The organism is Rufibacter psychrotolerans, assembly GCF_016924645.1.
Taxonomy (GTDB): Bacteria; Bacteroidota; Bacteroidia; order Cytophagales; family Hymenobacteraceae; genus Nibribacter; species Nibribacter psychrotolerans.
This window is the reverse complement of the sequence record NZ_JAFFJV010000004.1, coordinates 57,672-173,014: the sequence shown is the minus strand read 5'-3', so window position 1 is coordinate 173,014 and position 115,343 is coordinate 57,672. Positions and strand designations below refer to the sequence as shown.

Annotated in this window: 102 protein-coding genes and 2 tRNA genes (2 of these 104 cut by a window edge); 61 read left to right on the top strand and 43 right to left on the bottom strand. The window is 55.1% G+C overall.

Features of this window, described 5'->3' with window-relative positions; all coding sequences use genetic code 11:
- The 5 genes from JT718_RS05225 to JT718_RS05205 all read right to left on the bottom strand — a co-directional run.
- A protein-coding gene (locus JT718_RS05225) for a xanthine dehydrogenase family protein molybdopterin-binding subunit (RefSeq protein ID WP_205500816.1) crosses the window boundary here: on the bottom strand, window positions 1–306 show its start. Its footprint begins 1,914 nt before the window's first position; only the first 306 of its 2,220 coding nucleotides appear in the window; it begins with the start codon at window positions 304–306; its stop codon lies beyond the left edge, outside the window.
- Window positions 303–1,295 (bottom strand): FAD binding domain-containing protein, encoded by a 993-nt coding sequence (locus tag JT718_RS05220; protein ID WP_205500815.1) that lies wholly within the window; start codon window positions 1,293–1,295, stop codon window positions 303–305. Before JT718_RS05220 ends, JT718_RS05225 begins: the two co-directional genes overlap by 4 nt.
- Window positions 1,292–1,819: a (2Fe-2S)-binding protein gene (locus tag JT718_RS05215; RefSeq protein ID WP_205500814.1), complete on the bottom strand. Its 528-nt coding sequence runs from the start codon at window positions 1,817–1,819 to the stop codon at window positions 1,292–1,294. Before JT718_RS05215 ends, JT718_RS05220 begins: the two co-directional genes overlap by 4 nt.
- 273 nt (window positions 1,820–2,092) lie before the next feature.
- The gene (locus JT718_RS05210) at window positions 2,093–2,695 is read right to left on the bottom strand and encodes a nucleotidyltransferase family protein (RefSeq protein WP_205500813.1); all 603 of its coding nucleotides are present in this window, start codon (window positions 2,693–2,695) and stop codon (window positions 2,093–2,095) included.
- A gap of 3 nt (window positions 2,696–2,698) precedes the next feature.
- Window positions 2,699–3,853 (bottom strand): XdhC family protein, encoded by a 1,155-nt coding sequence (locus JT718_RS05205; RefSeq protein ID WP_205500812.1) that lies wholly within the window; start codon window positions 3,851–3,853, stop codon window positions 2,699–2,701.
- 520 nt (window positions 3,854–4,373) lie between these two features.
- On the opposite strand from JT718_RS05205, the gene JT718_RS05200 reads away from it, so the two are divergent.
- From JT718_RS05200 to JT718_RS05180, 5 genes are all read left to right on the top strand, one after another.
- Window positions 4,374–5,669 (top strand): sensor histidine kinase, encoded by a 1,296-nt coding sequence (locus JT718_RS05200; RefSeq protein WP_240336937.1) that lies wholly within the window; start codon window positions 4,374–4,376, stop codon window positions 5,667–5,669.
- A 39-nt stretch (window positions 5,670–5,708) separates the two neighbouring features.
- Entirely contained in the window at window positions 5,709–6,086 is a 378-nt protein-coding gene (locus tag JT718_RS05195) for a response regulator (protein WP_205500810.1), read from the top strand.
- Complete coding sequence (locus tag JT718_RS05190; protein ID WP_205500809.1) at window positions 6,086–7,129, top strand: adenylate/guanylate cyclase domain-containing protein; 1,044 nt, start codon at window positions 6,086–6,088, stop codon at window positions 7,127–7,129. The genes JT718_RS05195 and JT718_RS05190 overlap by 1 nt, the downstream gene beginning before the upstream one ends.
- A 164-nt stretch (window positions 7,130–7,293) precedes the next feature.
- Window positions 7,294–10,026, top strand: a complete 2,733-nt coding sequence (locus JT718_RS05185; protein WP_205500808.1) for a hypothetical protein — start codon at window positions 7,294–7,296, stop codon at window positions 10,024–10,026.
- Window positions 10,013–10,456 (top strand): Crp/Fnr family transcriptional regulator, encoded by a 444-nt coding sequence (locus tag JT718_RS05180; RefSeq protein WP_205500807.1) that lies wholly within the window; start codon window positions 10,013–10,015, stop codon window positions 10,454–10,456. The genes JT718_RS05185 and JT718_RS05180 overlap by 14 nt, the downstream gene beginning before the upstream one ends.
- Here JT718_RS05180 and JT718_RS05175 read toward each other — a convergent pair.
- The 5 genes from JT718_RS05175 to JT718_RS05155 form a co-directional block, all read right to left on the bottom strand.
- A complete protein-coding gene (locus tag JT718_RS05175) occupies window positions 10,443–11,042 on the bottom strand; it encodes an HD domain-containing protein (RefSeq protein WP_205500806.1) in 600 nt (199 codons plus the stop codon). The genes JT718_RS05180 and JT718_RS05175 overlap by 14 nt on opposite strands.
- 158 nt (window positions 11,043–11,200) lie before the next feature.
- Complete coding sequence (locus tag JT718_RS05170; protein ID WP_205500805.1) at window positions 11,201–11,662, bottom strand: hypothetical protein; 462 nt, start codon at window positions 11,660–11,662, stop codon at window positions 11,201–11,203.
- A 165-nt stretch (window positions 11,663–11,827) separates the two neighbouring features.
- Window positions 11,828–12,277: a hypothetical protein gene (locus tag JT718_RS05165; protein WP_205500804.1), complete on the bottom strand. Its 450-nt coding sequence runs from the start codon at window positions 12,275–12,277 to the stop codon at window positions 11,828–11,830.
- 323 nt (window positions 12,278–12,600) lie between these two features.
- Window positions 12,601–12,792 (bottom strand): cold-shock protein, encoded by a 192-nt coding sequence (locus JT718_RS05160; protein ID WP_205500803.1) that lies wholly within the window; start codon window positions 12,790–12,792, stop codon window positions 12,601–12,603.
- Between the two features lie 194 nt (window positions 12,793–12,986).
- Window positions 12,987–15,713: a S8 family peptidase gene (locus JT718_RS05155; RefSeq protein ID WP_205500802.1), complete on the bottom strand. Its 2,727-nt coding sequence runs from the start codon at window positions 15,711–15,713 to the stop codon at window positions 12,987–12,989.
- 987 nt (window positions 15,714–16,700) lie between these two features.
- Between JT718_RS05155 and JT718_RS05150 the strand changes: the two genes are divergently transcribed.
- The 19 genes from JT718_RS05150 to JT718_RS05060 all read left to right on the top strand — a co-directional run bounded on the left by JT718_RS05150 (window position 16,701) and on the right by JT718_RS05060 (window position 36,308).
- Window positions 16,701–17,216, top strand: coding sequence for a hypothetical protein (locus tag JT718_RS05150; protein WP_205500801.1), 516 nt, complete (start codon window positions 16,701–16,703; stop codon window positions 17,214–17,216).
- A gap of 261 nt (window positions 17,217–17,477) precedes the next feature.
- Window positions 17,478–18,062: a TetR/AcrR family transcriptional regulator gene (locus JT718_RS05145; RefSeq protein ID WP_205500800.1), complete on the top strand. Its 585-nt coding sequence runs from the start codon at window positions 17,478–17,480 to the stop codon at window positions 18,060–18,062.
- Window positions 18,063–18,101: 39 nt separating this feature from the next.
- On the top strand, window positions 18,102–19,178 hold the full coding sequence (gene paaE, locus JT718_RS05140) for a 1,2-phenylacetyl-CoA epoxidase subunit PaaE (protein ID WP_205500799.1): 1,077 nt from the start codon (window positions 18,102–18,104) through the stop codon (window positions 19,176–19,178).
- Window positions 19,179–19,306: 128 nt separating this feature from the next.
- Window positions 19,307–20,266, top strand: a complete 960-nt coding sequence (gene paaA, locus JT718_RS05135) for a 1,2-phenylacetyl-CoA epoxidase subunit PaaA (protein WP_205500798.1) — start codon at window positions 19,307–19,309, stop codon at window positions 20,264–20,266.
- A gap of 52 nt (window positions 20,267–20,318) precedes the next feature.
- Entirely contained in the window at window positions 20,319–20,609 is a 291-nt protein-coding gene (gene paaB, locus JT718_RS05130) for a 1,2-phenylacetyl-CoA epoxidase subunit PaaB (protein WP_205500797.1), read from the top strand.
- Between the two features lie 5 nt (window positions 20,610–20,614).
- Window positions 20,615–21,418: a 1,2-phenylacetyl-CoA epoxidase subunit PaaC gene (gene paaC / locus JT718_RS05125; protein ID WP_205500796.1), complete on the top strand. Its 804-nt coding sequence runs from the start codon at window positions 20,615–20,617 to the stop codon at window positions 21,416–21,418.
- A gap of 222 nt (window positions 21,419–21,640) precedes the next feature.
- Entirely contained in the window at window positions 21,641–22,135 is a 495-nt protein-coding gene (gene paaD, locus JT718_RS05120) for a 1,2-phenylacetyl-CoA epoxidase subunit PaaD (protein ID WP_317195482.1), read from the top strand.
- 4 nt (window positions 22,136–22,139) lie between these two features.
- Window positions 22,140–22,925, top strand: a complete 786-nt coding sequence (locus tag JT718_RS05115) for an enoyl-CoA hydratase-related protein (RefSeq protein WP_205500795.1) — start codon at window positions 22,140–22,142, stop codon at window positions 22,923–22,925.
- Window positions 22,922–24,079 carry a 3-hydroxyacyl-CoA dehydrogenase NAD-binding domain-containing protein gene (locus JT718_RS05110; RefSeq protein WP_205500794.1) on the top strand — a complete coding sequence of 386 codons (1,158 nt, stop codon included), beginning with the start codon at window positions 22,922–22,924 and terminating at the stop codon, window positions 24,077–24,079. The genes JT718_RS05115 and JT718_RS05110 overlap by 4 nt, the downstream gene beginning before the upstream one ends.
- 317 nt (window positions 24,080–24,396) lie before the next feature.
- A complete protein-coding gene (gene pcaF, locus JT718_RS05105; RefSeq protein WP_205500793.1) occupies window positions 24,397–25,602 on the top strand; it encodes a 3-oxoadipyl-CoA thiolase in 1,206 nt (401 codons plus the stop codon).
- On the top strand, window positions 25,599–26,195 hold the full coding sequence (locus JT718_RS05100) for an acyltransferase (protein WP_205500792.1): 597 nt from the start codon (window positions 25,599–25,601) through the stop codon (window positions 26,193–26,195). Before pcaF ends, JT718_RS05100 begins: the two co-directional genes overlap by 4 nt.
- 211 nt (window positions 26,196–26,406) lie before the next feature.
- Complete coding sequence (paaZ, locus tag JT718_RS05095) at window positions 26,407–28,461, top strand: phenylacetic acid degradation bifunctional protein PaaZ (RefSeq protein WP_205500791.1); 2,055 nt, start codon at window positions 26,407–26,409, stop codon at window positions 28,459–28,461.
- A gap of 261 nt (window positions 28,462–28,722) precedes the next feature.
- Entirely contained in the window at window positions 28,723–29,490 is a 768-nt protein-coding gene (locus tag JT718_RS05090) for an enoyl-CoA hydratase/isomerase family protein (protein ID WP_240336936.1), read from the top strand.
- Window positions 29,491–29,561: 71 nt separating this feature from the next.
- A complete protein-coding gene (locus JT718_RS05085) occupies window positions 29,562–30,065 on the top strand; it encodes a GNAT family N-acetyltransferase (RefSeq protein ID WP_205500789.1) in 504 nt (167 codons plus the stop codon).
- 139 nt (window positions 30,066–30,204) lie between these two features.
- The gene (gene proB / locus JT718_RS05080) at window positions 30,205–31,296 is read left to right on the top strand and encodes a glutamate 5-kinase (RefSeq protein ID WP_205500788.1); all 1,092 of its coding nucleotides are present in this window, start codon (window positions 30,205–30,207) and stop codon (window positions 31,294–31,296) included.
- A gap of 93 nt (window positions 31,297–31,389) precedes the next feature.
- Complete coding sequence (locus JT718_RS05075; protein WP_205500787.1) at window positions 31,390–32,637, top strand: glutamate-5-semialdehyde dehydrogenase; 1,248 nt, start codon at window positions 31,390–31,392, stop codon at window positions 32,635–32,637.
- A 94-nt stretch (window positions 32,638–32,731) separates the two neighbouring features.
- The gene (locus tag JT718_RS05070; RefSeq protein ID WP_240336935.1) at window positions 32,732–33,352 is read left to right on the top strand and encodes a peptidoglycan recognition protein family protein; all 621 of its coding nucleotides are present in this window, start codon (window positions 32,732–32,734) and stop codon (window positions 33,350–33,352) included.
- Between the two features lie 129 nt (window positions 33,353–33,481).
- Complete coding sequence (gene pncA / locus JT718_RS05065; protein WP_205500786.1) at window positions 33,482–34,093, top strand: bifunctional nicotinamidase/pyrazinamidase; 612 nt, start codon at window positions 33,482–33,484, stop codon at window positions 34,091–34,093.
- Window positions 34,094–34,307: 214 nt separating this feature from the next.
- Window positions 34,308–36,308 carry a tetratricopeptide repeat-containing sensor histidine kinase gene (locus tag JT718_RS05060; RefSeq protein WP_205500785.1) on the top strand — a complete coding sequence of 667 codons (2,001 nt, stop codon included), beginning with the start codon at window positions 34,308–34,310 and terminating at the stop codon, window positions 36,306–36,308.
- Between the two features lie 114 nt (window positions 36,309–36,422).
- Here the strand turns inward: JT718_RS05060 and JT718_RS05055 are convergent, their stop codons facing one another.
- On the bottom strand, window positions 36,423–37,895 hold the full coding sequence (locus JT718_RS05055) for a nicotinate phosphoribosyltransferase (protein WP_205500784.1): 1,473 nt from the start codon (window positions 37,893–37,895) through the stop codon (window positions 36,423–36,425).
- A gap of 349 nt (window positions 37,896–38,244) precedes the next feature.
- Here JT718_RS05055 and JT718_RS05050 point away from each other — a divergent pair, with 349 nt between their 5' ends.
- The 5 genes from JT718_RS05050 to JT718_RS05030 all read left to right on the top strand — a co-directional run bounded on the left by JT718_RS05050 (window position 38,245) and on the right by JT718_RS05030 (window position 42,807).
- The gene (locus JT718_RS05050; RefSeq protein ID WP_205500783.1) at window positions 38,245–38,580 is read left to right on the top strand and encodes a hypothetical protein; all 336 of its coding nucleotides are present in this window, start codon (window positions 38,245–38,247) and stop codon (window positions 38,578–38,580) included.
- Window positions 38,581–38,738: 158 nt separating this feature from the next.
- Window positions 38,739–39,101 (top strand): cupin domain-containing protein, encoded by a 363-nt coding sequence (locus JT718_RS05045; protein ID WP_205500782.1) that lies wholly within the window; start codon window positions 38,739–38,741, stop codon window positions 39,099–39,101.
- Between the two features lie 123 nt (window positions 39,102–39,224).
- Window positions 39,225–40,130: a LysR family transcriptional regulator gene (locus JT718_RS05040; protein WP_205500781.1), complete on the top strand. Its 906-nt coding sequence runs from the start codon at window positions 39,225–39,227 to the stop codon at window positions 40,128–40,130.
- Between the two features lie 70 nt (window positions 40,131–40,200).
- Window positions 40,201–41,403, top strand: coding sequence for a threonine synthase (locus JT718_RS05035; protein WP_205500780.1), 1,203 nt, complete (start codon window positions 40,201–40,203; stop codon window positions 41,401–41,403).
- Window positions 41,404–41,592: 189 nt separating this feature from the next.
- Complete coding sequence (locus tag JT718_RS05030) at window positions 41,593–42,807, top strand: dipeptidase (RefSeq protein WP_240336934.1); 1,215 nt, start codon at window positions 41,593–41,595, stop codon at window positions 42,805–42,807.
- Between the two features lie 130 nt (window positions 42,808–42,937).
- Here JT718_RS05030 and JT718_RS05025 read toward each other — a convergent pair whose 3' ends face one another.
- The 3 genes from JT718_RS05025 to JT718_RS05015 form a co-directional block, all read right to left on the bottom strand.
- A complete protein-coding gene (locus tag JT718_RS05025) occupies window positions 42,938–43,750 on the bottom strand; it encodes an aminotransferase class IV (protein ID WP_205500779.1) in 813 nt (270 codons plus the stop codon).
- Between the two features lie 53 nt (window positions 43,751–43,803).
- Entirely contained in the window at window positions 43,804–44,919 is a 1,116-nt protein-coding gene (dprA, locus tag JT718_RS05020; RefSeq protein ID WP_205500778.1) for a DNA-processing protein DprA, read from the bottom strand.
- Between the two features lie 149 nt (window positions 44,920–45,068).
- Window positions 45,069–45,407: a MerR family transcriptional regulator gene (locus tag JT718_RS05015; protein ID WP_205500777.1), complete on the bottom strand. Its 339-nt coding sequence runs from the start codon at window positions 45,405–45,407 to the stop codon at window positions 45,069–45,071.
- A gap of 264 nt (window positions 45,408–45,671) precedes the next feature.
- Here JT718_RS05015 and alaS point away from each other — a divergent pair, with 264 nt between their 5' ends.
- The 3 genes from alaS to JT718_RS05000 all read left to right on the top strand — a co-directional run bounded on the left by alaS (window position 45,672) and on the right by JT718_RS05000 (window position 51,397).
- Window positions 45,672–48,308, top strand: a complete 2,637-nt coding sequence (gene alaS, locus JT718_RS05010) for an alanine--tRNA ligase (RefSeq protein ID WP_205500776.1) — start codon at window positions 45,672–45,674, stop codon at window positions 48,306–48,308.
- A 488-nt stretch (window positions 48,309–48,796) separates the two neighbouring features.
- A complete protein-coding gene (gene gatB, locus JT718_RS05005) occupies window positions 48,797–50,254 on the top strand; it encodes an Asp-tRNA(Asn)/Glu-tRNA(Gln) amidotransferase subunit GatB (RefSeq protein ID WP_205500775.1) in 1,458 nt (485 codons plus the stop codon).
- An 18-nt stretch (window positions 50,255–50,272) separates the two neighbouring features.
- The gene (locus tag JT718_RS05000; RefSeq protein WP_205500774.1) at window positions 50,273–51,397 is read left to right on the top strand and encodes a TlpA disulfide reductase family protein; all 1,125 of its coding nucleotides are present in this window, start codon (window positions 50,273–50,275) and stop codon (window positions 51,395–51,397) included.
- A 59-nt stretch (window positions 51,398–51,456) separates the two neighbouring features.
- On the opposite strand, the gene JT718_RS04995 is transcribed toward JT718_RS05000, so the two are convergent.
- The 3 genes from JT718_RS04995 to JT718_RS04985 all read right to left on the bottom strand — a co-directional run bounded on the left by JT718_RS04995 (window position 51,457) and on the right by JT718_RS04985 (window position 53,422).
- A complete protein-coding gene (locus JT718_RS04995) occupies window positions 51,457–52,095 on the bottom strand; it encodes a hypothetical protein (protein ID WP_205500773.1) in 639 nt (212 codons plus the stop codon).
- Window positions 52,096–52,136: 41 nt separating this feature from the next.
- Window positions 52,137–52,655: an acyl-CoA thioesterase gene (locus tag JT718_RS04990; protein WP_205500772.1), complete on the bottom strand. Its 519-nt coding sequence runs from the start codon at window positions 52,653–52,655 to the stop codon at window positions 52,137–52,139.
- Window positions 52,656–52,771: 116 nt separating this feature from the next.
- Window positions 52,772–53,422: a protein-L-isoaspartate(D-aspartate) O-methyltransferase gene (locus tag JT718_RS04985; protein ID WP_205500771.1), complete on the bottom strand. Its 651-nt coding sequence runs from the start codon at window positions 53,420–53,422 to the stop codon at window positions 52,772–52,774.
- Between the two features lie 178 nt (window positions 53,423–53,600).
- Between JT718_RS04985 and JT718_RS04980 the strand changes: the two genes are divergently transcribed.
- Complete coding sequence (locus JT718_RS04980; protein ID WP_205500770.1) at window positions 53,601–55,007, top strand: sugar transferase; 1,407 nt, start codon at window positions 53,601–53,603, stop codon at window positions 55,005–55,007.
- 114 nt (window positions 55,008–55,121) lie between these two features.
- Window positions 55,122–55,709, top strand: coding sequence for a riboflavin synthase (locus tag JT718_RS04975; RefSeq protein WP_205500769.1), 588 nt, complete (start codon window positions 55,122–55,124; stop codon window positions 55,707–55,709).
- Window positions 55,710–55,782: 73 nt separating this feature from the next.
- On the opposite strand, the gene JT718_RS04970 is transcribed toward JT718_RS04975, so the two are convergent.
- Window positions 55,783–56,352 carry a phosphatase PAP2 family protein gene (locus JT718_RS04970; protein ID WP_205500768.1) on the bottom strand — a complete coding sequence of 190 codons (570 nt, stop codon included), beginning with the start codon at window positions 56,350–56,352 and terminating at the stop codon, window positions 55,783–55,785.
- 1 nt (window position 56,353) lies between these two features.
- The gene (hemF, locus tag JT718_RS04965; protein ID WP_205500767.1) at window positions 56,354–57,250 is read right to left on the bottom strand and encodes an oxygen-dependent coproporphyrinogen oxidase; all 897 of its coding nucleotides are present in this window, start codon (window positions 57,248–57,250) and stop codon (window positions 56,354–56,356) included.
- Between the two features lie 128 nt (window positions 57,251–57,378).
- Between hemF and JT718_RS04960 the strand changes: the two genes are divergently transcribed.
- Window positions 57,379–59,460, top strand: coding sequence for an alpha-ketoacid dehydrogenase subunit alpha/beta (locus JT718_RS04960; protein WP_205500766.1), 2,082 nt, complete (start codon window positions 57,379–57,381; stop codon window positions 59,458–59,460).
- Window positions 59,461–59,618: 158 nt separating this feature from the next.
- Here JT718_RS04960 and tamL read toward each other — a convergent pair whose 3' ends face one another.
- Window positions 59,619–62,105, bottom strand: coding sequence for a translocation and assembly module lipoprotein TamL (tamL, locus tag JT718_RS04955; protein ID WP_205500765.1), 2,487 nt, complete (start codon window positions 62,103–62,105; stop codon window positions 59,619–59,621).
- Between the two features lie 13 nt (window positions 62,106–62,118).
- Between tamL and JT718_RS04950 the strand changes: the two genes are divergently transcribed.
- The gene (locus JT718_RS04950) at window positions 62,119–62,865 is read left to right on the top strand and encodes an RNA methyltransferase (protein WP_205500764.1); all 747 of its coding nucleotides are present in this window, start codon (window positions 62,119–62,121) and stop codon (window positions 62,863–62,865) included.
- A gap of 136 nt (window positions 62,866–63,001) precedes the next feature.
- On the opposite strand, the gene JT718_RS04945 is transcribed toward JT718_RS04950, so the two are convergent.
- Genes JT718_RS04945 through JT718_RS04935 form a run of 3 tightly spaced genes read right to left on the bottom strand, consistent with a single transcriptional unit; the run spans window position 63,002 to window position 65,589 of the window.
- Complete coding sequence (locus tag JT718_RS04945) at window positions 63,002–64,147, bottom strand: porin family protein (protein WP_205500763.1); 1,146 nt, start codon at window positions 64,145–64,147, stop codon at window positions 63,002–63,004.
- Window positions 64,148–64,159: 12 nt separating this feature from the next.
- Window positions 64,160–65,038, bottom strand: a complete 879-nt coding sequence (locus JT718_RS04940; protein WP_205500762.1) for a hypothetical protein — start codon at window positions 65,036–65,038, stop codon at window positions 64,160–64,162.
- Between the two features lie 11 nt (window positions 65,039–65,049).
- Window positions 65,050–65,589, bottom strand: coding sequence for an RNA polymerase sigma factor (locus JT718_RS04935; protein ID WP_205500761.1), 540 nt, complete (start codon window positions 65,587–65,589; stop codon window positions 65,050–65,052).
- Between the two features lie 231 nt (window positions 65,590–65,820).
- On the opposite strand from JT718_RS04935, the gene JT718_RS04930 reads away from it, so the two are divergent.
- Complete coding sequence (locus tag JT718_RS04930) at window positions 65,821–66,219, top strand: rhodanese-like domain-containing protein (RefSeq protein ID WP_205500760.1); 399 nt, start codon at window positions 65,821–65,823, stop codon at window positions 66,217–66,219.
- 125 nt (window positions 66,220–66,344) lie between these two features.
- Here the strand turns inward: JT718_RS04930 and JT718_RS04925 are convergent, their stop codons facing one another.
- From JT718_RS04925 to JT718_RS04900, 6 genes are all read right to left on the bottom strand, one after another.
- The gene (locus tag JT718_RS04925; RefSeq protein WP_205500759.1) at window positions 66,345–67,265 is read right to left on the bottom strand and encodes a bestrophin family protein; all 921 of its coding nucleotides are present in this window, start codon (window positions 67,263–67,265) and stop codon (window positions 66,345–66,347) included.
- Between the two features lie 47 nt (window positions 67,266–67,312).
- Complete coding sequence (locus JT718_RS04920) at window positions 67,313–67,774, bottom strand: hypothetical protein (RefSeq protein WP_205500758.1); 462 nt, start codon at window positions 67,772–67,774, stop codon at window positions 67,313–67,315.
- A 240-nt stretch (window positions 67,775–68,014) separates the two neighbouring features.
- Window positions 68,015–69,388 carry a sensor histidine kinase gene (locus JT718_RS04915; protein WP_205500757.1) on the bottom strand — a complete coding sequence of 458 codons (1,374 nt, stop codon included), beginning with the start codon at window positions 69,386–69,388 and terminating at the stop codon, window positions 68,015–68,017.
- Entirely contained in the window at window positions 69,385–70,071 is a 687-nt protein-coding gene (locus JT718_RS04910; RefSeq protein ID WP_205500943.1) for a response regulator transcription factor, read from the bottom strand. Before JT718_RS04910 ends, JT718_RS04915 begins: the two co-directional genes overlap by 4 nt.
- A 247-nt stretch (window positions 70,072–70,318) precedes the next feature.
- On the bottom strand, window positions 70,319–70,678 hold the full coding sequence (locus JT718_RS04905) for a CoA-binding protein (RefSeq protein WP_205500756.1): 360 nt from the start codon (window positions 70,676–70,678) through the stop codon (window positions 70,319–70,321).
- Window positions 70,679–70,761: 83 nt separating this feature from the next.
- On the bottom strand, window positions 70,762–72,342 hold the full coding sequence (locus tag JT718_RS04900) for an NAD(P)/FAD-dependent oxidoreductase (protein WP_205500755.1): 1,581 nt from the start codon (window positions 72,340–72,342) through the stop codon (window positions 70,762–70,764).
- Between the two features lie 637 nt (window positions 72,343–72,979).
- On the opposite strand from JT718_RS04900, the gene JT718_RS04895 reads away from it, so the two are divergent.
- The 3 genes from JT718_RS04895 (at window position 72,980) to JT718_RS04885 (ending at window position 78,497) form a co-directional block, all read left to right on the top strand.
- Window positions 72,980–76,123 carry a SusC/RagA family TonB-linked outer membrane protein gene (locus tag JT718_RS04895; RefSeq protein WP_205500754.1) on the top strand — a complete coding sequence of 1,048 codons (3,144 nt, stop codon included), beginning with the start codon at window positions 72,980–72,982 and terminating at the stop codon, window positions 76,121–76,123.
- Between the two features lie 22 nt (window positions 76,124–76,145).
- A complete protein-coding gene (locus tag JT718_RS04890; RefSeq protein ID WP_205500753.1) occupies window positions 76,146–77,621 on the top strand; it encodes a RagB/SusD family nutrient uptake outer membrane protein in 1,476 nt (491 codons plus the stop codon).
- A gap of 474 nt (window positions 77,622–78,095) precedes the next feature.
- Entirely contained in the window at window positions 78,096–78,497 is a 402-nt protein-coding gene (locus JT718_RS04885; protein ID WP_205500752.1) for a T9SS type A sorting domain-containing protein, read from the top strand.
- A gap of 170 nt (window positions 78,498–78,667) precedes the next feature.
- Here JT718_RS04885 and JT718_RS04880 read toward each other — a convergent pair whose 3' ends face one another.
- Window positions 78,668–79,636 carry a tryptophan 2,3-dioxygenase family protein gene (locus JT718_RS04880; RefSeq protein ID WP_205500751.1) on the bottom strand — a complete coding sequence of 323 codons (969 nt, stop codon included), beginning with the start codon at window positions 79,634–79,636 and terminating at the stop codon, window positions 78,668–78,670.
- A 225-nt stretch (window positions 79,637–79,861) separates the two neighbouring features.
- Between JT718_RS04880 and sdaAB the strand changes: the two genes are divergently transcribed.
- From sdaAB to JT718_RS04860, 4 genes are all read left to right on the top strand, one after another.
- Entirely contained in the window at window positions 79,862–80,542 is a 681-nt protein-coding gene (gene sdaAB, locus JT718_RS04875) for an L-serine ammonia-lyase, iron-sulfur-dependent subunit beta (protein ID WP_205500750.1), read from the top strand.
- A gap of 116 nt (window positions 80,543–80,658) precedes the next feature.
- Window positions 80,659–81,999: a TolC family protein gene (locus tag JT718_RS04870; protein WP_205500749.1), complete on the top strand. Its 1,341-nt coding sequence runs from the start codon at window positions 80,659–80,661 to the stop codon at window positions 81,997–81,999.
- Between the two features lie 6 nt (window positions 82,000–82,005).
- Entirely contained in the window at window positions 82,006–83,388 is a 1,383-nt protein-coding gene (locus JT718_RS04865) for an efflux RND transporter periplasmic adaptor subunit (RefSeq protein WP_205500748.1), read from the top strand.
- Between the two features lie 3 nt (window positions 83,389–83,391).
- Window positions 83,392–84,390 (top strand): NAD(P)H-dependent glycerol-3-phosphate dehydrogenase, encoded by a 999-nt coding sequence (locus JT718_RS04860; RefSeq protein ID WP_205500747.1) that lies wholly within the window; start codon window positions 83,392–83,394, stop codon window positions 84,388–84,390.
- Window positions 84,391–84,732: 342 nt separating this feature from the next.
- On the opposite strand, the gene JT718_RS04855 is transcribed toward JT718_RS04860, so the two are convergent.
- From JT718_RS04855 to pdxH, 3 genes are read right to left on the bottom strand one after another with little or no spacing between them, the layout of a single operon-like run.
- Window positions 84,733–85,305 (bottom strand): Maf family nucleotide pyrophosphatase, encoded by a 573-nt coding sequence (locus JT718_RS04855; protein ID WP_205500746.1) that lies wholly within the window; start codon window positions 85,303–85,305, stop codon window positions 84,733–84,735.
- Window positions 85,292–86,569 carry a DUF1015 domain-containing protein gene (locus JT718_RS04850; protein WP_205500745.1) on the bottom strand — a complete coding sequence of 426 codons (1,278 nt, stop codon included), beginning with the start codon at window positions 86,567–86,569 and terminating at the stop codon, window positions 85,292–85,294. Before JT718_RS04850 ends, JT718_RS04855 begins: the two co-directional genes overlap by 14 nt.
- Before the next feature lie 43 nt (window positions 86,570–86,612).
- Window positions 86,613–87,266 carry a pyridoxamine 5'-phosphate oxidase gene (gene pdxH, locus JT718_RS04845; protein WP_205500744.1) on the bottom strand — a complete coding sequence of 218 codons (654 nt, stop codon included), beginning with the start codon at window positions 87,264–87,266 and terminating at the stop codon, window positions 86,613–86,615.
- 200 nt (window positions 87,267–87,466) lie between these two features.
- Between pdxH and JT718_RS04840 the strand changes: the two genes are divergently transcribed.
- The 4 genes from JT718_RS04840 (at window position 87,467) to JT718_RS04825 (ending at window position 90,625) form a co-directional block, all read left to right on the top strand.
- Window positions 87,467–88,033 (top strand): YqgE/AlgH family protein, encoded by a 567-nt coding sequence (locus JT718_RS04840; protein WP_240336932.1) that lies wholly within the window; start codon window positions 87,467–87,469, stop codon window positions 88,031–88,033.
- Window positions 88,034–88,058: 25 nt separating this feature from the next.
- Entirely contained in the window at window positions 88,059–90,272 is a 2,214-nt protein-coding gene (locus tag JT718_RS04835) for a DUF349 domain-containing protein (RefSeq protein WP_205500743.1), read from the top strand.
- Between the two features lie 129 nt (window positions 90,273–90,401).
- Window positions 90,402–90,474, top strand: a tRNA-Thr gene (locus tag JT718_RS04830).
- A gap of 78 nt (window positions 90,475–90,552) precedes the next feature.
- Window positions 90,553–90,625 (top strand) — tRNA-Thr (locus JT718_RS04825).
- 109 nt (window positions 90,626–90,734) lie between these two features.
- Here the strand turns inward: JT718_RS04825 and JT718_RS04820 are convergent.
- The 3 genes from JT718_RS04820 to JT718_RS04810 are packed head-to-tail and all read right to left on the bottom strand — an operon-like array spanning window position 90,735 to window position 93,430.
- Window positions 90,735–91,292, bottom strand: a complete 558-nt coding sequence (locus tag JT718_RS04820; RefSeq protein ID WP_205500742.1) for a hypothetical protein — start codon at window positions 91,290–91,292, stop codon at window positions 90,735–90,737.
- Window positions 91,285–92,787: a PQQ-dependent sugar dehydrogenase gene (locus tag JT718_RS04815; protein WP_205500741.1), complete on the bottom strand. Its 1,503-nt coding sequence runs from the start codon at window positions 92,785–92,787 to the stop codon at window positions 91,285–91,287. The genes JT718_RS04820 and JT718_RS04815 overlap by 8 nt, the downstream gene beginning before the upstream one ends.
- Window positions 92,788–92,797: 10 nt before the next feature.
- Window positions 92,798–93,430: a TVP38/TMEM64 family protein gene (locus JT718_RS04810; RefSeq protein WP_205500740.1), complete on the bottom strand. Its 633-nt coding sequence runs from the start codon at window positions 93,428–93,430 to the stop codon at window positions 92,798–92,800.
- A gap of 457 nt (window positions 93,431–93,887) precedes the next feature.
- On the opposite strand from JT718_RS04810, the gene JT718_RS04805 reads away from it, so the two are divergent.
- Window positions 93,888–95,192 (top strand): erythromycin esterase family protein, encoded by a 1,305-nt coding sequence (locus JT718_RS04805; protein WP_205500739.1) that lies wholly within the window; start codon window positions 93,888–93,890, stop codon window positions 95,190–95,192.
- 146 nt (window positions 95,193–95,338) lie between these two features.
- On the opposite strand, the gene JT718_RS04800 is transcribed toward JT718_RS04805, so the two are convergent.
- Window positions 95,339–95,971, bottom strand: a complete 633-nt coding sequence (locus JT718_RS04800; RefSeq protein WP_205500738.1) for a protein-L-isoaspartate(D-aspartate) O-methyltransferase — start codon at window positions 95,969–95,971, stop codon at window positions 95,339–95,341.
- A gap of 189 nt (window positions 95,972–96,160) precedes the next feature.
- Window positions 96,161–97,189 (bottom strand): SDR family oxidoreductase, encoded by a 1,029-nt coding sequence (locus tag JT718_RS04795; protein ID WP_205500737.1) that lies wholly within the window; start codon window positions 97,187–97,189, stop codon window positions 96,161–96,163.
- Window positions 97,190–97,633: 444 nt separating this feature from the next.
- Between JT718_RS04795 and zwf the strand changes: the two genes are divergently transcribed.
- Window positions 97,634–99,172, top strand: a complete 1,539-nt coding sequence (gene zwf / locus JT718_RS04790; RefSeq protein ID WP_205500736.1) for a glucose-6-phosphate dehydrogenase — start codon at window positions 97,634–97,636, stop codon at window positions 99,170–99,172.
- A complete protein-coding gene (gene pgl, locus JT718_RS04785; RefSeq protein WP_205500735.1) occupies window positions 99,169–99,891 on the top strand; it encodes a 6-phosphogluconolactonase in 723 nt (240 codons plus the stop codon). The genes zwf and pgl overlap by 4 nt, the downstream gene beginning before the upstream one ends.
- A gap of 59 nt (window positions 99,892–99,950) precedes the next feature.
- Here pgl and JT718_RS04780 read toward each other — a convergent pair whose 3' ends face one another.
- Both JT718_RS04780 and JT718_RS04775 read right to left on the bottom strand, forming a co-directional pair.
- Entirely contained in the window at window positions 99,951–100,307 is a 357-nt protein-coding gene (locus JT718_RS04780; RefSeq protein ID WP_205500734.1) for a cupin domain-containing protein, read from the bottom strand.
- A 175-nt stretch (window positions 100,308–100,482) separates the two neighbouring features.
- A complete protein-coding gene (locus JT718_RS04775) occupies window positions 100,483–101,574 on the bottom strand; it encodes a BamA/TamA family outer membrane protein (protein WP_205500733.1) in 1,092 nt (363 codons plus the stop codon).
- Window positions 101,575–102,022: 448 nt separating this feature from the next.
- Here JT718_RS04775 and JT718_RS04770 point away from each other — a divergent pair, with 448 nt between their 5' ends.
- From JT718_RS04770 to JT718_RS04735, 8 genes are all read left to right on the top strand, one after another.
- The gene (locus JT718_RS04770) at window positions 102,023–102,736 is read left to right on the top strand and encodes an HD domain-containing protein (protein ID WP_205500732.1); all 714 of its coding nucleotides are present in this window, start codon (window positions 102,023–102,025) and stop codon (window positions 102,734–102,736) included.
- Window positions 102,733–104,394: a M14 family metallopeptidase gene (locus tag JT718_RS04765; protein ID WP_205500731.1), complete on the top strand. Its 1,662-nt coding sequence runs from the start codon at window positions 102,733–102,735 to the stop codon at window positions 104,392–104,394. The genes JT718_RS04770 and JT718_RS04765 overlap by 4 nt, the downstream gene beginning before the upstream one ends.
- Before the next feature lie 9 nt (window positions 104,395–104,403).
- Complete coding sequence (locus JT718_RS04760) at window positions 104,404–106,155, top strand: M14 family metallopeptidase (RefSeq protein ID WP_205500730.1); 1,752 nt, start codon at window positions 104,404–104,406, stop codon at window positions 106,153–106,155.
- Between the two features lie 236 nt (window positions 106,156–106,391).
- Window positions 106,392–106,649: a hypothetical protein gene (locus JT718_RS04755; RefSeq protein ID WP_205500729.1), complete on the top strand. Its 258-nt coding sequence runs from the start codon at window positions 106,392–106,394 to the stop codon at window positions 106,647–106,649.
- A 70-nt stretch (window positions 106,650–106,719) separates the two neighbouring features.
- Window positions 106,720–109,260: a DNA gyrase subunit A gene (gene gyrA, locus JT718_RS04750; protein WP_205500728.1), complete on the top strand. Its 2,541-nt coding sequence runs from the start codon at window positions 106,720–106,722 to the stop codon at window positions 109,258–109,260.
- A gap of 61 nt (window positions 109,261–109,321) precedes the next feature.
- Window positions 109,322–110,479: a tetratricopeptide repeat protein gene (locus tag JT718_RS04745; RefSeq protein ID WP_205500727.1), complete on the top strand. Its 1,158-nt coding sequence runs from the start codon at window positions 109,322–109,324 to the stop codon at window positions 110,477–110,479.
- Between the two features lie 149 nt (window positions 110,480–110,628).
- Window positions 110,629–111,021, top strand: a complete 393-nt coding sequence (locus JT718_RS04740) for a methylglyoxal synthase (protein WP_205500726.1) — start codon at window positions 110,629–110,631, stop codon at window positions 111,019–111,021.
- Window positions 111,022–111,114: 93 nt separating this feature from the next.
- A complete protein-coding gene (locus tag JT718_RS04735) occupies window positions 111,115–111,684 on the top strand; it encodes a DUF4136 domain-containing protein (RefSeq protein ID WP_205500725.1) in 570 nt (189 codons plus the stop codon).
- Window positions 111,685–111,778: 94 nt separating this feature from the next.
- Here the strand turns inward: JT718_RS04735 and JT718_RS04730 are convergent, their stop codons facing one another.
- Both JT718_RS04730 and JT718_RS04725 read right to left on the bottom strand, forming a co-directional pair.
- Window positions 111,779–112,159: a hypothetical protein gene (locus tag JT718_RS04730; protein ID WP_205500724.1), complete on the bottom strand. Its 381-nt coding sequence runs from the start codon at window positions 112,157–112,159 to the stop codon at window positions 111,779–111,781.
- Window positions 112,160–112,261: 102 nt separating this feature from the next.
- Window positions 112,262–112,957, bottom strand: a complete 696-nt coding sequence (locus tag JT718_RS04725; RefSeq protein ID WP_205500723.1) for a LuxR C-terminal-related transcriptional regulator — start codon at window positions 112,955–112,957, stop codon at window positions 112,262–112,264.
- A 532-nt stretch (window positions 112,958–113,489) separates the two neighbouring features.
- On the opposite strand from JT718_RS04725, the gene JT718_RS04720 reads away from it, so the two are divergent.
- A complete protein-coding gene (locus JT718_RS04720; RefSeq protein ID WP_205500722.1) occupies window positions 113,490–113,801 on the top strand; it encodes a hypothetical protein in 312 nt (103 codons plus the stop codon).
- Window positions 113,802–114,304: 503 nt separating this feature from the next.
- Here the strand turns inward: JT718_RS04720 and JT718_RS04715 are convergent.
- Window positions 114,305–115,006: a TIGR02117 family protein gene (locus JT718_RS04715; protein ID WP_205500721.1), complete on the bottom strand. Its 702-nt coding sequence runs from the start codon at window positions 115,004–115,006 to the stop codon at window positions 114,305–114,307.
- A gap of 277 nt (window positions 115,007–115,283) precedes the next feature.
- Between JT718_RS04715 and JT718_RS04710 the strand changes: the two genes are divergently transcribed.
- Window positions 115,284–115,343, top strand: partial view of a nucleoid-associated protein gene (locus JT718_RS04710; protein ID WP_205500720.1) — the 5' portion only. 981 nt of this gene lie beyond the right edge of the window; the window shows 60 of its 1,041 coding nt (coding positions 1–60); the start codon lies at window positions 115,284–115,286; the stop codon falls past the right edge of the window.

Below are 115,343 nucleotides of genomic sequence, written 5' to 3'. Positions count from 1 at the left end.
CAGAATCTTGTCACTGTTGAGCGGCCGGAACGGGGAGCCCGGCGGCGAGTCCTCGTCCTGGTAGTGCTTGTCCAGCCAGGTGTAGCCGGGGCGGTTTTCATGGGTAAATACCTCCAGCACCCCCTCCAAAGCCAGCGCCTCAGAGGTGTCTATGCTTTTAATTCTGCCTTTGGCAATGGCGCTGTTCACCACCACCCCGTGCGCTAGATTAGGTACGTCAAACTCGGCGGCGTACTTGGCGGTGCCCGTTACTTTGGCGTGGCCGTCTACCCGGTTGGCGGGTTTGCCTGTATAGTTCTCTTTCATGATGTCGGTTCCATTTTGGTAGCTTGTTCCAGGGCCCGCACAATGGCGCGCTTGGCTAATTCTACTTTAAAGGTGTTGTCGCCGTAGCCTTTGGCTCCCAGCAAGTAGGCCTCGGCTACCCGCCGGAAGTTTTCTGTTGTCACTTCCTTTCCCTGCAGAAAGGCTTCGGCTTCGGGCACTCGCCACGGTTTGTGCGCCACCCCGCCCAAGGCAATGCGGGCTTTTTTGATGGTAGAACCCTCCAGGTCCAGCGCCGCCGCTACCGAAACCAAAGCAAACGCGTAAGACGCGCGGTCTCTCAATTTCAGATAGGTGTAGTGCTGGGCAAAACCCTGGGCGGGAAGGTCAATGGCGGTGATGATCTCGTCGGGCTGCAGGTTGGAGTCCAGGTGCGGGGTGTCACCGGGCAGGCGATGGAACTCCGCAAAAGGAATGGTTCTTTCGCCCTGTGGCCCTTTCACCCGTACGGTAGCTTCCAGCGCCGCCAAGGCAACGCACATATCCGATGGGTGGGTGGCAATGCAATGCTCACTGGTACCCAGGATGGCTAAATCACGGTTATAGCCTTTGATGGCCGAGCAGCCCGAGCCAGGCTCCCGCTTGTTGCACGGGGTCTGGGTATCATAAAAGTAGTAGCAGCGGGTGCGTTGCAGCAGGTTGCCGCCATTGGTAGCCATGTTGCGCAACTGGGCGGTGGCCCCCGCCAGAATAGCGTGCGACAGCAGCGGGTACCGGGATTCTACCAGTTCATGGTAGGCGGTATCGGCATTGGTGACCAGGGCGCCCAAGCGTAGGCCACCCTCTTCGGTTTCTTCAATGGTATTGAGGGCTATTTTGGTGATGTCTACCAGGTGGCTCGGGCTCATGACATCAATCTTCATCAAGTCCAGCAGGTTGGTGCCGCCGGCTATGAATTTGGCCCCTTCGGCGGAAACTTCCTGTACGGCGGTGTCCACGTCCTGTACCTGGGTAAAGGTGAATGGTCTCATAGTCCGGTTCTCCTTTCCAGAGCTTCCTGCGCCACTTGAACAATGTTGGCGTAAGCCCCGCATCTGCAGATATTTCCGCTCATCAGGTCTTTGATGTCCTCCAGGGTTTTGGCCTTGCCTTCGTTCACCAACCCAATAACCGAGCAGATCTGACCCGGAGTGCAGTAGCCACACTGGAACGCATCATGTTCAATGAAGGCTTGCTGTACCGGGTGCAACTCTCCGTCTTTGGCAAGCCCCTCCACGGTAGTGATTTCCTTGCCTTCCTGCATTACTGCCAAGGTTAGGCAGGAATTAATCCGTTTGCCGTCCAGCAGGATGGTGCAGGCGCCGCATTGCCCATGGTCGCAGCCTTTTTTGGTACCGGTAAGGTGAAGGTATTCGCGCAAGGCATCCAGCACGGAGGTCCAGGGAGCCAGTTGTAGTTGGTGTTTGGTGCCGTTCACCGTAAGGGTGACCGTACGGGTTTGGGGGAGGGTAGGCCGGGTGACTTCCGCGGTGCCCACCGCATTTTCTTTGTTCATGGAGCTTCTGGTTGAACAGGTAAAACTTCCTTTTGTAGCCAACCGCTTGGCTGATGGATAGATAAACCCCACGAACGAATTAACGCTGCTCCAACTTCACCAGCAGGAAGATGCCTGCTTCCAATCCTGATGGTACGGGTGACATTGAATTTAAGTTAGAGCGCGGTAAGTATTTATACGATAAGCCAAAAAGGAAGAACCCGTTTCGAGCCTGTTTTCAGCAAAACAGGTACTAAACGGGTTCACTTAAATCAAACAAGAAGGAACCAGGTTTTACTCGTTTTCCTCTATCTGCTGCAAGGCAGCATAATCAGAAGGGGTGTCTATGTCAATTGCTCCTTTAGGAAAGGGGATTTCAGCGACTTTTTCGGAGTACCGGGCGAGTAGTTTCTTGGCTCCTTCCTGGCCTTTAAGCTGCTGAAGCTCGGGAAAGAGTTCTTTTGTAAAGAGCACCGGTGCTCCCAGGGTATCCTGGTAAGAACAAGCCACCATTGACTTGCCGGTTTCTGCCTGCGTCTGTATCATCTTATTCAGGAGGGATGCCTCCACAAACGGCTGGTCAGAAAGCAGGAAGATGACTGCTTCCAGTTCAGGCTCTTTTCTGAGGGCCTCGGTTAAGCCCACCCGGATTGAGGAAGCCATGCCTTCGGCCCAACCTGGATTGTGTATGAAGGGAACCTCTGAGGGTTCCAAGGTAGGCTGTATCTGTTCTGCATTAGCTCCTAATACCACAACCACCAGGCACTGTTCAGCATCAACGGCTGCTTCAATGGTCCGCTGCAACAAAGTCTGGCCCTGAAAGGTAAGCTGCTGCTTTGCTTGACCTAACCTGGAGGAAGCCCCTGCGGCTAAGATGATTATACCGGTTTTCGCCATAAGCTAGGAGAGGAGAGCTGCCGGTTTGTCCTGAACAGAACCGGAATGAATGCTTTGCTGTCTTTCCCGCAAATATCCTCCCATACGGTTACTGAACACGGCTTTGATCTCGGCCAACACTGATAAGGCAATTTCTTCTGAGGTTTCCGCCCCAAGGTCCAGTCCGGTAGGGCCGTAGAGGATCTTCCTTTGCTCTTCTGTAAGCGGAGTGCCTGTTTCCTGTAGTTCGTCTAATAATCGTTCCAGCTTCTTTTTAGGCCCCAGCACCCCAATGTATGGGGGGTGAAGCGTGAGCAGGTTCCGGAGCATGGCCAGGTCATAGTTGTAGTTATGCGTCATGAGCAGAAAGGCGGTTCTATGGTCAATCTGCACCTGCTCCAGCACCTGATCTGGTTTGGAAATAAGCACCTTTTGCGCGGAGGGAAAGCGCTCAGGGGTGGCGTAATTAGCCCGACCGTCTACCACGGAGGTATGCCAGCCCAAGATTTGCGCCATGTGCACCAGGGGCATCACATCGTTTCCCGCCCCGCACACTACCAGCGAGATAGAGGGAGGAAGATACTCAATGAAACCTGTCAATTCATGCTCAGCGGGGAAGGTCTGGAACGAGGAAGCGCCCTGCTCCAGCGCTTCCTGAGCATGTTGCAGCATCTTTGAGTTTAACTCAACCGAAGGGGCGCTGCCCATTTGTACACCATCCTCGGTTAAAAACAGGCAGGTGCCGGGCTGGTGCCCCCGGCGATTCTCCAGCGAGAAAAGGGTTACTAGCACGCCGCTTCTTCTCTGGGAAACCAGGTGCTGCAGGAAAAACATCGGGTTGTTGGGGTCCTGCGGGTCTATGGGTTCAATCAAGATATGAATGATGCCGTTACAGCCCAAACCCACGCCCAGTTTGGAGTCATCGTCATCCATGGTGTCATACTTCACCAAACTGGGGGTGCCTTGCACCATGGCCAGGCGGGCTTTGCGCAGGGCATCGCCTTCCAGGCAGCCTCCGCTGATGGCTCCGGTCAGATGTCCTTCCTCAGACACCAGCATGCGGGCGCCGGGTCGGCGGTAAGAGGAGCCTTCTACGTGCACCACCGTGGCCAGGGCCGTTTTCAGGCCGTTTTTCTGATGTTGGTGGTAAGCGGTAACAATTTCCTGTAGTTCTTTCATAAGCAAAAGCATTGGCCTCCTGCCGCCAGACTAAAGATGGGGCAAGTGAAAGGGGTAACGCGGTCGGAGCGGACTGCCAGGGAATCAGATTCCGGTAGTTGACCAGTCGTGTGTTCTGACTCATCCCATCGGTCGGGCTCACCCGGGACTCCCGCGCCCAACTCTCCACCAAAAATAGGAATGCTTCCCCACACTACGAACAATTTGGGCGCGGGAGTAGCCTTCCTGCCTATTTCTTGTTAAATTTTGCAGTGGATCTGGGCGTGCGGCGCCTCAAGTACTCATTATTTTTTAAGTTCAGGCACCTTTGATGAAAGAAAAGCCGCTTTGCAACGACTAAATAGACGAAAGTACTATATAGGGTTTTTCTAATAACATTACCTTTGCCCTGTGTAATCATTGTACCCAACCATACGCATCACCCAGGTACCAACCAGCCCTAGCCATGCATGTTTTCTCTTTTGTAGCTGCTTTCCTGCTTTTAAGGCGATTACGGAAATTCGCCCTGAATACGCCCTCCATGACCAACCAATGGGAGCCCCTCCTCAACGTGGTCAGTTGGGCCACCATTGGTATTTTCCTGCTGGTCACCAACCTGCTGGGCGAGGTGCTCACCGACCTGGTGGCCGGCTTTTACCTGGGCGGCATCTTGCTGGTGGCCTTCCGCGAACCCCAGTTCAGCCCCACCCGCCCATTGCTGCAGGCCTTCTACCCGTTTGCGTTTGTGGTGCTCACCCTGGGAATAGTGCAGCTGGTGGCCAAGGACTACTACCAGGAGTGGGACGACTACTACAACATGGCTCTGGTGGCGTCTTTCATCTACATCTTCGCGGCCTGGGCCAACTACAACAAAGGCCAGAAGGAAATTGAGAAAGAGCGCGAGAAGCGCCTGTTTGAGGAAGAGCAGAAGAAACTCATCTCCATCAAGAAATCTGAGCTGGAAGTTCTGGTGGCTTCACGCACCGCGGAGCTGACCATGCAGAAAGAAGAGCTACAGCAGACCGTGAAAGAGCTGCAGTCTACCCAGGCGCAGCTGATTCAGCAGGAAAAGCTGGCCTCCTTGGGCGAGCTCACCGCCGGCATTGCCCATGAGATCCAGAACCCGCTCAATTTTGTCAATAACTTCTCTGAGGTAAGCATTGAGCTGCTGGACGAACTCAAGGAAGGCCCCCTGAAGCACTTGCCCGCCGAGGAGCAGGAGTACGCCGCCGAGATCATCAGTGACCTGACCCAAAACCTGGAGAAGATCACCCATCACGGCAAGCGCGCCGACTCCATCGTGAAGGGCATGCTCCAGCACTCGCGCGCCAGCACCGGCCAGAAAGAACCCATTGACCTGAACGCCCTGGCCGAGGAGTACCTGCGCCTGTCTTACCATGGGCTGCGGGCCAAGGACAAATCGTTCAACGCCTCGCTCAAGACAGATTTTGACACCTCTATTGCGCAGGTGGCCGTGGTGCCGCAAGACATGGGCCGCGTGTTCCTCAACATGTTCAACAATGCCTTCTACTCAGTGGCGCAGAAGAAGAAAAACCTCAACGGCACCTTTGAGCCCACCGTGCAGGTGAGCACCCGCAAGTTGGCCGATGCCGTGGAGATCACAGTGCGCGACAATGGCCTGGGGGTGCCGCAGCAGGTGCTGGACAAGATCTACCAGCCCTTTTTCACCACCAAGCCCACCGGCGAGGGAACCGGCCTGGGGCTGTCGCTCAGCTATGACATCATCACCAAAGGGCACGGTGGCGACCTCAAGGTAAACTCAGAGGAAGGCCAGTATGCCGAATTTATTATCAATATTCCTTTAGTTAACAGCTAGAAACCCATAATTTACTCACCAAATTCAATCCAGCGGTCCATGCATATTTTAGTGGTAGACGACGAGGCCGATGTGCAGCCTTTGTTTTTGCAGCGTTTCAGGCGGGAAATCAGGAGCGGGGAGCTCAATTTTGCCTTTGCCCTCTCGGGCGAGGAGGCCCTCTCGTATCTGGCCCAGCACCCGTCCCGGGTGGTCCTGATCCTGTCTGACATTAACATGCCGGGCATGAGCGGAATAGAGTTGCTGCAGACCATCCGGCAAGACCACAACACGCCCCCGCCGGTGGTCATGATGGTCACCGCCTATGACGACGAGGAAAACTACCGGCAGGCCATGCAGCAAGGCGCCAACGATTTCCTCACCAAACCGCTGGATTTCTCAGTACTGAAAGATAAACTCAAAACCGTGGCAGAGTAATGGCGAAGATTTTAGTAGTAGATGATGAAGCGGATTTAGAGTTGCTCATCAAGCAGAAGTTCCGGCGCAAGATCAGGGAGAACCGCTACGAGTTTGTGTTCGCCCAGAACGGGGCCGAGGCCCTGGAGAAAGTGCACGAACACCCGGACCTGGACGTGATCCTCTCGGACATCAACATGCCCGTGATGGACGGGCTCACCCTGCTCAGCAAGTTGCCAGACGCCAACCCCATCCTCAAAGCGGTCATCGTGTCGGCCTACGGCGACATGGAGAACATCCGGCTGGCCATGAACCGGGGGGCATTTGACTTTGTGTGCAAGCCCGTGAACTTTGAGGACCTGGAGGTGACCATGGACAAAACCGTGCAGCACGTGACCCAGCTGCGCGAGACCGTGCGGGCCATCAAGGAAAACAACATCCTGAAGATGTACGTGGACGAGAACGTGCTCAATTTCATGACCCACCAGGAGTTTGAGAACAGCCTGCTGCAGAACGAGTCTATTGAGGGCACGGTCATGTTCATTGACATCTGCGGGTTCACGTCCATCACGGAGCACGTGTCGGCCAACGCGGTGGTGCACCTCATCAACCAGTTCTTTGACCTCATGGTGAAGGAGATCATTGACCAGGGCGGTCACATTGACAAGTTCATGGGCGATGCCGTGATGGCGGTTTTTAGGGGCGAGTACCACATGGACCGCGCCATTGACGCCGCCCTAGCCGTGCGCGAGAAGATCAAGCACATTGACAAGATCTCCTTTGAGGAAACCGAGTTCAGGCCGCAGGTGTCCATCGGCATCAACTCCGGCGAAATGATTTCAGGCAACATCGGGTCGGCCTCGCTGCGGCGCCTGGACTATACCGTCATCGGCGACGCGGTGAACCTGGCGCAGCGCCTGCAATCGGCGGCGCAGCCCAACCAGATCATCATTTCTGAGGCGCTTTACCAGAAAGTGAACGAATCTTTCAAGTGCCAGAAAATAGGGGAGGTGGCCCTGAAGAACAAGACCAACCCGGTTACCATTTACGAGGTGCTGGAGTAGCGTTTCGGGGCTGTTTTCTGGAAAGTGGCCCCAAAACAGCGCCCCGCTCCGGAGTCTTTGTTGGCTCATTTTGAAAGAAGGGAAAGTGCTCCAAAGGTTGTGGCTGGAGATAGGAGGGATGCACGGGGCAGAGGCATAGATAACGAATAGATTAGTAGCTTTTTATGAATAGCAAACTCCATTTGCTGTTGAACATAAAACCTGCCGAAGCCCGGGTGGTGAAGCAGTTGTTTTTAGTACAGTTTTTCCTGGGCATTGCCACCGCTTTTCTGTTTACCTGTACCCTGGCCATGTTCCTGCACACCTTCGCGGCCAAGGACATTCCCCTGGTATACCTGGTCTCGGCGGGACTGCTGCTGGGAGCCAACGCCTTTTACGCCCGCCTGGAGGCCAGGCTGTCGGCCAAGAAACTCCTCACCACCATTATCTTCTTCTCTGCTTTTTCCATCCTGGTTACCTGGGGCGGCGTGTCGTTCCTGGCGGCCCAATGGGTGCCCTTCGTGCTGTCGGCCTGGAACCTGGTGGTGTACATGCTGGTAGGCTACGCCTTCTGGGGCATGGCCGCCATGATCTTTAACGTGCGCGAAAGCAAGCGGCTCTTCTCGGTGGTGGGCTCCGGAGACATTCCGGCCAAGCTCATGGGCTACACGGCCGTTTCGGTCCTGGCGCCTCTGCTGGGGGTGGAGAACCTGCTGTGGTTTTCCGTTGGTGCCTTTGTGCTGGCGTACTACTTCCTGCGCAGGTTCCACCATGCCGTCATTGAAGGCCACGCACCTGAGGGACATGGGCACGGGCACGAACATGAGGCGGCGCACGGGGCTCCGGCTTCGTTTATTGCCCGGTATTTCCAAAACCGGTTGATTTTCTTCATCACGCTGTTCTCGCTGCTGGCCTTTACCGTGTACGCGCTCATTGACTACACCCTCCTGGCCGAGGTAAAATCAAGGTTCACCAGCAGCCCAGACCTGGCTACCTTCATTGGGGTATTCTTCGCGGTGGGCAGGGTGTTGGCCCTGGGCATTAAACTCCTGTTCAGCAGCCGGGTCATCAGCCGGTTAGGCCTGGCCAACTCCCTGCTGATTGCACCGGTGGTGCTCCTGGTGATCAGCGCCCTGTTGCTGTTGCCCGGTGAAAGCGAGCGCATGATTCTCTACACCTTTGGGGTGATGGTACTGCTCTCTGAGGTGCTCAAATCGGCGGTGCAGGAGCCGGCGTTCTTTGTGCTGTTCCAACCCCTGGACCCGCACTCCCGGTTAAAAGGGCACCTGATCTCCAAGGGCTACACCATGCCGGTGGCTCTTTTTATCACGGGTGCGTTTCTGGGAATATACAAGTACTTCAACGGCGGTATTTCCATTGTTACGGTATGCCAGGTCCTGGTAGTGCTGCTCGCCGGCTGGATCACCACCGTGTTTCTGATCAAGAAAGAATACCTGAACACGCTCATCCAGGCCCTCAAGAAAGGCTACTTTACCGGCTCTGAGCTGTTCCTCACCGATGAACCCGTGCGCAACGTGCTGCTGGGCAAACTGGAGAGCGCAAACCCCAAGGAAGTGATCCTGGCCCTGGAACTGCTGGAGCGCTCGGGGTACCGGAACCTGGAAAAACGCCTGTTGCCCCTGCTGCACAGCTCTTCTGAGGTAATCAGGAGGTACGTGCTGAGCCGGGTGACCGAACTGAAACTCGCCAGCGCTTTCCCCTTGATTGAAAAGGCTCTGGCGGATGCTCCTGCGGGCGCATCGGGCGCTGAGCTGGTGCAGGCGTATTACCTGCTTGCCCCCACGCTCCAAACGGTGCCCCCAAATGCCTCGCTGGACCTCCGCAAAGCCGCCCTGCTGGGCTTGTCGCGCAGAACTGAGCCGGAAGCGCAGCAGCAGGTGCTGATTCAGGTAGAGGCTATGACCCGGCAGAACAAATTAGCTGCCCTGGACATGATGGCCAAAGCGCCGCACCCCGCCTATGAACCCCTGCTCCAGTCCCTTCTGCAAGACCCTGCCCCCGCCGTGTACAAACAGGCCATTGAAACCGTAGGCAAAGCAAAGGCGAGCCCACTGCTTTCCTCCATGCTGGCAGTCGTGCAAACCCACCAGGCAACCTATTCGCTGCAGCAAGCCATTCTGGCCTGGGGCGATGACTTCTTCCAGCCCAGCCACCTGCCCGCCAACCTGCCGGCCGACTTGGCACCGCTGCTTATAAAAGTTGCCGGTAAGGTGAAGGGGGAGCACTCTTCCCAGTTTCTGGAAAGACAACTGGCCCTGAGCAACCAGGATGCCGTGCTGGAAGCCCTCTGGAGCAAGAAAGACCCGCTGGATGCCGAGGCGCAGCCCTTGGTAGTGGAATGGCTGCGCCGCAAGATGGAACAGAGTGGGCAGAAGGCCCTTTACTGCCAAAACCTGCTGCAAGCGGCCGAGCTGCCCCTGTTGAGCGAAGCCCTGGCCTCTGAGCTGAAGCATGACCTGCAGAAAATGATGAAGGCCCTGGCCCTGATGTACGACCGGCCGGGCATAACCCGCGTGATGGACCTGCTGGCCCTGGGCGCCCCCGACAAAGTAGCCAACGCCATTGAAATGCTGGAGCAGCTGATTCCCAAGCGGTACTTCCTGCCGCTGGAGGGGCTGCTGGATTTTCAGCTGGACCAGGAAAAGAGCCTGCTGCCCCTGGTGGAGAAAAGGCGCTGGGAGCCCAGCCAGATTATTCGGGACATTGTCACGCAAAACCCCGCGGGCTGCTCCACCTGGACCCGGTCGGTGGCCTGCTATTGCATGCTGCAAATGCCCGCCAGCGGCCTGCACCAGGTACTTTCCACGGTACCAGCAGCGCAGGAAAGTGCCCTGTTTGAAGAAACCAGACAGTTTGTTTTAGCCCAGCTTACCCCATCTGCACATGTTATTAATTGAAAAAGTCCTTACCCTGCACGCCTCCCGCATCTTCCATGACACTCCTGAAGCCGACCTGGTGGAACTGGCCGGCGCCCTGGAAGAACAGTACCTGGAGGCCGGCAGCCAGATCTTCGCCAAAGGCGACCACGGCGACAGCATGTACTTCGTGTACAAGGGAAAAGTAAGGATCCATGACGAGGACCACACGTTTGCCGTGCTGGAGGAAAACGAGATTCTGGGCGAGCTGTCAATCCTGGACGGAGAGCCCCGCTCGGCCAGCGCCACCGCCCTGGAAGAAACCATTCTCCTCAAGCTGGAGCAGGAGCCCTTTTACCAGATCATGATCTCCAATGCCGAGGTGCTGAAAGGCATCCTGAAAACCCTTTGCCGCCGCCTGCGCCAGATGGACCAAAAACTGGTAGAGACCAACACGCCTAGCGCTGAGTAATCCCCTCCGCCCTGAGGTTGGTTAGGTGCTGCTGCTTTTGCGTTTCGCGGTTGTTTTTTGAGAAACGGGTAAAATACCGGTGGCTTTCCAGGAAACGGAGCTGCACCCGGTGCCAGTCTGCCTCCTCCTGCACTATGCCGTAGTGCAGAAACTCCTGGTAGAGGGTAGCGCCAATCTCGTAAAAATCGGGGCGGCCCAGGTAATCCAGGTCGGCATCGCAGAGGATTTCCTGTAGTTTAGTTTGGGGCGCCTGGGGCACTTTGGTGGCCATGATGAGGCAGCACACCGTTTCAATTTCCTGGGGCGTAAACCCAAAGCCGGGCAGCTCCTGCCGGGCCAGAGCACAGCTGCTTTCCTCGTGCTGCTGGTAAGTGAGTAAAAATCCGGTGTCGTGGTACAGGGCTGCCGTTTTCAGCAAAAGGAGTTCCTGCTCCGCGGTGATGCCTTCGGCCTGAGCAATGCAGGTGGCCTGCTGCAGCACGTCCAGGGTGTGGTGCACGCCGTGGTAGGTGAGGTGGGGGGCTAAACCGGCGCGGAGTTTCTCTACTACATGCTGTTGCAGCTGCTCAAAGCTTATGGAGGGCATACCAAGGGTCAATTCAGAGCCTTAAAGCTACTAAAATGATTGCAGGAGGCCATAAGGCGCAAGCCCTTGCGCGGCGGTTTGGAGCTTCTTTTTAGAAAAGCCCCTGAAAACGGGTTGGCTCTGCTAACGCAGGGAATCAAATGCGAAGGCGCCGGCCGTTACTCCTCGTCTTCCTGGTCCTGCGGCTGGATGCCCGGCGGATTGAACAGGCCCCACCGGTCCACGATGAAGTTCCACTGGTCAAAGCTCTGGACCCACTCAATGAACAGGTGGCGGTATTCCTCCACGGCTTCCCGGAGCAGGGTAAGGTAATAGCCGTCCTTAAACCCGAACATCTCCAGGCTGGTACAGTGCGAGAGCAGGTCCCGGGCGGCTTTCCGGATGAGGGCGGCGTTCTCCATGCGCAGGTCGTAGAGATCGGCGGCTTCGGCGCTGGCCACTTTCACGGTAAGGTAGGTGGCATCCAGCAGCATGTCCTGCTTGAGGGCGAACAGAATCTCTTCTTCCTCCTCAATCAGGTCGCCAATGGTTTCGGTCAGCGCCATGATCTCGCGGCCTTTCTGGTACAGCAGGAGCTGCTCTGGAACGGTGAAATCTTCGTTGTCGTGGGGAGGAAGCATGGGCAGGGCTTTTTATAAATATACAGAAATAAACCGGAAGATTACCATCTAAGCGGGCTTTTGTTCTATGCGCACCTGCCGTGCCGGACGAGTCTTGCCAGTGATTCTTATTTTTAAAGCCGATTTCTGAAAAACAGGCCCGAAACCCTGCGCCTGCCCCGGGCATCAGCCCAGTTCCTGTACTTTCTGGGTGATCTCCTCAATCACGAGCCCCACCCACTGGGCGGCTACTTCGTCCAGCTCGCTGGTGGACCAGGGTTCCAGGTAAGGCTTTTCCAGCCACTGGGTGTTCTTGTCGGGGCCCACGGTGTAGGAAGTGTACTCCAGGTTGAAGACCAGGTCCTTGCTCAGGTCAAACGTGTGCCGACCGCCCGCCTGAAAGCCGTTGAGCCGCAGCCGCAGGCCCATGAGCGGCACGTTACCGTTCTCCAGGCTGAGTTCCTGGTCGGAGGCCATTTGCCGGTCCCGGGACCAGGTGTCCACGATCTTCTCCAACCCGAAATCATCAAACAGGGGCGTCACATCGGTCAGGTCGGCGTAGATGCGCTCAGCCAACTGGGGCAGTACTTTATTGTAGAGGTGCAGGAGGGCTTCTTTGTCTTTGGTGTGTGGCACGGTCTTAAACTAAAAAGTAATAAAGGCGCTTTGCCCGCTGCCCACCCGATCAATTACGCGGGCAGGTGCGCCGGACAAGCCCCTGCAAAGGTACTGCACCTCCCCCTGTTTTGCCTTCTTTTCTGCGAAAACACTTCTAAAACGCTACTGGCAAAAGTTTGGCCGACAGTAGCCAGCGGCGGATCCATGCTTTGGAGCGTTGCTCCCCGAAAGCGCCGTTTTTGCCCAGTTTATGGGAAAGTGGGCCAGAAACCAGCCTCTAAGGCACAAAAAAAAGCCTTGCCGAGGGGCAAGGCTTTAATCCAATGTCTTTATAGAAAAGACTAAGCGAGTTTAACGTTTACTGCGTTCAGCCCTTTTTTACCTTCTTTCAGCTCAAAAGTAACTTCGTCGTTTTCTCTGATCTCGTCAACCAGGCCAGTTACGTGTACAAAGTACTCTTGGTTTGAATTGCTGTCTTTAATGAAACCGAATCCTTTTTCGGTGTTAAAGAATTTTACTTTACCGTTGTTCATGATGTTTTTAATTATAAAAGGTACTACTAAGAAAGTAAAAAAAACGTTCAATGTCACCTTAAAATAGTAAAAAAATTTTCCTGATTCAGTACTTACTACAAGCAACATCGGTGTCTTTCCGTATTTATACGTGCTTAGAAAGTAAAAAATCGACCTTCTTTGCTAAGAAGGTCGATTTTACAAGCTTGGGTGATTTACCTGGTCAGGACCATTTTGTGGCTGATCTCCTTGCCTTTGGTGGTCACCTTGTACAAGTAGGTGCCGGTGGGCAGGTTTCCGGCGTTAAAAGGAACGGTGTACGTGCCCGCGGCTTTCTCCCCGGCCACCAGAGTTCGTACTTTGCCGCCCCGCAGGTTGTACACCTCTACCGTCACAAAGCCGTCCTCTTCCAGGAAGTAGGAGATGGTGGTGCTGCCCGTAAATGGGTTAGGGTAGGCGTGGTGCTGGGCTTTCTGCTGGACAGGCAGGCCCAGGGCGGCGGCGGTGGTGGTTACCGGTTCGGTGGCGGCATTCCAGCTGGTATGGGTGCGGGTAATGATCACCGCAAACTCGGCGCGGGTTACGTCTTGCAGGGGCTTAAAAGTGGCCTGTAGCTTAGGGAACAGGTCAAACGGACCCTGGGTAACCGAGTAGAAGGCGTTGATCAGGTTCAGGTCCAGCGCCAGGCTCACGTACCCCTCCAAGCCGGCCGGAATGGAAGCCGCATCGCCAATGGGGTAGGACTTGCCCTCTACCGTCACGGTGACCGGTTTCCCGTTGCGCTGTAGCGCATACTCCTGATACCCGAGGGCCTGCACCAGCGAGTAGGCCAGCTGCGCCCGGTTCACGTTCCCGTTGGGGTTGAACTTACCGGTAGAGGCGGGCAGCATCACGCCGTTGTACGCGTGCATCCGGTCACGAAGGGCGGCCCCTTTGGCCATCACCGACTCGGCCAGCAGCAACTGAGCGCCGCTCACGTCGCCCACCGAAGCAGAGCCCGTGGTAGGCACAAACTGACGGATTCCCTGGCCCATCATCAGGTAATCGGCTAAGTGGATCCGTTTCAGGGCGTCATTGGGCTTGTAGCCGGTGGCCAGGGCATCTACCAACCGTGTTCCCACGGCTATTTTAATGGCAGCCTCTGCCGCATGCCCGGCAATGTCCGCCAGGCCCGAGGTGCCGGTGGTCTGGGTACGGAGGAGGGTCCCGCTGATGGTCTCGGGCAAGGCCAGGCCATTGAGTCCTTCGGCCTTTAAGGTCCAGGTTCCGGGCTCGGGAGAGGCGACAGCCATGCCCCGGTCAAAATACAGCGCGAAGGCCACCGGAATGCCCGAGCGGTACTCTTGCCCGCTGGGTGAGAGCAGGATGAGGTTCACCGGATTGCCGGTAAGGCCCAGGAGACCGGTGGCGTTGAATTTAGCTTCCAGGCTGTTGGTGCCGGGCGCCACCTGGAAGGTCATCTGGTTGCCGGCCGTAATGATGGGGTTGAAGTTGAGGGAGAAGGGCTCTGACTGGGTTGTGGTGTTCACCGTGGCGTTGAACTTTCTGGTGTAGTTCAGGTAGGCCCCAAACGAGGTGCTGCGGCAAATATGGTCCACGGCGGCATAGGCGTTCACGTAACCGGCTCCCACTTCCCAGGAGGCGTGACCCGGCATATTGGTGGCCGTTTTCTGCAGGATCTCCTTCACCAGCCCGGGAGTAAGGCTTGGATTGGCCTCCAGCATAAGGGCCACCACCCCCGCCACGTGCGGAGTGGCCATGGAAGTACCGCTCATGTGGGTATAGAAGGGGAGGTGGGCCGGCTCCAGCAGCTCCGCGTCCATTTGAATGGAGAGGGAAGCCACCGGCGCAACGGCCCGGGTAGATACCACGTCTACTCCGGGGGCCACAAGGGTGGGCCGGTTCTCATAGCTCCAGGTTTCGCCCTCCAGGGTAAAGGTGCCCCCTTCGCCTTTCACGCCGCGCGAGGAGAAATCGGCTAGTTTCCCGTATTTGTCGCCGGCTCCCACCGAGATCACCCAGGGGGCAATGGCATAAGGGTTGTGGGTGTCTGAGCTGGGCCCGTCGTTTCCGGCCGCAAATACCGAAACTATGCCCAAATCATACGCTTTCTTGGAGGCGACGTTCACCGGGTCGGCCGGGTCAAAGTCGCCGCTGGTGCCCCAGGAGTTGCTGATGACCCTGATGCCGTACTGGTACTGGTGGGTGAGGGCGTAATCATACCCGCCCAGGGCATCCAGGATGAACAGCGCGCCGCCTGAGCCATAGCCTATAAGGGTGGCGCCCGGCGCCGCACCGGCATAAAGCCCGTTGGACCTGGCTCCGTTTCCGCCCACTGTTCCGGCGCAGTGCGTACCGTGTCCGGAGTTAGTATCCGTGTTAGGCACGTTCTCAAGGTACGTGACCGGCAGCAGCGAGGAGAGGGCCGCCAGGTTGGTGGAGCCTAGCACGTTCTGTACCAGGTGGGTGCCCAGTTTGATATCCTCATGGGTGCCGTCAACCCCGCTGTCGTTGATCATGACGCCCACGCCCTTGCCAGAGACCGGAACGCCTTTGTTCCGGGCGATGAGGGTGGGGTCTTTCCGGAGCCGGTTTACCCCCGTAATGTGCGTGCCATTGCTGTTGAAGTACCGTAACCGCTTGTTCAGGTAAATGGAGCGCACGTAAGGGCTCTTGGCCAGGGCCTGCACCTGCGCCGGCGTAGCCAGCACGCCCGTGATGGGCAGGTTCCGGAAAGACAGGCCCCTGGTGACGCCCAGCGATTGTAACAGCTGCAGGTGCAAAGGACTGGGTGCCCCCTCCCCGTTGAAAGTGACCACCACCTGCAAAGGGGCAGTAGCGGTCTGTAAGGCCTGTACCAATTGGTTGTCAATGACCGCCTGGCCTGCCACGCGGCTTCCCAGAAGGAAAGCAACCACGAAGACACTTAAGATTCTCTTCATAAGGTTTTTGGGTAGAAGTTTTACATAGGTTTGTTAGGTGTTAAATGGGGGACGGGTAAATAGGAAAGCGTACTCCGGAAGAGGCAGAACCCCATTGCCGGATTCTGATTCTTTCATGGCTCCCTCTCAGCAGTTGTGCAGCAGGAGAGGAGCCGTTAAGCAATGAAAAGGTTGAGGAAAGAGGCTGGTACTGCAATTTTATCCTCTGTAGCGCGGAACTCCCTGAAAGGTTGTGGAAACTTTATGTTAAGCAATAACTATAACTTTTTACAGAGAGAGTTGTACTTAGGTATAGCTTATCAGAATCTTATTTCAGATGCTCTTTGAGAGCAGCAGCATGGGGCAATTTTGGAGGTAATGCATCAAAAAGAGTGCAAAAACAAATCAACAACTAACGTGTGTTAGTAACTTCATTGCCTTCCTTCACCCACCCTAAAAGTTTTAATTGCACCAGGTAGTTGCGGCAGATTTCACCCTTTAAACAAGGCTGATGGAGCAAATCAGTTAAGGATCTTCCACACGCAGCAATCATATCAACTGAAGAAGCCCCTCAATATTAAACATTCAGTCTCTGCCTAGACTTCGAATAGAGGGTAACCTATGCTTACAGAAAACCGACCTGCCTGGAAGACATCTGCTATTTACAATGGCTTTCACTCCTCATTTCGTCTCATCTAATGATAATACCATTCAAGCTCTTTACGAGGCTCATAGCTGCTCTTACTATAGCGTTTACTACAGAGCATTGTATAAATATTAGATTATTTAGATATATCGTCGTTGATTGGATTCTCGGAAGTTCTTCAATTTGATGCTTCTTTTTCATCAAACATGCAATTTTGTTGATGCTGCCGCGCAGTAGGTCTATGAGAAAGGAGGAAACTTTGAATAGGGGCAAACTAATTTCCTGGTCTGGTTACTACGGAGTTGTTGCAGATTCTACTTAGGTCTTTTACCTTCGTGGCAGAAAATCCACCTGAACCCTTTATGAGAAAAGTTTTACTGTCAGCCTTATTCCTGGCTCCGTTGTTAGCGGCGGCCCAAAATGTTAAAAAACACAGTTCCCCCCAGCCAACCAAAGACGTGAACATCCTGGATGTGACGGCTAACAAGACCACCATCATTGCCTATGAAACCCCGAAAGAATTACAGGCTAAGATCCAGCGGGAGGCCCGGGCCAAGAAATGGAACGAAGCCACCAGAAAAGAGGAACTGGCCAAAGTGCCCGGTGGGGGAGTGCTGCTGGTAGACATCTCCCGGTACACCGTAGCCTCCGTTGATGCCAAGCTGTTCACCATTCTGGTGCTGGATGCCAATGGCCAGGAGAAAATGAGAACCAAGATCAACGACGGCGTAGTGGCCCCAACCATTGTAGCGGGTGTCTCCGCTTTCAAGACCTCGGGGAAACTGGTGCTAGACCAACCCCTGAAGACCGGCGAGGTTGTGTGCGTGCTGGACGAGAAAGAAAACAAGCGCTACGAGTTCCTGGTCAAGAACGACTAATCGGCACGTGGTGCCCAGTCTTGAAGATCCCTTCGGTTCGCTGAGCCGGGGGGATCTTTGTTTTACGGCTGTTTTGTCCGTTTTAGCCCTAAAGCAGCGTGCACTGCTGTTTCAAAATAGGATGTAAAAACAGGTAACGTTAAAAATTCAAACGAACATTTGATTTATTAGCCGCGTTTCCGTATACTTGTTTAAGCAAGCCTTAAAAGGGTGCTGGCTGTGTAATACAATCCAAACCTGTTTTGGGGCTGTTTTTCGGGAATGATCAAGAAAAAGAAAGACATACGCCGGGAGTTTATCATTGGGGAAGCCGCCAAACTATTCAAGCAAAAGGGCTACGGCGGAACCTCCATGCGGGACTTGGCCGAGCAGGTGGGCCTTGATGCCGCCAGCATGTACCATTACATAAAGTCCAAAGACGAGATTCTGCAGGGCATCTGTTTTGACATCGCCAACACCTATGTGTCTCAACTCACTGAGATCGAGAATGCAACTCAGAGTTATTCCCAGAAGCTAAAGGCTTTGGTGCGGCTGCATATTCATCTGATGACCACCAAAGGACCTGAAGTATCGGTGGCGAACAATGAATGGAAGTCTTTGTCTCCGGAGGCCTTAACGGAGTTTAAAAGTTTGAGGAGCCAGTATGAGAAAAGATTGGCGGCATTGATTGAAGCTGGCGCAGAGGCTGGGGAGTTCCAGCAGGTGAACACTTCCGTAGCCTTGTTTACGCTGCTTTCAGCCATCAGGTGGGTGGAGCTTTGGTGGAAACCGGACAGGGGCATCACCACCGAAGAACTTGAAAACTCCATCTTAACCATCTTATTCCAGGGGCTGGAGAAAAAATAGGCAGTCCCTAATCCAGCGTTTAGTCCTTGTTTTCAGTAAATGAGCAGATTTCATAAAGTAAGAATAAAGAACATCCACCGGGAAACGCACGACAGCGTGACCGTTACCTTAGACGTGCCCGAGGAGTTAAAAGACACCTTCCGCTACACGCAAGGCCAATACCTCACGTTCCGGCGGCACCACAACGGCGAAGAGCTCCGGCGTTCCTACTCCATCTGTTCCAGTCCGCTGGAAAACGAGTGGAAAGTGGCCATTAAGAAAGTGCCAGAGGGGCGTTTCTCTTCCTTTGCCAATGAGGCACTGCAGCCCGGCGAGGAACTGGAGGTGATGCCCCCCATGGGCAAGTTCTTTACTCCCTTGCACCCAGAACAGCAGAAGCAATACCTGATGGTGGCGGCCGGCAGCGGCATCACGCCCATTCTCTCCATCATCAAAACCGTGCTGCTCGCCGAGCCGAAGAGCCAGGTGCTGTTGCTCTATGGCAACCGCGGCCGCAACACCATCATGTTCAAGGAAGAGATAGAAGGGCTGAAGAACAAGTTCCTGGATCGGTTCAGTCTGTACCACATCCTCAGCCGGGAGCACGGCGACACCGAGCTGCTGTTCGGCCGCATTGACAAACCCAAAACCCAGCTGTTCCTGCAGAAGATCATCAGACCCGAGGAAATTGACGAGTGCTTTATCTGCGGACCCGAGGAAATGATCTTCGGGGCGAAGGAAGCTCTGGAGGAAGCCGGGGTGCCTCAGGAGCGCATCCATTTTGAGCTGTTCACTACCGGTGAGAGCGAGAAAGCCGCCGCGCAGCGCAAAGAGCGCCCGGCCGGGGAGGAAGACAAACTGAGCAAGGTGCAGATCAAGCTGGACGGCCACTACCTCAACCTGGAGATGTCGTATTACGGGAACACCATCCTGGATGCCGCCGCCGAAACCGGGGCCGATGTGCCGTATTCCTGTAAAGGTGGCGTCTGCAGCACCTGTCGTGCAAAAGTGCTGGAAGGCCAGGTGGAGATGGACGTGAACTATTCCCTGGAACCCGAGGAAATCGCCGCTGGCTACGTCCTCACCTGTCAGGCCCGGCCCTTAACCGAAAGGGTAGTGGTAGATTTTGACCAATAAAGAAGAGTTATAGCTGCTGCCTCTTCCAAGGCGAGTGGCACGTATATACTAAGGGGAAAACGGTTTTGGGCCTGATTTCTGAAAAACAGCCCCAAAACCGAAGAAAGAAGGAGAAAGAACCATTGCGTATGGAAACCATCGTTGAAAAATCACTGGAAGAGCAGTTTGAGGCGAAGATCGCGAACGAGATCCGCATTGAACCCAAAGACTGGATGCCGGAGCAGTACCGCAAAACCCTGATCCGCCAGATCTCGCAGCATGCCCACTCCGAGATTGTAGGCATGCTGCCCGAGGGCAACTGGATCACCCGCGCCCCTTCGCTCAAGCGCAAAGCCATCCTGCTCTCCAAGGTGCAGGACGAGGCCGGCCACGGGCTGTACCTCTACAGCGCCGCCGAGACGCTGGGAGCCTCCCGCGACCAGATGATTGCGGATCTGCACTCGGGCAAGGCCAAGTACTCCAGCATCTTCAACTATCCCACCTTGTCCTGGGCCGACATTGGGGCGATTGGCTGGTTGGTGGACGGCGCCGCCATCATGAACCAGGTGCCGCTGTGCCGTACCTCGTACGGGCCGTATGCCCGGGCCATGGTGCGCGTGTGCAAAGAAGAAAGCTTCCACCAACGCCAGGGTTTCGAGATCATGATGACTCTGTGCAACGGCGCGCCCGCCCAGAAGAAAATGGCGCAGGAAGCCTTCAACCGCTGGTGGTGGCCTACGCTTATGATGTTCGGGCCAAAGGACGATGAATCGCCGAACACGGAGCAGTCCATGCGCTGGAAAATCAAGCGGTTCACCAATGATGAGTTGCGTCAGCGCTTCGTGGACATGATGGTGCCGCAGGCCGAGTTCCTGGGCCTCACCGTGCCAGACCCCGACCTGAAGTGGAACGAAGCCAAAAACGGCTACGACTTCGGAGAGGTTAACTGGGAGGAGTTCTGGAACGTGGTGAAAGGCAACGGTCCCTGCAACAAAGACCGTATCCAAACCCGCGTGAAAGCCCACGAGGAAGGTGCCTGGGTCCGCGAAGCCGCCTTAGCCCACGCCCAGAAACGTTCCCAACGCGAAGCCGCCAATCAGGCGAAATAAGCTTAGTGAGTTATTACAATCACTCATTCACTCAATCACACATTCACTCAATATGAGTCAGCAGAAAGAATGGCCCCTCTGGGAAGTCTTCATCCGGAGCAAACAGGGCCTCGACCATAAACACGTAGGCAGCCTCCACGCCGCCGATGCCGAAATGGCCATCCAGAACGCCCGTGACGTGTACACCCGCCGCATGGAAGGGGTGAGCATCTGGGTAGTGGAGTCAAAGCACATCCATGCCTCCAACCCAGACGAGGCCGAGGCGTTCTTTGACCCCGCCAACGACAAAGTGTACCGTCACCCCACGTTTTATGAGGTGCCCGCGGAAATCAAAAACATGTAAGCTGCATGGAATTAGCACATACCACCAATACCGCGGCACAGAACTATTCACCCGAACTTCGGGAGCTGCTTTTCCAGTACACGCTGCAGTTAGCCGATACCAGCCTGATTTTAGGGCATCGCTTGTCTGAGTGGTGCGGCCACGGCCCCATTCTGGAGCAGGACCTGGCCATGGCCAACATCTCGCTGGATCTTCTGGGTGAGACTCGCAGCCTGTACCAATACGCCGCCGAACTGGAAGGACAAGGCCGCACCGAGGATGATTTGGCCTACCTGCGGGAGGCCGTGGAGTACCGGAACCCGCTGCTGGTGGAGCAACCCAACGGCGACTTCGCGGATACCATCCTGCGCCAGTTCCTGTTTGATGGTTTTCACTACCTTTTACTAAAAAAGCTTCAAAACTGCTCTGATCAGCGACTGGCGGCCATCGCTACTAAGTCGTTCAAGGAAGCCAGTTACCACCTCAAATGGAGCTCAGAATGGGTCATCCGCCTGGGCGACGGCACTGAAGAAAGCAAGCGCCGTATTGAGAAAGCCTTGGACCGTCTCTGGAGATACTCCGGGGAGCTGTTCCAAATGACACCCGTAGAGCAGGAACTGCATAAAGCCGGCTTTTTGCCAGATTACGCCCAACTTAAGCAGCAATGGGATGAGCACGTGGCCAAGGTCTTTGCCGAAGCTACCCTGGAAGTGCCGCAGAACGTGTTCATGCAACTAGGCGGCAAAACCGGTATGCACACTGAACATCTGGGGTACCTATTAGCCGAACTGCAGTACCTGCAACGCGCCTACCCTGGCCTGGAATGGTAAACTTTTCCCTCACTCGTCTCTGGCGAGTGTGAGTTATCTTGCGGCCTCTGGCCGCGTTGCGGATCATCCTAATACCAAAGCGGCGAGACGCCGCCCCATAACCCACACTCGCCGGAGACGAGCGAGGAAAATCAAACAATTTAGGCCTATTTTTCTGAAAACTGCCTTAAATCTGAACTAGAAAAGTCTTGTGTCTTGATACCTGATTCGTGCTACCAAATAGTGACAACCCAAGAAGAAAACATCTGGCAACTATTGGAAGAGGTCTGCGACCCTGAGATTCCGGTGCTCAGCATCCTGGACTTGGGCGTGCTGCGGCAGGTACAGGTGCGGGAAGACGGGCAGGTGCAGGTAACCATCACGCCCACGTACTCTGGTTGCCCCGCCATGAACACCATTTCGGCCGATATAAAGCTGAAACTGCTTGCTGAAGGGTACCCCAAGGTGCAGGTTGACCTGCAACTGAGCCCCGCTTGGACCACCGATTGGCTCACCGAGGAAGGGAAACAGAAGCTGGAAGCCTACGGCATTGCCCCCCCGGTAGAACCCAACGGCGACATCCATGCCCTATTCGGGCGAGATACCACGGTGCGGTGCCCGCTTTGTCAATCAGAAAATACCAGACTGGTGAGTCAGTTCAGCTCCACGGCTTGTAAAGCCATGTACCAATGCCAGGAATGCCTGGAGCCGTTCGATTACTTTAAGTGCCTCAAATAAGACTATGAACAACACAGATACCATCCAGTACCGCCTGGAGAACGGAGTAGCCACCATCACGCTTAACCGGCCAAGCGTTTACAACAGCTTCAACCGGGAAATGGCCCTGGCCCTGCAGGATTGTTTGCGGGAGTGCCAGCAAAACGATGAGGTGCGGGCGGTGCTTTTGACCGGAGCCGGCAAAGCTTTCTGCGCCGGGCAAGACCTGGCCGAAGCCAGCGTCCCCGAGAGCCTGGAAATCTCCCAGATTGTGGTGCAGCACTACAACCCCATTGTGCTGTTGATCCGCGAGCTTCAGAAGCCGGTAGTAGCGGCCGTAAACGGAGTGGCCGCCGGGGCCGGAGCCAACCTCGCCTTGGCCTGTGACATTGTGGTGGCGAAGGAATCTGCCTCGTTTATCCAGGCCTTCAGCAAAATAGGTTTAATCCCCGACAGCGCCGGTACCTTCTTTCTGCCCCGGCTTATCGGATTGCAGCGTGCTACTGCCCTCATGATGACCGGCGAAAAGGTTAGTGCGTCTGAAGCAGCAGCCATGGGCATGATCTACAAAGCCTTTACAGATGAATCCTTTGAGGCTGAAGTAAACCAACTGGTGCAGAAACTGGCCCAGATGCCTACCAAAGGTTTTGCCTATACCAAAGCGCTGCTGAACCAGACGTTCCAGAACAGCCTGGAGGAGCAACTGGAGCAGGAAGCCGTGTACCAGCAGAAAGCCGGCCAAACCGCTGACTTCAAAGAGGGCGTGGAGGCTTTCATTCAGAAACGCACCCCAAATTTCACCGGCCAATGAGAATCGGAATCATCGGGAGCGGTGCCATGGGAGCAGGTATTGCCCAGGTTATTGCCACGGCGGGGCACCAAGTGCATTTGCTGGACAAGAACAGCAAGGCCTTGGCGCGCGCGAAACAGGGCATCCAATCAGGTTTAGAGAAACTTGCTTCCAAAGGTAGGCTAACAGAAGAGCAGGCTCAGCGCATTTTCGGGATCATCAATTTCACGGAGGTGTACCAGGATTTCGGCGACTGCGATTTGGTGCTGGAAGCCGTGGTAGAAGACCTGGAGGTAAAGCAGAACTTGTTCCGGGAGGTAGAAATGATTGTAAAACAGGAGTGTACCCTGGCAACCAATACATCGTCCCTGTCTATTGCCGCCATTGCCTCAGCTTGTGAAAAGCCAGAGCGGTTCATCGGAATTCATTTCTTTAACCCTGCCCCGCTCATGCCGTTGGTGGAGGTTATTCCGGCGGTACAGAGCCGTACTGGATTGGCCGAGGAAATCAAACAACTGGTGCAATCCTGGGGCAAAGTGCCCGTGTTGGTGAAAGACACGCCCGGGTTTATTGTGAACCGGGTAGCCCGGCCTTTTTACGGAGAGGCCATCCGGTTGCTGGAAGAGGGAGTGGCAGATGTGGCTACTATTGACTGGGCCATGACTGAACTAGGCGGCTTCAAAATGGGACCTTTCACCCTTATGGATTTTATTGGGCACGACGTGAATTACCGGGTGACCGAATCGGTGTTTACTGCCTTCTTTTTTGATCCGAGGTACAAACCGTCCTTCACGCAGAAGCGCCTGTTTGAAGCCGGGTTCTTCGGCCGCAAGTCCGGAAGAGGGTTCTATGATTACCGTGAAGGTGCCCTGGCACCTGAACCGTTCAGAGACGAAAAGCTAGGCCAATACATCCTCAACCGCATTCTGGTCATGCTCATCAATGAAGCCATAGATGCATTGGCACTGAACGTGGCTTCCAAAGAAGACCTGGAGCTAGCCATGACCAAAGGCGTGAACTACCCCAAAGGACTCTTGACCTGGGCCGATGAATTTGGCTTAGAGAAGGTACTTTCTACCTTAGACGGCCTCTACCACGAATACCACGAAGACCGTTACCGTGCCAGCCCCTTGCTCCGGAAAATGGTGCGGGAGGGAAAGCATTTCTTTAGGTAATAGATAGGCTGAAAGCGATTTAAGGCTACTTTCCTGAAATTAGGGTTGAATCAAATGCATCCCTCGCTCGCCTCTGGCGAGTGTGCGTAATGAGGTGGCCTCTGACCGCTTTGCTAAATAAAAGGGAAGAAATCAAAGCGGCGGGACGCCGCACCATTACGCACACTCGCCGGAGGCGAGCGAGGGTTTATATAGGAAGTACCCGTAGTTAATAAGGTCTAGAAGTTACTTCTGGTCCCTTGAACAGAGCATAAAATAACTTAAAGCCGTACTTTAATTCATCCACTTTAAAGTGAGTTTAAACAGATATAGTATAAATGAACCAAGCCTATATAGTTGACGGTATCCGCACCCCTATCGGGAATTTGGGAGGGGCACTAGCTCCTGTTAGGCCAGATGACATGGCAGCGCAGGTAATCAGGGAATTGATGCGCCGAAATCCTTCCGCAGATCCTGCTGCAGTGGCAGATGTCCTGTTGGGTTGCGCGAACCAGGCTGGGGAGGACAACCGCAATGTAGCCCGTATGTCGCTGTTGTTAGCCGGATTGCCCTTTGAAGTACCCGGGGAGACGGTGAACCGCCTTTGCGCCTCGGGCTTAACGGCAGCAGTTGCGGCTGCTAGAGCCATTCAATGCGGTGACGGAGATCTGTTTATAGCCGGCGGGGTTGAAAGCATGACCAGAGCGCCCTGGGTGATTTCCAAGGCCAGTACTCCCTTCGGGCGAGATGCGCAGATGTTTGATTCCAGCTTCGGGTGGCGGTTTGTGAACCCCAAACTGCACGAACTGTTCGGCACCGATGGCATGGGCGAGACCGCTGAGAACCTGGCCCGCCGGGAGGGAATTACCCGCGAAGACCAGGACGCTTTTGCCGTTTGGTCGCAACAGAAAGCATACCAGGCACAGCAATCCGGTCGGTTAGCCGAAGAAATCATTCCGGTTACTATTCCCCAGAAGAAGGGAGATCCTAACGTAATCTCCGAGGACGAATTCCTGAAACCCGCCACTTCCCTGGAAGGACTTGCCAAACTAAAACCAGCTTTCCATAAAGAGGGCACAGTGACGGCAGGCAATGCCTCGGGATTGAACGACGGGGCCGCGGCGCTGTTGCTTTCCTCTGAGGAAGGCCTGAAGAAGTACAACCTGACTCCCAAGGCTCGCTATGTCTCAATGGGAGTGTCTGGTGTAGAACCTAAGTACATGGGCTTCGGTCCGGTACCCGCCACTCAACAGGCCCTCAAAAGAGCCGGACTTACCTTGAACGACATCGACCTGATCGAAATCAACGAAGCCTTTGCCTCGCAGGTGCTCGCCTGCACCCGCGGGTTGGGCCTAGAGGACCAGGACTCTCGCATCAACCCGAACGGTGGCGCCATTGCCTTGGGCCACCCACTGGGCATGAGTGGAGCCAGAATCCTGAACTCGGCGGCAATTGAGCTGCATAAACAGAACAAACGCTATGCCTTAATCACCATGTGCGTAGGTGTGGGACAGGGCTACGCCGCCATTATTGAACGGGTATGATCTACGAGTTCAACGGCTATATTCCGGTGGTGCATGAGACCGCCTTTGTGCACCCGCAAGCCGCGGTGACAGGCAACGTCATCATCGGGAAGAACGTGTATATCGGGCCTGGAGCCGCCATCCGGGGAGATTGGGGCGAGATCATCATTGAAGACAACTGCAACGTGCAGGAGAACTGCACCCTGCACATGTTCCCCGGCACCAAGGTGCACCTGAAGGAAATGGCGCACATCGGGCACGGTGCCATCATCCACGGCGCAATCATCGGCCGCAACGTGCTGGTGGGCATGAACGCCGTGATCATGGACCGGGTAGAAGTAGGCGATGAAAGCGTTGTAGGGGCTCTCTGTTTTATCCGGGCCGATGAGAAGATTCCGCCTCGCAGTGTGGTGGTGGGCAATCCGCACAAGATCGTGAAAGAGGTAACTGACGAAATGTTGGCCTGGAAAACTGAAGGCACTCAGGTCTATATGCAACTGCCCGCTGACCTGCACGCCACCCTGAAGCCTTGTGAACCGCTCCGCATTGTTCCTGAGAATAGAAAGAAGCAGGCGGTTAGCTACAAGACCTGGAACGAGACGAAAGCACAGTAACACTAAGCTGGTGTTTCAGGCCTGTTTTCCTGAAAAATGGGCTAAAAAGGAATGACATGGTTCGGAAACTTAAATAACCTTGATCATCTGCTACTACCGTTTGCCACAAGATTCTTTCAGGATGACAATAGGGTAAGAAAGCTGGAAAAGGTTTATCGCACTTAGCTACTAAACACTAACAACTAACAATCAGCAACTAACAACTACACATATGACCGCTAAACTGCAGAACTTCGCCATGGGGCAGTGGACGCCCGGCTCCGGCCCGGAAACTGAGATACTGGACGCGGTAACCGGGGAACTGATTTGCCTGGCGCACCCCGGCGGGATGGATTTTGAGGGCATGATGCAGTACGCCCGCAGCAAGGGGAACAAAGCCCTGCGGAAAATGACGTTCCAGGAGCGGGGTCGCATGCTCAAAGCCCTGGCGCTGTACCTCACCGAGCGCAAAGAAGATTTCTATAAACTCAGCTATCGCACCGGAGCGACCCGCGCCGACAGTTGGGTGGACATTGAAGGCGGCATCGGGAATTTGTTTGCTTATGCCTCTTTGCGCCGGCAGTTCCCCGATAAGCCGTACTATGTGGAGGATGAACCGGTGGGCTTGTCGAAGGGCGGTACGTTCATTGGGCATCACCTGCTGGTACCCAAAGAAGGCGTAGCGGTGCACATTAACGCCTACAATTTCCCGGTATGGGGCATGCTGGAAAAGATTGCCGTGAATTTGCTGGCCGGTATGCCCGCCATTGTGAAGCCCGCCACCATCACGGCGTTTCTCACTGAAGCGGTGGTGCGGGAGATCATCAACTCTGGCTTGCTACCTGAGGGGGCTCTGCAATTGGTCACCGGTACCGGTGAGGGCATTCTGGACCATGTGACGTACCAGGACGTGGTAACGTTCACTGGTTCGGCCAAAACCGGACGCATGCTCAAGGCGCATCCCAGACTCATTGAAGAAGCCGTGCCGTTTACCATGGAAGCCGATTCCCTGAACAGCGCGGTATTGGGCGAAGATGCGGTGCCCGGCACCCCAGAGTTTGATCTGTTTATCAAGGAAATCCGGAAGGAAATCACCTCCAAGGCCGGGCAGAAATGTACCGCTATTCGTCGGGCGCTGGTACCGGAAAAGTTGGTGGAAGACGTTCAGATTGCTTTAGGCCGGGAGTTGGCTAAAACCACCATCGGAAATCCTCTGGCCGAAGGCGTGCGCATGGGTTCTCTGGTAGGACGTGAGCAACTCCAAAAACTGAAAGATCAGGTGGCGCAATTGGCGCGGCAAACGCCCATCATCTACGGCGATCTGGACAAAGTGGAACTGGTAGGAGCCGATGCACAGAAAGGCGCGTTTATCTCACCCATCGTGATGCTGAACCAGGACCCGTTCCGCTATACCGATACCCACGAGGTGGAAGCCTTCGGGCCTGTCGCCACGATTATTCCTTATAAAACGCTGGACGAAGCTATTGAGCTGACCAAGCTGGGCAAAGGCTCCTTGGTGTCGTCCATTGCCACCGCGGATGCCGGCATAGCCCAAGAATTTGCTTTGGGGGCGGCCACGCACCACGGTCGTATTTTGGTCCTGAACAACGACTGCGCCCGGGAAAGCACCGGCCACGGATCACCTATGCCTATGCTCATCCACGGTGGTCCTGGCAGGGCTGGCGGCGGCGAAGAAATGGGCGGCGTACGCGGCGTAAAACACTTCATGCAGCGGGTAGCAATTCAGGGTTCCCCAACCATGATCACGGCCATCACCGGCGTGTACCAGCAGGGCGCTCAGCAGATTGAGAAAGATGTGCATCCTTTCCGGAAGCACTTTGAGGAACTGGAGATCTCCGAAACCTGGGTCACCCATAAGCACACCGTGACCGAAGCTGATATTGCCAACTTCGCTAACATCTCCGGGGACCATTTCTACGCCCACGTAGACGCTACCTCGCTGGAAGGAACGCTTTTCACCGGTCGGGTGGCGCACGGCTATTACATCCTTTCCAAAGCCGCCGGTATGTTCGTGGACCCTAAGAAAGGGCCCGTGCTGCTGAATTATGGTTTGGAAAGTTGCCGTTTCACCAAGCCCGTGTATCCCGGTATGACCATCGGGGTAAAGCTGACGGTGAAAGAGAAGATTGGGCAGGAGAAACGCAGCGAAGAAGACATAGCCAAAGGCATCGTGAAATGGCTGGTAGACGTCTATGATGAAACCGGCGAGACTGTGGCCATTGCCACTATTATGACCATGGTGAAGAAGCTGAATCAGGATGGATAATTGCTGAATTGCTTATTGTTATTTGCTTTCAGGTAAAGCCACTATGGCGCGGAAGTTACTTCCGAGACTTTCAAGGTTAGGCACGGAAGTAACTTCCGCGCCATAGGAGGGCCAAAACAAGCCATAGGGGCCAAAATAGCCTAGTAAAAAGTACAAGTCTGTTTAAGGCCTATTTTCCTGAAAACAGCTTTAAAACAGAATACCAGAAGCTACCCATAAACGCTGCTTCTGTAAATGAATCCCGCTAATCCAAGTAAAACTATGACTGAGACAGGTAAAGTAGAGTTTACCGTGAACGAGGCCGGAGTAGGCACTATTTCTTTTTTCCATCCCTCGCATAACTCCTTGCCGGGTGCGCTTTTACAGCAACTTGCTTCTACCATCACGCAAGCTGGAACCCATGACCAGGTAAAAGTAATTGTGCTCAGGAGTGAGGGCGAGCGTACGTTTTGCGCGGGAGCCAGCTTTGACGAGCTTATCGCCATTCAGGACAAAGAACAGGGGCTGGAGTTTTTCTCCGGCTTCGCGAAGGTGATCAATGCCTGCCGCACGTGCCCTAAGATAATTATAAGCCGGGTGCAGGGCAAAGCCATTGGCGGGGGCGTGGGCGTGGCCGCGGCAACGGATTACTGTTTCGCCACGCAGTTTGCCTCGGTGAAGCTGAGCGAGATTGCCGTGGGCATCGGTCCGTTTGTGGTGGGTCCGGCGGTGGAGCGTAAAATAGGGCTATCGGCTTTCTCCCAATTGGCTTTGGATGCCACTGAATTCAGGTCGGCGGAATGGGCGAAGGAGAAAGGACTTTATGCCGAGGTGTTTGAAACCGTGGAGGAAATGGATGCCGCCGTAGAAGCGTTTTCCTTAAAGCTGGCTTCTTACAACCCAGATGCCCTGAAAGCTCTCAAAGAAGTGTTCTGGCAAGGTACCGAACATTGGGACCAATTGCTGGTAGAACGGGCTGGCATCAGCGGTACGTTGGTGTTGTCTGACTTTACGCGTACTTTCATCCAGAGCTTCAAGAAAAAGGTTTAATATAGATAGTCTTCAATTATTTACACCTTCACTTAAATTAAGATCAACTCTCATTTACCTCAATTCATTCAATGGCACCCTCCGGCGTTTCTCTTGATGATATCAGCATCCGTACCTACTTGCAGTCGGGAGACATAGGTTATGTGATCTACCTGCATGGCCTGTTGTATCGGCAGGAATTTGGGTATAGCCTTTCCTTTGAAGCGTACGTGGCGCAGGGCCTGCATGAATTTCATCAGCAGTACACAGATGACCGCAACCGGGTTTGGGTGGCAGAACACAATGGTAAAATGATTGGGTTTCTGTTGCTGATGGACCGGGGCGAGTGGGCGCAGCTGCGGTATTTCATTCCTACTCCCGGCTTCCGCGGCATGGGGTTAGGCAGAAAGCTCATGGTTCATGCCATGGAGTTCCTGACGGAGGCGGGCTACCAAAAGGCTTACCTCTGGACCACCCATGAACAGACCACGGCCATTAAGATGTACCAGCGTTTCGGGTTTGTGTTAAGCGAGGAAAGGGAATCATCTGACTTTGGGAAAACCCTGCGTCAGCAGCGGTATGATCTGCTGCTTTGAGCGGAAGTCTTACCCAATCGTATCTTGACTATCGGCTGGTGTTTTGCTGTTTTTAAGCCAAAAAGACGAAATCTTTTCAAAACTGTAGGGGAAATGAGCAGAATCCTTTAAAATTACTCTTTCAGATGCAGGAAAGAGTATGGCGTTCCTTTACAACAGAATCATAGTTAAGATTGGCTCCAATGTGCTCACGCAGGAAAACGGCCTGCCCGATGAAGCCCGCATGCAGCATTTGGTAGACCAGATTTCTACCCTTAAAAAGCAGAGCAAGGAGGTTATTGTGGTGTCTTCCGGGGCAGTGGCTTCGGGCCGAAGCCTCATTCGCATACCTGACAAAACCGATGCCGTGAGTGCCCGCCAGTTACTGGCTTCAGTGGGCCAGGTGAAACTGATTAACAGCTATTCTGCTTTGTTCAGTCAGCACCAATTGGTGTGCGCGCAGGTGTTGGTCACCAAAGAAGATTTCCGGGACCGGGGCCATTACCTGAACATGAAGAACTGTTTCCAGGTGCTGCTGCAGAACAACGTCATTCCCATCGTGAACGAAAACGACGTGATCTCGGTCACCGAGCTCATGTTCACCGATAACGACGAATTGGCCGGCCTTATCGCCTCCATGCTGAACGCTGATGCCCTGCTGATTCTGAGCAACGTGAACGGCATCTACAACGGCGACCCTAAAGATTCCACCAGCCAGGTCATTCCCGAGATCGATTCTTCCACCACGGGCTTTTCCTCGTTTGTCACCACGCAGCGTTCACAGTTCGGGCGCGGTGGCATGATCACCAAATGCCACATGGCCCGCAAAGTGGCGCAACTGGGCATTGCGGTGCACATTGCCAATGGCAAAACGGAGAACGTGCTGCTGAAACTACTGAACCAGGAACTGGAACACACCCGCTTTATCCCAGACAAAACCGCTTCTGGTAAGAAGAAATGGATTGCGCATTCCGGCACCTTCGCCAAGGGCGTGGTTCAGATCAACGAAGGCGCCAAAGTTGCCCTTTGCCGATCTGAGAAAGCCATCAGCCTGCTGCCCGTGGGCGTGCTGCAGATCCAGGGCGAGTTCCAGAAAGGCGACATCGTGAAGCTGGTGGATGAGCAGAACCAGCAGGTGGGGTTTGGCATTGCCGAGTATGGCTCGGACAAAGCCCTGGAACGGCTGGGCGCGCAGAAGCAGAAACCGCTGGTGCACTATGATTACCTCTTCCTGAACCCCGAAACGGTATAGAATCGCAGCCCTGTTTTTGACCAGTTTTTCGGGAAACGTGGCTAAAACTGTTACGGCCAATTCAATTCCCATCACCCATTCAACGCATAGAAGGTGGAATACCAAGACCTATTAAAACATACCCAAACCGCCAGCCGTACGCTGGGGCTTCTTTCTGCCGAAAAGGTGAACGAAGTGCTGCGCGAGGTTGCCGCCGCCGCTCTGAGCCAAACCGATTATATTTTAGCGGAGAACGAAAAGGATTTGGCCCGCATGGACCCGGCTGATCCCAAGTATGACCGACTGAAACTGACGCCTGGTCGGCTCCAAGATATTGCCAGAGACATAGAGAATGTGGCTGATCTGGTTTCCCCTTTAAATCAAGTGCTGCTGCAGAAAAAGCTACCTAATGGTTTATCTATCAAAAAGGTACGGGTGCCTTTGGGAGTCGTAGGCGTGATCTACGAGGCCAGGCCCAACGTAACGTTTGATGTCTTTTCCCTTTGTTTCAAAACCGGAAACGCTTGTTTGTTGAAAGGCGGCAGCGATGCTGATTTTTCTAACAGAGCCATCATTTCCGTCATTCACAAGGTGCTGGAAAAACAGGGGCTGGATGCCTCCGTGGCTACCTTGCTTCCTGCCGAGCGCGCCGCCACCGAGGCTTTGCTGAACGCCATCGGGTACGTGGATGTGCTGATTCCCCGGGGCAGCCAGTCGTTGATAGATTTTGTGCGGCAGAACGCCAAAGTACCTGTGATCGAAACCGGGGCCGGCATTGTGCATACCTATTTTGATGCCTCCGCTGATCTGGAGAAAGGCCGGAAAGTCATTCACAACGCCAAAACCCGCCGGGTGAGTGTCTGCAATGCTCTGGATTGTCTGCTGGTGCACCAGAGCCGTTTGCCTGATCTGCCTGCTCTGCTATCTTCCTTCGCTGAGTCTCAGGTGGAGGTGTTTGCGGATGGTTCGGCCCATGAGGTGTTAAAAAATTCTTACCCCGCAAGCCTGCTGCACCAGGCCCAGGAAGAGCATTTCGGGACGGAGTTTCTTTCTATGAAAATGGCCGTGAAAACGGTGCCCGATATAAATGCAGCCCTGGAGCACATCGCCCGGTACAGCTCCAAACACAGCGAGGCCATCTTGTCTGAAGACCCTGCCGCCATTGAAACGTTCCTGAACGCCGTAGATGCCGCCGCCGTGTATGCCAATACCTCTACCGCCTTCACCGATGGCGCCCAGTTTGGTTTGGGAGCCGAGATTGGCATCAGTACCCAGAAACTGCATGCCCGCGGGCCTATGGGCCTGGAGGAACTGACCAGCTACAAATGGGTGGTGCGGGGAGACGGGCAGGTGCGGAGCTGATTTTATCTTTTTTTGGTCTGTTTAGCGCAAAACACCCTTAAAACAAAACTTCTATTAAACTATGAATTGGCGGGAGCCAAACCCCTTCACCTGAATGTCTAAGAAAAAACAAGTACTCTGCCTTTCCCTCGGATTGCTCCTGTTCGGGGCGTGTCAATCAGCCAAAACGGTTTCCTTGCCCAAGGTAATTCCGGTAGTCACCAGAGCGCAGTGGGGAGCCATGAACCCGGTGCTGCCCATGAAAACCCACGTGCCGCAGAAAATCACCATCCACCACACGGCCACCAAACAAAACGCCTCCCGTACGGTGCAGGAGAAACTGAAGTCGCTTCAGAAGTTTTCCATGGAGCGCAGCCCCCTTTCTGATGGTCGCATCAAAGAACCCTGGGCCGATGTGCCGTACCATTTTTACATCGCGGTGGATGGTACCATAGGCGAAGGCCGGCAGTTGCAGTACGTAGGCGATTCCAACACGCCCTATGACCCCACCGGTCACGTGCTGATTGTGCTGGAAGGGAATTTCCAGAACGAGAAAGTCTCAGAGGCGCAACTCCAAAGCTTAAAGAGCCTTACGCTGGCTGTTGCCAAACGCTGGAAGATCTCCGGGGACAACATCTCAGGCCACAAAGACAACGCTACCACCGCCTGCCCCGGGGAGGACCTGTACCAATTACTGCCCCAGCTTCGGGAGATGGTTAACAGAGGCAGTATCTGAAGGGCAGTTCTAGCTTAATTCTGGCAAAACAGACCTAAAACCGAAGAGCCACGGCCAGCAGGTTTTGTCCCGTTTTCTCCGTTTCCCGTATTCACTCATTCATTCAACCACTCAATCACTCATTACCACATGAAAGCGCTTCTGCTCATAGATATACAAAACGATTTTATTCCCGGTGGTGCCCTGGCGGTGCCCGAGGGCGATGCCGTAGTTCCCCTTGCCAATGCCTTGCAGCCCCAGTTTGATCTGGTGGTAGCCACCCAGGACTGGCACCCCAGCAACCACAAAAGTTTTGCCTCCCAGCACGAAGGCAAGCAGGTGTTTGAAACCACCCAACTGCAGGGCCTGGAGCAGGTCTTATGGCCCGACCATTGCGTGCAAGGCACGGCAGGAGCGGAATTTTCCCCGGAACTGGAGATGAGCAGGGTAGAGGCCATCTTCCGGAAAGGTACCGACCTCGAAATTGATTCTTACAGCGGCTTCTATGACAACGGACACCTGAAATCTACGGCCCTGGCCGAATACCTACGCGGAAAAGGAGTGAAGGAAGTGTATCTGGTAGGATTAGCCGCCGATTTCTGCGTGTACTTCACCGCGTTAGATGCTTTAATGGAAGGGTTTGCCACATACTTTATTGAAGATGCCACCCGGGCCATCAGCGCCGAAGGATTCGAGAAAGCCAAAGCCGATATGATCCGGAAAGGCGGGCAGGTGATTCAGAGCGCCCAGCTTCTTTCTTAGTTACACTCAAGCACGTGACCACATGCGAGTATTCCGGGCTAACCCCGGAGTGCTCGCATTTATATTTTTAGGCATTGTCTATCACCTATAATCCTTTGCAATGGAATAGTAATAAGGCGGTTCAGGAACTAATCTTAAAATACAAAACTTCTGTTACCTTTAGTACAAGATTATACCTGAATACAAGTACTTACTCAACAATTTTATACTTTTTATGAAGAGAGCAGTTTGTCTCTTACTACTCGTCGCTGGTCAGGTGCAGGCTCAACAAATAAGTATTGACAGCTTACAGGCGCAGATAAGCCGGACAAAGATAGATTCAGCCAAGGTGAGGCTCCTGAATCTCGCCGCGTCCAAGTACATCAATACAGATCCGGTAAAAGCCAGAACCTTAAGTCTGGAAGCAGAGCAATTAGCCTCTAAATCTGACAATGCTAAAGGACAAGCTGCGGCCCTCAATATCATTGGTGTCACCTACTTGCTCACGAGCGAATTAGGTAAATCCTTGTCATTTCATCATCAGGCCCTGAAGCTGCGCCAACAGTTACGGGACACTGCGGGTATCGTGAGCTCCCTCACCAACATAGGCAACGTGCACGTGAGAAATAATGAGCTTCTTAAATCTTTGCACATCTATGCAGAGGCTTTGAAACTAGCCGAAAAAACAGGGGATAAGAAAGGCATGGCCCGGCTCTACAACAATATGGGAGCGGTGTATGAGAATTCAAATCAGCTCCCCAAAGCCCTGGTCTATCTTCAGAAAGCTGCCAAGCTGAAAAGAGAACAGAAAGATACCCTCTCTTTGGCGGCCACGTTGTCGCACATGGGCTCCCTGAGCGTTGCCATGGAAGACCATGCCAAAGGGCTCACGTTCTTGTTGCAGGCGAATGAGGTACAGAAAAGGGGAGGAAACGATTCAGATAGAATCATTACCCTGAGAGAGATTGCCTACGCCTATGATGCGTTGGAAGATTACCCGAGCGCGATCAAGTACGCCGAGGAAAGCCTTGAACTAGCTAAAAAGATGGGGGCTACGCTTCATGTTGGGCTGGCAAGTGGGTTCCTGCATAAGCTCTACGCGGCAAAAAAGCAGTACCCAAAAGCGTACCAATCTTTGCTGGTGCGCACCCATGCCACAGACACGCTCTTTGCCAAACAGCGCCGGAACCTGATGGCAGAGGCCGAAGTCAAGTTTGAGGTAGAGAAAAAAGAACTGGAAAACCTGAAGCTAAAGCTGGAGAAAGAAAAATACCAGCAAGAGGTCCAGTATGAAAAGCTGGTAAAACAAATTGCCATAGGCGTAGGGTTTTCCCTTCTAGCCCTAGCCGGTCTTCTTTTCATCGGATGGCGAAGGGTAAAGAAAAGCAATGCCATCGTTAAGGCAATCAATCAGGAAATTGAAGAGAAGAACCGTGACATCTCCCAGAAGCAGGAAACCTTGGTGTCCCAGTCAAACGTCCTGCAAACCCAGCGCGATGAACTAGAGAAATTAAACACCTTCCAGAAGAAGCTTTTCTCTATTGTTTCGCACGATCTGCGTAGTCCGTTCACTTCTGTGCAGTCCTTGTTTTATCTGGCTGACAAAAATGCCGTTAGCGACCAAGACTTCAAGCGGCTGTTCTATCAATTAGGGAAAGACTATGATAACGCTACTAACCTGCTCAACAACATTCTTGTCTGGTCTAAGAGCCAGATGAACGGTGGTTCAGTAAAGCTGGAAAAACTACCCTTGAAGCCCTTGATTTCAGAAACCATCGAGCTTTTACAGCATAATGCCACTCTTAAAGGCATCCTGCTGCTGCAGAAAGAAACAGAGGAGGTGCAGGTACTTGCCGATAAAGAACGACTGAAGTTTGTAATCAGAAACCTGATTTCCAATGCCATCAAGTTTACCCCGGAAGCAGGCACCATTGAAGTATCGGCAATTGTTTCTGACCAGGAGGTTCAGATAGCGGTGCAGGATAACGGTACCGGAATTCCGCTAGAGGCCCAATCAAAACTCTTTACAGAGGAGCGCTACTCCAGAAGAGGAACTTCCAACGAAAAAGGAACCGGCATTGGCTTAATGCTTTGCAAGGAGTTGCTGGATAGCATGAACGGCACCATCTCTGTACAAAGTGAACCGAAGGCAGGAAGTACGTTTCTGGTGCAACTGCCCAAAGCGCCCCTTGAAGAAACAGAGAAAGAACATGCCCTGAGTCTGGCCTTGAATTAAATAGGAGATAGTTGCAACTGATACTTGCAGTAATCACTCTAAAACAAAGAACCCGTTTTAAGCCTGTTTTACATAAAAGGCCTTAAAACGGGTTCTTTGTTGCTGCTCAAAGGTTTAGGTGGTTTGTGACTCCCGCAGCTGAAGAATGAGCTTGAATTTCTTTTCATGCAACTTCTCTTCCAAACCTACCTTGTAAATGTGCGGGTTCAGGAACCGGCGGTAGGTCTCGTGCAGAAGGCTCAATTGCTGTTTGGTGCGTTCCTGAATAGCCGATAGTTCAGGCGAGGTGTACACTTGTTTCCCGTCCCGGAAAACAGGAACCAGCAGGTCCTGTTGGTTGCAATCTTTCGCGAAGCTTTTCCGCTGGGTGGGATCATTGGGGTGTACCATGGTGGCGGAGGCATTCACCTGAAGCGGCTCAGAATAGATCATGTCGCCCACCAGGGTGTCATTGCGGTAAAACCGTCGCACCTGTAAAATGCCGGGGGTAGAGACTTTAATGAGCTGCTCAGAAAGCTTCAGTTTATAATCCCAGTCTCCGTTTTTCTGGCGCAAAGCGGCCAGTTTGTACACGCCCCCCAGAGCCGGTTGGTCATAGGCGGTCACCAGTTTCGTGCCGATGCCCCAGGTATCAATGCGGGCTCCCTGTAGTTTGAGGCTCTGGATCAGGTTTTCGTCCAGGTCATTGCTGGCCAGGATAGATACCTCGGGGAAACCCGCCTCGTCCAGCATTCTGCGACCTTCAATACTCAGGTACGCCAAATCGCCGGAATCAAGACGAATACCTTTCAATTCGCTGCCTTTCTCCCGCAGTTGCCGGGCTACTTCAATGGCTTTCTTGATGCCGTCCAGGGTGTTGTAGGTGTCTACCAGGAACACAGAATCATCGGGGAACACATCGGCGTAAGCCGCGAAGGCTTCCTGCTCCTCGTCAAATGACATGACCCAACTGTGCGCGTGCGTACCTTTTACCGGAATGTTGTACAACTGACCAGCCAGCATATTGGAGGTAGCCTCCACACCGCCTATGAAAGCCGCCCGCGCTGCGGATAAGGCCCCGTCGGGACCCTGCGCACGGCGCATCCCAAACTCAATCACGCGGTCGCCCTGGGCGGCATCCACAATGCGGGCAGCCTTGGTCGCGATCAGGGTCTGGAAGTTGAGGATGGTGAGCAAAGGGGTTTCCAGAAGCTGACATTGCAGAATGGGGCCTTTGATGCGCAACAAGGGCTCGTTCGGGAAAACCACCGTTCCCTCCGGAATAGCATCTACATCGCAGGAAAATTGTAATTGGCGGAGGTGGTCCAGGAATCCATCTTCAAATAACTGTTGGCCATGGCTGGTTTTGAGGCTTTTGAGATAGGAGAGATCCTGCTCGGTAAACTTCAGGTGCTGCAGCAGGTCAATAGCGTCGGCCAGGCCCGCCACAATGGTGTAACCTCCCTGGAATGGGTTCTTTCTGAAATACAGGTGAAAAACCGCTTCCTGCTCTTCCATCCCTTTTTTCCAGTATCCCTGGGCCATGGTCAGCTGGTACATATCGGTAAGGAGCGCAAGCGAAAGCTGGTAACGTTGGGTGATGTTCATGTTGCTGGTTTGGGTTCTTTTTGAAGAAAACAGGCCGAAAAGCGATTCCCTTCTCCGCCGTTTGCCTCTCTACGCAACAATGATAGAAAACTTTGGGGTGGTTTGCTCTTTTTTACATGCTGGGTGGTGCCGGCGGAGTGTGCAAGGCTCTCCCGATCGGAATTCTTTTAGTTGAATATTTCAAAATTTTCAATAGACGGGACCCTTAAACTAAGGAACAGAATAAGTTTTGCAATTAGAAAAGATATAAATGTAACTTTCTTAAAACCAGAACGTATGCTTTTATAAGCAAAGTGATAAACGCTTCGCTTGTGATGGTAAAAATTAGGGCCCCAAAAAACAGGAAATCATGAAAAAAGACCAGTTATCCACCCTGATTGCCGTTGGTTTCTTCGCTGGTACATTTGTAATAGCGTTTACTTCCAATGACAGCGATATTGCCGCCCTTCGGGTTCTTGTCTACCTAGGCATTGGTTGTTTGCTCTCCATCTTCGCAATCTTCTGGGACAAGCTCTTTGGTGCCCACGCCGCTACCCGCGAGCATCCGCATACCAAGATAGATGCCGTGCTGAATGACGGCGCCAAGTTCTCGCGCGAGTACGGGGATATTTACCTGATGGCCGACCAACTCAAAAAACAGCGCCGCAACCGGCACATTGACTCTATCACGGGCGAGCCCGCCTAACCGCCGCGCTGCCCTTTCGCACTGGTGGCCCAAGGTCACAAAAAGCTTCTCCTTGCCGGAGAGGCTTTTTTTATGTTATGGGGCCGCCCAGCCAAGGCAGAAAGCCCCACAATCCTGCTTACTTTTGTACCTTCACCGGTAAACCAGACAACGCAGCCATGCAGAAAGTAAACCTTGCGGAGAAACTATGCTTATTCTCAGACCACTGGAACCCCCGCGTGGTGGGCGAACTCAACGGGCAGCACGTGAAGCTGGCCAAGTTCAAAGGCGAATTTGTCTGGCACCACCACGACCACGAAGACGAGATGTTCCTGGTGGTGCAGGGCCAGTTTACCATGGAGTTCCACGACCGCACCGTTACCCTGCAGGAGGGCGAATTCCTGATTGTGCCCAAAGGAGTAGAGCACCGGCCGGTGGCCCCGGAGGAAGTGAGCGTTTTGCTGTTTGAACCGGCCACCACCCGCAACACCGGCAATGTACTGGACAGCCCACTCACCCGTTCTACCTTAGAAAACCTGTAAACCAATTGGTTTTAGGGCTGTTTTCATAAAAATGGCCCCAAAACCCCAAGCCAGGCCCCGGTTGCCGTACAGACAGAAGGGGCTTGCCTGCAAGTATCCATTAGCTTTTAACCTTTATTTGGCGTGATCTCGCACAAACATGTAGTCTTCTTGGAAGTGGCCCGGCAGCTTAGTTTTACCAAGGCGGCCCAGGAGCTCTTCATCAGCCAGTCGGCCATCAGCAAGCAGGTGAAGGCCCTGGAGGAGTACTATAAGATGGGTTTGTTCGATCGGAACGGAGCCACGGTAAGCCTAACGCCCGCCGGCAAGCTGCTGCTGCAGAAGCTGGAGCAGGTGAAGGAGCTGCAGAATGAACTGCACGAGGAGTTCAGCCAATTAAACGCCCAGTTCAGTCCGCAGGTGACCCTGGGCCTGGGCGCCAGTACCACCATCTCGCTGTACGTGCTGCCGCCGGTGCTCTCGGCCTATCTTAACCAGCACCCCAACGTGCAGCTGAGCCTGCGCAACCGCAACAGCCAGAACATCCTCAACGCCCTGCTGGACCACGACATTGACCTGGGCATTATTGACGGCATTTACAAGGTGAGCAACGTCACGTACACGCCCTTCCTCACCGATGAGGTCATTGCCGTCTGCTCGCCCCGCAACCCGCTGCAGAAACGCGAGCTGGAGGTAAAGGACCTGTTCCACATTCCGCTGGCCTTGCGGGAATCGGGTTCGGGTACGCTGGCGGTGCTGGAGGAGGCGCTGGAGGCAAAAGGGGTGAAGTTGGCTGATTTGCCCGTGCGCGTGCGGCTGGGCGGCACGGAGGCCCTGAAGAACTTTGTGCGCGCCGATACCTGCCTGGCCTTCCTGCCCCGGCAGGCCGTGAAGAAAGAACTGGCCTCGGGCGAGCTGGTGGAGGTCCAGCTGAAAGACCTGCAGGTATTCCGTAATTTCAACTTCATTCAGCGAAAAGGCACTGAAAACAACGTGCCGTACAAGAACTTCATCAAGTTCATGAAACAGCAGTATTCCATAACGGAATAGCCTATGCCTATTCTGTATTGGCGAAGTTCGGCGGGCCTGCCCAATTTGCCGTGGCACAAACCCCTTAGCCATGGTTACCACGTTAACGTCTACCGCTTCCCAAGTGTCGCACCTTACCTGCTCCCGGTGCGGCCAGCACCATTCCGCCTTCCAGCTGCAATTGGTGTCCACGTGCTGCCAGCTGCCGCTGCTGGCGCACTATGACCTTACCGACGCTCCCTCTAAAGAAAGCCTGGCCGGTCGGCCCGGCACCATGTGGCGCTACCGTGAGGTGTTACCCGTGTTGGCCGAGGAAAACGTGGTGAGCCTGGGCGAGGGATTCACCCCCATGCTTTCCCTGGAGAACCTGGCCACCGCCCACGGCCTGGAAACGCTCCTGCTCAAAGACGAAGGGCAAAACCCAACCGGCTCGTTTAAGGCCCGCGGGCTCAGCATGGCCATCTCTAAAGCCAAGGAACTGGGCGTGAAAGGCTGCATCATTCCCACCGCCGGCAACGCCGGGGTAGCCATGGCCGCCTACTGCGCCAAAGCCGGCTTGGAGGCCGTGGTGGTCATGCCCCGCCACACTCCCAAGGCGTTTCGGGAAGAGTGTGCCTGGTACGGCGCCGAGGTGCACCTCATTGACGGCCTCATCAACGACTGCGCCGCCTTTGTGCGGGAACTGAACCAGGAGGGCCGCTTCCTGGACGTGTCTACCCTCAAAGAACCGTACCGCCTGGAAGGCAAGAAAACCATGGGTTACGAGATTGCCGAACAACTGCAATGGACCTTGCCCGACGTGATCCTGTACCCGGCCGGTGGCGGCACCGGTCTGATTGGTATCTGGAAGGCGTTTCAGGAGATGCTGCAGATGGGTTGGCTGGACGAAGACACCAAATTGCCCCGCATGGTGGCCGTGCAGGCTGAGAACTGCAAACCCTTGGTAGACACCTTCTTCGGTCGGCAGGCCAACGCTCAGCAGTACGTGGGCCAGCCCACCATTGCCAACGGCCTGGCGGTGCCCCGTCCCCTGGGCGAACCGCTCATGCTGCAGGTGCTGCAAGCATCTGCCGGCACCGCCCTCAGTATTACCGAAGAAGAAATGCTGCAGGGCGTGCGGGAACTGGCTAGGAAAGAAGGCCTGTTTGTGGCCCCTGAAGGCGCCGCTCTCTGGATGGCCACCCGCCGCCTACTCCAGGAAAAGCAGATCAAACCCCAGGAGCGCATCTTGTTGCTGAATACCGGCTCTGGCCAGAAGTACCTGGAAAACATGGAGGGCCGGGCTAACGGTTAAACCTTGGGGCTCCAGTATTGCCCTACCGCAGCGGGGCAGGAGTCCCAGGGATGGCTCTCCCTTTTGGGGCTGTTTTCGCAAAATCAGCCCCAAAAGGGAGAGATGCGCAGAAAGGCGCACCGCCAGGGAGGAGGAGTTTAGGCCATTTGGCAGATTTTTAGTAAACTGCTCTGTCAAATAACTTCGCCCATGCCCCTGTTTACCCTGTCCAGAAAGTTAAGCCCTTGGATGCTGGGAGCCAGCGCCCTGCTGGTGTCCTGCTCCCCGTCTTACCAGAGCCTGCACCAGAAAGCCCTGCTCATTGACACCCACAATGATGTGCTGTCGCAGGTGGTCATGGAGGGACATTCCATTGAGCGCGACCTGACCGGTGTGGCGCACACAGATCTGGCCCGCATGCGCAAGGGCGGGGTAGACGTGCAGGTGTTCGCCGTGTTCTGCGATGAGACCTACGGTAACGGCAAGGCCTTCAAGTTCGCCAACCAGCAGATAGATTCCCTGGAGGCCATTGTGAAGCGCAACCCCGATAAACTGCAACTGGTCTACTCGCCGGCCCAAGCTAAACAGGCGGTGCAGCAAAAGAAGATTGCCGCGCTCACCGGCGTGGAAGGCGGCCACATGCTGGAAGACAACCTGGACCACCTTAACCACCTCTACCAGCGGGGCGTTAGGTACCTGACCCTCACCTGGAACAACAGCACCTCCTGGGCCTCCTCGGCGACTGATGAAAAAGCAGGCAGCGGCTTCAAGGGCAAGAAAGGCCTGAACGAGTTTGGCCGTCAAGTGGTGCAGCGCATGAACCAACTGGGCATGCTCGTAGACCTTTCGCACGTGGGGGAGCAGACGTTCTGGGATGCCCTGGCCGTTTCTACCAAACCCGTGCTGGTGTCGCACAGCTGTGCCGCCTCGTTCAGCCCGCACCCGCGCAACCTCACCGATGAGCAGATCAAGGCCATTGGCAAAAACGGCGGCGTGATTCACCTCAATTTCTTCTCAGAGTTTCTGGACAGTGCCTACACCAGGCGCATGGGTACGTTTATGGCCAGGCATGAGGCCGAGATCAAGGAACTGCGCGCGAAAGGCTTGAGCGGAATGGCCTTGCGCGCTGCTCTCTACAAGAAATACCCTCAGGAATCGGCTACCATCAACCCGCCGCTCTCCCTGCTGATCGACCACATTGACCACATAGTGAAACTGGCCGGCATTGACCACGTGGGTCTGGGCTCAGATTATGATGGCATCACCTCGGCGCCCGTAGGCCTGGATGACGTGAGCACCTATCCCTTGATCACCCAAGCCCTGCTGGAGCGCGGCTACAGGAAGAAGGACATTGAGAAAATCCTGGGCGGTAACTTTATCAGAATCTGGGAAGCCAACCAACCCACGGCCGTTGCAAAGAAGTGAGGCAATCGATTTTATGATCGATATAAGCCTTTTACATAAAGCGACTTACCGCTTTATTAATGGCAGGTTGCTTTAAGCTTTATTACCAGAAAATAGGCCTAAAACAGCACGTAAGAAAAGACAGACATTCTTAGAGCAAGGCGCAAACTTCGCTAAAAAGGGCTGCATCTAATTTGAGTTGATGCTCCTGCAAAGAGGCAAGGGGTCTTAGGCCGGTCACGTTCCCCGCGAAAACCAGATCAGCTTCTTCCAGGGCCGATGGCAAGCGCAGCACCTCTGCCACCTGCCACCCGTGCTGCGGGGCTTTCTTGAGTAGGTTCCTGCGCATCACTCCATTAAGGCATCCCGAGGTTAGGGCAGGAGTGTAGAGCGTTTTATCTTTCACCCAAAACAGGTTAGAAAAGGTAAGCTCGGCCAACTGCCCCTCGGGCGAAAGCAGGACCAGGTCATCCAAGCCCCGGCTGGCTTTTTCCCGGCTGGCTACCACATACACCGGCGAGTTGAACCCTTTGAACTGCGAAAAAGGCGAGGGCACCGTATGCACCGTTTGGCAAAGCCCTGCCTGCAGCGGCACCGTGGAAGGCTCCGTTGCAGGATGTGCAGTCACCATCCACTCCACCCGGTCCGTTTGGGGCGTGTACAGGCCTTCACCAGCACGCCAAACCCTCAGTTTTATGCGGGCTAGCGCGCCGCAACGGTTCTGTTGCGCCAAAAGGGCTACCTGCGCGGGAAACTGACCCGCTAGGAGTTCCTGCGGCAAAAGGAGGTGCAGGGCAGTGGCAGCCTCTGCCATCCGTTCCTGGTGCTCGGGCCAATACCGCACCCGGCCTTCCTCTAGGATGAGCGTTTCAAAGAACCCGTCGTTGTACTGAAAGGCCCGGTTGGTGAGCGGCAGCCGCAGTTGGTCTTCTGGAATAAGTTGTCCGTTGTAGAGGAGGAACACCGTTTTAGATTAAGGATTGAGAATCGGGTAGGAGTGCTACAAAGCATGCGGCTTTATACCAGGGCGTACAGCTTGCCAGGCAGGGCTTTCACTAGGCCCGTCATTTCCAGCGTGAACAGCACAGACGAGAGGGGCCCCATGGAGAGTTGGGTATGCCTACTGAGGACATCAATGTGCGTAGCACCCGCTTGTTGCAGGACTTTTAAGACGCGCTGTTCTTCGTCGGGGAAGCCGCTCAGGTCAAGCGCCGGAACTTCGCGGGGCAAAGCATTGGGAGAAAGGGCTTTGTCCCAGTTCAGGAGTTCCTCCAGGTCTTTGGGTTTGGTATAGGGCACCGCTTTCAAAGATTTGATGAGGTGATTGCAGCCCTGCGAGGTCTCTGAGGTAATGGGGCCCGGCACGGCCATGACCTCTCGGTCGTAGCTGTGGGCAATATCGGCGGAGATGAGCGAGCCGCCCTTGCTGGTTGATTCCACCACAATGGTGCAGTCGGCCATGCCGGCAATGATGCGGTTGCGCGCCGGGAAGCGCGGCGCATCGGGCTTGGTCCCGAAGGGGAACTCAGAGAGTAGGCCGCCGTTTTCCAGCATGCGCTCGGTGTCTTTGCGGTGCGCGGCCGGGTACACGGTTTCCACGCTGTTGGCCATGACCCCAATGGTAGGCAAGCCCACCTTTAGGGCGGCCCGATGCGCAATAATGTCAATCCCGAAGGCCAGTCCGCTCACCACCAGCGCCTCATGCTGCACCAAACCCTGCACAAGCTGCTCGGTCACGGCGCGGCCATACTCGGTGCTTTTGCGGGTGCCCACAATGCTGATCACTTTGGTGGCGTTAAGGTTGGCGGTGCCTTTGTAGTAGAGGAGCAGGGGCGCGTCTGGTAGGTGCCGGAGCCGGTCGGGGTAAGCGGGATTGGTGTAGTACAGCAACTGCACGCCTTCCTTCTCGGCCCGCTTGAGCACTTCCTCGGCTTGCCGCAAGGCCTGGGTTTTGCTGCCGGCAATGCTTTTCACCAGAACTTCCCCAATTCTGGGCACTCTGGTGAGCCGGTCCTTGGGGGCCGAGAACACCGCCTCGGCCGAGCCGAAGTACTTCACCAGGGTACGCGCCGTACCGCCCCCCACGTGGGGAATAATGGGAAGAGCCACCTGGTACAACAAATCCTGCGACACGGTGTTGGAGTTCTGAGTCTTGAGTCCTGAGTCCTGAGTTGCTTTATACGATCTATTGAGATCTGGTTTATCCTAATTTCCTAGACTTAAGACTCAGAACCTGGGTCAAAACTCAGAACTCAAGACTCAGCACTCAGAACTTGCTTCCGTTAAGGAAGCTGAGATTTGATGTTCAGCAAGAACTCCTTCACTTTCTCCAGGCTCTGGATCATCTCAAACTTTTCGCGGGCCTGCACGCCGCGGGTCTTGAGCATTTCGCGGGCACCCTGAATGGTGTAGCCCCGTTCCTTTACCAGGTGGTACACAAAGCGCAGGTTCTCAATGTCCTTTGGGGAGAAAAGGCGGTTGCCCTTTTTATTCTTTTTAGGCTTGAGGATATCAAATTCGGTTTCCCAAAACCGGATAAGGGAGGGGGCCACCTCAAACATAGCAGCTACTTCGCCAATGCTGTAATACTGCTTTTCTATATCGCGTTCTTTGTAAGGCACTTTCTTGTGAGTTCTGAGTCTTGCATCTTGAGTCTTGAGACTGGAAATTTCTTGAACTGACTCAGGACTCAAGACTCAGAACTCAGGACTCTTTTCGCTTGTTTTCTGAAAAACAGGCCGAAAACCCCTGGCCTCCCTCCGCAATTTGGCAAAAAAGCTTACTTTTGCATAGGGTGTATGGCCGGCTGGGAAGGCAAAAATTGGCTTTTTCTTCCGTATTTACAAGCCCTTGCGCTTAAGTTTAGAAAGCAATTATTTAGATACATGACCTCCGCTGAGATTCGTCAGAAGTTCCTCGATTTCTTCGCCTCTAAAGGCCACCAGATTGTTCCGTCGGCGCCCATTGTGGTAAAAGACGACCCCACGCTCATGTTCATCAACTCGGGCATGGCGCCGTTCAAAGACTATTTCCTGGGCAACAAACCCGCGCCATACGCCCGCGTGGCCGATACGCAGAAGTGCTTGCGCGTGTCTGGGAAGCACAATGACCTGGAGGAAGTAGGCTATGACACCTACCACCACACCATGTTTGAGATGCTGGGGAACTGGTCTTTTGGCGACTATTTCAAGAAAGAGGCCCTGGAATGGTCCTGGGAACTGCTGACGGAGGTATACAAACTGCCTAAGGACAGACTGTACGTATCCGTTTTCAAGGGCGATAGTTCTGATAACCTTCCAATGGACCAGGATGCGTTCAATATCTGGAAGACCATGATTGCCGAAGACCGGATCCTGATGGGGAACAAGAAGGATAACTTCTGGGAAATGGGCGATACCGGTCCGTGCGGACCATGCTCTGAGATCCACGTGGACCTTCGTTCTGACGAAGAAGTAGCCAAGGTTCCGGGTAAAGACCTAGTAAACAATGACCACCCGCAGGTAGTGGAGATCTGGAACAATGTATTCATGGAGTTCAACCGTCTGGCCGATGGTTCGCTGGTAAAACTCCCTGCGCAACACGTAGATACAGGTATGGGCTTCGAGCGTTTGTGCATGGCTATCCAGGGCAAACAGTCGAACTACGATACCGACGTGTTCCAGCCGATGATCCAGTACATCGCGAAAGAGGCGGGAGTAACCTATGGCGAAAACGAGAAAACCGATATAGCTATTCGGGTTCTGGCCGACCACATCCGGGCCATTGCTTTTACCATTGCCGATGGTCAATTACCGTCTAACAACAAGGCCGGGTATGTGATTCGTCGTATTCTGCGCCGTGCGGTGCGTTACTCGTTTACCTACCTGAACTTCAAGAAGCCGTTCCTGAACACCATTGTGCCGGTATTGGCCGATCAGTTAGCGAACGTGTTCCCGGAACTGAAAGCGCAGCAAGCGTTTGTGCAGCGCGTGATTGAGGAAGAAGAGAATGCTTTCTTACGCACGCTGGAGAACGGCTTGAAGCGTCTGGACTCTTTACAAGAAACTTTCAAAGCGAACGGCAATACAATTGACGGCAAAACCGCTTTTGAATTATATGACACCTTCGGCTTCCCGCTGGATTTGACGGCCCTGATCGCAAAGGAGAATGGCTTCACCATTGATGAGGCTGGCTTCACTACCGAGATGGAGCAGCAGAAAAACCGTTCCCGTAACGCCGCTGCTACAGAGCAGAGCGATTGGGTCATTTTGCAACCAGATGTGGAGACGGAGTGGGTAGCGTATGACGCAGACCAGGTAGAAGCCCGCGTGGTGCGTTACCGTCAGGTGACGGCTAAGAACAAGAAGGAATTTCATATAGTATTAGACCGCACCCCATTCTATGCCGAAAGCGGTGGACAGGTAGGTGATACCGGTGTGCTGGAATCTGCTGCTGGCACTGTGAAGGTGCTGGACACTAAAAAGGAGAACGACCTGATCCTGCACATTACGGCTGAGCTGCCAAAAGACCTTGAGGCCCCGGTTGTAGCTAAAGTAGACAGCAAGCGTCGGGCGCTTATCAAAAAGAACCACTCGGCGACGCACTTACTGCACGCTGCCTTAAAGCAGGTGTTAGGCGACCACGTTAACCAGAAAGGCTCCTTAGTAAGCGACAAGCTGCTTCGTTTTGACTTCTCCCACTTCACCAAAGTAACCGAAGAGCAGTTGCGCGAAGTAGAGCAGATTGTGAACGAGCGCATCCGGGAGTCTATCGAGAAAGACGAGCGCCGCAACGTGCCTATTGAAGAAGCGAAAGCGTTAGGCGCGATGGCCTTGTTCGGTGAGAAATACGGCGACTTCGTGCGGGTGATTACCTTCAACAAAGACTTCTCTATAGAGCTTTGCGGGGGTATTCACGTACAGAACACCGGTAACATCGGTTTCTTCAAAATTGTTAGTGAAAGCTCGGTAGCGGCCGGGGTTCGTCGGATTGAAGCGGTTACGGCTGATGTAGCTGAACAATTTGTAGACGAGCAGATCTCTCAGTTTGAAGAAGTGAAGCAGCTGTTAGGCGTGCAGAAGGACTTCGGAAAAGCAATTGAGAAGATCCAGGATGAGAATGCTGCCTTACGCAAGCAACTGGAAGCGTTTGAACTGAAGCAGGTAACCGCTCAGAAAGAGAAGCTGGCTGCTCAGGTGCAAAACCTGGATGGCATTAACTTCCTTGCGGCTCGGGTAGAAGTTAGCTCCGCCGATTACCTGAAGAAACTGGCTTTTGACCTACGTTCGGTAGTAGACAACCTGGTGCTGGTACTGGCAGCTGATATTGACGGCAAACCACAGTTAGCCGTGATGCTGTCTGACGAAGTGGTTTCTGGTAAAGGCCTGAACGCCGTGCAAATGGTAAAAGAACTGGCCAAAGAAATCAAAGGCGGCGGCGGCGGACAGCCGTTCTACGCTACTGCCGGTGGTAAAGACGTGGCGGGCCTAGATGCGGCCCTAGCCAAAGCCGAAGACTTCGTGCAACAGGAACTGGCTAAGTAACTCTATTTTCAGGCTGTTTTCCTGAAAATAGCCTGAAAACAAAACCTATGAGGTTTTTATACCCTCACAGGTTTAAAATAGCCTTTACCAAAGCTTTACAAGCTTGATGTTATTCGCCTCCTCGGTCTGTCTCCCGACAGACCGAAACGATAAAGCTGATGTAAAGCGTTGTCCTGTTAGTGGACAGACCAAGGTGGAGATAATTACCTTTTAGCCAACTAATCTGTCACGAGTTTATAACTCGTGACAAAGGATGAGGCGAGTCTCCAGACTCGCTAAAAGGCAAAAGAAAGTATAGTGTGTAGGTAGTCTGGAAACTACCACCATACAAAGGCACGAGCCTGGAGACTCGCGCCAGAAGTCAGTCACAAGTAAAAAGAATTGGAAACATTGCCGAAAAGCGGCTGTTTTCTAAAAAATAGACCAAAAACAGAATCGTGAAAAAGTACCTGATACTTGATACATGATTCTTGATACTAAAAACAAACATGAACGAAGAGATCCGTTCCCAATACCAAGCAATTATCGGTCTGGAGGTGCACGCCCAGTTGCTCACCGAGAGCAAGGCGTATTCTTCAGATTCTACGGAGTACGGCATGCTGCCGAACACGAACCTGAGCGTGATTACCCTGGGGCACCCGGGTACTTTGCCGCGCGTGAACAAGAAAGTGGTAGAGATGGCCATGAAGATGGGCCTGGCGACTGGCTCAGCGATTACGCGCCACAATTACTACGCCCGTAAGAACTACTTCTACCCAGACCTCCCGAAGGGCTACCAGATTACGCAGGACAAAACGCCTATTTGCACCAAAGGTCACTTGGACATCAAAACCAAAGACGGACAGGAGAAGCGCATCGGGATAACGCGTATCCACATGGAGGAAGACGCCGGGAAATCCATGCACCTGGCTGGGGAGACCGAAACATTGGTAGACCTGAACCGCGCCGGAACGCCGCTGATTGAGATCGTGTCGGAGCCGGACATCCGGGACTCTGAGGAGGCGTACGCGTACCTGACCCAGATTAAGAAACTGGTGCAGTACCTGGAGATATGCGACGGGAACATGGAAGAAGGTTCTCTGCGTTGTGATGCCAACATCTCGGTAATGAAGAAAGGTGCCAGCAAGTGGGGTACCAAGGTGGAGGTGAAGAACATGAACTCCTTCCGCAACGTGCAGCGCGCCATTGAGCACGAGATTGACCGTCAGATCGCGGTGCTGGAAGCAGGTGGAACGGTAGACGCCGAGACCCGGAACTTTGACGCAGGTACCGGTACTACCACCGGCATGCGTTCTAAGGAAACCATGAACGACTACCGGTATTTTCCGGAGCCAGACCTTCCGCCGGTCATCATCTCAGAAGAGTGGTTGCAATCGGTGAAGGACAGCATGCCCGCGCTTCCGCAGGAGTTGTATGACCGCTTCACGCAGCAGTACGGCTTGTCTGACTACGATGCCGGCGTATTGACCGATGAGAAGGAGATTGCCCTGTACTTTGATCAGTTGTGCCAGCACACCCAAAACTACAAGGCAGCCGCCAACTGGATCAGCGGCCCGGTGAAATCCTACCTGAACGAGTTGACCCTTACCATTGGGGCGTTCCCGCTGAAGCCGGAGCAGATTGCCGGCCTCATTCAACTGGTAGACAGCAATAAGGTAAGCCACAGTGTAGCGGCCAAGCAGATTTTCCCGTATTTATTGGAAAATCCCGAAAAAACCGCAGAGCAGGTGGCCACCGAGCAGAACCTGGTGCAGGAATCAGACGAGGGGGCGCTGCAGGCCATCATTGACGGCGTTTTAGCGGCCAATCCGCAGAAAGTGGCCGAATACAAGGCGGGGAAAGCGTCGCTGCTGGGCATGTTCATGGGCGACCTCATGAAACAGACCAAAGGCAAAGCCGATCCTAAGCTGGCGAATAAGTTATTGAAAGAGAGCTTAGAAAAGTAAGCCTACTTATAGAAGAAGATGAAAAAACAGATTGTACTGGCCGTTGCCGCGTTGGGGGTTCTAGGGGCCTGCCAGAAAAAAGGAGTCACTTCCGCAGACACGGAGAAAAGCTACCGCATCACGGGTAAGATCAACAACATGACCCGGGGCAACGTGTACCTGGATGAACTGGGCGAGCAAGCCTTTGTACCGGTAGACACCGCCACCATCAACCAGGACGGGACGTTTGTGATGGAGGGCACCGTGAACGAGCCGGCCATCTACAAACTGGGGTTCGAGAACCAGGAAGGCATCATGCTGGTGGTAGACAACCAGTCCATTGAAATCACCGCCGACTCTGGGAAAGTGGCCCAATCCTACACCGTGAAAGGCTCCAGGGATTCAGAGCTGATCAAGCAGTTGAACACCATCATGCAGGGCATGCAGCAGAACGTCACCGCCCTGAACCAGCAGTTCCAGGAAGCCGCTACCTCCGGCAACCAGGCCGAGATGAAACGCCTGCAGGACCAGTTTATGGCTGCGCAGCGCGAGAACCAGAACCAACTGAAGGCGTTTGTGAAGGCCAACCCTAACTCGGTGGTCTCGGTGTACACGGCCGGGAACATCCTGAACCTGGATGAGCACTTTCCTTTTGTAGACAGCATGGCCACCGCTTTCAAGGCCAGCCTGCCCAACTCTAAGTACACCAAAGCCCTGGAAGAGCGCTTGTCTAAGGTGCGCAGCACCGCGCTGGGCAGTGCCGCCCCCAACATCTCCCTGCCGTCCCCGGCCGGTCCGGAGATCTCGCTGGCGTCGCTGCGCGGCAAGTACGTGCTCATTGACTTCTGGGCCAGCTGGTGCGGTCCGTGCCGCCAGGAGAACCCCAACGTGGTGCGCATGTACAACAAGTACAAAGACAAAGGTTTCGAGATTTTCGGGGTAAGCCTGGACCAGGACAGAGCCAAGTGGTTAAAGGCCATTGAGAACGACAAGCTCACTTGGCCGCACGTATCTGACCTGAAAGGCTGGGAAAGCAGCGCCGCCGCCTTGTACGGGGTAACGGCCATTCCGCAAACCGTTCTGTTGGACAAGGAAGGAAAAATCATCGCCAAAAACCTGCGCGGCGAGGCTTTGGAAGAGAAACTTGCCTCTCTGCTGCAATAATCCGTAACAGAGGAGAAAAGAAAAGGGCTGCCTGGTAGAAGGGCAGCCCTTTTTTGGTTCTAGTTTTGCTGGAGGAAGATCTTCTGCAGCACGTCCCACAGCTTCTTTTTCAGCTCAACGCTCTTCTCAATGTCTTCCAGGGAGTCTACCAGCACAAAGCGCGACTCGCCCGACCGGTACATGCGGTAGAATTCCATGCGCGAAAGGTTGGCCACCGGCAGCCCCTGCCCGAAGAGCAGGATGGCGCTGGCCCGCTGGGTGGCGGCAATCTGCTTCACGTCATGCTCCACCTGCCGGGACAGGTTCCCGAACTTTACCTGGCTGGTGCTCAGCCCCACCGCCGCCAGCACTTTCTGCAGGAATGCATGCTGCGGCAACTGTTGGAACACGGGCTCCGGCACCTCAAACAAGAGATACGTTCCTTTCACGGCCTCACCCCACCAGGTAATTTCAGGGGCCGGTCCCTTCGCCACGGGGGCAACTACTTTTTCCGGGAATTCGGGTAGGCGGGGCGTTTTGGCTTCAGCGGGAGCAGGCGTCACAGGGGGAGTAGGATTCACCTCGGCAACGGGGGCGGCGGCTACAGCCGGTACCGGGGCGGGCGCTGCCGGCGTACCCTGCTCTTCCGGAAGCACATACAGGGTGTCCTGCTCAAAAAGCTGCTGCAGAAAAGAAAGCGGGGGTTGTTCTGGCGCCATGGCGTTTTTGGTCTGTTTTGGGTAAAAGAGGGCTAAATCAATTAACCTAAGTCAAAAATGGACTTAAGTTCATTGGCATCGTGCGGCTTCATGCGGCCCGCCAGGATGAGGCGCAGCTGGCGGCGGCGCAGGGCCCCGTCGTATAATTTCACCTCTTCCTCGGTCTCGGGCAGCGCCTCGGGTACGTCAATGGGGTTGCCCGACTGGTCCACGGCCACAAAGGTAAAGAACGCTTCGTTTGATTTCACCTTGGTGCCCGAGGGAATATCCTCAGACCACACATTGATGTGTACTTCCATAGACGAGCTGAAGGCGCGGGTCACCTGGGCTTCCAGGGTGATCACGTTGCCCAGCTTAATGCTTTCCTTGAAGGAGACGTTGTCTACGGAGGCCGTTACCACAATGCGGTTAGAGTGTTTCTGGGCGGCAATGGCCGAAACAATGTCCATCCAGTGCATCATTTTGCCCCCCATGAGGTTGTTAAGGGTGTTGGTGTCATTGGGCAGAACAAGTTCCGTCATCCTGACATATGAATCTTTTACAGATTTCTGTTTACGCATAGAGTTGAAGAAGTAGTAGCCCGCAAAGATACAGCAGATTCAGCAAAGCCCCGCTGCTTTTTGCTAATGGGCGTTAGGTAAAAAGGACTGGTATAATCAGCAGGAGGGAAGTGGGGCTATTTCCAGCCTTGTTTTCCTAAAAGCGGCACAAACTTGAAGTTGTCAAACTCTTCCTTGGTGAATTCCTCCTCGCCCACGCGGGTAATGCGCAACATCTTCTGGGTGGCGGTATCGCCCACCGGGATCACCAGCTTTCCGCCCACGGTGAGTTGTCGCAACAGGCTTTTGGGGATGATGGGCGCCCCGGCGGTCACCAGGATCTTGTGGAAGGGGGCGTGCTGCGGCAGGCCCTCAGAGCCATCGCCCAGGAAGGTGGCGGGAGTGAGGCCCATGAGCTGAAACTGCTTTTTGGCTTTCTGGTACAGCACCTCATTGTACTCAATGGTGTACACGTGCGGGGTTAGCTGCAGTAAGATGCTGCACTGGTAGCCAGAGCCGGTGCCCACCTCCAGCACCTTGTCCTGCGGCTCTACCTCCAGCAGCTCGGTCTGGTAGGCTACCGTGTACGGCTGCGAGATGGTCTGCCCCTCGCCAATAGGAAAGGCTTTGTCCTGGTAAGCTTGCTCCAGAAAGGCTTTCTCAAAGAAGAAGTGGCGGGGCACCTGTTCTATGGCCTCCAACACCCGTCTGTCTTTGATTCCCTTTTCCTGAACAATGCGCACCAGGCTCTTGCGCATGCCTTTGTGCCGGTAACTATCTATGAGCATAAATAGGACAGATTATGTACGGTATACGTTTCTTACCCTTGCAGGAAGCAACTACGGCGCTAAAATAGCAAATACGGTTTTAACCCCGGGCTTTAATTTTAGCCGTGTATTTTAGAAATTGCGTGTAGCTTTGCGCAGAAGCGGCGCTTCTATCTGCCGCCCCGCGCTCTGGTAATCCATGCAACTAAACCGCACCATACACCCCTATAAAGTTGTTCTGGGAGATTTTATTTCGGCCTTTCTGGGCTGGATGGCCTTTTATCTTTCCACCAATCACTTTTTTGTAGACCTTACGGCAACCCTTAGCACCACGGTCTTAACCCAGGCATTCATGGTGGCTTCTTCCTGGGTGATCCTGTACGCCCTCTTAGGCCGCTACCGCGATGTGTACCGCCTTTCCCGGTTTAAGGAAGTGGTGCTGCTGGCTGGCATGTCCATGGGGGGAGCCGTGGCCATTTTGCTGGCGTTCTTCTTTGAAGACCCCACCTCCGCCAGGTTTCAGGTTTACTATGAGCCCATTGGCTATTATTTTGTACTGCACTTTCTGTTCTCCGCCATTGGCAAAGTGGCCGTGCTCAACCACTTGAAACGGCTGGTCCTGTACGGCGACGTTTACTTTAACACCATTGTGGTGGGCTCCAGCAGCAATGCCCGTGAGGTGTACAATGAACTGGAGAGCAATAACCGGCACCTGGGGCTTAATATTGTGGGGTTTGTGCAGAGCGAACTCTCCCAACCGCACCTGTTTCAGGAGCAGATTCCGCTGCTGGGCGACTTCCATAAGCTCCCGGCCCTCATCAATGAACTCACCGTTGAAGAAGTCATCATTGCCATTGAGCCCTCTGAGCACAAGCTGATCGAGCAGATCCTGAGCTCCTTGGAAGGCGAGCAGGTAAGAATCAGCATTCTGCCCGATGTGTACCAGATCCTGCTGGGCTCGGTAAAAGTGGCACACCTGTTCGGCACGCCGCTGATTGAAGTGAAGCGCGACCTCATGCCTTTCTGGCAGCAGATCCTGAAGCGGACCATTGATGTGCTGGCAGCTGCGTTAGTCTTGGTCCTGCTCTCACCCTTCTACCTGCTGTTGGCCGTGCTGGTGAAAATGTCCTCGCCCGGGCCGGTGTTCTTCAAGCAGGAACGCATTGGCTTACAAGGCAAACCCTTTTACATCTTCAAGTTCAGGAGCATGTACACCGACGCCGAGAAAATGGGTCCGGCCCTTTCCTCTGACAACGACCCCCGGGTCACCAAACTGGGCCGCTTCATGCGCAAGGTACGGCTAGATGAACTTCCGCAGTTTTATAACGTCTTGATTGGGGAGATGAGCCTGGTAGGGCCCCGGCCCGAACGTCAGCACTTCATTGACCTGATTACCCAGCAGGCGCCGCATTACAAACACCTGCAACGGGTAAGGCCGGGCATCACGTCCCTGGGCCAGGTGAAATTCGGCTACGCCCAGAACGTGCAGGAAATGGTAAAAAGGCTCAAGTACGACATTCTCTACATAGAGAACATGTCCCTGGCCATGGATTTCAGGGTGATGCTGTACACCATTAAAATCATTGTTCAAGGAAGAGGGAAATGATTTGGAGATTTGCAGATGAGAAGATTTGAAAGTTTTCTTATCTACCTATTTTCTTATCCTAATATTCAATAATCTTCCCATTGCCTAATCTTCAAATTATCAAATCTAGATATCATGTTCACAGGAATCATAGAAGCACAGGCCGAAGTGGTAGGCATCAGAGACGAGCACACCAACCGGCATTTTACCCTGCGGTGCCCTTTTACGCATGAGCTGAAGATAGACCAGAGCGTGGCGCATAACGGGGTTTGCCTCACGGTGGTAGCTATTGAGGGCGATACCTACACCGTTACCGCCATTGCTGAGACCTTGTCCAGGACCAACCTGGGCAAGTTGAAGCAGGGCGACAAGGTAAACCTGGAGCGCTGCCTGTTGGCCCACAGCCGCTATGACGGGCACATTGTGCAGGGCCACGTGGACCAGGTGGGCATCTGCGAAGAGGTGCGGGACCAGCAGGGAAGCTGGCTGTTCCGGTTCCGGTACCAGCCGCAGGCAGCGGGCAACATAACCGTGGAGAAAGGCTCCATCTGCGTGAACGGCATCAGCCTCACGGTGGTGGAATCGGGCGAGGACTACTTTTCGGTGGCCATTATCCCGTACACCTATGATTTCACCAACCTGCACACCGTTAAACCCGGCGACCAGGTGAACCTGGAGTTCGACATCATCGGGAAGTACGTGGCCCGGCTGCTCAAAAAATAAAAACCCTCTGTTTTGGGGCTGTTTACTGGAAATCAGCCCCAAAACAGAGGGAAATTTACGGGAGACGGAGTGCTTACTGCTGCCAGTAAGGATACCGCTCAGAAACTTTCTGGTAAAAGTACATGCCCAGCCAGGCGGCCCCGGTGCCCACCAGGGCCCCGAAGGTGATGTCGGCGGGGTAGTGCACGCCAAGGTAAATGCGGCTGTACGAAATGGCCGTCGCCCACACCAGCAGCAAAAACTTGAACACCCGCTGATTTTTGGGCAACAGCAAAATCACAAAGATGGCCACGGCAAACGCGTTGGCGGCGTGCGACGACACAAAGCCGTATCGGCCGCCACACCCATCAACGGCGTTCACGGCGCCCAGGGCAAGGTCATGGCAGGGCCGCAGCCGCGCAAAGAACGGCTTGAAGATGCCCGAAGATATAAAATCGGCCAGTCCTACGCTGGCACCCAGGCAGAGCACCATCAGCAGGCCCCTTCTTTTGTAGAAATAGAGAAAGAGTCCCGCCAGAATTGCGTAGAACGGGAACCACACGTACTTGTTGGAGATAAAGACCATGACCGCATCCCAGAAAGGAGAACGGTGGCTGTTCAGCTCCAGGAAAAGCGACTGGTCTAAGGCAATGAGTTCGTCCATGTTACTTCTGGTTTACCCAATCAATGTCTTTCCGGAAACAGGTCAGGGCCTCCGCCTCGGGCGAGCCCTCCGCCGGAACGTGGCTGTAGTGCCAGCTGGCCAGGGGAGGCAAACTCATCAGGATAGACTCGGTGCGGCCGTGCGTTTCCAGCCCGAACTTGGTGCCCCGGTCGTTGACCAGGTTAAACTCCACGTAGCGCCCCCGGCGGATAAGCTGCCACTCTTTTTCCTGTGGCGTAAAAGGCAGCCCTTTGTTCTGGTTTACCAGTGCCAGGTAAGTAGGCGAGAAGCTATCGGCCACGGCCTGCACAAAGGCGAAGCGCTCCTCCAGCGAGATTTCCTGGGTTGGCGTTAACCGGTCAAAGAAGATTCCGCCCACACCCCGGGTCTCCTCGCGGTGCGGAATGTAAAAGTACTCATCGGCCCACTTCTTGAACTCTGGGTAGTACGCCGGTTGAAACCGGTCACAGGTAGCCTTGAGCTGCTGGTGGAAGAACTGCACCTGTCCCTTGTTCACGTAAATGGGCGTCAGGTCAATGCCGCCGCCAAACCAGGCCTCGCCGTTGCCGGCCTCAAAGTACCGCACGTTCATGTGCGTGATGGGCACGTGCGGGCTGCGCGGATGGATTACCACCGAGACCCCGGTGGCGAAGAAATGCGGATCGGGGAGCAGGAGGGCCTGGGCCGCCTGCTCGGGCAGAATGCCTTCCACCGCCGAAAAATTCACGCCGCCCTTCTCAAAAACGGCTCCGTCCTGGATGACGCGGGCCGCGCCGCCGCCGCCGCCGGGGCGCTCCCATTGGTCTTCCTTAAACTTGGCCTGGCCGTCGCAGGCCTCTAAATCGGCACAAAGGCGTTCCTGGAATGACTTAAACCAGCGTTGTATCGTATCTCTCATGAAACAGGCAATGGCTGTTTTAAAGCCATTTCGGCAAAAATAGGCGATAAATAGGAGAGCCCCACCATTTCCTGATTTTGCTTTGTGCCGGAATAGCCGTACTTTAGAAAACAAACAATTGTTAGTACATGAATCACCCATCGGTTGAGACCTCCTCTCACGTTGAGATAGACCTTCTGGTAAAAGCGTATCGCCTGATGCTCACGGCCAAGGCCATGGCCGATACCTATGAAGAGAACAAAGCCATCTGCAGCAAGTACGTCCACAGCACCTCGCGCGGGCACGAGGCCATCCAACTGGCCACGGCCTTTCACCTCACCGGCAAAGATTTTCTGTCGGTGTACTACCGCGATGAATCCATCCTGCTGGGCCTGGGACTCACCCCGTATGAGCTGATGCTGCAACTCATGGCCAAGCGCGATGATCCGTTCAGCGGCGGCAGAACCTATTACGGGCACCCCTCGCTCAGAAGAGACGGCTTTCCGGTGATTCCGCACCAGAGCTCGGCCACCGGCATGCAGGCCATTCCGGCCACCGGTATGGCGCACGCCTTGTCGTATCTGGAGTCGCAGGGGTTGCAGGACCCGCAGGAGGGCCGCGTGGTGGTGTGTTCGCTGGGCGATGGCTCGGTGACTGAGGGCGAAGTGGCCGAGGCGTTCCAGATGGCCGTGCTCAAGAAGCTGCCCATCATTTACCTGGTGCAGGACAACGATTGGGGCATCTCGGCGAAAGGCACGGAGATGCGCGCCATGGACGCCTATGAATACGCCGCCGGTTTTAAGGGCATGGAACGCCTGCGGGTAGACGGAGCCGACTTCGTGGACTCCTACGCCGGCATGAAAGAGGCCTTTAGGATAGCGCGCGAGGAACGCCGGCCGGTGCTGGTGCACGCCAAGTGCCCGCTGCTGGGCCACCATACCTCCGGCGTACGCCGCGAGTGGTACCGGGGCGAGAACCTGACCGAACACAGTCAGCTGGACCCCATTCCCAGACTGGCTAGCTACTTACTGGAACAAGGGCTCAGCGAAGAAGAGCTTTCCCAAATGGCAGAGGATGCCAAAACCGAGGTGCAGGCGCACTATGAGAGAGCCCTTGCCGCGCCAGACCCGCATCCGGCCACCTTTAACCTGCACGAGTTCTCTGAGTTACACGTGAAGGAGGAAACCGGAACCCGCCAACCCGCCAACGCCGAGAAAGTGACCATGGTAGATGCGGCCCTCCACGCCGTGGATGAAATCTTGCGCCAGTACCCCGAGGCGCTCTTTTACGGGCAAGACGTGGGTGGCGAGCTGGGCGGAGTTTTCCGGGAGGCGGCCCTGCTGGCCAAAAAGTACGGCGATAACCGGGTGTTCAACACGCCTATTCAGGAAGCGTACATTGTGGGGTCTACGGCGGGCATGTCGGCGGTGGGGGCCAAACCCATCGTGGAGATCCAGTTCGCCGATTACATCTGGCCGGGCATTAACCAGCTGGTGGAAGAGCTTTCCAAGAGCTGTTACCTGAGCCAGGGCAAGTTTCCGGTTCAGTCGCTCATCAGGGTGCCCATAGGGGCCTACGGCGGGGGCGGCCCGTACCACTCGGGCAGCGTGGAGTCTACGCTCCTCAACATCAGGGGCATCAAAGTGGTGTACCCGTCCAACGCGGCCGACATGAAAGGCCTGATGAAAGCGGCGTTCCTGGACCCCAACCCCGTGGTGATGCTGGAACACAAAGGCCTGTACTGGTCTAAAGTGCCCGGCACCGAGGAAGCCAAAACCCCCGAGCCCGACCAGGACTACATCCTGCCCCTGGGCAAAGCCAACGTGGTGCAATCGGCGGCGGATGAAGAAGTGCAACGGGGCAACAGCCTCACGGTCATCACCTACGGCATGGGCGTTTACTGGGCCAAGTCGGCCAGCAAACAGCTTCCGGGCTCGGTGGAGATTGTAGACCTGCGCTCGCTCAACCCGCTGGATTTTGACCTGGTACAGGCCTCGGTGAAGCGGCACGGCAAAGTGCTGGTGCTTACCGAGGAACCGCTGCTCAACTCCTTCGCGGAATCGCTGGCGGGCCGCATCAGCCGCACCTGCTTCACCCATTTAGATGCCCCCGTCTTTACGCTGGGCGCCGAAAACCTGCCCGCCGTTCCCCTCAACGTGGACCTGGAGCGCATGATGCTGCCCAACGCCGACAAGGTGCTGACTACCCTGCAGGAGCTACTGGAATACTAAGAGTGAGAGCGGCGATTAAGAACCTGAACCGCAAATTTACCAGCGCACCGCGCTCATAAAAAAGTCCCTGTTTCAGGGCTGTTTTTCTAGAAACAGCCCTGAAACAGGGACTTTCTCGCTGTCAGAGCCAATCAACTGATAACTGACAACTGACATCCCTAGAAAGGATAGCCAATGCCCAGGTTAAAGGTGGTCTGGTTGGTGTTGCCGAAGATGCGGTCTGACCTGAATTGGTTGATGACAAAGCGGTTGCCCTGCGGCATGGCCGGATCATACAGCTTGGTAGCCACATCGAAACGCAGGATGGCGAAGGTAAAGTCCAGCCGTACGCCAAACCCGGTGCCCACCGCCAGCTCTTTGTAGAAGCGGTTCAGCTCAAACTTGGCCCCGGGCCTGAACTCATAGATATTGGGGTTGGGGTTAGTGTTCCGCTCCTGAAACAGCCACACATTGCCCGCATCCACAAACAGAGCCCCGTTTACGTTGGTGCCGCCAAACCGGAATATCCTGAACCGGAACTCAGAGTTCAACTCCAGCAAAATCTCGCCGGGCTGCTCAAAGAGATAATCCACCTGGTTAAAGTTCTCGCTGTTGGGGTCCCGGTTGATGAGGGAACTGGAGCCCGGCCCCAGGCGCCGCGGCAGCCAGGCCCGCACGCTGGAGGACCCGCCGGCAAAAAAATACTTGTCGTACGGCAGGGCCCTGGATTTGCCCAGCGGTTTGGCCACGCCGCCGTTGGCTCGGTACACAAAGGTCATGTTGTTGCCCAGGGCATGATAGCGGCGGTAGTCCACGTTGAGCTTGGCGAACCGGTAGGTGTTCATGTCCTTGAACTGCTCGGCCAGGTAGTTCCAGAGCAGCCCCCCGGTTTCCACAAACAGGCGCACCAGCTTGGCGTCATTGGACTGGTTGTAGTTGGCCGTGTTGTACAGGCTGGTGAAATTAATGGAAGAGACAAACGCGTCTTTGAAGCTTTCATTCAAGGGGTTACCCGAAAGCTCCAGGGTGTCCAGGTACTGCTGGAACTGCGGGTCAATACGAGGGGAGCTGATCACGTTGATGTCCAGGGGCGAGAAGCTGAACTGATGGATGTTCAGGCGCTGCCAGATATAGTCAAACGAGAAGTCTACGTTGGTTCTGGTGTACTCATTGCGGTCTACGTACGTGTAACCGGTACTGAATCGGGTGCGCGGGTTGTACCGGATCAGCAGGTCGTTGGTGCGGAAGGGCACCAGGATCTGCGGGAAAGTCACGCCCATGTCGGCCCCAATCTCGGTCCTGCGGCCCACGGTGGCCACGTTGCGCTGCAGCTGGCCTTCCACACCGGCCCGCACCCCCACGTCAAAGATCTCGGCCCCGCCGAAGATGTTCCTGATCCGGAACCGGATACTGGTGTAGGGCCCCGGCACCTTCTCGGTGAACGTACCGCCCACCTCAGACGTCTCCTGAAAGCGGGGCAGCAGGGCGGTATTGATCTGGGCGTTCAGGAGGCCCTGATTAGGGCCAATCGCCACCGTGTCGGCCACCCGTACGGAGTCTGCTACCTTGGTGTAGCTGATGGTGGTGTACTTGAACACGTCCAGGTTGCTGACAATGCGCTGGTTGTTGAGCGTACGGCTCGCCGAGTAGGTCTGCCCCGGCCGGATGATCACCTTACGGGCCAAAATCTTGGGCTTGATGCGGTGCTGGTAGGCCAGAAAGTGAACGTTGTTAAGCGCCACCGTATCGCGGGTGCGGCCAAACCGGTTCAGGCCCGCGTCTGAGATGAAGTACACATCTTTGATGGTGTAGACCTTGTGCCGGGTAGTGTCTGTTGGGTTGGCGATGAGGGTGCTCAGCCGCACGGTGTAGTCCTCGTAACTGGTGTCGGCCTCAAAGGTAATGAACTGCTGCCGGAACTCGTAGAAGCCGTTGTTCTTCAGGAGCTGCTCAAGGCGGGTGCGTTCCTGGCTCAGGAGCCCTTCGTCATAATTTTGCTGGAGCTTGATGAAGCTGGTGGCCTGGTTGGCCTGCAGCAAGTTCAGGATGGTGGTATCTGCCACCTGGTAGGTGTGCTGGGTAAGCAGGTAGGGTTTGTCTTCCTCCACCTGCAGGGTCACAAACACTTTTTTGTGGTGGGTCTGGGTGGTAGAGGAAACGTGGTTGCGGAAGAAACCCTTTGAGTTCAGGAAAATGCGCACCTGGTCTTCGGTCTGTACCAGCTTGAGCGAGTCAAAGATGGCGGGCGGCTCGCCCACCGTACGCATGAGCCAGTTGCCGTTCTCTTTCTTGTTCTGCAGCTTGGCCAGCTTGGTCTCTTTTTTTTCAATGAGCTTGTCTACTCTCACAGAGTCTGCGCCGGCCCGCTGGATGCGGCGGTTGGCGTCGGCGGTTTCCTCCTCAATGTTGGCCTGAATACGTTCTGGGTTGTAGAAGCGCTTGCCTAAGTAGTAGAGGTTCAGGTACAAGGGCACGCCCAGCACCCGGCGGTTGGGCTTCTGCTGGTACAGGGCCGCTATCTCAGATTTGTTGTTTTGTTTCACCCCCTCCAGCTTTATGCGCCAGAGCAGCCGCTCATTTTCACTCAGGTGACGGGTAGGAGTACAGCCCAGGAGCAGGCACAGCATTGTGAATACCGCGCCGAATACGTAACATCGTAGCTTCAAACGTAGAAAAGGTATGATCTCAAAAGGGCTTTTGAAGTACATTAGGTCTCTGCAAATAAAGAAATATAGATTGCTTCACCAAGCTTTCACGGTGGAAGGTGAAAAGAGTGTGGCCGAGCTGCTTCAGTCAGACTTTGCGTTGGAAACGGTATTTGCCACCCAAAAATTTTTACAGAAACATACCCATCTGCTCCAGAAAGGTTTTGAGGTGGTAGAGGTGAGCGAGGAGGAACTGGCCAAGGCCGGTTCTATGGAAACCAACAACGCCGCCCTGGCCATTGCCAGAATGAAGCCGGCGACCGATTTTGCCTGGCAAGACCACCCCTTTGTGCTGGCTTTGGACGAGGTGCGCGACCCCGGCAACCTGGGCACCATCATCCGCATCGCCGACTGGTACGGGCTCACCGCAGTGGTGCTCTCAGAGAATTCCGCCGATTTCTACAACCAGAAAGTGATTGCCGCCACCATGGGCTCCTTCACCCGCATCACGCCGCACTACGTCAATTTGCCGGAGTTTTTGCAGAAACGGCCCCAAAACGTGCCGGTGTACGGCGCGGCCTTGGCAGGCAAGAACGTGCACAAGCTAGACCTACAGCCCCGGGGCGTGCTCGTCATGGGCAACGAGTCGCACGGCATCAGGCCCGAAACCATGCAACTGGTTACCCAGCCCCTGCACATCCCCGGCCGGGGCGGCGCCGAGTCCCTCAACGTGGGCACGGCAACGGCCATTCTTCTGGACAACTTCTTCCGTAACAGTTAAAAGTCAGATACCAGCGGTTTCGTGGTTCTTACTTGTTTTCAGTAAAACGGCGGCGAAACGAAGATTTACCACTACCAGACAATAAAAAAAAGAGGAGCATTAGAGCTCCTCTTTTTTTTTATAGATCCTGCAGAACTTAGATCTCTATTCTTACACCAAAAGTGAGGGTGTTTGCCTTAGGACCTTTGTTATCTTCAAACACCTCATTCAGGTTATATTTCCCGAAGAATTCAAAGTCTCTGATACTTATGAATCCAGAGACACCGTACAGCAGATCATTTAGATTGTAATCATCTTTGATTTTTCTTTTAAAGTTATCTCCGTTCTGAGAGTATTTTACTTTGGAGTGGCTGCTGAACATGTAGCCTACAAATCCGCCGCCGCCTATCTGAAAGTTTGATTCTCCTTTGCTGTTTTTAAAGTCTAACCCTATTTCCAGAGGTATGTTGATAGAGGAAGTGGCCAGTTTGCTCTTCTCCAGGTTGATAGGGTCTGCCTTTACAAAATCTGTGGTGGCTTCATTTCTTACAATCATGATGTTGTCATCAAACATGTAGTTGTGGAAGTCAAAATTAAACCCAGATATCAGGCGCAACGGGCTTTCTACTCCACCTATTCTGTAGTGCCATTTGCTATTTAAGCTTATATAGCGAGAGCCAAGCGGCTTAAGGTCTATGTCCTGAACGCTGCTGCCGGCCAAAGCCTCCTTGTTCATCCAATTAGAAACTCCCAGATCAATCTGGAACACAAAATCTTTCTTAGGGTTGCGGCTTTTCTCCTTATCCTTATCCTTATCCTTATCCTCATCCTCATCAGCACTGGAATCGCCCACGTTCACCTTTACGCGGGTGCTGTTGCCATCTTCTTCTTTGTCAATGTCAATGCCCACCTTGTCGGTAATTCTGATGCGGTTCTTCTCTTTGATCACCACCTCGGTGCCGCCGGGGTTGTTCTGGGCAATGGTGATGCTCACGTCTTCAGAGGCGTTGGCCTGGCCTTTCTCAATGGTAACGGTCACTTCCTCGCCGTTTTTGCCGGCCGCCTCAATCTGCGAGGCGTACTTGTCCAGCAGCAGCATGAGCGAGTCTATTTTCTCGTTTTTGAGGTTTTTCAGGTCTTTTACGTCCTTCACCACCACCAGGAGGCGGGCCTCGTTTTTAAGCTTTAAGATGAGGGTATCCTGGGGCGCGGCCATTTTGGGGGCAAGAGAACTGGCGCGGGAAGGCAAGGCGATAGCTGCAGCCACCATGGTGGCCGAAAGCAGGGCGTACATACGTTTCATTGAAGTAGGATTTTAGAGTTCTATGGTCTTTGTGATTTTTTTGTTGCCTATGCGGGTTTCAAGCGCGTAGGTGTGTTTGGTAATCCCTAATTCTGCCAGATTGACCTTTTCACCGTCTTTGAGGTTTTTGACTTGTTTCAGGATTCCTTTCAGGACGCGTCCAGAACCTGTTGGGGTTTCCTCCTCTTGCGGTGGGGTTTCTATTGTAGTAGATGCAGAGGCGAGGGTGGTGGTTGCCTGGGCCTCGTCAAGTTTTACAATTATTTCTAAAGGCGCTGTTTCTGAGGCAGCTTTTGTTTCTTCCTGCTTTTTCACCGGAGTGGTGGCCGCCATCCTCACCGGCTCAGACACCATTTTCACGGTAGTGGGCTCAGTGGTGCGGGTTTGGGTAGAAGTAGTATTCGTGGCCTTTCTGTTCATTAAGTTTGCTTGCTGGCGTTCTGTTGTAGAGGCAGAAGCCAGAGCCTCCACCTGGTCTGCCTCAGCAGGAGCGGCAGGAGTAGCGCTGTTGAAGCTTGGCTCAACGGTTTGCGAAGGAGCAGGTGCCACTTCGGTTGCGGGTGCTTGGGCAGAAGGAGTTACTGTTCTCTGTTGCTCCACCGCAGCCACGCTACCAGAAGGCTGCAGGGGATCTATGTTGTCGCGGTTCACCCAGAGGCCCACGCTCAGGAGCATGGTCACCGCCGCTGCCGCCGAGTAATACCACATTCTGATAGGGCCGCGCTCTTCTTTCTGCTCCTGGGCGGGCGGTGCCATGAACAACTGAGGAGTTTCCTCCGCCGCAGGAGCCTGCATGCGGGACTGCAGTTTTGCCCAGGCGTCGTTGCTGGGGGCCACCGGCCGGTCTTTCAGCTTATCTCTGAATAGTTTGTCTAAGTCTTCTGCGCTCATGTCTTTGTCTGTTAGATGGCAATCATTACTCCTTGCTGGGCCAGCATGCGCTGCAGCATGGCCCGGGCTTTGCTTAACTGTGACTTGGAAGTACCCTCCGTGATGTGGAGCATCTCGGCAATTTCTTTGTGCGAGTAGCCCTCAATGGCGTACAGGTTGAAAACGGCCCGGTAACCGGCCGGAAGCTCCTGCAGCATATCCATCATCTCCTCGGCGCTCATGTCACTGTCGGCCGAGGCATCTTCTGAGGCCAGGTGGATGTGCTCTTTTTCAATGGTGAGGTGCATAGGCTCCTGCTTGCGCAGGTGCTGCAGGGCCTCGTTCACCATAATGCGGCGTACCCACCCCTCAAAGCTTCCTTTCTGCTCAAAACGGCCCACGTTCTGAAACACCTTCATAAACCCGGTGATCAGGACCTCCTCGGCATCCATCTCGTTCTTGAGGTACCGCAGGCAAACCCCCATCATGGGGCCGGCGTAGCGGTCGTACAAGAAGCGCTGGGCTTTGGCATCGCCTTCCTGCAGTGCTTTTACCAGATCTGTCTCGTTCACGGGTTGTAGAAGTTTAAGCTATACTTTATGCCTGTTTGTAATGATAGATGCACCACCTGGAATTTCGGTTGCCTTGGATTCTGAAAAAATTTAGGGTAAAAATAAGATTTTGGGCGTAAGTTGTGGTATGATTCCTAAGCTCAGGCACCAAATACTTGTACTCCAAAGGGTTAGTGCCGTATCTTTAGGAAAGAGTATTATTGCCTAACCCGTTTTTTTCTCCTGAATAATATGAAAGCATTTCTGATAGCCCTGGCTTTGGGTTGTACCCAGGCGGTTTTTGCCCAGGACCTTCCCTCCAAACCGCTTACTCCCACCCAGTACCAGGAGGTAGCCAAAACGCAAAAGGGAATCTTAGTGGATGTGCGCACCCCTGAAGAATTTGCCCAGGGGCACCTGAAGAAAGCCCGAAACTTAGATTATAGGGGAGGAGTCTTCGCGCAGCAGTTGGAGAGCCTAGACAAGTCCAAGACGTATTACCTGTACTGCGCCTCGGGCAACCGAAGCGGGAAGGCCCTGCAGCTCATGAAAGAGGCAGGTTTTGAGCACGTCTATAACATTGGGGGCTTTACAGCGCTGCAAGCTGCCGGGCTGCCCACCAAAACTCCCAAAGCACAGCCCAAACAGTAGCCTACCGGACATCGTTTTGGGTCTCTTTTCAGAAAAATTGACCTGAAACGGTTCTCCAAACAAAAACGCCCCGGCGGCAGACGCTTGATCTGCCGCCGGGGCGTTTTTTCTTACTTGAAGCCTGGTTACAGCACAAAGAAGGTAACCTTCTGCGGAGGCTTGGCAACCACCTCAGGCTCTTTGTACTCCCGCAGCATCTGGCGCAGGTCGCGGTCAATGGTTTGGGCAATGGAGCTCATGGGCGTATCGGTGGGTTTGTTCTCAAAGGGATCTTGCAGGTGAATGGCCATTTTCTCAATGAGCAGGAAGGAAGAGGCTATGGCCACCACCAGCGGCACCATCATGACCCCAAACACATCTATCACCCCAAAGGGCAGCATGAGAATGAACAGCACCAGCGCCAGGTGGGTGTAGAGGCTGTAGGTAGCCGGAAACACCGTGTTCTTGATGCGTTCGCAGCCGCCCATGGCGTTGCAGAGGCGGGTAAGGGTGCGGTCAATCTCTACCTGCTGGTATTTGTTGATCCAGCCTTCTTTGTAGGCAAACCTGAGGTCCTCGCCATGCAGCTCCAGCAGGCCCACGGGCTTGTTGGTGTACTCCTGCAGAAACGCCAGCTGCTCTTTGGTCATGAATTTGTCTGCCTCCTGCAGGGGCGGCAATTTCCGGAGCGACTGCCCCAAACTATAGCACCAGGCAATCTGCCGTTTCACGAAACGCTCTTTAAAGTAAAGCGCCTCCACCGAGGTGTACGGGGTGTCTACAAAGTTGAGGATCTGCCGGGTGAGCGACCGCGAATCATTGACAATGGCGCCCCATAGGGTGCGAGCCTCCCACCAGCGGTCATAAGCCTGGTTAGACCGGAAAGCCAGCAGCAAGGACAAGATGGTGCCCAGCATGGTAGGCACGGCAATAGGAATGGAGATTCTGGTAAAATGGAAATTGAGGTACATCACGGCCACCAGAATAGCATACGCCGTCACCAGGGCCACTTCGGCCTTTATCTTCCCAAACACATACCTGATTGGAATATTATTCTTCAGTAACATAGTTCATTATAAAAAAGGTGAAACATTCAGAGGCCTCGCGCCTGCGCTTAGAAAGCGTAACTGGCCAGGGGCTTTTCTGCCGTAACCGGCAAGGCAAGTGGGATAACCGGCAAAGGGCATTTGTTTAGGAACTGGAAAGGGCTCAGACTCTGCGGACCAAGGCTTTCATGCTCATAGGTAGCGGGGGTGGCCACCAGGTCTACGGCGTGGGCCTCCAGGAAACTGCGGAAGGCGAGCATGGTGCTGCCGTAAAAACAGGTCCACTCCAAGGCCACCAGCGTGGGTTGAGCCTCCCGCAGCTTACTGCACGCCCGCAGAAACTCCCTGGAAACCAGTTTATCCTCATCGGCCTCCCTGGAAAGCAATAACAGCTCCTGGATGGAACTGGACAGCCCGAAGGGGTGAAACAACACAACCTTCAGGGGCATCCCCGGAAAGGTTTCCACCAGCTCGGGAATGTAGGCCAGGGAGTCTTGCTTGAAATTGGAAGGCATTAAAACGGTAATCATAGTTGCTTGATTAGGTACTACATCCTTGTTCAAACAAACCTACGGCGGGCACATTAAGCCCATGTAAGAGATGGATTAAAACGGCATTAGAATTTAGCGGGGAGCTTTCATGTAGGGCTAAAATCAGGAAAACAGCCCCAAAACGGCCTAAAAAAGCGGCTCTGCCCTGCACGAGCGAGGCAGAGCCGCGTAGCCTTATTTTGTTGCGAAAGAGAGTGAATACGTAAGAGAGAGGCGGCCTTAAGAAACGGAGGCGAGGGGCAGGTTGATGCGTATCTCCGTGCCGGCGCCCTCCTGGGTGATGATGCCAATGGTGCCCTGGTGCAACCGGATGATGTTCAACGACAGGGGCAGCCCCACGCCATGTCCTTCAAAGTCGGTGGTGTTGGAGGCCCTGAAGAACGGCACAAAGATGTAGGGCAGCTCCTCCTCCGGAATGCCAATGCCTTTGTCCTGCACAGAAACCGTGAGCTGGCCGTTCTCAGAAATGATCAGCACCTTCACCGCCTGGTTGTGGGAGTACTTGCAGGCATTGAGCACAATGTTGCTCACGGCCAGCTTCAGCAGGTTCACGTTGCCGTTCACCATGAGCTCGGCTTCGTCCTGGGGCAGAAAGCTGAAGTCAATCTGGATGTTGTTCTGAGGGTAGAGCTGGTCGGCGGTTTCCTTCACCAGCCACAGGAGCTCATCCACGCGAATCAGCTCCCAGTTCTGCTTTTTGCCATCGAACCCGCTTTGGGCAATGCCCAGCAGACTGGTGAGAATATCCTTGAGCTTGTCAGACTCCTGCAGGATCTTCTCCAGCGCCTGTTGGTGCTCTTTGCTCAGGCCGGGCCGGGACAAGGCCAGCTCGGCCTCGCCCTTGATGATGGTGAGCGGGGTGCGCAGCTCATGCGAGGCGTTGCTCACAAAATTGTTCTGGGTGTCAAAGGCGGTCTCCAGGCGGGTGAGCATCTCGTTGAACGTCTGGGTGAGCTCGGTCAGCTCGTCTTTGTTTTCGCTGGGGGCCAGCCTCAGGTTCAGGTTCTCGGCACTGATGTTCTTCACGTTCTGGATAATGTCCCGCACCGGCTGAAAGGTGTGCCTGGTGAAGCGCTTGCCCATGAAGTACACCACCACCACCGAGATGAGGATGCCCACCAAGAGGATGCGTGAAAGGTGGTTTTCCTGCTCCAAGCCATAGGCGTTCTGCGCCGCCACCGCCACCAGATAGTCCTTGCCCCGGCTACTGACTACTTTGCCGGCGTAAAACGTCTCCTGAAACCGGTAGTAGGCCAGCTTCTCCTCCAGCACCTCCGCCACGAACCTAACGGGCAGGCCCTGGGCCTTGAGGTGGGCAATGGGGTTTATGCGCGGCACCTCCAGCAGGTATTCCCGCTCGGCCGGAAGTTTCTCCAGGTAGGCCTGCCGCAGCTTTCTGATCTCCTCGGGCGAACCGGCGGCGTTTACTTGCAGGTGAATGGCGGTGGCCAGGTTCACCCTGGTTTCCAGGCGCTTGTAGAAATCCTTGAAGACGTAATGGCTGGTAAACAGGAAGATAATGCCGCTGAACACCAGAATGATTAGGGAGGTAAGGCAGAAGAACAGGAGCGTGGCCCGGGTCTGTATGTTCATGCCGGCGCCTCCTCTTTGAGCACGTAGCCCATGCCAATGATGGTATGGATGAGCCGGGGTTCATAGGCTTGGTCAATCTTTTTGCGCAGGTAGTTGATGTAGACATCCACCACGTTGGTGCCCAGGTCAAAGTCAATGTTCCAGACGTTCTCCAGGATCTCCACCCGTGACAGCACCCTGGTCTGGTGCCGGACCAGGAACTCCAGCAGCCTGAACTCGGTGGCGGTGAGGGAGATCTTGTTGCCCTGCCTGGTCACGGTTTTGCTTTCCAGGTCCATGACCAGGTCGGCCACCTGCAAGGATTTGCGGGGCAGGCTCCCGTTCTGCGACCGCCGCGCCAGCGACCGGATGCGGGCTTTCAGCTCGGCGAAGTCAAAAGGTTTGACCAGGTAATCATCGGCGCCGCTGTCAAGCCCCATCACAATGTTCTCGTGCGAGTCCAGGGCGGTGAGCATCAGGATAGGGGTGTCTACCTGGTGCTCGCGCAGCTTTCTGCAAACCTCCATGCCGTTCATCTGGGGCAGCATGATGTCCAGGATAATGAGATGGAAGGTAAATTCCAGCGACATCTGCAGGGCCAGGTCGCCGGACATGGCCACGCTTACCTGGTGTCCGTCTTCCTTGAGGCCACGCTGCAGCATCTGGGCCAGGCTAGCCTCATCCTCCACCACAAGAATCTTCAGGTCCATTCAACGGTTGGTTGGTTTTGGTCAAAAGTAGTTGTTGAACTGTAACAAGCCAAAGGCAGAATGGTTACGGAGATAGAGGGTATTTTGATATTGGCTGCGCCACCAGAGAATGTAAGCCTGGAGGCAGCGGCTTTTATCTTGCAGCAATACAGAGGCTTGTGGATGTGATAAAATATAAAAGCGTTTAGGGGCCGTTTCCTGGGAAACAGCCCCTAAACGCTTTTATAGAGTGAGCCCTGGTTTAGTAGTTGCCCACCGAAAGCATCACCAGCGTGCAGGCGTGCAGGGTTTTGATGTTCTGCTCCTTCGCTTTTTTCTCCAGCTCCATGTTCTCGGTGCCTGGGTTGAAAATGATGCGCTTGGGCCGGAGCGACAGGATATAGTCATACCAGCTGGGTTGGTTCTGCGGACCAACGTACAGGGTCACGGTATCTACGTCAGCAATGGTAGGCTTTTCGGTTTCAATGGGCAGGCCGGCAACTTCGCCCCGCTTAATGCCCACCGGCACCACTTCATGGCCATAGCGTTTCAACTGATGCACGGCTTTGTAGCTGTAACGGCCAGGGTTGTCTGACGCGCCAATTACCACGGTCTTTTTCATTATTTTCCGGTGAATGTTAGAAAAACAGGCGCAAAACGCCTTCTTTATTATACTCTTAAAAAGAGGAGCGGGTTCGTGCCCGGTTATTTCCTGATCAGGACAGCCACCTGCTCTGCGCAGCGCTCCCCGTCCATGGCCGCCGACACGATGCCGCCCGCGTACCCGGCGCCCTCGGCGCAGGGGAACAGGTTCTTGATCTGCGGGTGCCGCAGGGTATCTTTGTCGCGGGGAATGCGCACCGGTGAGGAGGTACGGCTTTCCACGCCCACAATCTGAGCCTCGTTGGTCAGGTACCCGCGCATTTTATAGCCGAATTCCTGAAAACCGCCCCTGAGCCTTTCGCCAATCATGGGAGGCAGCACCTCGCGCAGGTCTACGCTGGCCAGGCCGGGCTGGTAAGAAGTCTCCAGCAGGGAAGCGGAAACTTTTCCTTTCACAAAGTCATGCAGGCGCTGGGCGGGAGCCACCTGAGTGCCGCCCGCTGTCAGGCACGCCTTCTGCTCCAGGGCTTGCTGCAGGCGTAAGCCGGCCAGGGCGCCGTGCTGCTTCAGGTCCATGTCTTCCAGGTTCACGGCCACCACTATGCCGGAGTTGGCGTACTTAGAGTCGCGCCGGCTGGGGGACATGCCGTTCACCACCACCTCGCCGGGTGCGGTGGCCGCCGGCACAATAAAGCCGCCCGGGCACATGCAGAACGAGAACACGCCCCGTTCCTGGCCTTTGTACTTCACCTGCTGTACCAACGCATAGCTGGCAGCCGGCAGGTGCAGGCCGCGGTCGCCGTTCTCGCAGTGGTACTGGATGCCGTCAATGAGAGTTTGCTGGTGCTCTACCCGCACGCCCATGGCAAAGGGCTTGGCCTCAATTAAGATGTTCTTGGCGTGCAGCAATTCATAGATATCGCGGGCCGAGTGACCGGTAGCCAGGATGAGGGCCTCGCCAGCGAAGTACTCTCCGGTGGCAGTCTGCACGCCTTTCACTTCTTGCCGCTCCAGAATAAGATCGGTGACGCGCTTGTTGAAGTGGATCTCGCCACCCGCTGCCAGAATGGCTTCCCTTAGCTTGGCAATCAGGACCGGGAGTTTGTTGGTACCGATGTGAGGGTGCGCGTCAAACAAAATATCGGGCGTGGCACCGTGCTGCACCATGATCTGCAGGATACGCTGCACATCGCCGCGTTTCTTGGAGCGAGTATACAGCTTGCCGTCTGAGTAGGTGCCCGCCCCGCCTTCGCCAAAGCAGTAATTAGAATCTGGGTTGACCACGTGCTCTTTGTTGATGGCCGCCAGATCACGGCGGCGGCTGCGTACGTCCTTACCGCGCTCCAGCACCACGGGTTTCAGGCCCAGTTCCAGGCAGCGCAGGGCGGCAAACAAGCCGGCCGGTCCGGCGCCCACAATCAGCACCCGCTGGGCATTGGGTTTCACCGGAGGGTACGTATAGGTAGGCAGAAGGGCAGAGAGGTCAGGTGCCTGCAGGTACACATCGGCCCTTACTTTTACCTTTACCTGACGGCCCCGGGCATCAATGGAGCGCTTGATTTTATGGATGTACGCGGCCTCCTGGGGCTGGGAAATGCCGGCTTGCTGCAGGAGTTCCTGCTCCAGCAGGAGAGGGTCATAGGCCACCTCGGGGGCCAGGACCAGGTCAAGTTCTTTTTTCATGAATAAGGGGTAAGGTAGTTAGCCTTAAAAAATACCAATGGGTACCTCAGCCATTGCACCGCAAAGATAGGTACTCTTGTTCAACAGAAAGCCAGGGCCAAAAATTCGTTTCGGGCCTGTTTTTGGCAAAAGGGGCCTAAATCACAACTTTTGGCATTTTACTCCTGCGCGCACCCCGGCGGACCCTTAGCAGCGGGGCTGCCGCAAGACTGTCAATTTCCTAAAGAATGTCCTAAATACTTGCAAAAATCTAGGCACAAGCCTTTGGTTAGATAACGTTTCAAAGGGCAAGTTGCAGGTTACAAGGAAAATCTAGAAATGTAGAAAATTACAAAATTTAGCCGTAAATTTCGCGTTTGTAAAAAACACCAGATCTATTCTGGTATTGTAGTATTTAAAGGTAGGAAGGAAGGTGATTTTAGAGGAGAGATAAAAGCGAGAAACCAATCTAAACAGAAACAACGCTCAGACAAACAAGAGAAACAACAAGAAACTTAGCGCATCTCTTTAAAGCGTTACAACATTACAACAAATTTACTTAACCCAAAGAGACCTCTAATTGTACTATCTGCCCCATGCTCTATGGGCCTGGTATAAAGTAGAGTTGCTCTCAGTCTTTTTACAATCCAAATCTTAAATGAAGAAAGCTTTTTTGTTCAGCTTCGTTTTGCTGCTGACGCTGGTAAGCCATGCGTGGGCACAAAATCGGACTATCAAAGGAAGAGTAACGGATGCCCAGACGGGCGAAGGCATGCCCGGCGTTACTGTTCAAGTGAAGGGGAGCACAAATGCGGCCCCAACCGGTGTAACCGGTGACTATGAGATCTCTGTGCCAACCGCAGACGGCACCCTGGTTTTCACGTTCATTGGCTACACCAACAAAGAAGTTGCTATTGGCACCCAGACCACCATCAACGTGGCCCTGGTTCCAGACCAAACGCAACTTGAGGAAGTGTTGGTAGTGGCGTATGGTACCGCTGAGGAGAAATCCTACACAGGTTCTGTGACCGCGGTAAAATCTGAAGCCATTGAGAAAATGCAGGCCAATGACGTGACCAAAGCCCTGGCGGGTCTGGCACCGGGAATTCAGGTAACCTCTCCCAGCGGACAGCCGGGTGCTACCAGTACCGTGCGCATCCGGGGGGTAGGTTCGGTGAATGCCGGCAGTGCTCCTTTGTACGTGGTAGACGGTGCGCCTTACTCAGGTGACATCAACGCCATTAACCCGCATGACATTGAGTCCATGACCGTGCTGAAAGACGCTACGGCGGCTTCCTTGTACGGCTCACGCGCGGCCAACGGGGTGATTGTGATCACTACCAAAGGCGGAGCTGCTCCTAAGGCCCCAACCATCACGTTTGGCGCTACCGTAGGGGTTTCTGACTTTGCCGTGGACGATTACAAGACCGTAAACGCCAGCCAGATGTACGAGCTTACCTGGGAAGCCCTGCGCAATGATGCCAGAGCCACTAAATCCCTGTGGGAAGGCAAGTACGCTTCTCCTGAGGAGTATGCCTCTAAAACGGTAGTGACCAGATTAGCCGGCGCCGGTAATGGCCAGCAGTACAACCCGTTCAACAATGAAAACGGGGTTACTGACCCAGAGCCAGTAGGGTTAGACGGTAAAATCAAGCCAGGCCTTACGCCTGCGTGGGACGAAGACTGGAGAGACGCCCTCTACAGAAAAGCCGTTCGCCAGGAATACGACCTGAGCGTGCAAGGCGGAACTGAGAAAGGCAATTACTACTTCTCTGGTAACTACTTAGACCAGCAGGGTGCCTTCATCACTTCTGGCTTTAAGCGTTACTCAAGCCGTCTGCGCCTGAACTCTCAGATCAGAGACAACATTAAAGTTGGCTTGAGCGCCAACATTTCTTATACAGACCAGAATGCGCCTACCTCCAGCGGTACTTCTTTCCGGAACGTGGTGTCATGGGGACGTAACATCTCCAGCATTTACCCTATCTACAGAAGAAAGAACGCTGACGGTTCTCCGTTCACCGGTCCGCAGGAGTATGACTTCAACACAGCCCGTCCGTACGGCGGAAACAGCAACCCGGTGGGTACCACTGCCCTTGACATCATCAGAGGCAACAACCTGACCTGGGGCTGGAACGGGTATGCGGAGATTTCTTTCCTGAAGGACTTCAAATACAGAACCACCCTGGCCCTGAACGGTGACAACTACCGTGGCGAAACGTTCTACAACCCTAAATACGGTGATGCCTCTGGCTCAATTGGGGGGCGTGGTACGCAGTCACGTTCTTCGTACACCGAGTACACGTTCAACCACATCCTGAGCTGGAACAAAACCTTCGGGGTACATACCCTGGACGCGTTGGGTGGTTTTGAGGTGTTCAACCTGTCTTCTAACTCCGTGTCTACCCAGAAAACCGGCTTCATTCCAATTGAAGGCATGACTGAACTGGACAACGCGGCTACCATTGTGAGCTCTAACTCACAAAAAGACAGACGCGCGCTGCAAAGCTTCCTGGGTCAGGTAAACTACGGCCTGGCCGATAAGTACTACCTGTCTGCCTCTTACCGTCGTGACGGTTCTTCCCGTTTCCAGAGAGATCACCGTTGGGGTAACTTCTACTCAGTGGGTGCCTCTTGGAGACTTTCTGAGGAAGACTTCATGAAAAACATCATGTGGTTGAACAATGCCAAGCTGCGTGCCAGCTACGGTACTTCCGGTAACGAGAACCTTTCTTCTTACTACGCTTACAGAGGGCTTTATAACACAAGTTACCCAGACCTGTCAGCACCGGGTATGATTGTGTCTACCCTGGAGAACCCACTTCTTTCTTGGGAGAAGCAGGCCATCTTCAACGTTGGTTTAGACGCAACCCTGTTCAAGAAGATTGACGTGTCTTTGGACTACTATGACAGAAAATCTAAAGACCTGCTCCTGAACCAGCCAATGCCACCGTCTTCTGGCTTCGTGGCCGTGAGCGACAACCTGGGTGCTATGCGCAACAGAGGGTTTGAGGCCAACATCACGGCCCACATTGTAGACACTGAAAAATTCGGGTGGTCTGCTAACCTTAACGCGGCCCATAACACCAATGAGTTCACCAGCCTGCCGCAGGATGTTATCCTATCTGGTACCAAGCAGTTCAAAGTAGGTCAGTCTATCTACGATTTCTTCATTGAAGAATTCGCGGGGGTAGATCCGGCTACTGGTTTGAGCATGTGGTACTATGACGCCAAAAACGCCGAGGGCGTGGTGGAAAGAAAAACCACTACTGATTACTCAAAGGCAACCCGTTACTACGTAGGCAACGCCCTGCCAAAAGTAACCGGTGGTTTCTCCAACAACCTGCGCTACAAAGGCTTTGACTTCTCTGTGTTGTTCAACTACAGCTTCGGCGGTAAAATCCTGAACACTGACTACAGCGGCCTGATGGGTGGCGGTGCTTCTGCCGGTACCAACTGGAACGTTGACATCCTGGACAGATGGCAGAACCCAGGTGACATCACCGATGTTCCTCGTCTGGGAACCGGTCAGTCCCTGAACGCCAATGCCCGTTCTTCCCGCTTCCTCACCGATGCCTCTTACGTGCGTATGCGTAACGTGACCTTAGGGTACACGCTGCCGGCTTCAGTACAGGACCGCTTAAGAATGAAAGGCTTGAGAGTTTTTGTGCAAGGCGACAACCTGGTGACCTGGTCTAAAGGCATGGACGGCATGGACCCTGAGCAATCTCTTGATGGTCTTACCAACAACAGCTTCCCAGTTATGAAGACTTACTCTGTAGGTGTTCGTGCTTCTTTCTAATCTTTGAAATTTAGCGCAATAGATGAAAATCAATAAAGTATCCATATACACCGTCTTGCTGGGCGCCTCCCTTGGTTTGGGGGCGTGCCAGGATGACTTCCTGGAGACAGTTCCTTCCAACGCTGTTTCCTATGATCAGGCGTTCAGTTCACCAGCCGGGGTAGAGGCTGCCTTTACCGGTATCTACCGGTTAATGCGTGACGCCCCGGTGAACTCCGGTGCCACCGCAAGCCACGACAGCTACGGCGTCCCGCACTTCAATCTTACCTGGGATGTGATGGGGCAGGACGTGATGGCCAACACCAGCTGGTTTGTGTACCAGTATGAACTGGACAACAAACTGCCTACTTACCGGGGCACGTACATGTTATGGGCAACCAACTATAACATCATCACCAACGCCAACAATATTCTGGCCAACGTAGGCAAGGTGCCTAACCTCACCGAAGCGCAGCGTCTGGCGTATGAGGGCGAAGCCAGAGCCCTGCGGGCTTTTGCTTACTTCAACCTGGCCAGAACGTACCAGCACACCTACCTGAAGGACCCACAAGCCCTGGCGGTACCGTTGGTACTGGAGCAGACTACTCCGCAGTCACAAGGCCAGCCTAGAGCCACGCTTGAGAAAGTGTACGCGCAGATCGTGGAAGACCTGACCATTGCGGAGCGTGACCTGCAAGTGAGCAGAACAGCCAAAAGCCGCGTGAACAAGAATGTGGCCCAGGGTATCCTGGCCCGCGTGTACCTGGAGATGGGCGAGTGGGCACAAGCCGCTGACTTTGCCGCCAAGGCCCGCGTAGGTTATCCTCTGATGTCTGCCACGGAGTACAAGGCCGGTTTCAACAACTACGCCAATGGTGAGTGGATCTGGGGCTTAGCCCAGTCTGCCGACCAGCAGGTTGCTTTCGCTTCCTTCTATTCTACCATGGACGGCCGTTACACCGTTGATGAAAAAGGCAACAGAACCTACGTGCGCAGAGGGTACAACAACATCCGGGCAAACGACAAGTTTGTGGAGCTGTTTGCCCTTACTGATGCCCGCAGAGAGTTCCAGGAAGCAGTGGGTGTAACCAACTCTAACCGTTACACCATCACCAAGTTCAAGGACCTGCCAGACCTGAGCGGCGACTTCGTGTTGATGCGTGCCGCGGAGATGTACCTGATTGAGGCCGAGGCGAAAGCCCGTCTGGGGCAGAATGAAGCCGCCCAGCAATTGGTGTACGAGTTGCGTCAGCAGCGTTTCATTGCGCCAACCATTTTGTTAAAACCAACCACCACTGATGCGGAGTTGGTAGACGAGATCTGGGTAGAGCGCAGAAAAGAACTGTACGGGGAAGGTTTCGGTCTGATGGACATCAAACGTCTGCAGAAGCCTTTGGTACGGGAAGGTAACCACACCGCTATGTTGGGTACTACTCCGGCCAACAGCGACCTGTTCATCTACATGTTCCCGCTCCTGGAGATCAACAACAACCCTAACTTCGGGCCTCAGAACCCATAACCCACGGGTTTGATTCAGCTAAAAAGGCTGCCCTCTAAAGGGCAGCCTTTTTTTATTGTCCATTAGCCTGAAGTAATCGGACACTTTATAAGGTCAGAAAACGGGTGCCACGCTTTGGGGCTTTTTTCCAGAAAACTGCCCTAAAACGCCCCGGGGCTTAGCTCATCACAAAAGGGGAAAACCCCGCGCGATCATTCCCGCAAAAACAGGCCAAACGGTTGCTAGTAAGCTACTGAAACCCGCTACATAGCATTCTTTCCAGATTGGATTGAAGCGGCACTTTTCCCGGTTCAGTCATTTTTATAGCCGGGTTCGTCATGTAACACTTCCCCTTGGGGCGGCATTAGAGTACATTTAGTTAAGCATTTCACCGGGGCCTACAGGGCAGGAGCAAGAGGAAAGAGGTTCAGGTTGCCAGGAAGCTGTTTACCACCAGAATTAAGTACCCCCACCATTATAAACGTATTTACCGCTATGACGCTCTTTACCACCTTCAGAAGTTCTTTCTCAGTGTTCATCTTGTTTGGGTTGCTGACCTTCGGGCAGAGCCTCCACGCCAAAAGCAGGATAGCGGAGGCGGCTCTCCCTGCACCAGCGTTTTCGGGCACCCCAGAACTGGTGGTAAGTAAGTTGCTGAAGTTGTACCCCAACCCCAACCACGGGCATGAAGTTTTCATTAAAGGTTTCACTAAGAATACCCAAGCCACCATACAGGTGAAGAATGCCATTGGGTACCTGGTGGCCGTTGAGAAAGTCTACACCTCAGACGAGGAAGGAACCGTGCGCCTGGACATCAGCGCCCTGCCCGAAGGCCATTACTACCTGCATATCAAAGTAGAGAAAGCACAGATTGTCAAGAAACTGATCAAGCTGTAGTTGACAGGCAGGCCTTAACTGCCAGGTAGGTGTTTTGGCCCCCTTTCCATAAAAACAGGCCCAAAACGAAGGGCCCCCTTAGAATGAAAGAAGAGGCGTACCTGATCCTTTAACTCAATATCCTGAAGCAGGTTGAAGTTTATTCCTGAAGTTTAGCTTCAAGCTGCTAGTTAATCTACTTCCCCCACAATGTTGTTCACCCAGCCTTTGCCCCAGTTGTCTTTTTCCTCCTGGGTCCAGAGCTCGGGGTAGAAGATGCGCTTCTGGAACCTGGGCGGCAGGTATTTCTGCCAGTTGGTGCCCCCGGTGGCGGCAATCACCTCGGGGTCGCGCTGCAGGTAACGTACCGCAGACTTGTAGTGCATGAGGGGCCAATTCACGTTCACGTTGCTGTCCAGTTCCCTGAGGTGGTTGAGGAGCTTTGCGTTTTGCTGCTCTTCTGCCGAAAGTCGCTTAAAAACGGCCCAGACGTTGGTGTGCTGAAACTCGCGGGCGTGCTGGAGCAGCTCGGCCGAGTACTTTTCCTCAAACTGCAGCAGGGTGAGGGTCTTGGCACCGGTGGCCGCCTCGGTGGCACCTTCCTTCCAGTAAATGCACCCGAACATCTCTTCCTGGGTGCTTTGCAGCCCCAGGGCCTGGCGTTTGGCTTTGTCGGTGAGGTTGTGCAGCTCAGTGGAGCATAGTTCAATCTTGCGGTACTGCACCGACTGGAAGCCGCTGGCGGGCATGAGCGCCATCCTGAACTTGAGGAATTCCTTCTGGTCCATGCCGTCTACCATCACGTCAAAGGAGTCAATGAGGTTCTCAAAGTACCGGTTTATGCGCCCCACCCGGGTAATGAGCATGGCCGCGGTGGGCGAGGGGTCAGTGGCAATCTGGCGGTACTCATGCAGGCAGAGCTTGAAGTAGAGCTCGGTGATCTGGTGGTACATGATGAAGATTTCCTCGTCTGGTATGCGGGTACGGGGCGTCTGCAGGCTCAGGAGGGTGTCCAGATGAATGTAGTCCCAGTAGTTGAGGAAGTCTGAGTAGAGTAACCCTTCCAGGTAGGAGGCTAAGTCCTGGCCCAGAGGCCGGTATTTCTGCTGGAGGCGTTCCAGCAGTTCCAGCACCTGCGGGGAAAAGGTTGGGTCTGGCATATATTATTTTCTGAATGTTGTAATTATCTTTCCTTACTTGCGACAAAGAAAGTAAAAGTATTTGGATTGGAGTCTTCCTATACGCAAGAATCACCCCATTAGGCAACCGTTCAGGGCTTTGCTGCATCAGAGAAAAAAGAAGGCCCGTGCATCGCTTCAGGGAGACGCAGCTGCTTACAGGTATCTAAATTCTTTACCTTTGATGCCTCAACCAGAAAATAACCCATGGCAGAAAAGAGCAGCATTTTTGATATGATAGGCCCCGTGATGATAGGTCCTTCCAGTTCGCATACGGCCGGGGTGGTGCGCATTGCCCGGGCCGCCATCCGCATCCTGGGGGCCCCGCCCACAGAGGCCACCATCACCTTTTACAACTCGTTTGCGCGCACCTATGAGGGGCACGGCAGCGACCGGGCCATCCTGGCTGGCCTGCTGGACTATAAGACCGACGACATCCGCATCAAGGAATCCTTTGACCACGCCCGGGAGCGGGGCCTGAAGTACACCTTTAAATCGGTGGGCAACGCCTCTACCATGCACCCCAACACCATCAAGCTGAACCTGAAATCGGCCGAGGGGCGCGAGACCGAGGTGGTGGGCCAGAGCCGGGGCGGCGGCGTGATCAGCATTGTGGAGGTAGACGGGTTCCCGTCCAACTTTTCGGCCAACCTGCACACCCTCATCATTGACGCCGATGACGTGAAGGGCAGCATTGCCTTTATCAGTGACATCATTGCCCATGACGACTGCAACATTGCCACCATGAACGTGTCCCGCAAGGGCCGCCACGACCTGGCCCGGCAGTTTATTGAGATGGACTCTGGGCTGCGCCCCATTTCGCTGGAGTACTTACGCCACCTGAGCTGGGTAAAGAATGTGATCTACATCCCTAATATTGACTTATAATGCTACGTTTTACTTCTAGATTCCTGTCTACGCTGGGGCTTGCCGTTGGCAGTGCCACCTTGTCTCTGGCACAAACCACTCCACCCGCAGAAACTGTCTGGAGCTTAGAACAGTGTGTGGCACACGCGGTAAAAAACAACCTGCAGATCAGGCAGGCAGGACTTTCAATTGAACAAGCGTCTATTGATGTCAAACAGGCCAGGGCAGATCAATTGCCTACCATTAACGGGAGCGGTTCCCATGGTTTTAACAATGGTTTCTTTCTTGATCCGGTAAGAAACCAGATTCAAAACACGCAGATTTGGTCTGGAAATGTGGGCGTGAATGGCTCAGTGAACCTCTATAGTGGTTTGCAGACGCACAACACCATCAAACGCAATCGGCTAGAGTACCAGGCCAGCCAGTTAGACCAGCAGAAAGTGCAGAATGACATTACCCTCAATGTGGTAACAGCCTACATGAACATTCTGCTAAACCAGGAAATTCTCAAAACCAACCAGGAGCGCCTCAACCTGACCCAAAGCCAGTTGGAGCGCACTCAAAAACTGTTCAGAGCCGGGAGCGTTCCTGAAAGCAATGTGTTAGACCTCAACGCCCAAATTGCTAGCGATGAGTTAAATATCATTACCGCACAGAACAATATTGAGCTGGCTGAGTTGCAGTTGATTCAGTTGTTGAATCTCACCAACGCTACTACAGCAAACTTCTCGGTGGTGGTACCCAATATCCCTGACCCAGACCAGACCGTGATTGCGTTTGATGCCGAAGACGTGTATGCCACCGCCTCTGACAGAATGCCCGAGATCTTACGGGCCAGGTTGCGGATTCAGAGTGCCAACAAATCCATAGCCATTGCCAAAGGGGGGTATCACCCCAGCCTGAGTATAGTAGGAAGCATCAGTACCCGTTACTCCAGCGGAAGTTCTTTGATTTCATTTGGCGATGTTATAGAGTCCCAAGACATTGGTTTCTTAGATCCTAGCTTAAGCCAAAAACTAACCCTATATAGTCCGTCACAAATTGAAAGGACCTATCCCTATTTCAACCAACTGCAAGACAACATTGGTCAGTTCATAGGGATAAACCTAAGCGTTCCAATTTTGAATGGTTTCAGGGTAAGGAACAATGTGCAGTTGTCCAGAATAGGTTTGAGGAATGCCGAGATCAATTCTGATATTGCAAAAAATGAGTTGAGACAAACCATCGCCCAGGCGTATTCAGATGCCGTGGGAGCCCAAAAAAGGTTTGTAGCGGCCAGAAAACAGCTGGAAGCTTTTGAACAAGCCTATAAAAATGCAGAGATTCGCCTCAACAACGGCCTCATTAACAACGTGGATTTCAACGTGGCCCGCAACAACCTGGTAAAGGCCCAGTCTGACATTATCCAGGCCAAGTACGACTACACATTCAGACTTAAGTTCCTGGAGTTCTACCAGGGCAAAACCATCACCCTTTAACCACTCATGGCAAAACGCAAATCAAACAAACTGCTCTACACCTTAGGAGGACTGGTAGTAGTACTTATCGTGGGACTCCTGATCGCAAAGAAAAACGGCTGGATTGGCAAGGAAGAAGGGATAGCCGTGACCGTGGCCAAAGCACAGCCCGCCAACATCATAGAAAGAGTAAGCGCCTCTGGCAAAGTACAGCCTGAGATTGAAGTAAAGATAAGCCCGGACGTATCTGGGGAGATCACCGAACTGTTCGTGAAAGAGGGCGACTCTGTGGTGGCCGGACAGTTGTTGCTCCGTATCCGGCCCGACAACTACCAGGCCATGGTAGAGATGCAGTCGGCCAGTGTGAACACCCAGCGCGCCAACCTGGCCCAGGCCAAGGCCCGCCTCAACCAGGCCCTGGCCAACAGCAAGAACATCCAGCAGTCGTATGAGCGGAACCGCAAGCTATTTGAGCAGAAGGTCATCTCCCAGTCAGAATTTGACGCCGCCCGCTCGCAGTACGAGGCCAACCGCGCCGAGGTAGACGCCGCCCGCCAGAGCGTACGGGCCGCCGAGTCTACGGTGCGCAGCGCCAGCGCCTCCCTGGAGGAGTCCAGACGGAACCTGGACAAGACCACCATCTACGCCCCGGTAAGCGGCACGGTGTCCAAGCTGAACGTAGAGAAAGGCGAACGCGTGGTAGGAACTTCACAGATGGCCGGGACAGAGATCATGCGCATCGCCAACCTCAACAACATGGAGGTACGGGTAGACGTGAACGAGAACGACATTGTGCGCGTGCACCTCAACGACTCAGCCATTATTGAGGTTGACTCCTACACCAACGCCAACCGCAAGTTCAGGGGCATTGTCACCTCTATTGCCAATACCGCCAAAGACGCCACTTCCCTGGAGGCGGTGACCGAGTTTGAGGTACGCATCAGATTGCTGAACGACTCGTACAAAGACCTGCTGGAAAAAACCGGCCGCTCGCCCTTCAGACCCGGCATGACTGCCTCAGTAGACATTATCACTGAGCAGAAAAACAACGTATTGTCTGTACCTTTGGCGGCGGTAACCACCCGGGCCAAGGATAAACCCAACGCCAAGGCAGGCGCCACCGACAGCTTCCAGCAGGAAGAGGACAAGCCTGTTCGGGCCGAGGACCGGCCAGATGAGGTGGTCTTTGTGCACGAAGGCGGTAAAGTGAAAATGGTGAAGGTAACCACCGGTATCAGTGATTTTGATAACATAGAGATCCTCTCGGGCCTTAAGCAGGGGCAGGAAGTGGTGTCGGGTCCGTTCAGAGCGGTGTCAAAGCAGCTCAAAAACGGGGATCTGGTGACCATCAAGGACGAGAAATCACTCAGTAAAGAATTAAAAGAAGACACCTCAGAAGAACAGGAGTAAGCTTTGCAGGAACAAGAAAGAATCGCCGTTCTGGGAGGGGGCAGCTGGGCAACCGCGCTGGTCAAAATCCTCTCAGAAAACAAGACCCAGGTACGCTGGTGGCTCAGGAACCAGGAAGATGTACGCCACCTTCAGCAATACGCCCACAACCCGCGGTACCTGAGCGGGGTGCGCTTTGACCTGGAGTGCGTGCAGCCCTCCAATGACATAGTGGAAACCGTGGCCCAGGCCGAGTGGGTGATCTTGGCGGTGCCCGCCGCCTTTGTGCAACAGGCCCTGTCTGCCTTGCCGCCCCATGCCCTGCAGGGCAAAACCCTGGTGTCGGCGGTGAAGGGCATGATCCCTTCAGAAAACCTCCTGATCACCGATTTCCTGGAGCAGCACTACGGCGTTCCCGCCGACCGGCAGTGCGTGATTGCCGGTCCCTGCCACGCCGAGGAGGTGGCGCTGGAAAAGCAGTCGTACCTCACCATCGGGTCGCATGACATTGCCCGCGCCGAGCGGTTCTGTTCCCTGCTGCGCAACCGCTACGTGAAAGCCAACCCCCTGGACGACATTGACGGGGTGGAGTACTGCGCCGTGATCAAGAACATCATCGCGCTGGCCTGCGGCATTGCCCACGGGCTCAACTACGGCGACAACTTTCAGGCGGTGCTGGTCTCCAACGCCATGGAGGAGATAGAGCGGTTCCTGGACGCGCTTATGCCGCTGCACCGCGACCTGAAAGGCAGCGCCTACCTGGGCGACCTGTTGGTGACCGCCTACTCCCAGTTCAGCCGTAACCGCACGTTCGGGAACATGATCGGGCGGGGCTACACGGTTAAATCGGCGCAGTTTGAGATGAACATGGTGGCCGAAGGGTACTACGCCGTGAAAAGCATCCACCAGCTCAACCGGCAGTTCAAGGTAGACATGCCCATCACCACCGCAGTGTACAACATCCTGTATGAACGCATTTCACCGGGGGTGGAGATTGAGATCTTAAAGGATAAGTTTAAGTAAGTTACCGTGAAAACGGCTCATAAACAGGAAACCCGCCCTAGGTGTTAGAGCGGGTTTCCTGTTTTTAGGGTATTTCCTGCAAAGTGGCCCCAAAATAGAGAGGCGCCTGGCCTAGCTCATTCCTTGCGAAGCCGTTCATATTTCCATTCTAATGAAGCAGGTACAACTGGCGCAAGCGTCCGCTTGTGCCTTGGGTACGAATTCCTGTTTTAGGCCTGTTTTCCAGAAAGTAGCCCCAAACCGGTGGCACAAGCGGACGCTTGCGCCAGGGTTAAAACTCTACTGAGCTAGTCCAGTTTGCGCTAAGCTCAGCCCCTCAGAAAACCCTGCCAATGTGAATGATTAGAACACCAGGAGTTCCTCGTACAACCGGTGCACGGGCAGGCCCATCACGTTGAAGTAAGAGCCCTCAATGCGTTCAATGCCCACCAGGCCCAGCCAGTCCTGGGCACCGTAGCTGCCGGCCTTGTCGAAGGGCTTGTAGTTATTGATGTAGAAGTCAATCTCGTCGCGGGTCAACTCCCGGAAGTGCACGGTGGTCACGTCATGGAAGACCACGCTTTTCTCCTGGCTCAGGAGGCACACGCCGGTGTACACCTCATGGCTTCTCCCTGACAGCAGGGTGAGCATGCGGGTGGCCTGAGCGTGGTCAATGGGTTTGTTCAGCACCTTTTCATCCAGGCACACAATGGTATCGGCGGTGATGATCACTTCGTCGGGCTGCAGGTCTTGCTGGTAGGCACTGGCTTTGTGAGCGGCCAGGTACTCGGCCACGTCGGCCCTTTCCAGGTCGGTGGGGTAGGTCTCGTCAATTTCCTTCACGCGGCTCTCAAAGGGCAGACCCAGGTTGGTGAGGAGTTCCTTGCGGCGGGGCGAGTTGGAGGCCAGAATGTATTTCTTGCTAGTAAAATTCATTTTCTTCTATTGAGCTGAACAAATAACCACAAATCACTTTCGGGTAAAAAAAGGTGGACTTCTGCGGCATCACGGCCCCCGAGTGGCACACGCGCTGCACTTCTTCCATCTTCACTTCATTGGTAATGAGGGCCAGCTGGGCCTTGCCGGCGTCTACCCTGGCCAGACACTCGGCGAAGGACCGCACGTAGGAGAGCCCCGGGTGCTGCCGCTGCTCCTCGGCCGAGAGGCCCAAGACCCGCTCCAGAATAAAGTAGTGCATGACCGTCAGGTCCAGGTCCTTCACCTCCTGGGGCACCGCCCAGTCCAGCTGGGCATGCACCTCGGGTTTCAGGCGGGCTTTGTAGGCTTCGCCCTGCAGGTACAGCCCAAAGGCCCAGGGCTTGCCCACAATCACCTCGTTCAGCTCATAGGCTTCTTCTATGGGCTTGACCGTAAAGAACTCCTGCAGCTTCACCAGGAACACGTCTGGGGGCAGGGGCAAGGTCTCCAGGAGCCGGTGGGTGGGCAGGATGCGCAGATCATCTGAGGCGGCGTTGGTGAGGTACATCAGGTGGTAGTTGAACGGCTCCTGGCCCGTAGCCCCGGGGTGCTGTTGCAACATTTTCTGCCGGTACTGCAGGGAGCCTTCGTAGCGGTGGTGCCCATCGGCCAGGATCACCTGCTGGTCCCGCAACAGGTCCACAAACCGCTGGATCACCGCGGCATCATGGATCACCGAGAGCACATCGCGCACGCCCTGGTAGTCCTCCGACTCATAGATAGGCGAGGTGATGCTCTCGTCCATGTACTGCTCCAGGGTGAAGGCCGGATCATGGAACAGGCCGTGGGTAGCGCTGGTGTGCATCCTGGTTTTCTCCAGCAGCTCCACACGGTCGTTCACGGCGGCGGGCATGGTGTTCTCGTGCCTGAGGATCACGCGCTCCTCCCAGGGGTAAGCCTTGATGTGGCACATGAATCCTTTGCGGCAGTATTCCTTGCTGGAGCCCGGCAGCCTGAAATACTGATAATAGACGTAGATGCCCGGCAGGGGGTCCTGCAGCAGAATGCCCGCGCGTTTCCAGTGCTCCACGGTGCGGTGCGCCCCCTCGGCGGGATCAGGCCCCGGCGGCACCGACACGTGGATGCTGTTGTACGAGTTGCGGTACAAGGCCTGGCGTTGCTTGAGGGAGACCACGTCAAACAAGGGTGAGGTGAGGGCATCTATGGAGAAAGGCAGTTTGGGGTTGTACCGGAAGCCTTTGATGGGGAGTATTTCAGCCATGGACGTTTTGTAAGCAGTTTTAGAAAAAGGGGCCCAAAACGGCCTAAGGTGCCAGGCGCTGGATGCGCCAGTTGCCGTCGCCCTCCTTTTCATACAGGAGCCGGTCGTGCAGGCGGTTCTGGCGGCCCTGCCAGAACTCAATGCGTTCCGGTTTTACCAGGTAGCCGCCCCAGTGCTCGGGCCGGGGAATCAGGTCCAGGTCGTTGAACTTGCTGCTGTATTCCTGCACCAGGTTCTCCAGCACCGAGCGGTCGGCAATGGGTTGGCTCTGCGGCGAAGACCAGGCCCCGATCTGGCTGCCGCGGGGCCGGCTGTGGAAGTAGGCATCGGAGGCCTGGGCCGGGACGCGTTCCACCTGGCCCTCCACGCGAACCTGCCGCTCCAGGGCGGGCCAGAAGAAGGTGAGCGCCGCGTACGGGTTTTCCAGGAGCTGTTGCCCCTTGCGGCTCTGGTAATTGGTGAAGAACACAAAACCAGCTTTCTCCAGGGCTTTCAGCAGTACAATGCGGGCGGTGGGCTTGCCCTGGGCATCGGCGGTGCTCAGGGTCATGGCGGTGGGCTCGTCTACTTTGGAGGCAAGGGCTTCCTGCATCCAGGTCTCAAACTGCTGGAGCGGGTCTGCGGAGACCGCTTCTACTGAAAGCTCCTTTAGGGAGTAGTTGATCCGGATGTCGGCGAGGGACAAAGGTTTTTCCATGGTACGGCAGGGCAGGGTTAAAGATCCAAAAGTAGAGTTTTCTGCTCAAAACCGGCAAAATGGGTGAAAAAAGCCGCCCGCATTGCCGGTTTTTAGATACCACCTGCCTTTTTTAGTCGTTTATTGTAGGCAAAGGGCGGGCAGCGCCAACCTAATGCAACGTGAGGCAGTACGTACTAAAGAGATATTTGGCGGAAAAGATGACACGAAAGATGACCAAAGAGATCCAGAACGGAAGTATATTGATATCAGAACCTTTCCTGGGGGACCCCAATTTTGAAAGAAGCGTGGTAGTGATCTGTCAGCACGACAAAGACGGCACCGTGGGCCTGGTTCTGAACAGAATCTCCAACCTGCACCTGTCAGACGTAATTGACATTAACGAAGAAATTTTTGACATGCCTCTGGCGGTGGGCGGCCCCATGCAGCCCAACACGCTGCATTACATCCACCAGCTACCCGAATTACCTGATGCTCAACCAATTGCCACCAACCTCTACTGGGGCGGCGATTTTGAGGAACTCACCCGTTGGCTCAACCAAGGCCTGGTGTCACAGGATAAAATCAGGTTTTTTGTGGGTTATTCCGGGTGGAGCCCGGGGCAGCTGGAAGAAGAAATTGATAAAAATGTTTGGTTTGTTAATAACAATGCTGCGAATAAATTGCTTACTTTGAATATAGATTCCTTGTGGCGCGATATTTTAAAAGAGATGGGGGGTAAGTACAAGATGTACGCCAACTATCCCGCAGACCCAAGCTTAAACTAACCCATTGGCGCAAAGCCTCACGTGTATGATGAACCAAAATCTGGAAAATCAGCAAAACGGTAATACGGAAGAACAACCCACCCAAGACCAGGCGCAGGAGCAGCGCAGAATATTGGAGGAACGTTTAGCCGAGATCAACGCTCGTACGCAGGAGCAGGCTTCCGCAGCGGCCCAGCCTAGCGTACCCACCGCTACCCAGGAGGAGGCACCAGCGCAGGAAAACCCCGGAGGCGCAGCCGAAGAAGTAGCCGCCCCGCAGGTAGAACCCGAGTTAACCCAATCTGCCGTGCTGGCCACCGATGCCTCTCTTCCTACGGACACCGCCCACCTGGGCGACAAGCCATCGGAAACTGCAGATTCCGGGCAAACACCCGCCGCAGACAGCACCCCTGAAGTATCCACGCCGGAGGTACAACCTACGCCCGCCGCTGAAACTCCCCAGGATACTCCGGAGGCCACAACGGCTGCTCGCGTAGCGGCGGCTAGCGCCCCTGAGGAAACCCACGCCGAGGAAGAAGACCTGCACCCTGAGGAAGACTACTCCCACCTGCCCGTGGAGGAGATCAGGGCCCGCATTCTGGCCTTGGCGCAGGAAGGCAGCGCCCGCAAGGTAGGCCGCTCCCTCAACAACCTGTACCGGGTGTACGACCAGCATTTCCAGGTAGAAAAGCAGGAAGCCCTGAACCGGTTCATCGCCGAAGGGGGTTCGCCGGACGATTTTGAGTACAATGCGCCCAAGGCCCACAAAGACGTGGAGCAGGCCATGCAACGGTTCCGCGAGTCCCGGTTCCGGGAGCAGCGCCAGGAAGAAGAGCAGAAACAGCAAAACCTGCAAAAAAAGCGGGATCTGCTGGAACGCCTGCGGGTGTTCATTGAATCTTCTGAGAACCAGGCCAGCGGCAACACCATCAAAGAACTGCAGGCCGAGTGGAAGGCCATTGGCCCCGTACCCACCGCTGAGGCCCAGCAGCTGTGGAACTCCTACCACGCCCTGCTGGACATGTACTACAACAACCGCAGCATCTTCTTTGAGCTCAAGGAACTGGACCGCAAGCGGAACCTGGATGCCAAGATAGCCCTGTGCGAACGCGCCGAAGGCCTGGCCCAGGAAGAGAACATCAACAAGGCCCTGCAGGAGCTCCGGCACCTGCACGACGAGTGGAAGCACATTGGCCCCGTACCTAACGACATGCGCGACCAGATCTGGAACCGTTTCATCCAGGCCTCTGAGCGCGTGCACGACAAGAAAAAAGCGTTCTTTGAGTCCAGACGGACCGAGGAGCTGGCCAACCTGGAGAAAAAGCGGGTTCTGTTGGCCCAGATAGAACAGTTCCAGCACTTCACCTCTGACCGCATCAACGACTGGCGCGACCGCACCGACCAGATCCAGCAGCTGAAGGAGCAGTGGGATGCTGCCGGGCTGGTACCCAAGGAAAACGCCGAAGAGGTGAACAAGGCTTTCTGGAGCAGCTACAAAGCCTTCTTCCACCACAAGAACACCTTCTTCAAGGCGCTGGACGAGGAGAAGATGCAGAACTACCGCCAGAAGGTAGCCCTCTGCGAGGAAGCCGAAAGCCTGCAGAACAGCGAGGAGTGGGACAGCACCAAAGAAAAGCTCATTCAGCTGCAGAAAAAGTGGAAGACCATTGGCCGCGTACCAGACAAATACTCAGATAAAATCTGGAACCGGTTCAGAACCGCGTGCAACGCGTTCTTTGACCGCCTGCACCAGGAGGCCCAGAACAAAGAGACGCAGCTGAACCAGATGTCGGCCAAGAAGCAGGCCTACTGCGAGCAACTGGCCACCAAAGTGGCCGACCCAACCTTTGTAGGCTCTGAGGAGGAGTTCAACCAGATTCACCAGGAGTGGCAGGAAATCGGTTCCGAAGGCAAACGCAACCCTAAGCTAGACGACCGGTTCCAGCAGCTGTTGGGCAAGTACCTGGACAAGGTGCCTACCATGAGCCCAGACCAGAAGGAGCAAACCCTGTTCAGGCTGCAGCTAGACCACCTCAAGGCCAGCCCAGACGGTGACCAGAAGCTGTACCAGAAAGAGCAGCACCTCCGGAGAGACATCACCTCGCTGGAGAACGATATCTCTACCCTTAGAACCAACATTGAGTTTTTTGCCCGCTCTAAGAACGCCGAGAAGCTGCGCGAGGAGTACCAGTCTAAGATTGACGAGGCCCAAAAGCGCATCCAGCACCTGAAACGGCAGCTGAAAGCCCTGCGGTCCTAAAATTTTCTGTTTGAGATTCAGGGGGTTGTTGCAAAAGAGGCAAATTAGTTGCGCAGGGGGTTTGCAAAATAAAAATAGACCTCTACTTTTGTATCGCTTTCAGAAACCGCCTAGGTTTTAGAAGCAGAAGCCTCCTTAGCTCAGCTGGTAGAGCAACTGACTTGTAATCAGTAGGTCGCTGGTTCGACTCCGGCAGGGGGCTCACCCCAACAGCTCAACAGGGGCTGTACCTTGATCAAAATCTCCGCTTTCGGCCTCTTTTGGGAGAAAGAAAGCAAAAGCCTCCTTAGCTCAGCTGGTAGAGCAACTGACTTGTAATCAGTAGGTCGCTGGTTCGACTCCGGCAGGGGGCTCTCTTTCACAGAAAAGCACTTATCAGAATCCTGGTAAGTGCTTTTCTGTTTTAGGGCCCTTTTCCCAAAAACGCCTCTAAATCAGTAATTCCAATGCGCCGCCGCGGGGTCAGAAGCCTTCGTGGTAGAGGATGGACTTGGAGCACATCTCCAACACGTATTCCTTCAGCAGCAACTGGCTCGTGGATTTTTCAGCGATCACCGGGAACACCAGGTCCACAATGGCCGGAATGCCCAAGGCCAGACCCAACTGTTCTGCCACGGCAAATGCCCCCATGGAGTTGTAGTTAGACAGGTATACCTGGTGCAGGTCTTGCCAGGGGCCTTTGGCGCTCCCGGCCAGGGCAATGAAATCGCCCAGGGCTTGCCGGGCCTTGCCGGCCACCTGGCCCAGCAGTTGGCGCACGTCTGAGGGCTCGCGCCCGATGAGGGCAAACAGCTCCCGGGCCTTGGCCTCGTGCTCGCGCTCCTGCAAGGCCATCTCGGCCAGGTACTGCTTCATGTGGGGCTCCTCAATTTTCTCCACGGTGTCTTCCACCAGCTGGCGGCATGAGGATTGGGTCAGGAGCACGTTATCAAACCAGGTTTTGGCGCGGTCAAACTGTGTCTGCCGGGTGTCGTGGTCCAGCTCAATCAGGATAATGGGGTTCTGCGTCGCCTTAGCCATTTTGGGCCTCCTTTCTGGAAATCTTCCATAAAACGCCGGTATGGGCAAAACCCATCATGTTGCCCGGGGTTACCTTGTCCACCCCAAAGTCAAGCACGTACAGGTCCTTGCCGTCGGGGCTGAACTTGCACGACACCGGCCGTTCTATGCCGCCGCTGCCGAACGCCGTGGCCGGCCCCATCTTTTGGTTGTGCATGAACGGCTGCGCGGTTCCCTTCTCTACGTCTACCCTAATGACGCGGAACCCGTGGTCCAGGTCTTCGGGGCGAGGGGAGTTCAAAGGAGCCAGCGTGCCCCATTCGGCCACAAACAGTTCCCCTTTGTAGCCAAACGCCTCTGAGCGCGAAAAGTCCATTTTGCACATACAGGAGTGGGGTTGCTCCAGGAAAGCGGCCGGACCGGCCCACTCGGGTGGGTTTTCCAGGAGCAGTTCGGCGGGGGTGCCGCGGCTGGGCAAGTGCGTTTCATGGTTCACCGGCAGCCCGTCGCCGCAAAGGTCGGGGAAGCCATACCAGGCCGGGGTTTTCACCGTGCCGAACGGTTCGCGGGCAATCTTGAGGTGCCAGATCCGGTCGGGGTCATTGGCGATGGCTCGCTCGCCCTTCTCCTCAAAATCATTGTCGCTCACGTACAGTTCCCCGGCCTCGTTCATGGCCATGCCGAACGGATTGCGGATGCCCCAGGCCAGCAGCTCCATGTCGGTGCCATCGGGGCGGGAGCGCCACACGGCGGAATTGCAGTACAGCTCCCCTTTCACCACCTCGCCCTTTTGGGCCGGCGTGCCGAAGGGTTTGAAGGCCCCGGTCTCCACCAGGTAGGGGAAGGGCATGCGCGGGTCGCGGCTCCTGACGTTGTTGCCCGTCAGTGTCACGTCCTGCCCCGGCACGTCATGGGCGTTGGGGTGCTTGGCCAGGTCAACGGTAAAGCCCGCCGGCAGGCATACCCCCTGCTGCGACACCGACCCATTGCCGAAGTACATGAGCCCGTCTGGCCCAAACAAGGGTCCGCCCGGCTCATGCCAGCCGCCGCTGGGCAGCTGGTCAATCAAGACCTTCAGTTCGCCCGTTTCCAGGTTATACTTCACAATCTGCATGTGGTAGCCGCCTTTCAGGGACATGTACAGCTCGCCATCGCGCCAGGTCACGCTCCGGGGACCAGCCTGCACGTTCATGGTAATGGCCTCGGTCTCGCCCGAAGGTTTCTTCACCACCACCCGGGCGGGCATGTAGGGGCGGGTGGGCCAGGAACTGCCGCCCTCGCTCACGTAGATGGTGCCGTCGGGGGCAATGTCCACGTCGGTAGGGAAGGAGAGACCCGCCATCACAGCCTCCACCGCGTAGCCCTCGGGCACCACCACATCGGCGGCGTCTAGCAGGGGGCGAGCCGGGGGCAGGCGTTCTTGCAGTTCCGGCCCCAGGGCGGTGCCTGTTTTCAGCTCAGTTTTGGCAATGGAGAACCCGGTGTTCTTGCGTAATTCGGCGTAGTTGGTGGGCATAGGCGTGGGGTTAAGTTGTGAGAAGCCTTTTTTTCTTGAGGGTACGTTGCAGCAGCCAGCTCAGGACCAGGGCACACCCCATAACCATGATGGCCAAGAGCCCAGGGTCAAGGGCCTGGAACTGACTGCCCGCGTAGGCGTACACCAGGGACACTACCAGGTGCCCGGCAACTGAGTACACCAAAAAATCCTTGAGCGAAGTGGAAGTGGTGCCTGAGACAAAGGAGACCGCCTCGGAGAGAACGGGTAGTGCCTTGGACAGGGCAATGGCCGTCTTGCCGTACCGCTGGAACAGGGCACTGCTGGCTTCCTCCTCGTGGCCAGAAAACATCCTGCCCAGCCAGGGGTTGGCTTTTCGGCCCAGGTAAAAACCTAACAAGGAAGACAGCAGGCCAGAGAACAACGAGAGCAGGGTGCCCCAGAAAACGCCCACCACCTTGCCGTTCAAGAGCATGATGAGGCTGTTGGGCACCGGCAGCAAAATGTCGGAGGCCAAAAAGCAGAAGCTGACCACCGAATAGGTGATTTTAGACCGTTCCGAGTCCAGGGTGAGCTCCATCCAGGCTTCCAGGGGGCCCAACAGCAGAAAAGTGGTGAGGACCAGAAGGCAGCAAAAGAAAAGAGTAGAGAGAAGTTTCTTCATAGAAAGGTACGTTTCCCCAGGTCACTTTAGAACTCCGTCCCGCTGACCAGTGAACCCTGCTCTCCTTTTCCTACGCGCCGAGACTCTTTGGTATACTGCTTTGGCAACTAAGGGTTGGCACCCCTCTGTTGTTTAGGTAAACTTTATCTTGGAAGTATTACAAACTTATAGACTGGAGAAAGTCTCTGCGGAGCCGATTAAGAACCGGAGTTGCGTTCCCTCCAGCCTCAAAACCAAGGCAGATGCTCTGGGGGTGAGAAAGGCTGGCTACGTTTAAGCGCTACTTTCCCAAAAACAGCCCTATAACAGAAAAGCGTGCCTATTTCATGCCTGTGGGCGCATCATCCTCTACGGACAAATACCCATTTTCTGGACGGCGCTCAGGAAAACATCAACCTACCGGGTTTAGCTGCGTTCAATTATCAGACCCTTTCTCTGGCCCCCTTACACCAAAACTATGGCAGACACCACCGCAAAAGCACCCCTTGGCCTGGCCAACTACTGCCTGCCCCTGCAGACCGCGCAGGACCTGGACCCGCTGATGGAGCGCATCGGCGATGCCAGGTATGTGCTGCTGGGCGAGGCCTCGCACGGCACGCACGAGTACTACACCTGGCGAACCCAGATTACCCGGAGGCTCATCTTGGAGAAAGGCTTCTCGTTCATTGCCGTGGAGGGCGATTGGCCCGACTGCTTTGAGATCAACCGCTGGGTGAAAGGCTATCCCGGAACCGCCGAGTCCATTGTTGATGTCCTGAGCCAGTTTGAGCGCTGGCCCACCTGGATGTGGGCCAACTGGGAAGTGGCGGCCTTGGCCGAGTGGCTGCGGAAGCACAACAACGGCCTCTCCAAAGACAAGCGGGTGGGCTTTTACGGGCTTGACGTGTACAGCATGTGGGATTCCATGAAGATCATTGTAGACTACCTGGAGAAGGAAGACCCCGAGGCGGCCGCCTACGCCAAACGTGCCATTGACTGCTTTGAGCCCTACGGCGAGGAAGAATCGTACGCCATGGCCCTGAGCCGCATGAAATCCAGCTGCCGCGAGGCGGTGCTCCAGCTGTTGCTGGAGGTGCGGCAAAAAGCGGCCCAGTACAACCACGCCCCGGAGGCCGGCCTCAACGCCGAGATCAACGCGCTGGTGGCCGCCAATGGCGAGAAATACTACCGGGCCATGTCGGCGTTTGGGCAGAACTCCTGGAACGTACGCGACCGGCACATGGTGGAAGCGCTCAATACCCTGATGCACTACCACGGCCCCGAGGCGAAAGTGGTGGTGTGGGAGCACAACACCCACATTGGTGATGCCCGCGCCACCGACATGGCCAAAAGCGGCGATATAAACGTGGGCCAGTTGGTGCGGGAGCAGCAGCAGCCCCAGGAGGTGGTGTTGGTGGGGTTTGGGTCTTACGAGGGAACCGTGATGGCCGGCCGCATGTGGGATGCGCCCATGGAGGTGATGCCGGTACCGCCCGCCCAGGAGAAAAGCGTGGAGCAAATCCTGCACGCGGCCTCCCCCCAGAACAAACTCCTGATCTTTGACCAGCAGCCGGCCCTCAAAGAGTACTTCCGCGGGTGGATGGGCCACCGGGCCATTGGCGTGGTGTACCGCCCGCAACGCGAACACGGCAACTACGTGCCCACCCGGCTTTCGGCGCGCTACGATGCCTTTCTGTACCTGGACCAAACCCGGGCCTTGCACCCACTGCACCTAAAACCCCACGGCGGCACCACACCCGAGACTTTCCCCTTCGGGGTGTAGCCGCCGCCCGGCTGGTTCCGGTTTAGGGCTTCTTTTCAGGAAAACGGCCCCAAAACGCTCAAGGCCATCAGGAGAGTGGATCCGCCGTAAAGAAATGGATCTGAGTAATCTTCCTTCTTTCCGCCGGAAAAAAGGGGGAGTGGCCCTTAGTTTTTCTGCGCCTCGCCCGTCATGGGCACAAACCTTACCGGCAGGAGTTCTCTTTCCTCAAAGTGGTTTTCACTGGCCCTGAACAAGAGGACCAATTTCTGAAGGTTGGTGCCCACCGGTGCCAGCAGCCTGCCGCCTATCTTCAACTGGTACATGAGCGGTTCGGGGATTACGGGTGGGGCGGCGGTCAGGACAATGGCGTCAAAGGGGGCGGCCTCGGGCCAGCCGTTGAACCCGTCGCCCAACCTGGTGGACACGTTCCTGATGCCGGTCCGCTCCAGGTTTTTCCGGGCCAAAGCTGCCAGCCACTCAATGACCTCAATGCTGTAGACATGCTGCACCAAGTGGGCCAGAACGGCCGCGTTGTACCCGCATCCGGTGCCAATCTCCAGCACCACCTCCTGGGGCGTTAGCCGCAGGGCCTGGGCCATGTAGGCCACAATGTACGGCTGGCTGATGGTTTGTCCCAGGCCAATGGGCAGGGCCTTGTCTTCGTATGTGTGTTCCAACTGGTCTTCGGGCACAAAAAGGGACCGGTCTACGTCCCACATCGCCTGCAGCACCCGCGCATCAGAGATGTTTCTTCCCTGCAGGTGCCTTTTGATCATTTCGCGCTTGCTCACTCCCATGCTGTAAGGCTTTCTAGTATGTACCCGCAACCCGCTTCCACAGCTGCCAACCAGCCATTCCTGACAAATGTTTCCCGGAAGTGACGCGTCCACTAGCCTATGGCTTTACCGGGGCGCCATTCCGGCCAAGGAGTAATAAGAAAGGCTCCCTGTCTTGTCAGGGAGCCTTTCTGGTGGCCGGTTACCGGTTTAGTGGGGCCCTTTGTTTTTGCCGTTCTTTCTTGAATTGTTGAGCAAAGCAAACACGGCCGCACTGGCCGCCACCGTGAGAACGCCCGTGGCCACCGGGTGCGTCTTGGCGCGGGTGTACAGGCTGGTTTTCATCACGTAGCCTTTGTAATTGCCGTGCACTTCGCCGTCGGTGGAGGGGGCGTGCAAGGAGCCTTCCTTGTTTACCGGCGCCTCATCGCGCAGCTGTTCTTTGGACATCACTTTGGAGCTGATCCAGTCCAGCAAGCCGGGGAAGCGTTTGTTAAGCGCGCTCATGGCTTTGGCCCCGCCGCCCACCATCAGGTCGCGGTACGGGTGCTCGGCGGCATGCAGGATGGCGCTGGCCACTTCCTCGGGCGTGTACACAGGGGCGGGCAGGGTCAGGGCTTTGTCGGTGTAGTTTTTGGCGTGCTCCGGGAAAGGCGTGTTGATGCCTGCCGGCTTGATCAGGGTCACCGACACCGGGGCTTTGTCTTCCATGAGCTCAATGCGCAGGGCATCAGTAAACCCTTTCACGGCGTGCTTGCTGGCGGCGTACATGCCCTGCAGGGGCACCGCCACATCAGACACCTCGCTGCCCACGTTGATGATGGCCCCGCCCTTGGTGCGCAGGTGCTTGGCGGCCGCCAGGGAGCCGTACACCAGCCCCCAGAAGTTGGTGTCAAACAGGCGGCGGTTGTCCTCATCGGTGACTTCCTCCAGGCGGCCGTAGATGGAAAGGCCGGCGTTGTTCACCCAGGTGTCAAACCCGCCGCATTCCTGCTGGGCCACGTCTACAATCCATTGCACTTCTTCCTGGTGGCCCACATCGGCCACGCAGTGGAACGCCTTGCCGCCCTCGTTCCTGATCTGCTGCTCAATGTCTTCCAGGGCCTCGCGGTTACGGGCTACCAGGATCACCGTGGCACCCTTGGCAGCGGCCGCTTTGGCGGTAGCCAACCCAATGCCGCTGGAGGCTCCGGTAATGACAATCACCTGTTCATTGAGTGGTTTCAAAGAATAATTCATACCCTTGGTTTTAAGTTTATAGCTTAATTCAAAATTGTTCTTGCTTTTTTCTTACGGGTTTAAACCGGCTTAGATACAGTAGTTCTGCTATTTACGGGGTTTTATAAGGGCCATACGCCCAAGCAGGAGAGGCCAGGGGAAGAAAGCAACCGGGAGCCGCAGCCCTAACCAGGTGTTCTCTGCCCCAGGGCGAAGGGGAGGCGGTCCATACCACGCTGCCGGCCGGGGCAATGCTTTCCGCCTGTTTCAGGGCAGTTTTACGCAAAACAGGGGCAAACCGCCGGGCCATGATTTTTTCAGCCTTGGGCAGATTATTTTACCGCCCGCTCGTATGAGCCATAAAACAGGCTACCAAGCGCCCACCTGAAAACCCGGGCCCCCTGCGTTGGTGCAGAGGGCCCGGGCGGGGGCGCTGGTGCAGAATAGGGCCTGACGTGTATCATTATGAAAGCAGTAAAGAAAGCGGCCCCCACCATTGTGGTGATCTTTGGGGGCACCGGTGATCTCACCAAACGGAAGCTGTTGCCCGCCTTTTACCACCTGTACCTGGCGGGCTGGCTGCCCCAGGAGTTTGCCATCATCGGCCTAGGCCGCACGCCGCTGGACGATGAACGCTACCGCACCCGCCTGCGGGAGGGCCTGGAGGAGTTCTCCCGCACCGGCAAACCCGACCCCGACAAATGGCAGGCGTTCAACCCCCACATCACATACCTGACCTCTGACATCAACGACCCCCAGGCCTACCAACAACTGGCCCAAAAGCTGGAGGAGCTGGAGGCTGCCTGGGAAACGCGCGCCAACCGCTTGTTCTACCTGTCCATTGCCCCGCAGTTCATTGGCCCGGCCACCACGTACCTCCACCAGACGGGCCTGGCGCCAGATGCCGCCCGCGACCGCATCATCGTGGAGAAACCCTTCGGGAAAGACCTGGAGACGGCCCGCCAGCTGAACCAGCTGCTCACCCGCAACTTTCAGGAGGGCCAGATTTACCGCATAGACCATTACCTGGGCAAAGAGACCGTGCAGAACATTCTGGCGTTCCGGTTTGCCAACGCCCTGTTTGAGCCCACCTGGAACCGCAACTACATTGACTTTGTGCAGATCAGCGTGGCCGAGCAGGTGGGCGTGGAAGACCGGGGAGGATACTATGAAGGGGCCGGCGCCCTGCGCGACATGATCCAGAACCACCTGCTGCAGCTGCTGTGCATGGTGGCCATGGAGCCGCCGGTCTCCTTTGAGGCCGAGGAGATCAGGAACCGCAAGGCCGACGTGCTGCGCGCCATCCGCCGCCTCACCCCCGACCAGGTGAACAAAAGCGCCGTGCGGGGGCAGTACGGGCCCGGGTGGCTGCGGGGCAACCGCGTGCCCGGCTACCGCGAGGAACCCGGCGTAGACCCGCAGTCCAACACCGAGACCTACGCCGCCGTGAAGTTCTACCTGGACAACTGGCGCTGGCAGGGCGTGCCGTTTTACCTGCGCACCGGCAAACGTATGCAGGAAAAGACCTCTTCCATCACGGTGCAGTTCAGGCCGGTGCCGCATTCCACGTTTGCGGCCACCATGTCTGAGAACCTGCTGCCCAACCGGCTCACCATCAACATCCAACCCCAGATGGACATCCGCCTGCGGTTTACCGCCAAACGCCCCGGCCTGGAGATGGACCTCACGCCCGCCGAAATGGTCTTTGATTACGGCCACAGCTCCACCCAAGCCCCCGAAGCCTACGAGACCCTGCTCCTGGATGCCCTGCAGGGCGATGCCACCCTGTTCATGCGGTCAGACCAGGTAGAGGTGGCCTGGGAGGTAATCACGCCCATCCTGGAAACCTGGGAGTCACGGCCCTCGCTGGATTTTCCCAACTACTCGGCCGGCATGTGGGGCCCCGAGAACGCCGAGGCCCTCATCGCCCGTGAAGGGCACACCTGGGCCGTCTCCACCCACTTCGGGGGCCGCCCTAAAGACCAGGAACCAACAAAAGCATGATCAAGATCTTCCCAAATACAGCGGAGTTGAGCCAGGCGGCGGCACAGGTTTTTACCCAGACCGCCCGGCAAGCCGTGCAGGAAAACGGCCGGTTTGCCGTGGCGCTCACGGGCGGCTCTTCCCCCAGGCAACTGTACCAACTGCTGGCCCAAGCGCCCTACCGGGAGCAGGTGCCCTGGGAGCAGACCCTGGTGTTCTGGGGCGATGAACGGTGGGTGCCTCTCTCTGATGAGCGGAGCAACGCCCGCATGGCCTTCCAGACGCTGTTAGACCAGGTACCGGTACCCCAGGACCAGATTTTCCCGATGTGGGGCGAAGGCTCCCCAGACCAGTTTGCCCATGTTTATGAAAAAACGCTCCGGAAACAGCTGGGCCCCGCCGCCCGGTTTGACCTGGTCTTGCTGGGGATGGGCGATGACGGGCATACCGCCTCGCTGTTCCCGCGCACCGCGGTGCTGCAGGAGCGCGAGCGGCTGGTGCAGGCCTACTTCCTGGAGGCCCAGAACATGCACCGCATCACCTTAACCGCCCCCTGCCTTAACCAGGCTCGGAAGATTGTGTTCATGACCTTTGGGGAGAAAAAAGCCCCTGCCTTGTATGAAGTGCTGGAGGGCGAACGCAATTCGGCCCAGTACCCCGCGCAACTCATTCAGCCTGAGCGGGGAGAAGTGCTCTGGTTGGTAGACGAGGCGGCCGCCAATAAACTCTCCTCAACGTAGTTTCGGAGCCGTTTTTCAGGAAATAGGGCAAAAAACCGCTTTGAGCAAAAGGGAGTTGATCAATCGGGCACGAAGTTGAGTGGGGTATTCTGGTCAAAGACGGCGTAGGCCCGTTTCCAGGGGGCATCGTCCAGGAGCCTCCACTTATGACCCGCGCCAGTGGTGTCCATGGCAATCAAGACCTCGCCGGGGCGCAGCACAAAGGTTTCGCCCAGGCTGGTGGTGAACTCCAGGGTGCCGGTGAGGGTGAGCACGTATTGAGTGTCGGGGGCGGTGTGCCAGTCGTACACGCCCTGGGGCGCGGTTTCCTTGAAGTGCAGGGTCTTTACCTGGGTGAACTCAAGCGGGGTAATGGTGCCCTGCTCAAACCTGGAATTCCCGTCCGCATCAGCATACAATCTATAGGCCTTGATCATGGTTTAATGGCTTGGTCAATTCCCTTATACCCGAAAAAGGCGGTTGTGTTACCTGGCCGCGGCGGCAAGCGAGGAGCACTGAGCGAGAATCTCAGCGGTAAGTGCGGACCGTCAGGGCAAAACTTTCCTCAGAGTCAGCCGAAGGCGTTTGGGGGCTTTTTCCTGGAAAACAGGGCTAAAACGCCTCAGAGAAGGCAAAATACAGGTACATGCCCTGGTCAGAGAAGGCCACGTCGCCGCGCACCACCATGCCCTCGTTGTTGAGTTTGTAGCGCAGGCCGGTGCCGCCGGTGAGGTGGAACTTGTTCAGCCTGAAATCGGGGATACGTTGGGAGACCTGCCCGGCCCCGCCGAACACCGCCCCGCCAATGCGCCAGAACAGCGGGAAACGGTAGTCGGCCTGCACAACAGCGGCGTCTTCATCCCGGAAACGTCCCTCCAGCAGCCCGCGCATCACGTACACCCCGCCCAGGGGCGAGAGGAACTGGAACGGCGCATCGCCGGTCACGAACGAGAAAAGCCCCTGCACCGCAAACACGCCGGGGCCCAGCCGACGGTAGTTCCGCAGGTCCAGCTTGTACCGGTTGAAATTGGTCTCGCTGCCCAGGAACTTATGGAAGAACAAGGCCGAAAACTGGTGGAACGAACCACGAGAGGGCGTGAACACGTTGTCGCGGCTGTCTACCATGAACACGGGGCCCAGACCCGATGAACGGGTGCCTTCGCTGCCCAGAATGGTCTTGCCGGCCAACTGCCGACCCGCCTCCACCTTGGGGATGGTCTCATGCTTGAACTCGTAGCGGCCGCCCAGGTACACCTTCCGGAAGACCTGGTGCTCATACTGGGCAATCACGTTCACGGTGCGGCTGGTGTAGGCTTCCTCGGCATGGTCCGGCGAGTCGTTCCCAATCCCGAAGAAAAAGTAGGGGTAGTCGTTGTACTCCACCAGGCCGTACAGGTGCTCTGCGTTGTGCTTGCGCCAGACATCGGCCGTGAACGAGGTTAGGATCTGCTTGCGGGTGGTGTACACCGCCATGGGCGAAAAGAGCATGGGCCGGTCGGTGGGCCGGTGCCCCTCAGACTTGCGCACGTAGATGGGCTTGATGCCCACCCCAATCTGGGTCTCGGGGGTATAGAAGGCCACGGGGTAAACGGTCAGCCGCTTGGAGGCCGGTGCCACCGAGTCGGGCGAGGTTTCCGGGCCGGTCTGGGCAAGGGCAAGCCCGCTCAGGCACGTAAAAGCGAAGGCAAGTAGGGTTGTTTTCAAGTGCTTCTGGGTTTGCTGTCTGCCCCTCTATACGGGTATATGCTGATTTGAATATATAAAAAATAAACAATTTTTTTAAACCCGGGCGCTTATTTTAGGGGTTTCAGTCCTAGAAGGTTACACTTGGCCAGTGCAGGAGCGGCAAGAGGCGGCTTCTTGGTTAAAGCACATGTCGGCAAGCCTGGGGCGTTTACCAGATGTACGCTTGGCCCTGGCCTCAGCGGCGCTTGGGGGCCGCTCCGGTTTCGGGCCCGTTTTCCGCAAAACGGGCACAAAACCGGGCTACCCGCCCACCTCGGCTTTGCCAACTTGCAGGGCAGATAGAACTGGTTTACCGCAGGGAAGGAGGCATTTTAGGCTAAATTATAAAACCGCTGTGGGGTAAGTTGTTACCTTTGCAGCACACCCGCGGCTGCGGGCTTTTCTTATTTTTGAGTAGTTTGCTAGGATGAAGGCCGAAGAATTAGTGGCAGTGACTGCCCAACACGTGGAGAAATTATTTGCCGGCGAAGGCTCTGGACATGACTGGTGGCACATTAAGCGGGTGTGGCAGAACGCCCTGCAGATTGGCCGCCAAGAGCAGGCCGACCTGACCATTGTGCAGCTGGGCGCCCTGCTCCATGACATTGCCGACTGGAAGTTCCATGCCGGCGATGAGGAAGCCGGCCCCCGCGCGGCCCGGGAGTGGCTTGCCTCGCACCATGCCCCCGAAAGCCTGATCGCGCGGGTGTGTCAGATCATCAGGGAGGTCACCTTCAAAGGCGCGGGCGTAGACACCACGCCCTCCACCCTGGAAGCCCAGGTAGTACAGGACGCCGACCGGCTGGATGCCATCGGGGCCATCGGGATTGGGCGGGCCTTTGCCTACGGCGGCCACAAGGGGCGCGAGATGTACCACCCGGGGCAAGCGCCGCAGCTGCACGCCTCCTTTGAGGAATACAAGAAGAACCAGGCCCCTACGCTCAACCACTTCTACGAGAAACTCTTCCTGCTGAAAGACCGCCTGAACACCCGCACCGGTTTGCAGATGGCCCAGGAGCGGCACCAGTACATGCAGCAGTTTGTGCAACAGTTCCTGCGGGAGTGGCACGGCGAAGAACCGGCGCCTGCCGCCTTCCAAGTGGACGCATCTGGAGTTACCACCCCTTCCGCTTCCTCATGAATAAAATCCTTTCATCGGCGGTGCTGGGGGTGGTGCTCACCGGAATCAGCTCCCTGGCCCTGGCCCAGCGCGACTACCAGAGTTACGACCAGCTCACCGCCCGCCTCAAGAAACTAAGCAGCCGCTACAGCCAGCTCAGCTCCCTGACCACCGTGGGCAAGACAGCCACCGGTAAAGAGGTGTGGCTCCTTACCCTGGGGCGGGAGGCCGCGGCCCAGAAACCCGCCGTGGTCATCGCCGCCGGGGTAGAGGGCACCCAGCTGGCCACCACCGAGCTGGTGATGCAGATGGCCGAGCAGATGCTGCAGGCCGCGGTGCTGCAGGACTCGGTGCGCGAGCTGCTGCAGACCAGGACCTTTTACCTGTTCCCCAACCTCATGCCCGACGCCTCTGAGCAGTACCATGAGAAACTGCGCTGGGAACGCACTGCCAATGCCCAGCCCATTGACGATGACCGCGACGGCCGCATGTTTGAAGATCCGTTTGAGGACCTGAACCGCGACGGGCTCATTACCATGATGCGCGTGAAGAGCAAGACCGGCACGTTCAGACCTTCCAAGGAAAATCCCCGCGTGATGGTGCCCGCCGACCTGACCAAAGGCGAGCAAGGCGAGTACCACCTGTTCACCGAAGGCATTGACAACGACAAAGACGGCAAATGGAACGAAGACCCCGAGGGCGGCGTGGTGTTCAACCGCAATTTCACCTTTGAGTACCCGTACTTCCAGCCCGGGGCCGGGGAGCACCCCATCTCTGAGCGCGAAACCAAAGCCTTCGCCGACTTCCTGTTTGAGGCCCGCAACGTGTACGCGGTGTTTGTGTTCGGGCCGGCCAATACCCTCACCGAGCCCCAGCGCTACCAACAGGACAAGGCCGCCGGCCCCCTCATCAGCGGGCTGCTGGAGAAAGATGCCCTGGTGCAGGAAGAAGTTTCCCGGCTCTACAACAGTACCACCCAGGCCAAAAACGCGCCCAGGGTAGCACCCACCGGGGGCGATGTGCTGCAGTGGGCCTACTATCACTACGGCAGGTTCAGCTACAGCACGCCCGGGTGGTGGGTGCCGGCCATGCCCCGGCCCGAGGGCGAAAACCAGGAGCAAGAAGCAACTCAGGCCCCGGGGCACGAAGACGAGAACTTCCTCCGCTGGGCCGAGGCCCACGACTACGTGGGCACCTTTGTGCCCTGGAAAGCCATCCAGCACCCCGACTTTCCGGGGCAGCAGGTGGAGGTAGGCGGCCTGGCGCCGTACGTGAAGCATACCCCGCCCGTTCACCTGCTGGAACCCTTGGCCACCAGGCACTTCCGGTTTTTCGCCGCTTTTGCCAAAAAGATGCCCCAACTGAGAATAGGGAACATTCACCTGGAGAAAGCAGGAGAGGGGCTCACCCGCATCATTGCCGAGGTGGTGAACCAGGGCTCCCTGCCCACCCACGCCGAGATAGGGGATAAAACCAAGTGGGTACAGAAAGTGCGCGTAACGCTCAAGCTCACCAACGGGCAGCAGGTAGTATCGGGCAACCCCGTCCAGCTGAGCAATGCCCTGGCCGGAGGAGCAAAATTTCAGGTTTCCTGGGTGGTGAAGGGCAATGGCTACGTACAGGTAGAGGCCAGCAGCCCCACGGCCGGCAAACAATCCAAAGAAGTGTACCTACGCTAACGCAGAACAATGAAGAAGATACTAGCAGGGGTTGCGTTTCTGGCCGCCGGGCTCCAGTTTTCCGGTGTTCCATCGGCCTGGGCCCAAACGCCTGAGCAGGTATTCCAGGCCACCGGATGGCCCCAGAACCCAAGGGTGAGCGTGAACTGGAACCGGTACTATGACTACGCGGGCCTCACCGAGATTTGCGCCAAACTGGCCAAGGCGTTCCCAGACCTGGTCAAGCTGGAGACCATTGGCGAGTCCTTTGAGGGCCGCCGCATCTGGGTCTTGACCGTCACCGATTTCACCAGCGGCGAACCCGAGACCAAACCCGCCCTGTACCTGGACGGCAGCATCCGCTCAAACCAAATCCAGGGGGCCGAGTTCGCGCTGTACACCGCCTGGTACCTGGCCGAGCACTTCCAGAACAATGGGTTCATCAAGGAACTGCTGCGGCACAAAACGTTTTACATCCTGCCCACCATCAACCCAGACGGCCGTGACTTTCTCATGCACGCAGCCAGCAAAGGCCAACTGGTGCGTACGGGCATGATTCCCATTGACGATGACGCCGATGGGCTGATAGACGAAGACCAACCCGAAGACCTGAACCAGGATGGCTTTATCACGCTCATGCGCCGCAAATCCGCGAAGGGCAACTACGTTCCAGACCCTAAAAACCCGCTCAGGATGGTACCGGCCCCGGCAGGCCAGACCGGCGAGTACGAACTGCTGGGCTACGAGGGCCTGGACTCTGACGGCGATGGCCTGGTGAACGAAGATGCGCCAGGCTACTATGACCCCAACCGCGACTGGGGCTGGAACTGGCAACCCGATTACATCCAACCCGGAGCCTACAAATACCCTTTCTCCCTGCCCGAAACCCGGGCCGTAAAGGAGTTCATCATGCTGCACCCCAACATTGCCGGGGCCCAAAGTTACCACTACAACGGCGGGATAGAGGTAGTGGGCCCGAGAGTTGAAGGAAGTCCGGCAACCAACCAGCACCCCGACCAGGCGGTGTATGGACGGCTGCTTCAGCAAGCCGAGCAAGTAATCCCCGATTTTACCTACCGGGAGGTTTCCACCGGGCTGATGGCGGGCTACAGCGGCAAGCTGAACTGGTTCCAGGCGGCGCGCGGGGTCTTCACCTTCTCCAATGAACTTTTGGCCCCTTACCTGCAATTTGACCGGAAACTGGCCTTAGAAGGCGCGCCAGAGGTGACCCAGGAAGAGCTGGACAAGATGCTCCTGTTCCAGGATGCCTACGTGGAATGGACCTCCTTTGAGCACCCCACGTACGGTCCCATTGAGATTGGAGGCTTCAACCGGAACCATCTCTTGCTGCACCCCAGCTTCTTGCTGGCCGAAGACGCCCACCGCAACATGGCCCTTACCCTGTACCAGGCCTACCAATTGCCGCACCTGGAGATACAGGGGGTAACCACTAAACGGCTGCCCAACGGCCTTACCGAAGTGGTGGCCACCGTGACCAACACGCGGCTCCTGCCCACCCATTCCAGCCAGGACCTGCAGCTGCGCATTGAACGCCCCGACTTTATCTCGCTCAAAGACTCCACCGTGGTATCAGGTATGGTGTTGGAGAATGGCCCGCCGGGCAAAGCGACTGAGCAGAAACTCAACCCCGCCCGCCTGGAGGTGCCTAACATCCCGGGCAGGGGCACCGTGAAAGTGCGCTGGACCGTGCTGGCCCACAAACCCAACCTAACGGTGGAGGTGAACAGCAAAAAAGGCGGCATCGTGACACGGCGTTTTTAACCTGTTTTTCTCTAAATAGCCCTAAAACAGAAAAGGGCAGCCTTTTGCTTGGCTGTCCTTTTCTGTTTTAGCTGCACAGGAGCTAGTACAGCGCAGGTCGGCGGTATGAAGAGTATTGGCTAACCGTCAATTCTGACGCGGTAGGGCAATAGGATTATAGCTATGAAATGACAAGGGTTTACCAGTTTAGAGCTTTAATTTCTACCTTGTAAAAAATCAACCCCTACGTTTTCCTTATGAAGTACATGTTAGGTAGACAACTTTTCCCTGTTGCATTGCTGCTGGTGGGCAGCCTGGCCCTGTCCTGCCGCCCCAGTTGCCCCATTAATTCGTGCCAGACCCGCATGGTGCACCGCCACGGCGAAGGCGAGTACCGGGGCATGCCCTGGTACAAAAAACAGAATCCCAGAATAGGCGAGAAGCTGCCCAAACCCAGCAAGGAAATGAAGCAGGAAATGTCTGGAAAGAGCAGCCGCAAGAAGGCTAAAAATTAGTATTTCACTATCTTTCTGCGTAAATTGCAGGCTTATAAAAAGTACAAAATTTAAGCTCTATTGAAGTAAAATGGCAGAAAACGAGCGGATCATTCCCATCAACATTGAGGACGAGATGCGGGGCGCGTACATTGACTACTCAATGTCCGTTATCATTTCCCGGGCGCTTCCTGATGTGCGCGATGGTTTGAAACCTGTGCACCGCAGAGTGTTGTATGGGATGTCTGAATTAGGGGTTTCCTATAACAAAGCATACAAGAAATCCGCCAGGATTGTTGGGGAAGTGTTGGGTAAGTACCACCCGCACGGCGACAGCTCAGTGTACGAGACCATGGTGCGCATGGCCCAACCCTGGTCCCTGCGCTACCCTTTGGTAGACGGACAGGGGAACTTCGGGTCAATTGACGGCGACTCCCCGGCGGCCATGCGTTACACCGAGGCCCGCCTCAAGCGCATAGCCGACGAGTTGCTGGCCGACCTGGAGAAGAACACCGTGGACTTTGTGCCCAACTTTGACGACTCCCTCAAGGAACCCAGCGTGCTGCCGGCCAAGCTGCCCAACCTGCTGGTAAACGGTACCTCGGGCATTGCCGTGGGCATGGCCACCAACATGGCCCCCCACAACCTCACCGAAGTGGTGAACGGCATCATCGCCTACATTGATGACCCGCAGATTACCGTGGCCGACCTCATGAAGTACATCACCGCGCCTGATTTCCCCACCGGAGGAATTATCTACGGGTACGATGGCGTGAAATCGGCGTTTGAAACCGGCCGCGGTCGCGTGATTGTGCGAGCCAAAGCGGTGATTGAAACGTCTAAAACGGGCAAGGACCAGATCATTGTCACTGAGATTCCCTACATGGTGAACAAAGCCGCCATGATTGAGAAGACCGCAGCCCTCATCAACGAGAAGAAAATTGAAGGCATCTCTGACCTGCGCGATGAGTCGGACCGCGAAGGCTTGCGCATTGTGTATGACCTGAAGCGCGACGCCGTGCCCAACGTGGTCCTGAACAACCTGTTCAAGTACACACAGTTGCAGTCTTCCTTCGGGGTGAACAACGTAGCCCTGGTGGCCGGCCGGCCCATGACCCTGAACCTGAAAGACCAGATCAAGCACTTTGTGGACCACCGCCACGAAGTGGTGATCCGGCGGACCGAGTTTGAGCTGGAAGAGGCCCGCAAGCGCGCCCACATCCTGGAGGGCTTGCTGATTGCCCTGGACAACCTGGATGAGGTGATCAACCTGATTCGCTCTTCGCGCGACCCAGAGATTGCCCGCACCGGTTTGATTGAGCGGTTCAGCCTGTCAGACATTCAGGCCCGGGCCATTCTGGACATGCGTCTGCAGCGGTTAACCGGCCTGGAGCGCGACAAGATTGTGAAAGAGTACGAGGAGATCAAGCAGCAGATTGATTACCTGACCCAAGTGCTGGCCGACGAGGGCCTGAGAATGAGCATCATCAAAGAGGAGCTCACCGACCTGAGAGACCGCTACGGCGACGAGCGCCGCACCCAGATTGAAATGGTGTCCAGTGACATCTCCCTGGAAGACATGATCCCGGATGAGAACATGGTGATCACCATCTCGCACGAGGGCTACATCAAGCGCACGCCCCTGGTTGAATACCGCAGCCAAAGCCGGGGTGGGGTAGGTTCAAGGGGCGTGGCCGCGTCTAAGCAGGACGACTTCACCGAGCACCTGTTCATTGCGAGCACGCACAATTACCTGCTCATCTTTACCGAAGCCGGCAAAGTGTTCTGGTTAAAAGTGTACGAAATTCCGGAAGGCGGCAAGACCACCAAAGGACGCGCCATCCAGAACCTGATCAACATTGAGAAAGAAGACAAGGTACGGGCGGTGATCAACGTACACGGGCTCAAGAACCCAGACTACGTCCTCAACAACTACCTGGTGTTCTGCACCGAGCAGGGCACCATCAAGAAAACACCGCTGGAGGCGTATTCAAGACCAAGAGCCGCCGGTATCCAGGCCATCACCATCAACGAGGGCGACCGCCTGCTGGACGTGCAGCTCACCAACGGGGCCAATGATATCATCATTGCGCTGCGTTCTGGCCGGGCCGTTCGCTTCAACGAGGAGAAGGTACGTACCATGGGCCGTACGGCGGCCGGGGTGCGTGGCGTAACCTTAGCCGGAGACGACGACAAAGTAGTTGGTATGGTTTGTGTACACAACCCAGATACCAATTTGCTGGTAGTTTCTGAAAAAGGCTTCGGAAAGAGATCAGCGCTGGAAGAGTACCGGATTACCAACCGCGGCGGGAAAGGGGTGAAAACCCTCAACATCACCGAGAAAACCGGGCACTTAGTGGCCATCATGGGTGTTCTGGACTCAGACGACCTCATGATCATCAACAAATCGGGCATTACCATCCGCCTGCGGGTGGCAGATCTGCGGGTGATTGGCCGGGTGTCACAAGGGGTACGGTTGATCAGGCTGAACGAGGGCGATGAGATTTCTTCCGTAGCCAAGATTGAAGTGGAGGACAAAACCGAAGTGATCCTGAACGAATCTGAGCTGCCGGTAGACGAAGCCCTGAACCCGACCGATCTTATTGATCCGGAGACAATAAGTGAGAACTAAGTTCGCTTATCTGTTTAAACCTTATTAGTATTACACAAACAACCATAATCTAAAGAAAGCAATGAAAAAGTTTCTTTTAACTGCTGCCGCGGTAGTCTCTATGCAAATAGCCTTTGCCCAGAACTCAGCCGTGACCAGTGCGATCATGTACCAGCAGAAAGGTACCCTTGACAAAGCCAAAGAAGAGATTGACAAAGCCGTAGGCCACGAGAAAACCAAGGCTGCCCCAAAGGCCTGGTACTACAAAGGCGTGATTTACCAGGACATGTCAACGCACCCCATCTACGGCAAACTGATGGACCCGGCCGAGGCTTCCAAACAAGCCTTTGAGGCGTTCAACAAAACCATTGAGCTGGAGTCTACCGCCAAGAAGAAAGAATTCACCGAGGAGGCCAACAAGCGCAAAGAGGCTCTGCAAAGCAACATGTACGCCTTTGCCCTGAACGCCGGGGTAGAGCACTACAACAACAAAAAGTTTGCCGAAGCCCAGAAAGCGTACCAGGAGGCCATCACCTACAAGCCGGAAGATACTACCGCGTACATCTATGCGGCCTACGCCGCTGCCGGTGCCGAGGACTACGCTTCTGCCAAGAAACTGTACAACCAGTTGGTAGACAAAAACCTGGCCTCTGCCACGGTGTTCAACCAGTTGCTGTACATTTCCTCCAACGTGGAGAAAAACGATCAGGAAACGCTGGCCATCCTGGAGAAAGCCCGCGCCAAGTACCCTAACGACCGTAACTTCATGTTACAGGAACTGGACCTGTACCTGAAATCGGGCAGAGAAACCGAGAGCATGGCCAAGCTGGATGCCGCTATTCAGGCAGACCCCAACAACGCCAACCTGTACACAGTGAAAGGGAACATGCTGGAGCGCCTGAAGAAACCAGAGGAAGCCCTGACCGCCTACCAGAAAGCCGCCGAGCTGGACCCGAACAACTTTGACGCGCAGTACAACCTGGGGGTGTTCTACTTCAACAAAGGAGCCAACCTGAACAACCGGGCCAACAAAATGAGCCTGGCCGAGTACCAGAAGAAGGGCAAAGCCATGCAGGCTGAAGCCAAAAAGTTCTTCGCGCAATCGCTGCCGCACTTTGAAGCTGCCCTGAAAGCCCAGCCGAAAGACCGCACCACCGTTCAGTCTCTGCTGAAAGTGTACACCGCCTTAGACAGACAGGCCGATGCCAAGCGCATGGATACCCTGCTGCAGCAACTGTAGTTTTTCATTGATTTCTCAAAAAGGGGCCTAAAAAGCCCCTTTTTTTGTGCGGTTACTTTTCCGGTATTCAAGAATTAAGATATAATTGCCTGCCTTTTATAGCCGGTTCCCCTAAAACTAGTAGCTTTAACCAAAACCAAATCGTTTGTATGCCTAAAGGAAAAGGAATTGCCATCATTGCCCATGACGGGAAAAAAGCCGAGATGATTGCCTTTGTGAAAGACCACGCTGCCCTCTTTCAGAACATCAAGCTGGTGGCAACCGGCACCACCGGTCAGTACGTGGAGCAGACGGGCCTCAAAGTAAAGAAACTCCTGTCGGGCCCCAAAGGGGGCGATGCGCAGATTGCCTCCCTGGTGGCCGAAGGAAAACTGCAGGCCGTTATCTTCTTCAGAGATCCGTTGGGCAAACACCCGCATGAACCAGACGTGCAGATGCTCATGCGCCTGTGCGACTTGCATAACGTGGCGCTGGCCACCAACCCCTCAACCGCCCGGTTAATGGTGCGGGGGCTGGAGGCAGATGCCGCCGCAGCGCAGTAAAGTGTAATGGTGTCTGCCGCGCCTACCTAACAATGATTAGGTAAACCATTCGTTCTCATTCCAGTACACTCAAACAGTACAAACGAGAGAACCATGAGACTGAAATGGATTGCAATTTGCCTGACCTTGCTGGCCTTCAACCTGGGGGCCTGCAATTCGGTGAGGGTAGTGAACACCAATGCCGCCCAGGATTTTAACCTTGGTAAATACCAGACCTTCAGTTTTATGGAGGTAACCACCAGCGCCGATACCGCGGGCATTCCCATTCCGCCGGAATACGTGAACTCCCTGAAACAGGAAATCACCAGACAACTGGCGCAGCGCGGCCTGCGACCTTCCGAATCTAATGCTGATTTGCAGGTGAACGTGGGCGTGGTGGTGCAGGAAAAGACCCAAACCCGCCAAACCGACATCAGGACCGACCCGCCTTTCTACATGGGGCAGCGCAGGTACACCTGGAAGAGCCGGGAAGTGGAGGTGGGCCGCTACAAAGAAGGCACCGTGTCGGTGCACCTGGTAGACCGGGCCAGCAATGAACTGGTCTGGAGCGCCGAGGCCGAGTCAGTGATCCCGGACAAAGCCGAGAAAGTGCAGGAAAGAATCTCGGAGGGCATGGAGAAGCTGTTTAGCGCTCTGCCTGCCGCCGGCACTTCGGCGAAATAAACCAACTTGTATTATGTTAACTAAAAAGGCTCCCTGGGAGCCTTTTTAGTTAAGGGAGAAGTTTAATACTGCAGGGCAGTAGTTCTGTGATGCCTCAGGATTTGCTGAGCTCAGCGATAAATTCGTCCAGGGTGTCTTTGCTGTAGCCAATCCGGCGGGCGTACTCCAGGCAGAGGTTGTATTCTTTGTCATCAATCCGGCCATCCTGCAAAACCATCAGGACCAGGGTCTGTAGTTCCATGGTTTTCTGCAGGCCTTCTTCCGGAATGATGAAGGACAACAGGGGCAGGTTGTTGGCAATTGGGGTGGTGTCTTCCTCGGTCAGGTTCAGGCGCCGGCCAATGTTCACCAGAAAATCGCTTTCCTGCTCGTCTACATACTTATCGGCAATGGCCACCAGAATCAGGTTCTGGAAGAAAGCCAGCTTTTTCTGCTTGGTATTTAAAAGTTCATCAAAGGAGGTCTGTGTCGCCATGGTTACGCAAATTAATTTTTCTATGCCTACCTCAATTTGCCTTTGAAAGTTGTGCCTGGCCCCAAATCTTTCCCGCAGAAACCGGGGCTGCCCCGGTTGGTCTTAGATAAGCCCGTGTTTCACCGAGTAGCTCAGCAATTCTGCGGTGTTGCTGCTGCTGGTCTTCTCCAGCATTTTCTTGCGGTGGTTGTGAATGGTGTTCACGCTGACGCAGAGCCGGTCGGCGATCTGCTTGCTGCTGAGGCCCTCATGAATGCACTGCAGCACTTCCACTTCGCGTTTGCTGAGCACGTCGCGGGTTTTCTCCGGGAAATAGATGGCTTTGTAGATGGGATTGCCTCCGCCGTCTGAAGTGAAAGCCTTGTCTACTTTCTCAATGGTGAAGATGATGCGGCTGTCTTCTTTGAAATGGCTGATGTCAATGACAAAGCCCAGGGCGGCCAGGGGCGTGTGGTCGGGGGCCAGGTAGAACACTGACCGCTGCAGCAGGCAAAGCAGCTGCTGGTCTTTCAGGACCACCCGGTAATTGAACGTGAATGAAAACGTAGGGGCGGTTTCCAGGGGTTGGCTCTTCAGGAACCCCATGATTTTGGGGAAGATCAGCGAATTGTAGGTCCGGTAATCGCTGCGGTGCCACAGGCTGGTGTAAAAGGAGGGACCCGCCTCTGCCAAGGTCTGCCGGCTGAGGCCCAGCAGCGGCTCACAGGCCTCGTCAAGGTGCAGGTATTTGCCGTTGGCGTAGTCTACCAGGTAGAAAATAGGGGCCTGCGCATAGAAAGCGTGGCTCTGGATGCCCAATTGCCGCCAGAGTTCTTCTGGCGCCGGAAGCTGGAAAACCGTAGCAGGTCGTGACCAGTTCAGCAACTCCTCATACGAGCCTGGGATAAGGTGTCATAAGCGGTGGCTTTAAATAACAAAATAGCTACAAATCACTATTGTGGTGCAATTCATGCCCAATTATCTTTACTAACGTTAATGAAATGACACAGTTATCTTCATTTAGCTAAAAGATTCTAAATAAGACAGGTGCCCGCGCCTTTTCTGGCTGTGGCTGGCAAAGGGCCTGTTAGGAATTTTCCTGGCCTGGGGTTAGCCCTGGGAGTGGCTTTGGGAGCAAACCAAGGCATACACAATTGATCATGAAAGCGAAAGCGGCCCACACCCGGGTCTGGTAAAAAAAGAGTTCTTCCGCCAAGCCCCTCATCATAATACCCATCAGCACCCTGTCCATCCTGGCACCCCAAGCCCTGTGGTCCACATCATCCCTACAGTTCCTTGTAGCCCTTCGTGTTTCCTTGAGAGTGTAAGTCCTTTTTTACGCGTTACCATCATGAAAAAACTCTTCTTGTTCATAGCCCTTTTCACGTTGCCTGTTCTGGGGTTTGCCCAGACACAACCCAAGAAACAACCCATTCCGGCCCAGGTGAAGTTAGATGAAGTGAAAATGTACCGGCAGCCTGGCACCTGTGCCGAAGTCCTGACCAGCCTGAAAACCACCGACGATATTCTGTACCATCGGAGGCATAACACGCACTGGGCCATTGTTTCTAAGGGAGATATGGTAGGCTACATCTTGTATGACGAACTCACCAATGCCAAGCCGAAGCCCCAGGTAGTAGCCATGGAGAAAAAGCGGAAATAGGACCGGGCTGGTTGTGTAGTCTAGAAAATAGATGTTCTTTAGAAAAGCTGCCGTTTTTAGGGCAGCTTTTTTTATGCCTTTGCCTGCGCAGCGCAGCAGGGCACGGCACCCAGAACTCCGCGCTGTCTGGACCAGTTTAGTACGCCCAACCACACCAAGTTTTTATCACTTGATTGCTGTTCGCGCAAGCATTCGTTTGTACTGCCTGGTTTAGACTTATTTTGATGAAACTGGCTGTAAAACGCTAACAACAATTCAATCAAGCTGTTTCGTAGCAGTTAATCCAGAAAATGGTTGAAATCATTCACGTGCAGGCACAATGTAGAGAAGAGGAAGCAAGAGTGACTTGAAGGTGATAGGCATCCTTTACATGCATCACTTAACATAATATAAATTATAGGGCAAATAAATATTCCATATTTAAAAAGCCTTATAGCTTATTATATGTTAAGTAGGCCCAAATTGGAGACACATGAGGGCTTTTACCTGCAACGTTTACCGGTTTACCTGCCAGGTGCATGTTGCCGCAAAGGTTTGTCATAGTGGTAGAAAATTCCTTTGTAAAACGGCGTCCAAACGCAGGCGGTTTGCCCGCAGGCTTTCAGCCCCTCGTTCGCCCAGGTGTTGCAGGTGAAGAATAAATTGTAACGTCCCTTCGCTTCGTAGAATGCGTCGGCCTGGCCGTACTGCGCATCGGTTTTTATCAGGATGGTGTTGCCGGCGGTATCCAGGTCAAACCTCCTCTGGATGTAGCGCACCAGCCGGGCGTACTGCTCCTTGCTGAGACCTAATCTGCGGCAAGCGGCGTTTTCCTGCATGTTTCTATAAAAAGTAGCGTGAATCGCCGAGGCGCCCAGCCCCGTCATGGCCTTAAAGGCGGTACTCGCCTTCAGGTCGGCCCAGGTGGGCGTATCCAGGTAAAAGCCTTTGTCGCCCCACCCAAATGCCACGAACCGCGCCGATGCATCCTGGCCTTTGGTATGCCGGTAGTTAACATAATGGAGCCAATCATAGACATCGCTCTTTAGGGGCACCACCAGATCGGTGTGCACGCCGTTGTGCAGGATGTAAATGGAGATTTCCTGCTGCTCCTCGGGCACAGGCTCCCCGGGCACCCGCATGCGCGCTAACGCAAAGGCCACCAGAAAGTACAGGATCACCAGGGCCGAAACGCCCACCAACACATATCCGGTAATGAGAAACACAGTTTTCAAGGAGGAACCGTTCTAATGCAAAGATGCCGGTAAGTTAGAGGATTCGCGCAGTTGCGCAAGCCGCACCCCTAATTTCCCGTTCATCTTCATGCCCCTCTCCTGCCGGATTTGCCGGGGCTTAGGTGCGTTTCAGGGCAGATTTCCGGAAACAGGCCCAAAAACAACTCTAATTAAGCGCTAAGCCTGGCCCCGGTGAGTTCCGGTTAAGGGAGATTCCGTATTTTTGCGGGCCCAACTTCAGCCAACTGTAAGACCAGCCTCCTGCTTCATGAAATTTGACACCGCCTCGCTCACCAGCCTTTCCATCCACCACGTGGGCAACAAGGGC

What these genes read in the sequence shown, in the direction of transcription:
- hemF (WP_205500767.1), bottom strand. Translation starts at nt 57,250, where the DNA reads ATGAGAGATACGATACAACGCTGGTTTAAGTCATTCCAGGAACGCCTT.
- gyrA (WP_205500728.1), top strand. Translation starts at nt 106,720, where the DNA reads ATGGCAGAAAACGAGCGGATCATTCCCATCAACATTGAGGACGAGATG.
- JT718_RS04900 (WP_205500755.1), bottom strand. Translation starts at nt 72,342, where the DNA reads ATGAAAAAAGAACTTGACCTGGTCCTGGCCCCCGAGGTGGCCTATGAC.
- JT718_RS04995 (WP_205500773.1), bottom strand. Translation starts at nt 52,095, where the DNA reads ATGGCGCCAGAACAACCCCCGCTTTCTTTTCTGCAGCAGCTTTTTGAG.
- JT718_RS05155 (WP_205500802.1), bottom strand. Translation starts at nt 15,713, where the DNA reads ATGAAGAGAATCTTAAGTGTCTTCGTGGTTGCTTTCCTTCTGGGAAGC.
- JT718_RS05215 (WP_205500814.1), bottom strand. Translation starts at nt 1,819, where the DNA reads ATGAACAAAGAAAATGCGGTGGGCACCGCGGAAGTCACCCGGCCTACC.
- JT718_RS05220 (WP_205500815.1), bottom strand. Translation starts at nt 1,295, where the DNA reads ATGAGACCATTCACCTTTACCCAGGTACAGGACGTGGACACCGCCGTA.
- JT718_RS05200 (WP_240336937.1), top strand. Translation starts at nt 4,374, where the DNA reads ATGACCAACCAATGGGAGCCCCTCCTCAACGTGGTCAGTTGGGCCACC.
- JT718_RS05085 (WP_205500789.1), top strand. Translation starts at nt 29,562, where the DNA reads ATGGCACCCTCCGGCGTTTCTCTTGATGATATCAGCATCCGTACCTAC.
- pcaF (WP_205500793.1), top strand. Translation starts at nt 24,397, where the DNA reads ATGAACCAAGCCTATATAGTTGACGGTATCCGCACCCCTATCGGGAAT.
- paaZ (WP_205500791.1), top strand. Translation starts at nt 26,407, where the DNA reads ATGACCGCTAAACTGCAGAACTTCGCCATGGGGCAGTGGACGCCCGGC.
- JT718_RS04850 (WP_205500745.1), bottom strand. Translation starts at nt 86,569, where the DNA reads ATGGCTGAAATACTCCCCATCAAAGGCTTCCGGTACAACCCCAAACTG.
- JT718_RS04945 (WP_205500763.1), bottom strand. Translation starts at nt 64,147, where the DNA reads ATGAAACGTATGTACGCCCTGCTTTCGGCCACCATGGTGGCTGCAGCT.
- JT718_RS04915 (WP_205500757.1), bottom strand. Translation starts at nt 69,388, where the DNA reads ATGAACATACAGACCCGGGCCACGCTCCTGTTCTTCTGCCTTACCTCC.
- JT718_RS04865 (WP_205500748.1), top strand. Translation starts at nt 82,006, where the DNA reads ATGGCAAAACGCAAATCAAACAAACTGCTCTACACCTTAGGAGGACTG.
- JT718_RS05030 (WP_240336934.1), top strand. Translation starts at nt 41,593, where the DNA reads ATGCCCCTGTTTACCCTGTCCAGAAAGTTAAGCCCTTGGATGCTGGGA.
- JT718_RS05055 (WP_205500784.1), bottom strand. Translation starts at nt 37,895, where the DNA reads ATGAACATCACCCAACGTTACCAGCTTTCGCTTGCGCTCCTTACCGAT.
- pdxH (WP_205500744.1), bottom strand. Translation starts at nt 87,266, where the DNA reads ATGGAAAAACCTTTGTCCCTCGCCGACATCCGGATCAACTACTCCCTA.
- JT718_RS04925 (WP_205500759.1), bottom strand. Translation starts at nt 67,265, where the DNA reads ATGTTACTGAAGAATAATATTCCAATCAGGTATGTGTTTGGGAAGATA.
- paaA (WP_205500798.1), top strand. Translation starts at nt 19,307, where the DNA reads ATGGAAACCATCGTTGAAAAATCACTGGAAGAGCAGTTTGAGGCGAAG.
- JT718_RS05035 (WP_205500780.1), top strand. Translation starts at nt 40,201, where the DNA reads ATGGTTACCACGTTAACGTCTACCGCTTCCCAAGTGTCGCACCTTACC.
- JT718_RS04905 (WP_205500756.1), bottom strand. Translation starts at nt 70,678, where the DNA reads ATGAAAAAGACCGTGGTAATTGGCGCGTCAGACAACCCTGGCCGTTAC.
- JT718_RS05115 (WP_205500795.1), top strand. Translation starts at nt 22,140, where the DNA reads ATGAACAACACAGATACCATCCAGTACCGCCTGGAGAACGGAGTAGCC.
- JT718_RS04740 (WP_205500726.1), top strand. Translation starts at nt 110,629, where the DNA reads ATGCCTAAAGGAAAAGGAATTGCCATCATTGCCCATGACGGGAAAAAA.
- JT718_RS04800 (WP_205500738.1), bottom strand. Translation starts at nt 95,971, where the DNA reads ATGGGAGTGAGCAAGCGCGAAATGATCAAAAGGCACCTGCAGGGAAGA.
- JT718_RS05045 (WP_205500782.1), top strand. Translation starts at nt 38,739, where the DNA reads ATGCAGAAAGTAAACCTTGCGGAGAAACTATGCTTATTCTCAGACCAC.
- JT718_RS04880 (WP_205500751.1), bottom strand. Translation starts at nt 79,636, where the DNA reads ATGCCAGACCCAACCTTTTCCCCGCAGGTGCTGGAACTGCTGGAACGC.
- JT718_RS04805 (WP_205500739.1), top strand. Translation starts at nt 93,888, where the DNA reads ATGGCAGACACCACCGCAAAAGCACCCCTTGGCCTGGCCAACTACTGC.
- JT718_RS04890 (WP_205500753.1), top strand. Translation starts at nt 76,146, where the DNA reads ATGAAAATCAATAAAGTATCCATATACACCGTCTTGCTGGGCGCCTCC.
- JT718_RS05050 (WP_205500783.1), top strand. Translation starts at nt 38,245, where the DNA reads ATGAAAAAAGACCAGTTATCCACCCTGATTGCCGTTGGTTTCTTCGCT.
- pncA (WP_205500786.1), top strand. Translation starts at nt 33,482, where the DNA reads ATGAAAGCGCTTCTGCTCATAGATATACAAAACGATTTTATTCCCGGT.
- JT718_RS05205 (WP_205500812.1), bottom strand. Translation starts at nt 3,853, where the DNA reads ATGAAAGAACTACAGGAAATTGTTACCGCTTACCACCAACATCAGAAA.
- JT718_RS04780 (WP_205500734.1), bottom strand. Translation starts at nt 100,307, where the DNA reads ATGATCAAGGCCTATAGATTGTATGCTGATGCGGACGGGAATTCCAGG.
- JT718_RS04990 (WP_205500772.1), bottom strand. Translation starts at nt 52,655, where the DNA reads ATGCGTAAACAGAAATCTGTAAAAGATTCATATGTCAGGATGACGGAA.
- JT718_RS05160 (WP_205500803.1), bottom strand. Translation starts at nt 12,792, where the DNA reads ATGAACAACGGTAAAGTAAAATTCTTTAACACCGAAAAAGGATTCGGT.
- JT718_RS05180 (WP_205500807.1), top strand. Translation starts at nt 10,013, where the DNA reads ATGTTATTAATTGAAAAAGTCCTTACCCTGCACGCCTCCCGCATCTTC.
- JT718_RS05175 (WP_205500806.1), bottom strand. Translation starts at nt 11,042, where the DNA reads ATGCCCTCCATAAGCTTTGAGCAGCTGCAACAGCATGTAGTAGAGAAA.
- pgl (WP_205500735.1), top strand. Translation starts at nt 99,169, where the DNA reads ATGATCAAGATCTTCCCAAATACAGCGGAGTTGAGCCAGGCGGCGGCA.
- JT718_RS05000 (WP_205500774.1), top strand. Translation starts at nt 50,273, where the DNA reads ATGAAAAAACAGATTGTACTGGCCGTTGCCGCGTTGGGGGTTCTAGGG.
- JT718_RS05060 (WP_205500785.1), top strand. Translation starts at nt 34,308, where the DNA reads ATGAAGAGAGCAGTTTGTCTCTTACTACTCGTCGCTGGTCAGGTGCAG.
- paaB (WP_205500797.1), top strand. Translation starts at nt 20,319, where the DNA reads ATGAGTCAGCAGAAAGAATGGCCCCTCTGGGAAGTCTTCATCCGGAGC.
- paaC (WP_205500796.1), top strand. Translation starts at nt 20,615, where the DNA reads ATGGAATTAGCACATACCACCAATACCGCGGCACAGAACTATTCACCC.
- JT718_RS04815 (WP_205500741.1), bottom strand. Translation starts at nt 92,787, where the DNA reads ATGCCCACCAACTACGCCGAATTACGCAAGAACACCGGGTTCTCCATT.
- zwf (WP_205500736.1), top strand. Translation starts at nt 97,634, where the DNA reads ATGAAAGCAGTAAAGAAAGCGGCCCCCACCATTGTGGTGATCTTTGGG.
- JT718_RS05150 (WP_205500801.1), top strand. Translation starts at nt 16,701, where the DNA reads ATGAGAAAAGTTTTACTGTCAGCCTTATTCCTGGCTCCGTTGTTAGCG.
- JT718_RS04895 (WP_205500754.1), top strand. Translation starts at nt 72,980, where the DNA reads ATGAAGAAAGCTTTTTTGTTCAGCTTCGTTTTGCTGCTGACGCTGGTA.
- JT718_RS04840 (WP_240336932.1), top strand. Translation starts at nt 87,467, where the DNA reads ATGACACGAAAGATGACCAAAGAGATCCAGAACGGAAGTATATTGATA.
- JT718_RS05100 (WP_205500792.1), top strand. Translation starts at nt 25,599, where the DNA reads ATGATCTACGAGTTCAACGGCTATATTCCGGTGGTGCATGAGACCGCC.
- JT718_RS05110 (WP_205500794.1), top strand. Translation starts at nt 22,922, where the DNA reads ATGAGAATCGGAATCATCGGGAGCGGTGCCATGGGAGCAGGTATTGCC.
- paaE (WP_205500799.1), top strand. Translation starts at nt 18,102, where the DNA reads ATGAGCAGATTTCATAAAGTAAGAATAAAGAACATCCACCGGGAAACG.
- JT718_RS04970 (WP_205500768.1), bottom strand. Translation starts at nt 56,352, where the DNA reads ATGGACGAACTCATTGCCTTAGACCAGTCGCTTTTCCTGGAGCTGAAC.
- JT718_RS04985 (WP_205500771.1), bottom strand. Translation starts at nt 53,422, where the DNA reads ATGCTCATAGATAGTTACCGGCACAAAGGCATGCGCAAGAGCCTGGTG.
- JT718_RS04885 (WP_205500752.1), top strand. Translation starts at nt 78,096, where the DNA reads ATGACGCTCTTTACCACCTTCAGAAGTTCTTTCTCAGTGTTCATCTTG.
- JT718_RS04735 (WP_205500725.1), top strand. Translation starts at nt 111,115, where the DNA reads ATGAGACTGAAATGGATTGCAATTTGCCTGACCTTGCTGGCCTTCAAC.
- JT718_RS04920 (WP_205500758.1), bottom strand. Translation starts at nt 67,774, where the DNA reads ATGATTACCGTTTTAATGCCTTCCAATTTCAAGCAAGACTCCCTGGCC.
- JT718_RS04950 (WP_205500764.1), top strand. Translation starts at nt 62,119, where the DNA reads ATGATCTCAAAAGGGCTTTTGAAGTACATTAGGTCTCTGCAAATAAAG.
- JT718_RS04975 (WP_205500769.1), top strand. Translation starts at nt 55,122, where the DNA reads ATGTTCACAGGAATCATAGAAGCACAGGCCGAAGTGGTAGGCATCAGA.
- JT718_RS05070 (WP_240336935.1), top strand. Translation starts at nt 32,732, where the DNA reads ATGTCTAAGAAAAAACAAGTACTCTGCCTTTCCCTCGGATTGCTCCTG.
- JT718_RS04730 (WP_205500724.1), bottom strand. Translation starts at nt 112,159, where the DNA reads ATGGCGACACAGACCTCCTTTGATGAACTTTTAAATACCAAGCAGAAA.
- JT718_RS04770 (WP_205500732.1), top strand. Translation starts at nt 102,023, where the DNA reads ATGAAGGCCGAAGAATTAGTGGCAGTGACTGCCCAACACGTGGAGAAA.
- JT718_RS04855 (WP_205500746.1), bottom strand. Translation starts at nt 85,305, where the DNA reads ATGAATTTTACTAGCAAGAAATACATTCTGGCCTCCAACTCGCCCCGC.
- JT718_RS04765 (WP_205500731.1), top strand. Translation starts at nt 102,733, where the DNA reads ATGAATAAAATCCTTTCATCGGCGGTGCTGGGGGTGGTGCTCACCGGA.
- JT718_RS05190 (WP_205500809.1), top strand. Translation starts at nt 6,086, where the DNA reads ATGGCGAAGATTTTAGTAGTAGATGATGAAGCGGATTTAGAGTTGCTC.
- JT718_RS05210 (WP_205500813.1), bottom strand. Translation starts at nt 2,695, where the DNA reads ATGGCGAAAACCGGTATAATCATCTTAGCCGCAGGGGCTTCCTCCAGG.
- proB (WP_205500788.1), top strand. Translation starts at nt 30,205, where the DNA reads ATGGCGTTCCTTTACAACAGAATCATAGTTAAGATTGGCTCCAATGTG.
- sdaAB (WP_205500750.1), top strand. Translation starts at nt 79,862, where the DNA reads ATGGCAGAAAAGAGCAGCATTTTTGATATGATAGGCCCCGTGATGATA.
- JT718_RS04940 (WP_205500762.1), bottom strand. Translation starts at nt 65,038, where the DNA reads ATGAGCGCAGAAGACTTAGACAAACTATTCAGAGATAAGCTGAAAGAC.
- JT718_RS05185 (WP_205500808.1), top strand. Translation starts at nt 7,294, where the DNA reads ATGAATAGCAAACTCCATTTGCTGTTGAACATAAAACCTGCCGAAGCC.
- JT718_RS05090 (WP_240336936.1), top strand. Translation starts at nt 28,723, where the DNA reads ATGACTGAGACAGGTAAAGTAGAGTTTACCGTGAACGAGGCCGGAGTA.
- JT718_RS04760 (WP_205500730.1), top strand. Translation starts at nt 104,404, where the DNA reads ATGAAGAAGATACTAGCAGGGGTTGCGTTTCTGGCCGCCGGGCTCCAG.
- JT718_RS04755 (WP_205500729.1), top strand. Translation starts at nt 106,392, where the DNA reads ATGAAGTACATGTTAGGTAGACAACTTTTCCCTGTTGCATTGCTGCTG.
- JT718_RS04820 (WP_205500742.1), bottom strand. Translation starts at nt 91,292, where the DNA reads ATGGCTAAGGCGACGCAGAACCCCATTATCCTGATTGAGCTGGACCAC.
- JT718_RS04795 (WP_205500737.1), bottom strand. Translation starts at nt 97,189, where the DNA reads ATGAATTATTCTTTGAAACCACTCAATGAACAGGTGATTGTCATTACC.
- JT718_RS04960 (WP_205500766.1), top strand. Translation starts at nt 57,379, where the DNA reads ATGAATCACCCATCGGTTGAGACCTCCTCTCACGTTGAGATAGACCTT.
- gatB (WP_205500775.1), top strand. Translation starts at nt 48,797, where the DNA reads ATGAACGAAGAGATCCGTTCCCAATACCAAGCAATTATCGGTCTGGAG.
- alaS (WP_205500776.1), top strand. Translation starts at nt 45,672, where the DNA reads ATGACCTCCGCTGAGATTCGTCAGAAGTTCCTCGATTTCTTCGCCTCT.
- JT718_RS04745 (WP_205500727.1), top strand. Translation starts at nt 109,322, where the DNA reads ATGAAAAAGTTTCTTTTAACTGCTGCCGCGGTAGTCTCTATGCAAATA.
- JT718_RS04835 (WP_205500743.1), top strand. Translation starts at nt 88,059, where the DNA reads ATGATGAACCAAAATCTGGAAAATCAGCAAAACGGTAATACGGAAGAA.
- JT718_RS04980 (WP_205500770.1), top strand. Translation starts at nt 53,601, where the DNA reads ATGCAACTAAACCGCACCATACACCCCTATAAAGTTGTTCTGGGAGAT.
- JT718_RS04720 (WP_205500722.1), top strand. Translation starts at nt 113,490, where the DNA reads ATGAAAAAACTCTTCTTGTTCATAGCCCTTTTCACGTTGCCTGTTCTG.
- JT718_RS05145 (WP_205500800.1), top strand. Translation starts at nt 17,478, where the DNA reads ATGATCAAGAAAAAGAAAGACATACGCCGGGAGTTTATCATTGGGGAA.
- JT718_RS05170 (WP_205500805.1), bottom strand. Translation starts at nt 11,662, where the DNA reads ATGCTTCCTCCCCACGACAACGAAGATTTCACCGTTCCAGAGCAGCTC.
- JT718_RS04930 (WP_205500760.1), top strand. Translation starts at nt 65,821, where the DNA reads ATGAAAGCATTTCTGATAGCCCTGGCTTTGGGTTGTACCCAGGCGGTT.
- JT718_RS05195 (WP_205500810.1), top strand. Translation starts at nt 5,709, where the DNA reads ATGCATATTTTAGTGGTAGACGACGAGGCCGATGTGCAGCCTTTGTTT.
- JT718_RS04810 (WP_205500740.1), bottom strand. Translation starts at nt 93,430, where the DNA reads ATGAAGAAACTTCTCTCTACTCTTTTCTTTTGCTGCCTTCTGGTCCTC.